The organism is Streptomyces sp. NEAU-174 (genome assembly GCF_052665095.1).
Genome location: NZ_JBQTCE010000021.1, coordinates 1 through 114,184, shown reverse-complemented (window position 1 = coordinate 114,184; position 114,184 = coordinate 1). Strand labels below are relative to the sequence as shown.

Annotated in this window: 111 protein-coding genes and 2 pseudogenes (1 of these 113 cut by a window edge); 37 read left to right on the top strand and 76 right to left on the bottom strand. The window is 67.5% G+C overall.

All coding sequences use genetic code 11. The features are described 5' to 3' along the window. From ACT2CW_RS42335 to ACT2CW_RS42295, 9 genes are all read left to right on the top strand, one after another. On the top strand, window positions 1-164 hold the final stretch of the coding sequence (locus ACT2CW_RS42335; RefSeq protein WP_445520435.1) for a phage tail tube protein. The gene continues 397 nt to the left of window position 1, outside the view; 164 of the gene's 561 nt are visible here — the last part of the coding sequence; its start codon lies off the left edge, out of view; it ends in the stop codon at window positions 162-164. A gap of 9 nt (window positions 165-173) precedes the next feature. Beyond that, the gene (locus tag ACT2CW_RS42330) at window positions 174-575 is read left to right on the top strand and encodes a hypothetical protein (protein ID WP_445520434.1); all 402 of its coding nucleotides are present in this window, start codon (window positions 174-176) and stop codon (window positions 573-575) included. Window positions 576-670: 95 nt separating this feature from the next. Next, a complete protein-coding gene (locus ACT2CW_RS42325) occupies window positions 671-871 on the top strand; it encodes a hypothetical protein (RefSeq protein WP_445520433.1) in 201 nt (66 codons plus the stop codon). A gap of 6 nt (window positions 872-877) precedes the next feature. Further along, window positions 878-4,537 (top strand): phage tail protein, encoded by a 3,660-nt coding sequence (locus tag ACT2CW_RS42320; RefSeq protein WP_445520432.1) that lies wholly within the window; start codon window positions 878-880, stop codon window positions 4,535-4,537. Continuing rightward, window positions 4,537-5,736: a hypothetical protein gene (locus tag ACT2CW_RS42315; RefSeq protein WP_445520431.1), complete on the top strand. Its 1,200-nt coding sequence runs from the start codon at window positions 4,537-4,539 to the stop codon at window positions 5,734-5,736. Before ACT2CW_RS42320 ends, ACT2CW_RS42315 begins: the two co-directional genes overlap by 1 nt. A gap of 4 nt (window positions 5,737-5,740) precedes the next feature. Further along, window positions 5,741-8,536: a hypothetical protein gene (locus tag ACT2CW_RS42310; protein WP_445520430.1), complete on the top strand. Its 2,796-nt coding sequence runs from the start codon at window positions 5,741-5,743 to the stop codon at window positions 8,534-8,536. Next, on the top strand, window positions 8,533-9,156 hold the full coding sequence (locus tag ACT2CW_RS42305; RefSeq protein WP_445520429.1) for a hypothetical protein: 624 nt from the start codon (window positions 8,533-8,535) through the stop codon (window positions 9,154-9,156). The genes ACT2CW_RS42310 and ACT2CW_RS42305 overlap by 4 nt, the downstream gene beginning before the upstream one ends. Next, window positions 9,149-10,144, top strand: a complete 996-nt coding sequence (locus tag ACT2CW_RS42300) for a hypothetical protein (protein WP_445520428.1) — start codon at window positions 9,149-9,151, stop codon at window positions 10,142-10,144. Before ACT2CW_RS42305 ends, ACT2CW_RS42300 begins: the two co-directional genes overlap by 8 nt. Window positions 10,145-10,158: 14 nt before the next feature. Further along, window positions 10,159-10,356 (top strand): hypothetical protein, encoded by a 198-nt coding sequence (locus tag ACT2CW_RS42295; protein WP_445520427.1) that lies wholly within the window; start codon window positions 10,159-10,161, stop codon window positions 10,354-10,356. Window positions 10,357-10,433: 77 nt separating this feature from the next. Here the strand turns inward: ACT2CW_RS42295 and ACT2CW_RS42290 are convergent, their stop codons facing one another. Genes ACT2CW_RS42290 through ACT2CW_RS42245 form a run of 10 tightly spaced genes read right to left on the bottom strand, consistent with a single transcriptional unit; the run spans window position 10,434 to window position 16,491 of the window. Further along, complete coding sequence (locus ACT2CW_RS42290) at window positions 10,434-10,643, bottom strand: hypothetical protein (protein WP_445520426.1); 210 nt, start codon at window positions 10,641-10,643, stop codon at window positions 10,434-10,436. 9 nt (window positions 10,644-10,652) lie between these two features. After that, window positions 10,653-11,249 (bottom strand): glycosyltransferase family 2 protein, encoded by a 597-nt coding sequence (locus ACT2CW_RS42285; RefSeq protein ID WP_445520425.1) that lies wholly within the window; start codon window positions 11,247-11,249, stop codon window positions 10,653-10,655. Window positions 11,250-11,253: 4 nt separating this feature from the next. After that, entirely contained in the window at window positions 11,254-11,775 is a 522-nt protein-coding gene (locus ACT2CW_RS42280) for a methyltransferase domain-containing protein (protein ID WP_445520424.1), read from the bottom strand. After that, the gene (locus ACT2CW_RS42275) at window positions 11,775-12,467 is read right to left on the bottom strand and encodes a glycosyltransferase family 2 protein (protein ID WP_445520423.1); all 693 of its coding nucleotides are present in this window, start codon (window positions 12,465-12,467) and stop codon (window positions 11,775-11,777) included. Before ACT2CW_RS42275 ends, ACT2CW_RS42280 begins: the two co-directional genes overlap by 1 nt. Further along, a complete protein-coding gene (locus ACT2CW_RS42270; protein WP_445520422.1) occupies window positions 12,464-13,108 on the bottom strand; it encodes a 2OG-Fe(II) oxygenase in 645 nt (214 codons plus the stop codon). The genes ACT2CW_RS42275 and ACT2CW_RS42270 overlap by 4 nt, the downstream gene beginning before the upstream one ends. Continuing rightward, complete coding sequence (locus ACT2CW_RS42265; protein ID WP_445520421.1) at window positions 13,105-14,142, bottom strand: dTDP-glucose 4,6-dehydratase; 1,038 nt, start codon at window positions 14,140-14,142, stop codon at window positions 13,105-13,107. Before ACT2CW_RS42265 ends, ACT2CW_RS42270 begins: the two co-directional genes overlap by 4 nt. Further along, the gene (locus ACT2CW_RS42260; RefSeq protein ID WP_445520420.1) at window positions 14,139-15,131 is read right to left on the bottom strand and encodes a glycosyltransferase family protein; all 993 of its coding nucleotides are present in this window, start codon (window positions 15,129-15,131) and stop codon (window positions 14,139-14,141) included. The genes ACT2CW_RS42265 and ACT2CW_RS42260 overlap by 4 nt, the downstream gene beginning before the upstream one ends. Beyond that, the gene (locus ACT2CW_RS42255; RefSeq protein ID WP_445520419.1) at window positions 15,124-15,561 is read right to left on the bottom strand and encodes a DUF6221 family protein; all 438 of its coding nucleotides are present in this window, start codon (window positions 15,559-15,561) and stop codon (window positions 15,124-15,126) included. The genes ACT2CW_RS42260 and ACT2CW_RS42255 overlap by 8 nt, the downstream gene beginning before the upstream one ends. Then, the gene (locus ACT2CW_RS42250; RefSeq protein WP_445520418.1) at window positions 15,554-16,093 is read right to left on the bottom strand and encodes a hypothetical protein; all 540 of its coding nucleotides are present in this window, start codon (window positions 16,091-16,093) and stop codon (window positions 15,554-15,556) included. Before ACT2CW_RS42250 ends, ACT2CW_RS42255 begins: the two co-directional genes overlap by 8 nt. Continuing rightward, window positions 16,090-16,491, bottom strand: a complete 402-nt coding sequence (locus tag ACT2CW_RS42245) for a hypothetical protein (protein ID WP_445520417.1) — start codon at window positions 16,489-16,491, stop codon at window positions 16,090-16,092. Before ACT2CW_RS42245 ends, ACT2CW_RS42250 begins: the two co-directional genes overlap by 4 nt. Before the next feature lie 182 nt (window positions 16,492-16,673). Between ACT2CW_RS42245 and ACT2CW_RS42240 the strand changes: the two genes are divergently transcribed. From ACT2CW_RS42240 to ACT2CW_RS42210, 7 genes are read left to right on the top strand one after another with little or no spacing between them, the layout of a single operon-like run. After that, on the top strand, window positions 16,674-17,720 hold the full coding sequence (locus tag ACT2CW_RS42240; protein ID WP_445520416.1) for an N-acetylmuramoyl-L-alanine amidase: 1,047 nt from the start codon (window positions 16,674-16,676) through the stop codon (window positions 17,718-17,720). Between the two features lie 7 nt (window positions 17,721-17,727). Beyond that, the gene (locus tag ACT2CW_RS42235; RefSeq protein WP_445520415.1) at window positions 17,728-18,054 is read left to right on the top strand and encodes a hypothetical protein; all 327 of its coding nucleotides are present in this window, start codon (window positions 17,728-17,730) and stop codon (window positions 18,052-18,054) included. Then, a complete protein-coding gene (locus ACT2CW_RS42230; RefSeq protein ID WP_445520414.1) occupies window positions 18,054-18,479 on the top strand; it encodes a hypothetical protein in 426 nt (141 codons plus the stop codon). The genes ACT2CW_RS42235 and ACT2CW_RS42230 overlap by 1 nt, the downstream gene beginning before the upstream one ends. Window position 18,480: 1 nt before the next feature. Further along, window positions 18,481-18,834 carry a hypothetical protein gene (locus tag ACT2CW_RS42225; protein WP_445520413.1) on the top strand — a complete coding sequence of 118 codons (354 nt, stop codon included), beginning with the start codon at window positions 18,481-18,483 and terminating at the stop codon, window positions 18,832-18,834. A gap of 19 nt (window positions 18,835-18,853) precedes the next feature. Next, the gene (locus tag ACT2CW_RS42220; protein WP_445520412.1) at window positions 18,854-19,300 is read left to right on the top strand and encodes a hypothetical protein; all 447 of its coding nucleotides are present in this window, start codon (window positions 18,854-18,856) and stop codon (window positions 19,298-19,300) included. Window positions 19,301-19,327: 27 nt separating this feature from the next. After that, on the top strand, window positions 19,328-20,185 hold the full coding sequence (locus ACT2CW_RS42215) for a hypothetical protein (protein WP_445520411.1): 858 nt from the start codon (window positions 19,328-19,330) through the stop codon (window positions 20,183-20,185). 5 nt (window positions 20,186-20,190) lie between these two features. Beyond that, complete coding sequence (locus tag ACT2CW_RS42210) at window positions 20,191-20,469, top strand: phage fiber-tail adaptor protein (protein WP_445520410.1); 279 nt, start codon at window positions 20,191-20,193, stop codon at window positions 20,467-20,469. A 51-nt stretch (window positions 20,470-20,520) separates the two neighbouring features. Here ACT2CW_RS42210 and ACT2CW_RS42205 read toward each other — a convergent pair whose 3' ends face one another. The 4 genes from ACT2CW_RS42205 to ACT2CW_RS42190 all read right to left on the bottom strand — a co-directional run bounded on the left by ACT2CW_RS42205 (window position 20,521) and on the right by ACT2CW_RS42190 (window position 22,627). Beyond that, window positions 20,521-21,111 (bottom strand): hypothetical protein, encoded by a 591-nt coding sequence (locus tag ACT2CW_RS42205; RefSeq protein ID WP_445520409.1) that lies wholly within the window; start codon window positions 21,109-21,111, stop codon window positions 20,521-20,523. A 92-nt stretch (window positions 21,112-21,203) separates the two neighbouring features. Further along, a complete protein-coding gene (locus tag ACT2CW_RS42200) occupies window positions 21,204-21,515 on the bottom strand; it encodes a hypothetical protein (protein WP_445520408.1) in 312 nt (103 codons plus the stop codon). A 75-nt stretch (window positions 21,516-21,590) separates the two neighbouring features. After that, window positions 21,591-22,274, bottom strand: a complete 684-nt coding sequence (locus tag ACT2CW_RS42195; RefSeq protein WP_445520407.1) for a hypothetical protein — start codon at window positions 22,272-22,274, stop codon at window positions 21,591-21,593. Window positions 22,275-22,309: 35 nt separating this feature from the next. After that, window positions 22,310-22,627 carry a hypothetical protein gene (locus tag ACT2CW_RS42190; RefSeq protein WP_445520406.1) on the bottom strand — a complete coding sequence of 106 codons (318 nt, stop codon included), beginning with the start codon at window positions 22,625-22,627 and terminating at the stop codon, window positions 22,310-22,312. Between the two features lie 393 nt (window positions 22,628-23,020). Between ACT2CW_RS42190 and ACT2CW_RS42185 the strand changes: the two genes are divergently transcribed. From ACT2CW_RS42185 to ACT2CW_RS42170, 4 genes are all read left to right on the top strand, one after another. Beyond that, on the top strand, window positions 23,021-23,215 hold the full coding sequence (locus ACT2CW_RS42185; protein WP_445520405.1) for a hypothetical protein: 195 nt from the start codon (window positions 23,021-23,023) through the stop codon (window positions 23,213-23,215). A gap of 50 nt (window positions 23,216-23,265) precedes the next feature. Beyond that, on the top strand, window positions 23,266-23,454 hold the full coding sequence (locus tag ACT2CW_RS42180; protein ID WP_445520404.1) for a hypothetical protein: 189 nt from the start codon (window positions 23,266-23,268) through the stop codon (window positions 23,452-23,454). A gap of 104 nt (window positions 23,455-23,558) precedes the next feature. Continuing rightward, window positions 23,559-23,870, top strand: a complete 312-nt coding sequence (locus ACT2CW_RS42175) for a hypothetical protein (RefSeq protein WP_445520403.1) — start codon at window positions 23,559-23,561, stop codon at window positions 23,868-23,870. Between the two features lie 48 nt (window positions 23,871-23,918). Further along, the gene (locus tag ACT2CW_RS42170) at window positions 23,919-24,953 is read left to right on the top strand and encodes a tyrosine-type recombinase/integrase (RefSeq protein ID WP_445520402.1); all 1,035 of its coding nucleotides are present in this window, start codon (window positions 23,919-23,921) and stop codon (window positions 24,951-24,953) included. Window positions 24,954-25,510: 557 nt separating this feature from the next. Here ACT2CW_RS42170 and ACT2CW_RS42165 read toward each other — a convergent pair. Next, on the bottom strand, window positions 25,511-25,792 hold the full coding sequence (locus ACT2CW_RS42165) for a hypothetical protein (RefSeq protein WP_445520401.1): 282 nt from the start codon (window positions 25,790-25,792) through the stop codon (window positions 25,511-25,513). 75 nt (window positions 25,793-25,867) lie between these two features. After that, window positions 25,868-26,641 carry a non-homologous end joining protein Ku gene (gene ku, locus ACT2CW_RS42160; protein ID WP_445520400.1) on the bottom strand — a complete coding sequence of 258 codons (774 nt, stop codon included), beginning with the start codon at window positions 26,639-26,641 and terminating at the stop codon, window positions 25,868-25,870. Between the two features lie 78 nt (window positions 26,642-26,719). Here ku and ACT2CW_RS42155 point away from each other — a divergent pair, with 78 nt between their 5' ends. Beyond that, entirely contained in the window at window positions 26,720-27,193 is a 474-nt protein-coding gene (locus tag ACT2CW_RS42155; protein ID WP_445520399.1) for a DUF6233 domain-containing protein, read from the top strand. Window positions 27,194-27,437: 244 nt separating this feature from the next. On the opposite strand, the gene ACT2CW_RS42150 is transcribed toward ACT2CW_RS42155, so the two are convergent. Further along, window positions 27,438-27,566 carry a hypothetical protein gene (locus ACT2CW_RS42150; protein ID WP_445520398.1) on the bottom strand — a complete coding sequence of 43 codons (129 nt, stop codon included), beginning with the start codon at window positions 27,564-27,566 and terminating at the stop codon, window positions 27,438-27,440. A 231-nt stretch (window positions 27,567-27,797) separates the two neighbouring features. Continuing rightward, window positions 27,798-28,052 carry a GntR family transcriptional regulator gene (locus ACT2CW_RS42145; protein ID WP_445520397.1) on the bottom strand — a complete coding sequence of 85 codons (255 nt, stop codon included), beginning with the start codon at window positions 28,050-28,052 and terminating at the stop codon, window positions 27,798-27,800. A 147-nt stretch (window positions 28,053-28,199) separates the two neighbouring features. Here ACT2CW_RS42145 and ACT2CW_RS42140 point away from each other — a divergent pair, with 147 nt between their 5' ends. Next, window positions 28,200-28,607, top strand: a complete 408-nt coding sequence (locus tag ACT2CW_RS42140; protein WP_445520396.1) for a hypothetical protein — start codon at window positions 28,200-28,202, stop codon at window positions 28,605-28,607. Between the two features lie 137 nt (window positions 28,608-28,744). Here ACT2CW_RS42140 and ACT2CW_RS42135 read toward each other — a convergent pair whose 3' ends face one another. From ACT2CW_RS42135 to ACT2CW_RS42120, 4 genes are all read right to left on the bottom strand, one after another. Then, window positions 28,745-29,356 (bottom strand): GntR family transcriptional regulator, encoded by a 612-nt coding sequence (locus ACT2CW_RS42135; RefSeq protein WP_445520395.1) that lies wholly within the window; start codon window positions 29,354-29,356, stop codon window positions 28,745-28,747. Between the two features lie 968 nt (window positions 29,357-30,324). Beyond that, a complete protein-coding gene (locus tag ACT2CW_RS42130) occupies window positions 30,325-31,560 on the bottom strand; it encodes a tyrosine-type recombinase/integrase (RefSeq protein WP_445520394.1) in 1,236 nt (411 codons plus the stop codon). 166 nt (window positions 31,561-31,726) lie between these two features. Further along, the gene (locus ACT2CW_RS42125; RefSeq protein ID WP_164431055.1) at window positions 31,727-31,912 is read right to left on the bottom strand and encodes a helix-turn-helix domain-containing protein; all 186 of its coding nucleotides are present in this window, start codon (window positions 31,910-31,912) and stop codon (window positions 31,727-31,729) included. 309 nt (window positions 31,913-32,221) lie between these two features. Then, complete coding sequence (locus tag ACT2CW_RS42120) at window positions 32,222-32,452, bottom strand: hypothetical protein (RefSeq protein WP_445520393.1); 231 nt, start codon at window positions 32,450-32,452, stop codon at window positions 32,222-32,224. 266 nt (window positions 32,453-32,718) lie between these two features. On the opposite strand from ACT2CW_RS42120, the gene ACT2CW_RS42115 reads away from it, so the two are divergent. The 3 genes from ACT2CW_RS42115 (at window position 32,719) to ACT2CW_RS42105 (ending at window position 35,336) form a co-directional block, all read left to right on the top strand. Next, complete coding sequence (locus tag ACT2CW_RS42115) at window positions 32,719-33,387, top strand: RNA polymerase sigma factor (RefSeq protein WP_445520392.1); 669 nt, start codon at window positions 32,719-32,721, stop codon at window positions 33,385-33,387. A gap of 67 nt (window positions 33,388-33,454) precedes the next feature. Further along, window positions 33,455-33,757 carry a hypothetical protein gene (locus ACT2CW_RS42110; RefSeq protein ID WP_445520391.1) on the top strand — a complete coding sequence of 101 codons (303 nt, stop codon included), beginning with the start codon at window positions 33,455-33,457 and terminating at the stop codon, window positions 33,755-33,757. A 34-nt stretch (window positions 33,758-33,791) separates the two neighbouring features. Further along, entirely contained in the window at window positions 33,792-35,336 is a 1,545-nt protein-coding gene (locus ACT2CW_RS42105) for a hypothetical protein (protein ID WP_445520390.1), read from the top strand. An 81-nt stretch (window positions 35,337-35,417) separates the two neighbouring features. On the opposite strand, the pseudogene ACT2CW_RS42100 reads toward ACT2CW_RS42105, so the two are convergent. The 5 genes and pseudogenes from ACT2CW_RS42100 to ACT2CW_RS42080 form a co-directional block, all read right to left on the bottom strand. Beyond that, window positions 35,418-35,837, bottom strand: a pseudogene (locus ACT2CW_RS42100) (single-stranded DNA-binding protein); the annotation flags it as partial. A 57-nt stretch (window positions 35,838-35,894) separates the two neighbouring features. Continuing rightward, window positions 35,895-36,212: a peptidoglycan-binding protein gene (locus tag ACT2CW_RS42095; RefSeq protein WP_445520537.1), complete on the bottom strand. Its 318-nt coding sequence runs from the start codon at window positions 36,210-36,212 to the stop codon at window positions 35,895-35,897. Continuing rightward, window positions 36,198-36,740: pseudogene (locus ACT2CW_RS42090) on the bottom strand (GH25 family lysozyme); the annotation flags it as partial. The pseudogene ACT2CW_RS42090 and the gene ACT2CW_RS42095, both read right to left, overlap by 15 nt. Window positions 36,741-36,906: 166 nt before the next feature. Continuing rightward, on the bottom strand, window positions 36,907-37,548 hold the full coding sequence (locus tag ACT2CW_RS42085; RefSeq protein ID WP_445520389.1) for a hypothetical protein: 642 nt from the start codon (window positions 37,546-37,548) through the stop codon (window positions 36,907-36,909). Between the two features lie 11 nt (window positions 37,549-37,559). Continuing rightward, window positions 37,560-38,198 (bottom strand): ParB N-terminal domain-containing protein, encoded by a 639-nt coding sequence (locus tag ACT2CW_RS42080; RefSeq protein ID WP_445520388.1) that lies wholly within the window; start codon window positions 38,196-38,198, stop codon window positions 37,560-37,562. 428 nt (window positions 38,199-38,626) lie between these two features. Between ACT2CW_RS42080 and ACT2CW_RS42075 the strand changes: the two genes are divergently transcribed. The 5 genes from ACT2CW_RS42075 to ACT2CW_RS42055 all read left to right on the top strand — a co-directional run bounded on the left by ACT2CW_RS42075 (window position 38,627) and on the right by ACT2CW_RS42055 (window position 42,486). Beyond that, window positions 38,627-39,205 carry a hypothetical protein gene (locus ACT2CW_RS42075; protein ID WP_445520387.1) on the top strand — a complete coding sequence of 193 codons (579 nt, stop codon included), beginning with the start codon at window positions 38,627-38,629 and terminating at the stop codon, window positions 39,203-39,205. A 69-nt stretch (window positions 39,206-39,274) separates the two neighbouring features. Beyond that, complete coding sequence (locus ACT2CW_RS42070; protein WP_445520386.1) at window positions 39,275-39,565, top strand: hypothetical protein; 291 nt, start codon at window positions 39,275-39,277, stop codon at window positions 39,563-39,565. After that, window positions 39,562-40,545, top strand: coding sequence for a hypothetical protein (locus ACT2CW_RS42065; RefSeq protein ID WP_445520385.1), 984 nt, complete (start codon window positions 39,562-39,564; stop codon window positions 40,543-40,545). The genes ACT2CW_RS42070 and ACT2CW_RS42065 overlap by 4 nt, the downstream gene beginning before the upstream one ends. Before the next feature lie 19 nt (window positions 40,546-40,564). Next, window positions 40,565-41,344: a hypothetical protein gene (locus ACT2CW_RS42060; RefSeq protein ID WP_445520384.1), complete on the top strand. Its 780-nt coding sequence runs from the start codon at window positions 40,565-40,567 to the stop codon at window positions 41,342-41,344. A gap of 143 nt (window positions 41,345-41,487) precedes the next feature. Then, window positions 41,488-42,486 (top strand): hypothetical protein, encoded by a 999-nt coding sequence (locus tag ACT2CW_RS42055; protein WP_445520383.1) that lies wholly within the window; start codon window positions 41,488-41,490, stop codon window positions 42,484-42,486. A gap of 251 nt (window positions 42,487-42,737) precedes the next feature. Here the strand turns inward: ACT2CW_RS42055 and ACT2CW_RS42050 are convergent, their stop codons facing one another. Further along, window positions 42,738-43,517: a hypothetical protein gene (locus ACT2CW_RS42050; RefSeq protein WP_445520382.1), complete on the bottom strand. Its 780-nt coding sequence runs from the start codon at window positions 43,515-43,517 to the stop codon at window positions 42,738-42,740. Further along, complete coding sequence (locus ACT2CW_RS42045; protein WP_445520381.1) at window positions 43,514-44,083, bottom strand: RNA polymerase sigma factor; 570 nt, start codon at window positions 44,081-44,083, stop codon at window positions 43,514-43,516. The genes ACT2CW_RS42050 and ACT2CW_RS42045 overlap by 4 nt, the downstream gene beginning before the upstream one ends. A gap of 416 nt (window positions 44,084-44,499) precedes the next feature. Here ACT2CW_RS42045 and ACT2CW_RS42040 point away from each other — a divergent pair, with 416 nt between their 5' ends. Both ACT2CW_RS42040 and ACT2CW_RS42035 read left to right on the top strand, forming a co-directional pair. Next, window positions 44,500-44,805, top strand: coding sequence for a hypothetical protein (locus tag ACT2CW_RS42040; protein WP_445520380.1), 306 nt, complete (start codon window positions 44,500-44,502; stop codon window positions 44,803-44,805). Between the two features lie 89 nt (window positions 44,806-44,894). Next, complete coding sequence (locus tag ACT2CW_RS42035; protein WP_445520379.1) at window positions 44,895-46,430, top strand: hypothetical protein; 1,536 nt, start codon at window positions 44,895-44,897, stop codon at window positions 46,428-46,430. Between the two features lie 586 nt (window positions 46,431-47,016). On the opposite strand, the gene ACT2CW_RS42030 is transcribed toward ACT2CW_RS42035, so the two are convergent. The 19 genes from ACT2CW_RS42030 to ACT2CW_RS41940 form a co-directional block, all read right to left on the bottom strand. Beyond that, the gene (locus tag ACT2CW_RS42030) at window positions 47,017-47,850 is read right to left on the bottom strand and encodes a hypothetical protein (RefSeq protein WP_037947024.1); all 834 of its coding nucleotides are present in this window, start codon (window positions 47,848-47,850) and stop codon (window positions 47,017-47,019) included. A gap of 323 nt (window positions 47,851-48,173) precedes the next feature. Then, a complete protein-coding gene (locus ACT2CW_RS42025) occupies window positions 48,174-48,494 on the bottom strand; it encodes a hypothetical protein (RefSeq protein ID WP_445520378.1) in 321 nt (106 codons plus the stop codon). A 79-nt stretch (window positions 48,495-48,573) separates the two neighbouring features. After that, window positions 48,574-48,987, bottom strand: a complete 414-nt coding sequence (locus ACT2CW_RS42020) for a hypothetical protein (RefSeq protein ID WP_037947015.1) — start codon at window positions 48,985-48,987, stop codon at window positions 48,574-48,576. A gap of 119 nt (window positions 48,988-49,106) precedes the next feature. Next, window positions 49,107-49,478: a hypothetical protein gene (locus tag ACT2CW_RS42015; protein WP_157856910.1), complete on the bottom strand. Its 372-nt coding sequence runs from the start codon at window positions 49,476-49,478 to the stop codon at window positions 49,107-49,109. 16 nt (window positions 49,479-49,494) lie between these two features. Continuing rightward, a complete protein-coding gene (locus tag ACT2CW_RS42010) occupies window positions 49,495-52,014 on the bottom strand; it encodes a hypothetical protein (RefSeq protein WP_445520377.1) in 2,520 nt (839 codons plus the stop codon). 54 nt (window positions 52,015-52,068) lie between these two features. Then, window positions 52,069-53,268 carry a hypothetical protein gene (locus ACT2CW_RS42005; protein ID WP_445520376.1) on the bottom strand — a complete coding sequence of 400 codons (1,200 nt, stop codon included), beginning with the start codon at window positions 53,266-53,268 and terminating at the stop codon, window positions 52,069-52,071. Further along, entirely contained in the window at window positions 53,268-54,242 is a 975-nt protein-coding gene (locus ACT2CW_RS42000) for a hypothetical protein (RefSeq protein WP_445520375.1), read from the bottom strand. The genes ACT2CW_RS42005 and ACT2CW_RS42000 overlap by 1 nt, the downstream gene beginning before the upstream one ends. Window positions 54,243-54,347: 105 nt before the next feature. Beyond that, complete coding sequence (locus ACT2CW_RS41995; protein ID WP_445520374.1) at window positions 54,348-55,289, bottom strand: hypothetical protein; 942 nt, start codon at window positions 55,287-55,289, stop codon at window positions 54,348-54,350. After that, window positions 55,276-59,319, bottom strand: a complete 4,044-nt coding sequence (locus tag ACT2CW_RS41990; RefSeq protein ID WP_445520373.1) for a hypothetical protein — start codon at window positions 59,317-59,319, stop codon at window positions 55,276-55,278. Before ACT2CW_RS41990 ends, ACT2CW_RS41995 begins: the two co-directional genes overlap by 14 nt. 288 nt (window positions 59,320-59,607) lie before the next feature. Beyond that, the gene (locus ACT2CW_RS41985) at window positions 59,608-60,126 is read right to left on the bottom strand and encodes a hypothetical protein (protein WP_037946994.1); all 519 of its coding nucleotides are present in this window, start codon (window positions 60,124-60,126) and stop codon (window positions 59,608-59,610) included. 103 nt (window positions 60,127-60,229) lie between these two features. After that, complete coding sequence (locus ACT2CW_RS41980) at window positions 60,230-60,829, bottom strand: phage tail tube protein (protein ID WP_445520372.1); 600 nt, start codon at window positions 60,827-60,829, stop codon at window positions 60,230-60,232. An 84-nt stretch (window positions 60,830-60,913) separates the two neighbouring features. After that, window positions 60,914-61,384 carry an XF1762 family protein gene (locus ACT2CW_RS41975; RefSeq protein ID WP_166483751.1) on the bottom strand — a complete coding sequence of 157 codons (471 nt, stop codon included), beginning with the start codon at window positions 61,382-61,384 and terminating at the stop codon, window positions 60,914-60,916. Window positions 61,385-61,398: 14 nt separating this feature from the next. Beyond that, window positions 61,399-61,827 (bottom strand): hypothetical protein, encoded by a 429-nt coding sequence (locus ACT2CW_RS41970; protein ID WP_445520371.1) that lies wholly within the window; start codon window positions 61,825-61,827, stop codon window positions 61,399-61,401. Then, window positions 61,827-62,048 carry a hypothetical protein gene (locus ACT2CW_RS41965; protein ID WP_445520370.1) on the bottom strand — a complete coding sequence of 74 codons (222 nt, stop codon included), beginning with the start codon at window positions 62,046-62,048 and terminating at the stop codon, window positions 61,827-61,829. Before ACT2CW_RS41965 ends, ACT2CW_RS41970 begins: the two co-directional genes overlap by 1 nt. Before the next feature lie 60 nt (window positions 62,049-62,108). After that, complete coding sequence (locus ACT2CW_RS41960; RefSeq protein WP_445520369.1) at window positions 62,109-62,639, bottom strand: hypothetical protein; 531 nt, start codon at window positions 62,637-62,639, stop codon at window positions 62,109-62,111. Continuing rightward, window positions 62,639-62,971 carry a hypothetical protein gene (locus ACT2CW_RS41955; RefSeq protein WP_037946983.1) on the bottom strand — a complete coding sequence of 111 codons (333 nt, stop codon included), beginning with the start codon at window positions 62,969-62,971 and terminating at the stop codon, window positions 62,639-62,641. The genes ACT2CW_RS41960 and ACT2CW_RS41955 overlap by 1 nt, the downstream gene beginning before the upstream one ends. Before the next feature lie 5 nt (window positions 62,972-62,976). Further along, window positions 62,977-63,612 carry a poly-gamma-glutamate hydrolase family protein gene (locus ACT2CW_RS41950; protein WP_445520368.1) on the bottom strand — a complete coding sequence of 212 codons (636 nt, stop codon included), beginning with the start codon at window positions 63,610-63,612 and terminating at the stop codon, window positions 62,977-62,979. A gap of 22 nt (window positions 63,613-63,634) precedes the next feature. Beyond that, window positions 63,635-64,498 carry a hypothetical protein gene (locus tag ACT2CW_RS41945; RefSeq protein ID WP_445520367.1) on the bottom strand — a complete coding sequence of 288 codons (864 nt, stop codon included), beginning with the start codon at window positions 64,496-64,498 and terminating at the stop codon, window positions 63,635-63,637. A 12-nt stretch (window positions 64,499-64,510) separates the two neighbouring features. Continuing rightward, a complete protein-coding gene (locus ACT2CW_RS41940) occupies window positions 64,511-64,990 on the bottom strand; it encodes a hypothetical protein (protein ID WP_445520366.1) in 480 nt (159 codons plus the stop codon). A gap of 250 nt (window positions 64,991-65,240) precedes the next feature. On the opposite strand from ACT2CW_RS41940, the gene ACT2CW_RS41935 reads away from it, so the two are divergent. After that, complete coding sequence (locus ACT2CW_RS41935; RefSeq protein ID WP_445520365.1) at window positions 65,241-67,379, top strand: protein kinase domain-containing protein; 2,139 nt, start codon at window positions 65,241-65,243, stop codon at window positions 67,377-67,379. A gap of 82 nt (window positions 67,380-67,461) precedes the next feature. Here ACT2CW_RS41935 and ACT2CW_RS41930 read toward each other — a convergent pair whose 3' ends face one another. The 26 genes from ACT2CW_RS41930 to ACT2CW_RS41805 all read right to left on the bottom strand — a co-directional run bounded on the left by ACT2CW_RS41930 (window position 67,462) and on the right by ACT2CW_RS41805 (window position 109,300). Further along, window positions 67,462-67,935 carry an IPT/TIG domain-containing protein gene (locus ACT2CW_RS41930; protein ID WP_445520364.1) on the bottom strand — a complete coding sequence of 158 codons (474 nt, stop codon included), beginning with the start codon at window positions 67,933-67,935 and terminating at the stop codon, window positions 67,462-67,464. Window positions 67,936-68,229: 294 nt separating this feature from the next. Next, window positions 68,230-69,660 carry a phage major capsid protein gene (locus ACT2CW_RS41925; RefSeq protein WP_445520363.1) on the bottom strand — a complete coding sequence of 477 codons (1,431 nt, stop codon included), beginning with the start codon at window positions 69,658-69,660 and terminating at the stop codon, window positions 68,230-68,232. Window positions 69,661-69,785: 125 nt separating this feature from the next. Further along, complete coding sequence (locus ACT2CW_RS41920) at window positions 69,786-71,762, bottom strand: 2'-5' RNA ligase family protein (RefSeq protein WP_445520362.1); 1,977 nt, start codon at window positions 71,760-71,762, stop codon at window positions 69,786-69,788. Between the two features lie 60 nt (window positions 71,763-71,822). Then, window positions 71,823-72,035, bottom strand: coding sequence for a hypothetical protein (locus ACT2CW_RS41915; protein WP_445520361.1), 213 nt, complete (start codon window positions 72,033-72,035; stop codon window positions 71,823-71,825). Window positions 72,036-72,046: 11 nt separating this feature from the next. Further along, window positions 72,047-72,661, bottom strand: a complete 615-nt coding sequence (locus ACT2CW_RS41910; protein ID WP_445520360.1) for a hypothetical protein — start codon at window positions 72,659-72,661, stop codon at window positions 72,047-72,049. Window positions 72,662-72,727: 66 nt separating this feature from the next. Continuing rightward, window positions 72,728-72,964 (bottom strand): hypothetical protein, encoded by a 237-nt coding sequence (locus ACT2CW_RS41905; RefSeq protein ID WP_445520359.1) that lies wholly within the window; start codon window positions 72,962-72,964, stop codon window positions 72,728-72,730. An 11-nt stretch (window positions 72,965-72,975) separates the two neighbouring features. Beyond that, window positions 72,976-89,532, bottom strand: a complete 16,557-nt coding sequence (locus ACT2CW_RS41900) for a hypothetical protein (protein ID WP_445520358.1) — start codon at window positions 89,530-89,532, stop codon at window positions 72,976-72,978. A gap of 94 nt (window positions 89,533-89,626) precedes the next feature. Then, entirely contained in the window at window positions 89,627-89,839 is a 213-nt protein-coding gene (locus ACT2CW_RS41895; RefSeq protein WP_037946961.1) for a hypothetical protein, read from the bottom strand. Then, window positions 89,839-92,301, bottom strand: a complete 2,463-nt coding sequence (locus ACT2CW_RS41890; RefSeq protein ID WP_445520357.1) for a phage portal protein — start codon at window positions 92,299-92,301, stop codon at window positions 89,839-89,841. The genes ACT2CW_RS41895 and ACT2CW_RS41890 overlap by 1 nt, the downstream gene beginning before the upstream one ends. Then, window positions 92,301-92,552 (bottom strand): hypothetical protein, encoded by a 252-nt coding sequence (locus ACT2CW_RS41885; protein ID WP_445520356.1) that lies wholly within the window; start codon window positions 92,550-92,552, stop codon window positions 92,301-92,303. The genes ACT2CW_RS41890 and ACT2CW_RS41885 overlap by 1 nt, the downstream gene beginning before the upstream one ends. Window positions 92,553-92,696: 144 nt before the next feature. Then, window positions 92,697-93,098 (bottom strand): hypothetical protein, encoded by a 402-nt coding sequence (locus tag ACT2CW_RS41880; RefSeq protein WP_250853224.1) that lies wholly within the window; start codon window positions 93,096-93,098, stop codon window positions 92,697-92,699. 216 nt (window positions 93,099-93,314) lie between these two features. After that, window positions 93,315-93,995 carry a class I SAM-dependent methyltransferase gene (locus tag ACT2CW_RS41875; protein ID WP_311766896.1) on the bottom strand — a complete coding sequence of 227 codons (681 nt, stop codon included), beginning with the start codon at window positions 93,993-93,995 and terminating at the stop codon, window positions 93,315-93,317. A gap of 11 nt (window positions 93,996-94,006) precedes the next feature. Continuing rightward, entirely contained in the window at window positions 94,007-94,387 is a 381-nt protein-coding gene (locus ACT2CW_RS41870) for a MazG-like family protein (protein WP_311766895.1), read from the bottom strand. Window positions 94,388-94,440: 53 nt separating this feature from the next. Continuing rightward, window positions 94,441-96,336 carry an ATP-binding cassette domain-containing protein gene (locus tag ACT2CW_RS41865; protein ID WP_164430979.1) on the bottom strand — a complete coding sequence of 632 codons (1,896 nt, stop codon included), beginning with the start codon at window positions 96,334-96,336 and terminating at the stop codon, window positions 94,441-94,443. Between the two features lie 321 nt (window positions 96,337-96,657). Next, window positions 96,658-97,755 carry a hypothetical protein gene (locus ACT2CW_RS41860; RefSeq protein ID WP_445520355.1) on the bottom strand — a complete coding sequence of 366 codons (1,098 nt, stop codon included), beginning with the start codon at window positions 97,753-97,755 and terminating at the stop codon, window positions 96,658-96,660. Window positions 97,756-97,759: 4 nt separating this feature from the next. Then, window positions 97,760-99,811, bottom strand: a complete 2,052-nt coding sequence (gene fxlM, locus ACT2CW_RS41855; RefSeq protein WP_445520354.1) for a methyltransferase, FxLD system — start codon at window positions 99,809-99,811, stop codon at window positions 97,760-97,762. Window positions 99,812-99,863: 52 nt separating this feature from the next. Beyond that, window positions 99,864-100,937 carry a lanthionine synthetase C family protein gene (locus ACT2CW_RS41850; protein WP_445520353.1) on the bottom strand — a complete coding sequence of 358 codons (1,074 nt, stop codon included), beginning with the start codon at window positions 100,935-100,937 and terminating at the stop codon, window positions 99,864-99,866. Further along, window positions 100,934-102,970, bottom strand: a complete 2,037-nt coding sequence (locus ACT2CW_RS41845) for a lantibiotic dehydratase family protein (RefSeq protein ID WP_445520352.1) — start codon at window positions 102,968-102,970, stop codon at window positions 100,934-100,936. Before ACT2CW_RS41845 ends, ACT2CW_RS41850 begins: the two co-directional genes overlap by 4 nt. Before the next feature lie 81 nt (window positions 102,971-103,051). Further along, on the bottom strand, window positions 103,052-103,240 hold the full coding sequence (locus ACT2CW_RS41840) for an FxLD family lanthipeptide (protein ID WP_445520351.1): 189 nt from the start codon (window positions 103,238-103,240) through the stop codon (window positions 103,052-103,054). 500 nt (window positions 103,241-103,740) lie between these two features. Further along, on the bottom strand, window positions 103,741-104,562 hold the full coding sequence (locus ACT2CW_RS41835) for an endonuclease/exonuclease/phosphatase family protein (RefSeq protein WP_164430969.1): 822 nt from the start codon (window positions 104,560-104,562) through the stop codon (window positions 103,741-103,743). 285 nt (window positions 104,563-104,847) lie between these two features. Next, window positions 104,848-105,291 carry a DUF6082 family protein gene (locus tag ACT2CW_RS41830; protein WP_164430968.1) on the bottom strand — a complete coding sequence of 148 codons (444 nt, stop codon included), beginning with the start codon at window positions 105,289-105,291 and terminating at the stop codon, window positions 104,848-104,850. 121 nt (window positions 105,292-105,412) lie between these two features. Further along, window positions 105,413-106,186, bottom strand: coding sequence for a helix-turn-helix domain-containing protein (locus ACT2CW_RS41825; RefSeq protein WP_445520350.1), 774 nt, complete (start codon window positions 106,184-106,186; stop codon window positions 105,413-105,415). Between the two features lie 76 nt (window positions 106,187-106,262). After that, a complete protein-coding gene (locus tag ACT2CW_RS41820) occupies window positions 106,263-106,994 on the bottom strand; it encodes a hypothetical protein (RefSeq protein ID WP_164430966.1) in 732 nt (243 codons plus the stop codon). A 216-nt stretch (window positions 106,995-107,210) separates the two neighbouring features. Then, window positions 107,211-108,071 carry a hypothetical protein gene (locus ACT2CW_RS41815; protein ID WP_164430965.1) on the bottom strand — a complete coding sequence of 287 codons (861 nt, stop codon included), beginning with the start codon at window positions 108,069-108,071 and terminating at the stop codon, window positions 107,211-107,213. 364 nt (window positions 108,072-108,435) lie between these two features. Next, window positions 108,436-108,813: a DUF6415 family natural product biosynthesis protein gene (locus tag ACT2CW_RS41810; protein WP_164430964.1), complete on the bottom strand. Its 378-nt coding sequence runs from the start codon at window positions 108,811-108,813 to the stop codon at window positions 108,436-108,438. A 58-nt stretch (window positions 108,814-108,871) separates the two neighbouring features. Continuing rightward, on the bottom strand, window positions 108,872-109,300 hold the full coding sequence (locus tag ACT2CW_RS41805; RefSeq protein WP_250853220.1) for an ATP-binding protein: 429 nt from the start codon (window positions 109,298-109,300) through the stop codon (window positions 108,872-108,874). A 356-nt stretch (window positions 109,301-109,656) separates the two neighbouring features. Between ACT2CW_RS41805 and ACT2CW_RS41800 the strand changes: the two genes are divergently transcribed. From ACT2CW_RS41800 to ACT2CW_RS41785, 4 genes are all read left to right on the top strand, one after another. Continuing rightward, window positions 109,657-110,556 (top strand): helix-turn-helix domain-containing protein, encoded by a 900-nt coding sequence (locus ACT2CW_RS41800; protein ID WP_206282368.1) that lies wholly within the window; start codon window positions 109,657-109,659, stop codon window positions 110,554-110,556. A 13-nt stretch (window positions 110,557-110,569) separates the two neighbouring features. Then, window positions 110,570-110,773, top strand: coding sequence for a DUF397 domain-containing protein (locus tag ACT2CW_RS41795; protein ID WP_164430962.1), 204 nt, complete (start codon window positions 110,570-110,572; stop codon window positions 110,771-110,773). Window positions 110,774-110,975: 202 nt separating this feature from the next. After that, a complete protein-coding gene (locus tag ACT2CW_RS41790) occupies window positions 110,976-112,397 on the top strand; it encodes a helix-turn-helix domain-containing protein (RefSeq protein ID WP_445520349.1) in 1,422 nt (473 codons plus the stop codon). Continuing rightward, on the top strand, window positions 112,391-113,275 hold the full coding sequence (locus ACT2CW_RS41785) for an aminoglycoside phosphotransferase family protein (protein WP_164430960.1): 885 nt from the start codon (window positions 112,391-112,393) through the stop codon (window positions 113,273-113,275). Before ACT2CW_RS41790 ends, ACT2CW_RS41785 begins: the two co-directional genes overlap by 7 nt. A 78-nt stretch (window positions 113,276-113,353) precedes the next feature. Here ACT2CW_RS41785 and ACT2CW_RS41780 read toward each other — a convergent pair whose 3' ends face one another. Both ACT2CW_RS41780 and ACT2CW_RS41775 read right to left on the bottom strand, forming a co-directional pair. Next, window positions 113,354-113,476, bottom strand: coding sequence for a hypothetical protein (locus ACT2CW_RS41780; RefSeq protein ID WP_284711748.1), 123 nt, complete (start codon window positions 113,474-113,476; stop codon window positions 113,354-113,356). A gap of 294 nt (window positions 113,477-113,770) precedes the next feature. Next, on the bottom strand, window positions 113,771-114,184 hold a 414-nt coding region (locus ACT2CW_RS41775; RefSeq protein ID WP_445520348.1), incomplete at its 5' end, for a WD40 repeat domain-containing protein.

Genomic DNA, 114,184 nt, shown 5'->3' with positions numbered 1-114,184 from the left:
CCAACCAGTTGCGGCGCCGTTTCATCATCCGCAAGTGCTTGTCCAACGACAAGGTCGAGAGCACCTACAAGAAGGATTCCCAGACGCTGTTCACCGTGAAGTGGAGCGGCTTCTTCGTGACCTCCTCGATCGCCCCGTTCAAGCTTGTCGACGCCACCTCGTAAGGATCCGCCATGACCACCAGAGCGCCCCGAACCCGCACCGCTCCGGTCGCGGAAGAGCCCCAGACCGGCATCCTCGAGATCACCACCTCGAAGGAGAGGCCCGTCGAAGAGGCCCGCGAGCCGCTGTTCATCATCGACGGGGAAGAGTTCACCGTCCCCAAGGTGATCAACGAGCGGCTCGTGTTCCTCGCCATGAACAGCATCCGCCAGGAAGGGGCCGTCTTCGCGGCCATGAGCCTGATGGAACTCCTCCTCGGCAAGCCCCAATACGTGCGGCTCCTGGAGCTGTACGAGCGGCAGGCCATTACCCAGGACAACTTCGATCAGATCGTGAAGCTGACGAACGGCCTGTTCTTCAAGCACATGGAAAGCGACCAGGAAGCGGCGGGAAAAGCTTCGCCCTCTTCGTAGCCAACGTCCGCGACCACAGCTGGATCGTCGACCACGAGGAGGATCTCGACGCCGACTTCCTCGCCATCTACCGCATCGACCTCAGCACCCAGGTCGTGGGCGCCAAACGGTTTCTCGCCCTGGCCAACCGAACCCCCGCCTACGACGGTGCCATGGCCGCCGCGATGGCCGCAGAACAGCAGAAGGAGCAGCAGCCCGCACGCACCGGATCCAGCAGCCCCGACGAGCCACAGCAGGTGGACGTCGACGCCATGAACCTGATCGTGCCCGGCCTCATAGAGAGAGTGGAGGTGTAGCCCTCAATGTCGTTCCTCATCGCCTCCGGCCACGTGCAGGTTGATGCACGCACCGAGAAGGCCGAGGCTGCCATCTTGGGTGTCATCGGGGCACTCGGGGCGGTCGGGCCCGCTGCCGCTGTTGCTGGCGCGGGGATTGCCGCCGCGGGTACCTCCCTGGCCGCGTTCGGGGCAGCGGTGATCCCGCAGATCTCCAAGATGTCCGACGCGGTCAAAGCTCAGAGCAAGTACAAGGACGCGGTCGAGAAGTCGGGGAAGTCCTCGCAGGAGGCGGCGAAGGCCGAGAGCGAGTACCAGCGGACTCTGTCGAAGATGCCGCAGGCCACAAGGGAAGCCACTGCGGCGTTCGTGTCGCTGAAGGACTCCTATAAGGCGTGGTCGGACAGCTTGGCTGACGACACGATGAAGCCGGTCACGCACTCGCTCCAACTGTTTCAGGCGCTGCTGCCGAAGATGAGTCCGCTGGTGAAGACCGCGTCGACTGAGCTGGACCGGTTCGTGACCCTGATCGCGGGCGGGGTGGCGTCGCCGGGCTTCGACGCGTTCATGGTGAAGGTGGACAACTTCGCGCAGAAGTCGCTGCGGTTCATGCTGGACGGCATCGTTCACCTGGGGGAGAAGCTGGCCAGTTTCGCTGCGGGCGGCGGCTTCGATCGGTTCATAGACAAGGCCCGGGACATGGGGCCTCTGGTCTCTGAGACGCTGGGAAATCTGGCGAGGGCTGCCCTGCACCTGGCAGATGCCGGGGGAGATCTTGGTGTCACGCTGCTGACCGTGGCGAACGGTCTGGCGAAGCTGATCAATGCGGTGCCGACTGGCGCTCTAGGAACCTTCTTGCAGCTCTATGCCGGACTCAGGCTACTGAAGCTGGGCATGGCTGGGGTCACCTCTGTCTTCACAGCCACGGCGGTCAGGCGTATCGGCACCTTCTTTGCCGCCACGTGGGCGGGGGGGTTCACGGGAGCTGTCACCGGTGCCTGGCAGCAGATGTCGAAGCTGCAAAAGGCAGCTGTCGGCCTTGGCATCCTCGGCGGAGTGGCCCTCGGCATTTCCAAGCTGGCGGAGAAGGCTCGCGGCGCACCCCCGGACGTGGACAAGCTCACCACCAGTTTGAAGAATTTGGCCACCTCGGGCCAGTTCACGGGCGAGTTGCAGAAGACGTTCGGCAACATGGATGGCCTGATCGCCAAAGTCAAGGAGCTTGACAAGGCCACCGAGGCGTCGAAGAAGAACGTGCTCGGCTTCAAGGTGCCGGTGCTGGACGATGTGGCTCACTGGGTGTCGGGCAAGGTCGATGACCTGGTCATGGGCGGGAAGTCCCTCAAGGCGCTCCAGGAGGACTTCGAATCGCTCGACAAGTCCATGGCCCAGATGGTCAGCTCTGGCAACGCTGAGCAGGCCGCATCCGGTTTCGACCGGATCAAGAAGGCTATGTCGGATGCCGGGTACAGCACCAAAGAGATCAACAAACTGTTCCCGGAGTACAAGGCCAGCGTCGCCGCACTGAAAGCCGACCAGCAGTTGGCCGCCCAGGGCATGGGACTCTTCGGGCAGCAGGCCATGTCGACGAAGGCCAAGCTCGACGAGCAGAAGCGGTCGACAGACGGGCTCAGACAGTCGATCGTCGCGTTGAACGAGGCCAACCGCGGCAGCCTGGGCGGCATGATCGGCTTTGAGCAGGCGATCGACGACGCTGCGGCGGCGGCAAAGACCAACGCGAACTCCCTGCGTATGGTGCACGGCGAGCTGGACCTGAACAGCCAGAAGGCGAGGGACGCGTCCACCGCGCTGCAAGACCTGGCGACCAAGACGGATGACGCCGCCACGAAGGCACGCGAGTCGGGGTCGAGTTGGGAGCAGGTCAACGGCATTTACTCTCGGGGTCGCCAGAAGCTTGTCGAGTACGCCATGCAGATGGGCCTGAGCAGCAGCGAGGCCAACAAGCTCGCCTCCCAGATCCTGAAGATCCCGGACAAGAAGTCCACGAAGATCGAGATGCGGCGTGAGGACGCGATCGCTGGCCTGAACGCGGTCATCGCCAAGATCAAAGCCACGCCGGGCAGCAAGAGCGTCACCGTCAAAACGCTGAGCGCGTCGGCCATTCAGGCGCTGGAGAACATCGGCTTCAAGGTCACCCACCTGCCGAACGGCTCGTTCAAGGTCACCGCAAGCACCGGCTCGGCCGCGGCCAACATCGCCGCCGTCCAGCGGGCCCGCGACGCGTTGCAGTCGAAGAACGTCACGATCAGCGTCACCACCCGCTACTACTCGGTAGGCAAACCCGGCAGCGGTGTGCGACAGCTGCCGTATGCCCGAGGCGGCCGAGTGCGCAGCTACGCCAGCGGCGGTGACGTGCAGATGTACCCGGACGGCGGATACGTCACTGGGCCCGGCACAGGCACGTCCGACAGCATCCTGAGCCTGTTCCCCAGCGGTGCGGTGGGTCGTATCAGCAACACCGAGTACGTGATGAAGGCCGCGGCGGTCGCTAAGTACGGCGTCAGGTTCATGGATGCGGTCAACTCTGGGCGTCTGCCTCGCTTCGCGAAGGGCGGCCTGACGGAGAAGCAGAAGGAGGCCGCGCGGAAGCAGGCTGAGGCCAGGTCGTCGCTGCGCGGGGACGTGACCCTCGGCAACATGTCGACGATCGCGGGCCGGGTGAACCCGGAGATCCGGGGCATGCTCGCGAAGCCCGCGGACGAGTCGGCGTTGATCTCGTCGCTGTACAGCCTCCAAACGAAGATCAAGGGATCGTTCTCGGGGGCGACTGAAACACGGCTCCTGAACCAGTTGACCCGCTCGGCGTCGTCGCTGTTCAAGCTGCGCGACTCAGCCGAGGCCAACGCAAAGGCGCTCGACTCGGCGAAGGACAAGCTCAACGACCTCAAGGGCCAGTTCGACAACCTCAAGGCGTCGGTCAAGTCCAACCTGATCGGCTTCGCGAACATCACCAAAATCGGCAAGTACGGCACCAACCCGCAGGCGCTCATCAACCAGCTCAAGTCCGACACCGGCCGCACCACCGAGTTCTCCAAGCAACTGGAAGAGCTGAAGAAGCGCGGCCTCAACGCTACCGCCATCTCCGACATCGCCGCAGCCGGAGTCACCGGCGGCGGCATGGCCACCGCCCAATCCCTCCTAACCGCCACACCAGAGCAGATCAAACAGATCAACGCGTTGCAGGCACAGCTCGTCTCCTCCGCCGACAAAGCCGGGACCACCGTCGCTGACAGCATGTACGGGGCCGGCATCAAAGCCGCCGATGGGCTGGTCAAGGGGCTCACGGAGAAGCAGAAGGCCATCGAAGCTCAGATGATGACCATCGCCAAGAGCATGGAGCGGGCCATCAAATCCGCCCTCGGCATCCGGTCCCCGTCGCGCGTCATGGCCAAGCTCGGCCAGCACACCGCCGACGGCTTCAACCAAGGCCTCGCCTCCCGCAAGAGCCTGATCACCACCCCGGGCACGATGCGGCTCGTCACCCCAGCCGCACTGCCCGCATCCTGGCAGCAAGCCGCAGCCATGACCAACATCCAAAACCTCACCGTCAACGTCAACGGCAGCTTCGACATGGCCTCCCCAGCCGAACGTCGGAAGGTCGCCGACGCCCTCGCCGCCGAGATCAGCGAAGCACTCCGCAAGCGCGACAAGGAGAGGCGACGCTAATGCCCCAAGGCGACTACGGAGACCTCCGCATCGGCCGCCTCCTCCTCCGGGAGACGTTCAAGGCTGGCGAGTCCAGCAGCGACAACCGCACCATCGACCTCGAAGGCCAAGAATCCAGCCCGCCCCTCACACGGGCCGACCTGGTGTGGCGGCACGACAACCTGTGCGCCCTCGTCGAAGGCGCCGTCGTACCTGCAACATGGACTGACAAACCCGAACGCAACTGCTACGTGACCGTCACCTCGGTCAGCGCGGACTACACGGAGTGGCGCACCGACATCGTCACCTCCGACTGGAAGATCCAGGCCACACGGCTGGGGTCGGATGCCGAGGTCGATCTCCAGTCGCGCCTCACCGGCATCGTCCGGGCCAACGACTTCTCGCTCACGGGGGAGCGTTGGCATGCACCACCCATCGGCCACTACAGCTACTACACCGGCAGCAGCAACCCGACCAGCATGACCCGCGCCGGCGCAGACGGCACCATCACCGTCTACCGTGGCGTACCCACAGGCGTCTCCCCACGTTGGGGCTGCACCCCCACCAACTACCTCAACGGCCGGGTACGCCTCACCTCGTCGGGTACCGAGCTGTGCGGCACCGACCAGAGCCTCGGCCCGGCCGGCTGGGCCCTGACCAACGGGCTCGTTAACGTCACACCGGGCGCCTCGGGCACGCTGGATGTGCAGACGTACACAGGTGGCGCCTGGCGCAGCAAGGAGTGGAACATCAGCGTCGCCGGTTCGGGAGCCAGTATCACCTCGTGGGATGGGGCCACGCTTCTGCGCAACGACCCCGAGCACGTCATCCTGCGCCTCACCAAGAGCCTCTCCCCGGGCCGGGCAACACTCGACCTGGCCCTCCGCCGCGGCAGTAGGTTCGTCGAGGGCTACCTTCAGACCGGCACATCGACGACCCTCGGCGCCTACCTGCGCACCCTGGAGTCCAGCACTAGTGGCACCGGCTACGTCACTGCGTCCGGTAACGACGCCGACGGCAACCGGTTCGCCTGCGGCTCGGCGCGCACGTTCACCGTCCACGCCAACGGCGGGCTGGTGAAGTCGAGCGCCACATCGCTGGATTTCTGGATCGGTGTCGCGGCAGGAGGAGGCAGTGCTGTCTCAGGGGACACGGCGACGGACCTGCGGAATCAGTACATCGCCAGCATGCCCGAAGCGGTCTACGCGGTGAGGCGGTGACCGAATGGCCGTAACGGAGATCCTCGAAGCCCTCGGCTCGTTCGAGATCGAGCTGTCGTCGTCCACACCCCGCGAGACTCTTGACGCCATCGACTACTTCGGGCACATCGCCATCATCCCCGGCCGGATCGACCCAGCGGGTTACGGTGACGGACTCCTCACCGCGGCCCGCTACGTTGGCGTCGTCCGCTCCCGTCGTGTTGACGACGACCGCCGCACCAAACGCATCGAGGACGCCACCAAAATCGGTGGCGTCGGCATGGCCTTCTGGCTCGGCGATGAAGACGACAAAGGCAGCGTCTACGAGAACGCCGTCGAACCCGCCAGCGCTACTTTCGCCACCGCCGTCACCACGCTGCTGCCCGCTTCCGGCGCCGTCACCCCAGGCACCCTCTACCCCGTCGCAGGGTTCTACTCGGGCCGCCACATCTATGAGACACCCCGCAAGGCGATCACCTACGTGTGCGACACCATGTCCACCACCAGCGTGCCCGTCGGCTGGCGCGTCAACGGCAACGGCACCATAGATGCTGGCCCCGAGGCGGACCTATACGTCACCGATCCGGTGTGCGTCATCGTCAAGCGGGGTGCCGGGGAGGACATGCACCTGCGTGCCCTCCCCGGCACCACCGGCGTCAGCAGGGATGTAGAGGACTACTCCACGCGAGTGGTGCTGCTGGCCGAGGGGAACGGCGAGAGCATCGCCACAGGCACCGCGGACATCACCCCAGGCACCTCGTACAGAGACCTGCACGGCAACGCTGTCCGGCTCACACGGCTGGTCTCCGAGTCCGACACCAGTACTGGCAATGCCGACACCAGGGCTGCGGTAGCTCTCAACCAGTACACGGGCACCCGCGACTCCCTCGAGCTGTCCACCAGCGATTACGACGTGCACGGCTCATTCCAGGTTGGCGACTACGTGTGGGTGTATGACCCCGACCAGGGCCTCGTCGACACCGCGAACGAGGTGACGTTCCGTGGGGGGCGCATCAATCCCATCAAGCTGCGGGTCGCCGAAACCCAGTGGCCGGTTACCGCCGGATACACGGTCGCCTACCGGGCCGGAGACGGCACCTGGTGGGACCTCACCGATCACGTCCAGTTCGAGTCCCAGTCCGATGTGCGGATTACGGTCGGCGAGTTTGGGCGGGCGCTCACTTCGGCCGGCACGGAGCCGGTGGGGTCGCGGCCAAACTCGGACACGAGCGTGCCGGGGATCCCTACGTTCGTGGAGCCGTTCGTCGGCTCCGCCTACCTGGACGGCCGCGGTTTCACCCGGGCCCGGGTCATCCTCTCGTGGAACGCGCCAAACAACGTGGATGGCAGCACTGTCCTCGATGGAGACCATTTCGAGATCCGCTGGGCGATCGACACCGACATGATCTACCCGGCGACCTGGTCGCAGGTCTCGCAGGTGCGCTGGATGGATCTTCAGACGTGGGCGCAGCCATTCGCGGCTCCGGACGGGGACTGGCAGACCATGTTCGTCGCCTGGGGCGAGTCCACAGCACAGTTGCAGGATCTGTCGCCGGGTGTGGGCTACGACGTGCAGATTCGGGCCGTCGACAAGGCGGGCAACGTCGGGGCATGGAGCCCCGTGACGACGTTCGTGGCGTCCGAGGACAACATTCCGCCGTCGACTCCGGCTGCCCCGACGGTGGCTGCGAGCCGGATCGCCGTGCAGGTCACCCACACGTTGGGCAAGAGCTCCGGCGGCACGTTCAACCTCGAGAGCGACCTGCACCACCTTGAGATCCATGTCGACTACGAGCCCACCTTCACCCCGTCCGAGACGACCCTCAAGGGGAAGGCGTCGGCCACGGCGGGCATGATCCAGGCTGGCATCCCGGTCGTGGTCACGGTGCCGGTAGAGGAAACCTCGGCCCGCTACGTGCGCGTGGTCGCGGTCGACATCACTGGCAACAAGTCGGGGCCCAGTGATGCGGCCACCGCAACCGCACTGTTGATCGACGACGCCCACATCTCCGACCTCACCGTCTCGAAGGTCACGGCTGGCACCATCACGGCGTCCTGGGTGATGGCCGGAGAGATCAAAACCGCAGACACTGGGGCACGAACCCGCATCAGCGGCGACGGCATCGAGGTGTACAACGCGGGTGGCACCCGCACGCTGTACGCCGAAGCGGCCACCGGTAACGTCAGCATCGTTGGGCAGCTCCTCTCGGGCACCACGGGCCGCCGCATCGAGATCAACCCGACCGCCACCTACCTCCCGGAAATCCGTTTCTATCCCACGGTCGGCAGCGACTACGCGTTCATCAACGCCGTCGGCTTCGACACGTATCCAACGCTCGGCATCAACGGCGGCCAGTCCGACGATGGCGGCGTCACCGTATCCCCGCGCCTATTCCTCACCGACAGCATCAGCATTTTTGAAATCATCCGAGCGGATGACCAGAGTACTCGGGGTGGCTTCACTCGTATCACCAGCACCAACGCCGACGTGGGCTGGACAGATGGCGGCAGCAGTGCCAACTGGATGCGCTTCCAGTCTGATGGCATTACTCGCCACTACGGGCGCTGGAAGGATTTCGACGCGGTCGACTCCAACGAGGGCTTGTTCACCGGCCACATCGTGATCAATGCGGGGACGGGAATCGCCGTCAGCTACGGGCCAACCATGGACAGCTTCATGCGGCCCATCGTCACCGTGTACGACAACGTGCTCCACACATTCGGGATCACAGCCGAATCCGCCAGCAGTTTCAGCGTCGACATCAGCCCGGCCGGATCCGGCAACTGGGACCTCAACTTCTGGGTGTTTAGGACGTCATGATGGCCCCTATCGAGTACACGGTCACTGGCGTCACGGAGGACACCGGGCGCGACCTGTGGCACGTCACCTACCAGAATGCGGCCGGGGATGTGCGGCACCACGTTTTCCCCAAGAACACTCTGGAGTGGAGGGCCGCCGAGTACGGCATCGACCTGGCCGACGCGGACACGTTGCTCGACGTTGTGCTGCACGAGCCGCATGCCCCACACCCGGACGACAGGCTCAGCGCAGACGACGATCCGGTAGCAGCGGCTGGGCTGATGTCACCAGCCCCCGTCTCCCGGGGCACAGTGCACGCAGGCGACCTCGTGCCCACCACCCTGTACACGGCAGAGACGGTCGAGCAGGCCCGTGAGGCGCACCTGCTGCGCATCCAGTACACCAAGGCCAACCGGGTGCGGATCTCGGCCCCCAAGGGCCGCAAGGACCCGCTAGATGTCATCCGGCAGCACGGCGCAGACCCGGAGCGCGTGGCGGCTATGGCGCAGCACGTAGACCGCACCCGTCGACGTCTGCGCGGCGAACAGGTACCCGACCGCGCCGGGCTGCCCATAGACCCCGGGATCGCCCGCCGGGCGAACGCCCGCAGCGGTGAAAACGAGGAGGCCGACCGTGCCTGAACCGTCTACCAGCAGGCTCGGCCTGTACAAGCCTCTCAACGACGGCTCCGAGCTCGTCAACGTCCAGCAGGATCTCAACCAGAACTGGGACAAGATCGACCTGGCGGCAGGTTTCCAAGCATGCACCTCCACCACCCGCCCGTCCACGCCCTACAGCGGCAAGGCCATCAGGGAGACCGACACCGCCCGCACCTACGTCCACAACGGCTCCAGCCCAGCATCCGCCGGCTGGGTACAGATACCCAACTCGGCCAGTACTTTCGACGCTGACCTCGACCTCACTAGCGGGCATCAGCTCAACATCGGCGGCAGCAGCAGTAGCGCCCCCCTCTCAACGGTTCTGTCGTCGGCCAGCAGCAACATGATCTCGTCGAGAGTCAGCGGTGACACCAGCAGCAGATGGCTCGTGAACGCTGACGGCGGCATCAGTTGGGGCCCCGGAGGTGCGGCAGCACTCGATGTCACTTTGTCTCGCAGTGGCACCGGAACGCTCACCCTCGTAGGTAATCTCGCTGTGACCGGCGCCGGCCAGGAACGCTACGTCATCAAGCCTTCCGACACCGCACGCACCAGCGTCAGCACCGTCGCCGACGACCCGCACCTTACAGCCACGGTCGTCGCAGGCGGCATCTACCTGATCAGGTTCGTGGTCTTCGCCACCACAGCCGACCCCACCAGTACCGACATCAGAACCGCCTGGAATGTGCCATCGGGATCCACCGGCCTCAAACTCATGCACGGCTCCGGAGACACTGCCGCCGACTTCGGCAGCGGCACCAACACCCGAGGCCGCTTCGCAGGACGCCAGTACTCCACCACCGGCAGCTACCAATCCGAAGCCAGCGCCGTCGCCATTCTCGAGGAATCCATCATCACGATCGGCGGAACCGCCGGGAGTGTCACCTTGCAGTGGTCCCAAACCGTGTCCGACACCGACGCGGTCACCGTCCTCGCCAACTCCTACATGTACATTCGCCGACTCGCCTGAAAGGGGCACCCATCATGAACGCCGACTACATCAGAGTGCAGGCACACGGAAGCGACCTCGGAGCGCAGGTCGAGGTCAAGGTGCTCAGTACCGAGCAGGTCGAGGTCCCCGATGGGGACCTGGCCGCAGCCGTCAAGGACTATCTGGCCAGCCTGCCGGGGGTCGTCAGCGTCACCGCGACCGCGTTCACCACCGTCAACGAATCCATCTGAACGGAGGAGCCGTGTCCCTCTTCGAGACGATCCTGGTTGTCGAGGTCGGCATCATCGCCTTGTCCTATCTCATCGGCCTACTCCGCCGCCCCTAGCCCCGATCGGTCGACCGGCCCGGGAGGGGGAGGGATCGTCTCGGGCCCGGCCGACGCCTGCGGGCGCAACTGCTCCAGTTCGGCCTCGAGCTCCTTGACCTTCGTGCGCAGCAGCACCGACTCATAGACGAGCTCGCCCATGCGCTCCCGGCACGCGGCAAGCGCTGCTTCCATGCTGATCTGACCGGCCATGTGCTGCTCCTATCGTGTGCGGGCGTCGCCGCGGTCGGCCCGCCCGGAGGTGTTGGCGCCGTGCAGGTTCCACAACCAGGTGCGCTCGGGCAGGTGCTCGATGCGGGCGCCCGCCTTGACGCACTCCACGGTGAACTGGAAGTCCTCGCCATAGCGCTCGCCATTGATGAGGGCGCCTTCGGGCGGCTGGCGGAACCCCACGGCCTGGGCGAGTTCGGTGCGCACCAGGATCGTGATCGTCGTCTGCGTCGGCCGCTCCGGATCGAAGCGGCGGCCGAAGTGGGGGAGCGGATCGGCGCCGAACCCCACGGCCTCATACCAGGCGTAGCAATAGTCAGCGCCCGTCTCGATGGCGCACTCCATCAACCGCTCCAGGTGCACCGGCTTGAGCTGGTCGTCGCTGTCGAGGAACGCCGTCCATGGCGTAGTGACCTTCCGCAGCCCGCGGTCCCGGGTAGTAGGCGCGCCAGCCCGGGCGAGGTCGTGCTCAACGACGATGGACTCGGTGGGCAAGGTCTGGCCCAGCACAGAGCCGATGGCCCGCTTCGTCATGCCGTTCCGCACCCGCGCCGGATGGGTGGGAATCACCACTGTGATGCCGCTCATCGCTTCACTTCACTCCTTGCGCCCACGCGTAGGCGTCACCCGGACGCGGGTTGTAGGTGACCGTCGCCTGCCGGAACAGATGCTCCAGCTCCTCTTGGAGCGGCTGCGGGGACACGTTGCGGTACCACTCCCCGGGTGCCGGAGACGGGGCACCAGACGCCCCATGCGGGTACCTGCCGTCCGAGGCGCAGGTGACGAACAGGGCCTGCGGGCCGGACGGGCGCAGCGCCTCCGACGCCGTTCGGAGGATGCACCGCCACAGCTGCACGTGCTCCAGAACCTCGGTACAGACCACGATGTCGTAGCGGTCCCAGCCGATCGGCCACGGCTGCGTCGCGTCGTGCACCAGATCCACCCCGGATCCCGGCTCGACATCGCAGCCGGCCCACGTGGCGTGGGGGAGCAGATCACGGATGCTGCCGTTGATGTCCCGGCCGCCCAGGTCCAGCACCCGCCACGGGGCGCCCAGGGCGAGGCCGGAGTCCTTGAGCATGCGGGCCAGCCCGTCACGTGCTTCAGGATGCATCAGTGCGGAGCCCTCCCCCACTTGGCGACGAACGTCTCCCGATCCCGCGCAGCCTGCTCGGCAAGCTCGAGGCGTTCCTGCATGGATCCGTTCGGGCAGCGATGCTCCACGGCCAGGCCGGGCACGAGGAGCGCGCCGCCTTGCTCACGGGCCGTCCAGTCGAGGTCGTCGTCGCTGTACCACCAGGCCATCGACTCATCCAGCCTCAGCCCTGCGTCGCCACGCAGCATGTACGCGTAGCCCGTGATCCGCTGCCGCAGATCGACCGGCTCAGCCCGGGTGTGGAGGATCTGCTCAGCACCGCCGTGCTGGTCCGGGTAGGCGAGCAGCGCCGAGGTGGATCGCATCGCCGACGACAACCCATCCACCCAGTCGGGCGGCACGACCACGTCCGAGTTGAGCACGGCGATATCCCACTCGCCAGCGCCCGCCATCACCACTGCGGCGTGCTCTGCAAGACGGATGCCGCAATTCCACAGCGTCGAGATGTTCGGAGGGTCGAGATCCACCTGAGCGGACCCCACGAACGCCCCGCTGTCCTGCGCCCACTGGTCGGGGTCGATCGAGGGAACGCTGCCATTGTCGATAATGTAGACGGCGTCGACCTGGCCGACGACCGAATCCACGCAGTCGGCGAGCATGGCGTGCCGGTCCCGCGTGGGGACGACCGCGACGCGGAAGGGTCGGTTCACGCGGCACTCCAGATGGTCGTGTGAGGATCCGCCGTCTCGGCCCGCAGCGGCGCGTAATAGTAGACAGCCAGCGAACGACGCCAGTGCTCGCCGACGATCGGCTCCGGATGCCCATGCCACGACTCCAGGCCACAGGCGAAGATGACGGTGCGGTTGAACAGCGGCAGCACCTCAACCTCACGCCGGGCGCCCAAGTACAGCACCCCGCCCCAGTCGGCATCCCACCCGTCGTTGAGGAAGACGAGCATGTTCAGGCGCCGCTCCAGCGGCAACGTGGGGTGCACGTTGAAGTCCCGATGGAGCGCGAGCCGACCGCCCGGCCCGGTCATGTGCATCCCACCACCCACATCGTCCGCCGTCAGCGGGCCGATACCCGTCAGGGCGTCCAGCGTTCCGCAGGTCTCCTCGCTGCGCGCCAGGTCGAAGAAGGACCGGGTCGCCGGGCCCCACAAGCGAGCATCCCCGGAGCGCTTGCCGTACTCCTTCGGATCCGGGTAGGTGATCCACCGCGGATCGTCCCCGGGAGGGAACTCGGCAGCCGCCGCCCGCAGCAGCCCCACGTCCCACAAACCGTCGACCACCAGATGCGGGAACGGGGCGGCATCAGCGAACTGGCGCTCGTGCGCGATGGTGAACCTCACGCCGCCACCTCCGCCGCAGTGAGCCCGAGCCACTCGGGATGCCCCAGCGTCCACTCCACCGTCCGCCGCAGCGAATCCTCCAGGGGAAGCGGCGCGGTCCAGCCGGCCTCGGCCAGCTTGCTGCCGTCCAGCCCGTATCGAAGATCGTGGCCCGGCCGGCTCGAGTGGAAATCCACCAGGTCGAGCTTCGGATCCTCGATGCCCATGAAGCGGGCGAGGAGATGGACCATCTTGATGTTGTCGACTTCCCGCTCACCGACGATGTGGAAGCGGGACGGCCGGTCGTGCTGCCCGTACATCTGCGGGGTGTGATTACGGAGGAGCCACAGCCACGCGTCGGCGAGGTTCCTGGCGTGCAGGTAGAAGCGGCTACCGGGGCGCCCTTTGGGGGAGACGTGCACTGTGGCTGGCTCGCCACGGAGGAGGGCTCGCATGGTCTTGGGTACGAACTTCTCGGGGTCCTGCTGCTCGCCGATGATGTTCATCGTGTTAGAGATGACCACGGGCACACCGAACGTCCGCCAGTAGGTGAAACAAACGGCTTCCTGCGCCGCCTTGCTCGCGCTGTACGGGTTCGACGGCAGCACGGGGTCCCACTCGCGATGCTCGTAGCCGTCAGGGGCCGGGCCGTACACCTCGTCCGTCGACATCTGGAGAACCACCTCGGGCTGCGCCTGCCGGGCGTAGTCGAGCACGTTCGTCATGAGCTCGACGTTGTTCCGCACGAACGGACCCGGGGCCTCGATGCTGCGGTCGACGTGCGACTCGGACGCGACATTCAGCAGGTAGTCGACCCGCCCGAAGCGGGTCGCGGTCACGGGGTCGATGGGTGCGGACAGGTCGCAGTAGACGACGTCGACCCTCTCCCACCATTCCGGGTTGGTCTCCAGCGCGGAGGCGATCCGCTTCGGCACGCCCTTGTGCCGGAAGGTCACCGGGCAGGCGACGGTCCAGTCGGTGTTGGCCATGAGGTGGCGGAGGACGTGGGAGCCGACGAACCCTCCGGCCCCGGTGAGGAGTACGTGCTTGGTCATCCGAGGATCGCCTTCTCCCATAGCGGTGCGGTCTGGGTGATGGTGTGCTGCCGGGCTTGCTCGCGGGCTGCCATGCCCATCTCGCGTCGCATGTCGGGCTCATAGGCGAGAGCTCGCAGGCAGGCAGCCCATTCGTGATCGCGGCGGACGAGGTATCCGGTTGTGCCGTCCCAGACGTAGTCCTCGTAGGGGCGGACAGCGGAGGCGACGATGGGGATACCGAGAGCCCCGCACTCGATCGCTTTCAGAGTGGACTTCGACTGGTTGAACAGGTGCGGCCTCAGTGGGGCGATGCCGATGTGGTAGTCGATGGTGCGCAGGAAGTCCTCGACGCCGGGAACCCAGGGCGTGAACCGGGCCCGGTCGGCGGGGATGCGCATCCATGTGCCGTAGTCGTTGCCGATGCAGTGGAACTCGGTGCTCGGGTTGCGGGCGAGGAATCGGCGGAGCTGGTCGGCTGCCTGGTCGAAGTCCATGGCGTGGGTGGCTGATCCGCCCCAGCCGATGGTGAGGACCCCGTCGTCGCGCTGCTGCGGCTGGTGGTCGAGGAGCCAGTCGGGTACGGCGTTGGACACGATGTGCACGTTCGGGTTCCACTGGGCGATGCGCTCGGCTAGGGGCTCGGTGGTGACGGTGACGGCGGTCGCCACCTCGATGTTCCGCTGGAGGTTGGCACGGATCTCCGGGCGGGCGAAGTACTCGTGGGCGACGGGGCTGCTGGCGTCCACGTTCCACAGGTCGTCGTCGACCTCGAACACCAACTTGCGGCCCTGGGCGGCGAGCATCTGCCACAGCTTGGACGGCTCGGGCTTGCACACCCGCTGGCCGACGATGACCGTGTCCGGGTTGTCGCGAGCCTCGGACGGCATCTTCATGCTGTGCGCCACTCGGTAGCCGAGCCCGGCGAGGCCCTGCATCGGGAGGGCTATTCGGTAGTAGCCGCAGCCTGTCTCGTCGGCGGCCCAGCCGAAGACATCCAGGTCAGCCATCGCTGCTCTCCGTCCAGCCGTACCCTTCGGCGATGATGCGGAGACGCCGTTCGACACGGGTGTCTCGGCCGCAGTCGCAGGGATTGCCACGCCGTTCGTCGTCACAGGTCTCGCCGTTGTCGCGCTCTTCGGTGGCCGCCGCGCAGGTGTACCAACAGTCCTCAACGACAAGGTGCCGTTCAGCGGTGATGTCGGCGATCAGTTTCCGGTCGGCGGCGCAGCGGCGGAGGACGACGGAAGGGTCGTTGAGGGCGATGTGCTCGCCTGTTCCACGGCGGGGGACGAACGCGACGGTTCCGCTGTTGACAGCGTCTCGGACTTCGCGGGCGAGGTCGTCGTACTCCCAGATGGGGGACGGCTGCTGGTGGTCCTGAGCGATCTGCTCCCGCTTGCCGATCTCTTCCAGGAGCCAGGCGTGCAGGTCAACCACTGGCCTGCTCCGTCCATGGCGCGGCGCTGTGTGCGGCGCGGGTGACGGCGTCCCAGAACTCGGCTGCCGCCGCATCGGGCTGGTAGTTGGGGCCCTGCTGGATGCTGCCGTCCGGGCGGATACCGACGATCAGCGTGCCGTCGTCGGAGTGGAGGGCGATCACGAACACGGGCGGCTCCGGCTGACCGATGGACACCTTCTCGCCTGCCGGGGGGATGTACTCGGCCAGCAGGTCGCCCCCTTCTCTTTCCTCTCTGGTAGCGATCTCTTCGGCCAGCCGTGCGACCTCATAGCCCATGTCGGCTGCAACGGTGAAGCGATGCCCGCACGGCCGGAACAGGAGGCTCAGAGTGTCGTCGGGGAACCTCGTCTCGCTCGCGTGGACTTCTACGGCAGACCGAGCACAGGCCGGACAGTTGGGCAGGGGCGCCAGGATCAGGGTCAAGCCGTCCTTCTGCTGCTGCTCGCGCCGCGCCATGGCCACGGCCACCGGCAGGAACTGCTCGGCGGTGAGAGGCATGGGCTCGGTCACGACGACTCCTCGGAGGGCTCGGTCATCCGGGGGAGTGCCTTGCTGTGGTGAATGGGTGTGGTGGCCATGTCACCCGCCGCCTGCTGCTCGGAGAGGAGCGTGTACGTCTTGCCGCCGTCGGTGGAGAACGCTTCCGGGTTCCGGGCGGACTGCCACAGCGGGGTGGGCGTGGTGCCGTCGGCGTGCCGGTCGATCCACTCGCCCGGGTTGTCGGTGAGTTCGGACAGCGGCTGGTACCGGAGCAGTTTGTCGAGGTAGAGGGCGGCGTAGTGGGCGCTGGCGCCACTGTGTCCCATGTCGGCGAAGGCTTGGACGACTCGGCAGAGGCCGTCGATGACGTCTCGGTCTTCGCCGACGAGGCGGAGTTCACGGCGGGCGTGGGCGACGAGGTTGCTCATGCGGGTGCTCCTGGTGCGGGTTGTGCGGGTTTTGGTGTGGCGGGGCGTGGACCCGCACGGCCATGCCCCGCCACAGGGTCGGACCGTGACCCACCGCCAGAATACCTCTATGCCTTGGATTCATAGGAAAAAGTAGTGCAACGGTCTACGATTCGAAGGAGACGTCTGTTAGGGGATCCCGCATGGCCACACCACTCACCGCCGCCCAGGCGCTCACCGCCCTGAAAGCCGAGGGCTGCAAGGTCGTCGAATACCGGGACTGGCGCACCCACAACCGGGAGGGCCACGGCGCGTGGGGCCCGGTGCACGGCGTAATGATCCACCACACCGTCACCTCCGGCACCGACTCTTCGGTCGCCCTCTGCTACGACGGGCACGCCAGCCTGCCCGGCCCGCTATGCCACACCGTCGGCGCCAAGGACGGCCGCCTGTTCATGGTCGGCTGGGGCCGCGCCAACCACGCCGGGCTCGGCGACGACGACGTCCTCCAAGCGGTCATCGACGAACGGGCGCTGCCGCCGGACAACGAGGCCAACACCGACGGCAACCGCGCCTTCTACGGCATCGAGCTCATCAACCTCGGCAACGGCAAGGACCCCTGGCCCGAAGCCCAGGTCGACGCAGCGGCACGCTGGGCCGCAGCCCTGTGCCGCAAACACGGCTGGTCCGAGCGGTCGGTGATCGGCCACAAGGAATGGCAGCCCGGGAAGATCGACCCCACCTTCGACATGGGCGACTTCCGGGCCCGCGTCCGCGTACTCCTCGCCAAGACCCCCGGCAGCAGCACCCCGGCGCCCACCACACCCAAGACGCCCACGCCCCAGCAGCAGGAGGAGAGTGACGTGCCCAGCACGCTCGGCCTGTACAACACCACCGACCGGCCCCTCGTGCCGGGAAAGTGGACCACCATGACGGTCGACAAGACCGACATCGTCACCGGCGCCAAGGCATACACCGCGAGCGTGATGCTCACCATCGACGGCGCATCCGCAGGCGGCACCCTCCAGGGCCGCTTCTACCACCAGCGCACCGACGGCAGCAGGTGGGACTCGGGCATCGTCGAACGCCCCACCACCGCGGGCACCACCTTCGCCGATTTCCCCCACGCCGGATCCATCGCCGCCAGCGAGAAGCTCAGGTTCGAAGTCGCGTACTTCCCCGCCACCTCCGGCGACGAGAAGTCCGTCACCATCACCACGTCGCGCGTGCGCGGCCTCTACTGGAAGTGAGACACCCATGACCGCGCATCTCGACAAGGCTTACTGGCTCGGCCTGCTCATCAGCGTCGTCCTCCCCGTCCTCGTCGGCCTCGTCACCACCCGCGTCACCCACGCCGGAACCAAGGCCGTCCTCCTCCTCGCCCTCACCGCAGCCAACGGCTTCCTCGTGGAGCTCGCCAACCCTGGCCCCGACTACGACCTCGGCACCGCCGTCGTCCTCACCCTCGTATCCTTCGGCACCGCCGTCCTCGCCCACTTCGGCCTGTGGAAGCCCACCGGCGTCAGCAGCAAGGCGCAGGACACGCTCGTCACGTCGAAGGCCAGCCCGATACAGGGCGTCTGATGCCGCGCCGGGTGGCCCGGCGGTTCGCCCGTGCCCTGGGCCGCCGCGGCGCAATCCTCCTCTCCTACGGCACCGTATGGTCGCTCATCGGCTACGCCCAGATCGCCTCCCCGCAGCCAGACCAGCGCGGACTACAGCCCGCACTGAACGTCATGCCTCTGTGGGCATGGGGCTGCGCGTGGCTCATCTGCGGACTCGTCGCGATGGTCGCCGCATGGCTACGGCAAGGCGTGGATGCGATCGGCTTCCTGGCCCTGCCGCTGATCGTGCTGCCGTGGATGACCAGCTACCTCATCAGCTGGATGACGGGCGAATACCCGCGGGGGTGGGTTGCGGCGGCAGTCTGGGGACTGATCGCGCTGCCCGTGATCGTGGCTGCCGGGTGGCCAGAGCCCCCGAGGCCCAAGAGCGTAAAGGGGCCCTGACGTGGGCGTAGACACCTGGGTACAGGCCGGCATGGGCCTGGTGGGCGCGGTCGGCGGCATCGTCGCTGCCAGATCCGCGAGACGCACCAGACGCCAAGAGCGCCGGGATGATTTCAGTGCGGTCACCGGGCAGATGGAGAAGACCATCCAGCGCCTGGAGAAGCGCATGGAGGACCGCGAGACGGAGGCGGAGCGGCAACGGGAACGCATCGGCCAGCAGGACGCCGCCATCGGATGGCTCCTCGGCCGGGTGCGCGGCCTGACCGGCTACATCCGGCAGCGCGGCATGGAACCGCCCGCCCCGAATCCGATACCCACTGAGGCCCGCGAGTACATCCGCAATTTGGACGTGTAAGAACCGGAGTGAGACCGCCATGTCCAACATCGTTTTCAATGTCGCTCTCGGGCGGCTCGCCTACTACACGTCCCTGCCTGCCGCGAACGACGCGCTGATCCTGGTGCCGTTGGAGAGTAGCGGGCTGGAGACCGACGCCGTCCTCCGCGACAAGGACACCCTCGCCGACGTCGTGGCGGGCACCACCAACGAGCAGACGACCATCGGCAGGAAGACGCTCGCCAGCGTCACCGCCACCGTCGACGACACCAACGACCGGGTCACGCTCGACGCGGCCGACGTCACTTGGACGTCACCAACCGGCAACGCGGTCGGTGCAGTCGTCATCGGCTACGTGCCAGACACCACTACGCCGAGCGACGCCGCGGTGATCCCGCTCACCAAGCACGACATCAGCTGGTCGCCGGACGGCAACAACTTCACCCTCGCCATAGCGGACTTCGCCAGGGCCAACTCCGCCGCGTAACGGCGGGCGGACCGCCGGGAGCATGCCGTGACGAGCTTCAGCGACGACTTCAACAGGCCCGACTCAACCGACCTGGGCGCCGGGTGGGTGGAGGTATCCGGCGACTGGTCGATCGTCTCCAACCAACTCTCCCCAGGCGCGGCGGGCGGCACGATCATCCTGCGGGCCGCGGGCGCGATGGCGACCTCCGACCACTACGCGCAGGTCACCATCGCGGCGACCACCACGGCGAGTCAGGGTGTTTGGTGCCGCGGCAACGCGAACATCAGTCAGGGCTACCTGTGGCGCAACAACGGCTCGAGCTGGGACCTGTTCAGCGTCGTCGGCGGATCGTTCACCAACATCGGCACCTACGCGGCAGCAGCGGCACCAGGCGACGTCGCGAAAGTCCAGGCCGTCGGTACAACCGTCAAGGGATACGTCAACGGGATCGAGCGGGTCAGCGTCACGGACACCGGCGTCGCGACGGGCACAAGCGTCGGCATCCGCTCCGACTCGGCCGGCGCGATCCGCTACGACAACTTCACCGCCGCAGACGTGACCGCCGGCGCAACCCTCAGTGTCGCGGCCGCGGTAGAGACCGCCCAGCCGCTCACGGGCTCCAAGGCAGCCACGCCCGGCGTCGCCGCCGAGACGGCCACCGCACAAACTCTCACCGGGCTCGTCACGGCAACACTCGGCACAGCCACCGCCGCCGAGACGGCCCGGCCGCTGACCGGCGGCAAGACCGCCACGCTCGGGACCGCGGTCGAAGTCGACACAGCGCGTCTGCTCACTGTGCCGTCCACCACCGTGCCCAGCCCGGAACGCACCTACCAGATCCCCGCCGAGAACCGGCGCCTCGTCGTGGCCGCCGAACACCGCACCCTAGAAGTCCGGAGGTAGGCCGCGTGCCCAACAACTTTGTCAAAGACCCGCAGGCCCTCCTGGACTACACGTGGGACTGGTCCGCGTGGCTCGCTGACGTCTCCGACACCATCAGCACTGCGACGGTCACTGTGCCTGCCGGGCTCACGGCTGTCGGGGCGCCTACTGTTGGCGACACCGCCGTCACCCAGCGGGTCTCGGGTGGGACCGTTGATGCCGCCTACGCGATGGTCTGCCAGATCACCACTGCCGGGGGGCTGATCGACGAGCGGTCGATCTACCTCACGATCGGCGAACGGTGAGGAGCGGAGAATGCTGGCCCGCCCGTTTCGGCAGGGACGGGTCGACGCGGATCATGCGCGCGGCTTCGGTGCAGCACCCAGAACGTCCCGTACTGCGTACAGGAACTCCGCCCGACTCTCATGCATCGAATTGCGCGTCTGCGTCCACGCGTCGTGAATCGGCCCGGCCCGGCCGCCGGTGACGTCCCCGGCCATCTCCCACGCGCGGAGACGCAGGTCCTGGAGATCTCCCAGCAACTCCAGCGCTCGCTCTTCCACGCTTTCCGGGCCCAACACCATCAGCCGCTCGTAGCAGGTTTCAACACTGATCGTGGCCCGGTCCAGTTCGTCTCTGATGTCTGCGGCCTGGATGCCATCACTTTGTGGTGGTCCGCCGATCCTGAGGCGAGCGCGCTCCCACTGCTCCTCCACGGCCGCTAGGGCCCGATCCCACTCGCCGATGTAGGTGACATACGTTTCCTGCCGCTGGTTCCGGAGCCAGTGCCCGTGCTCGATCGCGCCTTGGTCGACAACCTGGCGCAGCACCGCATCCGCCGCCTTCTCGGCACCCTGCCTGGCGGCACGGCCCGTGTACCATCCCGACGCGACGGCGCCGAGGAACGCGGCTACCCCTGCGGCTACCGCCGCCCACCCCTCATCCATCCCGGCATCATGCCCGTGTTCGCCGCCCCGCTACCCTGACACGCAGCCGCCCCGCCTGCTTACCTCAGGCGGGGCGGCGCTGGTGCGTGGGGTCACTTCTCCTTGGTGTCGGCGGGCGGGGGTCCGAGGCGGCGGAACAGTGTGTCGAGCCCAGTGTTGATGGTGCTGGCGGCGGCCTCCGGCGCGCTGCGGTGGGCGTCGATGAGGGCGATCTGCTGCTCGTCGGGCAGTTGGTGGAGGAACTCGGCGTCGCCGTACCACTCCTCCTTGACAGCCAGCGCCTCCGCCTCGGTGGTGCCGGGCAGAACGGCCCACGTCGCGGTGCACCAGGGCTCGTCGTCGAAGTGGTGCAGTCGCCCATGGCTGAAGCACCACGCGAAGGTGGTTGTGGTCGGTTGGTTCACGGTTTCTCCTCTGTGTTGGTGGTGCGGCGGACCCACACGCGGCGGGCGGGGGCAGGGCGGTCCGGGGCGGCCTGGTCAACTCCCTGCGCGACACGCACAGGCGCCGTTAGGGATGCGGACGAGGTCGGCGATGTCGTCACCCTCCAAGCGCAACTGCCGCGCGAGAACGGCACCGACGGCGGTGACGGCTCCCCAGCGGCGGTCGATCATGCGGTCGGCCAGATCGTGGACGAGCCGGTAATCGGCCGCACCTCGGTCGCCGAACCCGAAGTGCGGGTTGAGGCTGAGAAATCCCGCCCGGTCGTGGCGGGCCGCAACCTCGGCGCACATGGCGCGGGCCGGGGTCCACAGACCGGTCTCGCGCAGCCACCGGTCTGTGGCTCGCTCGCCAGCCCCGGTGTAGGCGGCGGCGTCTTCGCCGGTGCTATGGCCGCAAGCGCCTGTGGCCCCGTCGGTGTCGCCCTCGCTCCCGCTTGGAGCCTGGATCTGTGCGTAGTGGAGATGTGCGCCGCCATCGAGGGCCGCGACGGCGTGAGCGGCCTCATGGATGGCGCGCATCTGATGGAGCGTCTCTGCGGGCAGGTCCCACAACGGCCCGTCGCCCCGGTCGTAGTGCACGTAATGGCGCGTCGGATACGGCTCTCCGTCCACCCACAGGACGGTGTGCCACCCCGCGTTCTTGCCCGCCGGAATGGCAGTACCAATGCGCCGTCGGGAGACCTTGACGACCCCTTTGGCGATCTTCGCAAACAGGCCCATGGCTGGCCCTTCCCTACCACTCATGGTCGGCGCCCTCACTGCTCGCGGTGGTACTTGCGCTTGTGCTTGGCGACGCTGGCGGGCGCTCCCCGGTAGCCAGGCCGGGTGGTGCACCCGTCGCACTCGATCCAGTCGGTCTTCTCCACAGCGTCCCCAGTGACCGAGTGCTGGGGGCCGTACCCGTGGGCGTGGAGGAAGTGGGGGACGCTGCCCTCGTACTTGAGGGCGATGAGCGCGGACTCGGCAACCTTGTCGTGGCCTTGGGCGAAGAACTTCCCGAGGCCGACCTCGCGCCCGCAGCCACACCAGCAGTTGCCGGTGGGTAGGAGGCGGGGCTTGTCGTTACTGGGCATGCACTCAAGGTAGCAAGCCTTAACAGCAAGTCAAGACTTAATGCCAAGACTTGAGGGGTCGAACATATGGCTCGCCTTCCATAACCCCACTCATGGAAGGTCGCCCAGTTGGGGCCTGGCGATCAATCAACTCGATGGTTGATAATGACAGTTATCCCATACAAGACTGGAGGCGGTATGTACGGCAGCGGGACCCACAAGGGGGAGCACTACTGGCTGCGAGACGGCGACGATTGGGGTTGGGAGAAGTGCGGGCACCCAGACTGCGATGCTCGACGGCACCGGCCACTCCGCAACGGAGGGGCAGACACAGACCGATCGGCCACCCAGTGCCCGAAGACCGCAAACGGGGAACATCAGTGGCAGCCGCTCTCCTTCGTCTTCGAGACACAGATGCTCGACGAATCCGGCCGCGTGGTGGTTCGCCAGCCCGATCTCGACAAGGGCCGCGTGTACGCGGCCTGCATGCCGTGTCGCTCCCACACCTACATCGAGACCGCCTGGGTCGGCTACTACCTGGGCTACCCCTATATGGAAGAGGAGCAGGAGCGGTACGCCCCTGAGTCCGGTGAGGACGAGGCTGCATGACCGCCTTCGTTCCGCGCCCACACCGCTGCACCGATCGGTGTCGTTGCCCAGTGCACAAGACGCCGCTGATCTACTGGCCTGGCGGCGACGACCACGCATGCCAAGACGCGGACTGCGAGTACGCGCAGGGCTTCAAGCCGGTCGAACCGACACCCGCCGGTCAAGCCGTGCTCGACACTCAGGCGATCCTGATGTGGCGACACCACCCTGACCTCAAGAGCCTGGGGCGTGAGGAGTGACTGATCCAGGCCGCGCAGAAGGTCGCCTTCACTGTCGGCCATCGTCCGCCGTCAACAGACTCTGAGACGCCCGCAACAGAACTCGACCTCGACAAGGAGAGGCCATGACTTTCGACGAAGCAAAGGCAGCCGAGATGGATCGTCTGCGCGAAGAGATGACCATCAAGCTGTGCTCGGGAGATCCGACGGATCAGGCCGACGCCTACACGGCACTCCAGGAGATCATCGGCAGCGATCCGCGCAACGATCCACAGGCCACCCAGTCTGTGTACGACCCCATCGCCTGGAAGACGTACAGTCGCGACGCAGCATGCCGATGCACCGCACCCGACCCCGCCGACTGCTCTCTGTCACACGGCACCGGAGCGTGGCTGTGCGTCTGCCACCGGCTCAGTGAGGTGACGATCGGTGGATGACCTGTCGAAGTGGTTGCGTACTCAGCTCGACGAGGAGGAGTGGCGGCCGTGACGGACCTCGTCCCGCGCCCGTCGGCGGAGATGTCGACCGACCGGCACGACCCCCGCGACGACTGGCCCGACGAAGCCCGCGCACTCGCCGACCACCTCGCTGGCATCTACGGCGACCGCGACCCGCTCCCCACCATCGCGGGCGGCTGGGTCGCCCGGCAGAAGTCCCGGCACACACGGCGCGCCTACGTCCGGACGTTCAAGGCGTGGGAAGAGTACGCCCGCAAGAGCAAGATCCACCCGCTCCAGGCGAAGCTGCCGCTCGCCGACGCCTACGCCAAACACCTCACCAAGACACCCACGAGGAGCGGCAAGCCGCCCGCCGAGACCACCCAGGCACAAGCCCTCGCCGCCGCAGGGAGCTTCTACACCTACGCCGCGCGCCTCAAGGCCGTCGACAGCGACCCGTTCGCCGCCGTCAACCGGCCCTACGTCGACCCCGACTACAGCCCCACCGAAGGCATGACCGAGGCCGAGACGATGCGGCTCATCGAGACCGCACGCGACTGGGCACCCCGCTCCTACGCCCTCGTCATGCTCCTCTACCTCACCGGCGCCCGCGTCGACGAACTCCTCTCCCTCAACGCCGACCAGCTCGGCTACGACCGAGGCCACCGCACCCTGCCGCTCACCCAGAAGGGCGGGAAGAAGCGACCCGCGCCCGTCCCGCCGCTGGCCCTCGACGCGCTCCTCGCCTACCTCGGCGACCGGGAGGACGGGCCGCTCTTCACCACCGAGGCCGGCCGCCGCTGGACCCAGCCCGAAGTCTGGAAGCACCTGCGCGTCCTCGCCCGCCGAGCCGGAATCCCACAGGCCGCCACGATCAAGCCCCACACGCTGCGGCACCAGTTCATCACCGACAACCTCGCCAACGGGGTGCCCTTGCAGGACGTCCAGGACGCCGTATCGCACTCCGACCCGCGCACCACCCAGCGGTACAACCGGCGCCGCCGACAGCTCGACAACCACCCCGCCTACGCCCTCGCATCGAAGCTCGCCGCGAGACTTCAGCCCGAAGAAGAGGAGAAGTGACCGTGGCCGACAAGTGGACCGATGCCGTCAGCGAGGACATCGGGCTATGACCGATCACGCCGAGCGCTGGAGCCGGGAAGCGGCCGACATCCGTGCCCGCTGGGAGCACGGGCATGACGAGCTGACGTCCGGCTGCGCCCTATGTAACGGGGAGTTCGAAGAGGTCATGCGGTGGACGCGAGCGAACCCGCTGTGCGCCGAGGACCCCCGCCAATAGTCCGGACGTTATGCGCTACCTCGCCCGATAGGGCGGCGCCCAACCCTTGCCTGTTGTGCAGCCCCAGGCGCACACTGACCGCGGCCCTCCCCGTCCAGGGACCCGCCCCGTCCTGAGCTGCGGACAGGACGGGGCGTTCCGCTGCCCGCCACTGTCGGCCCCTCGTGCGACACTGGTTGTGCGGGCTGACCCGGTCCCCTTGCCCGGTGTAGGTCTGCGATCAACGGCGGTACGGCACCCATGGGGTGTCGCCCGATCGGCCGTCGAGCTGGAGTCGCGACCCAGCAATCGCCTTGCGCCCGTCCTCCGAGGTTGAGGACGGGCGCTCGTGCTGTCGGCCCTATGCGCCTACCACGTCCCGCTTCCGTGCCCCGTCTGCGTGCGCCTTGCCCATGAGCGATCCTTCTTCTTGCTCGTAGTGGGAGAGGGCGAGGCCGAGACCGAAGAAGGTGGGTGCCCATTCGCCGACGAAGATGCCCCACCGGTCGGCACGGTCGAGGCCTCTGCCGGGCTCGGCGCGGAGCGAGGCAGCCCAGGTGAACATGGACAGGCCGATGGAGGCGACAGCAGCGGTGTAGGCGTGCTCCGAGCGCAGGCCGATATCGTGCAGCTTCTTGATCACGACGATGCTCCTTCGGGAGGCCCCCCTCAGGTCCACCCTCGTGTGCCCACGCTTCAGCGAGTGACGCAGGACGGCTCAGGTATCCTCGCCGCGCGCTCGCTTGGCGGCCCGCACGGACTCCTCCAGCGCGGCCATGAGGTCGACTGCGGGCGCCGGCTCGGGTCGCACCGCGAGTTCGCCGCCGGATGCTTTGGCATCGACCAAGCTGTTGAGGGCTGCCGTGTACTCGTCGTGCAGTTCTTCGATGTCGACTCCAGCGAGCGCATCCATGAGCACCTCGGCCATGGCGAGCTCCCGGTCGGTGAGCGGCGTGGGGGAGGAAAGGTCACCAGGGTCGCGTACCTCCTCCGGCCAGAGGAGGGTCTGTAGGAGCAGCATGCCGTGCCGCGGCCGGAGCGCGGCGAGACGCTCCCTGCTGCGGATGGCGACTTTGCAGATGGCGAGCCTGCCGCTGCGGGAGAGGGCTTCTACCAGCAGGGCGTATGGGCGTTGGGCTCCGGCGCCGGTGGCGCCGATCCAGTAGGGCCGGGAGTAGAGGATCGGGTCGACCTCCTCGGTGCCGACGAAGCCCAAGACCTCGATGACATGCTTGGTGGGCAGCGGCAGGGCTTCGAGGTCGGTGTCGCGGAGGATGACCTGGCGTCCGTCGGGGGCTTCCCAGGCTCTGGCGATATCGGCCTGCTGAACCTCGATTCCTTCGAGTTCGCAGACGCGCCGGTGTCGGATGCGGCCTCCGCAGGCGGCGTGCACGGTGTGGAGTCCGGGGCCGTGTTCTTCGGTGGCAGCAAAGAGCTGGCAGGGCAGGGCTACGAGGCCAAAGCTCACGGTTCCGCTCCAGATGGCCCGCATGCTCCGACGGTAAGGCGGCCGTGGTGTGGGTCGCCCCTGGGCAGCCCCCATCCGGGTATTCGAACTAGAATCCGATTTATGGATGCGGAGGAGGAGTGGCGGTCGAAGGCCGGGCCGTGGGCGCGGGCGGCGCTCCCCGATGGTCAGGGGCTGGACGTGATCGTCACCGGCTGGACCCGCACCCCGGATGGCGAATGGTGGTGCGAGGCCGAGGCGATCCTTCCCGCTCGCTTCGAGGACGCTGACGGCCGCAGCCGCCCGACCGGGGCCCCGACCGCGATCACCCTGGCCGCCGACCGGGTAACCCCGATCCCCGGGGAGGACTACAGCGCGGTGCCCAGGGATGGAGCGATCTCGGGCAGGCAGTGGGTGATCGAAAAGCTCCACCAGTACGCCGAGGAGGATCCGTCTCGCCGCCTGCACCGCCGGGACTGCTGGCAGGTCAGAGGCGAGCATGAGCGCATCACGACCGAGGATGCTGTGGAGCGGCTCGCCCGCGAGACTGTCGTGCGGTGCGACGTGTGCCGACCCGATAAGGCCCTGCGCCGCTGACTGCCGTGCCACACTGGTTCTGGCCCTCGCCGCATCCCCCGTCGGCGGGGGCCACTTCGCGCCCCGGGCGTTGTCGGTACCCCCACGTACCCTTGAAGCATCTATCCGATTTACTGCGTGGGCTGCGCAGCTACTCGGATGCGAACCGCCCCGTCGACCCGGCGGGGCGGCGGCATGTCAGCTCCCGGTCTCCGGGTGCCGGGCGGCCTTCTTCACCTTCGCCTCGAGCTCATGCCGGTTGCCGTCACCCGCAGCCTCGGTGATGGCGGCCTGCACGGTCTCGGCCGCTGTCCGCGCCGTCCAGGCCCTGAAGCTTGGCGTGCTCGGCGTCGGAGGCCCGCTGCAATTCGATCAATCTGTCGATATCACTCACGGCCGGATCTTAAGCCGCCGCAGTGACATCGCCCCGCTGAGCTGCCGCCCACGCCACCACCAGCCGCGCATACTCCGCCCGCTCAGCCTCGAACAGGGGCCGCCCTGCCCGCTCCGCCATGAACCGGCGGATCGCCTCATTCGCCGCAGCAGCAGGCGCGGAAGGCAGGGGAGTAGGGGTCTCGGGCATGCGAACAAGACTACGGGCCGGGTGTGACAGCGGGCCCCGTATTCAGGCGTCCGGCTCGGGCTCCGCGATGAAGGTGCCCTTCGCGGGCAGGGTCAGCACCAGCCCTCGCTCCCGCAGTTCCTGCACCGCGCGTCGCACCGTGCCGACCGCCACCCCATACTCCTCGGCCAGATCCCGCTCACCAGCCAGCCGCGCACCCGGCCGCAGCCGACCAGACTCGATCTGCGCAGCGATGCGATCAGCCACCTGCACATACACATACACAGGCGCCGTGGGGTCGATAGGCGACTCGTCCATGCCAGCAACGTAGAACGCCGCTGAGCTGCACAGACGTATGGAGAGCGGCCTACTGCACCATACTGCTCCATATAGCGGTAGCTTATGGACCCCCGCGACCGTGCGACCGGCCCGGGGGCATGGCCCACCTGGAGAGAGCAGGCAGACATGACGGAGCCTACGACCGGACCACGCCACCACAGCAGCCCCCGAGCCGAATCCGTAGCCGCCCGACTAGCCGCACTCACCGGAACCACGCCGCGGGTCACAGTGGACGGCCCGCGCACCCGCATCGAGGCCGACCTCCCACCCCAGCTCACCAACGCCGAATGCCGCATCCTGTACCTCGCACTCGCCGACACCGACCACTGCGGCATCAGCCGAAACGGATGCGCATGGGCCGAATTCGTTGAGCTCCCCGACCCGGGCCGGCTCAGCCCCGAGCAGCGCGCCGGCGATGCTTGCGCCATCTGCGGGCTCACGCTCTATGCCTGCCGCTTCCTCGGTGCGGTCGACGGATGCCGACTGTGGGCCTGTTCGCCTGCCTGTCCGACCGCACCTCTGGCCAGGGGTTAAACAACCCGTGACAGGTTCGTGGGGGATGCATTTATCTAGCGCAACCCTCTTCCCTGGCGACATCTACCCGAGTTGACTATGGCGTCAACAAGGCGGCGCCGCGCGGCGCGAACGCCCCCACCAGTCCTGCCCGGAACCTACATGCGCAGGCGCCAACGATCCGCAGGAAGGACCAGGTCAGATGCCTCAACCGGGTGGCCATCTGCGGCATACCGGATGCGCTGAAGCAGGAACGCCGCGGCACCAGCAGCAAGGCCCGTCAACTCGGCCTCCGCGGCGGTGACCGCATGCGACTGGACCTCGCACCGGTAGAAGGCGTGCGCTCGGCGCCGGCCCCGCCGCCACGTCGTGCACAGACCCACGGTGACACCGCTGCCGTCGACCATCTCGACCGCCGTGCAGGACACGCGGGTTCCGGGGGGAACGCCGAGGCGGACGGCCAGGTCGACGTCTGTCATCGGCCGGCTCTCGGCCCGCTTCGCATCCTGATGGGCGGGCCAGTCGACGTCCGCCGACACGAGGGTGCGCACAGGCGGAGGGTAGGCGACTGTGGGCCGGGTGCGGCGGACCCCTTCGAGGAGTCCTTCGCGCCGCAGTTGGGCGATGGCGTGCTCGACGACGCCGCGGCCAACGTGGTACTCGGTCTGGAGTTGGGCGTGCGAGGGGATGCGGTAGCCGGGCGGCCAGTCGCCGTTCTGGATGAGGCTCCGGAGGTGGGCGGCGAGCCGCTGATACGGCGCACCAGCCATTTAGCAGGCCCCCAACAGCGGACGATCATGAAGGTGTCACGCTAGAGAGGGGTCGAAAATCTTCCGGCCGGAAGATACGGTCACGATGGCTGGTGAGGATGAAACCCTGCGTCACCTTTGGTGGTGCCGCGGCAGGGTTGGGGTTAGGGTGCCCAGAAAATCGCACACGCGTTCACCTGAATGGGTGAACGTGGACTGTCGATGATGAGGGCCGGGGAACGTGGGTACGGGCATTAGTGCCGCCTCCCCACGCTTGAGCGACCCGGCCGGGGACGGGATGCCAGGGGTGGCACGTCCCCCCGGCCGGGTCAGGCGCCGCCTCGCACCTCGAGGGTGCGAGGCGGTTGCCGCAATGAACGGTAGCCCTTCAGGTCGCAGCGCGGGGAGTGCCCGGGGAGCCGCTGGGGAGAACCGGGGGAGTTCGAGCACGAAACCCAGCGAAACTCGACGACACCCACAGACACCAAAAGTGCAGGTCAGCGGCAACGCCACATACGACGACCGAGGCAGAAACCCCCGGGAGACAGAACCCGGCGTACAGGCCGACTCGTCCGCCGCTAGGGGTCTCTGATCAGGGAAATTGCTGGTCAGGGGCCTTTTTTCATGGAAACGTGAGCTTGTTCAGACCCCGGTCCGTACCGGTTCAAACGGGGTCGCGCGGCTACGTACGTAGCCATGAAAGTAGCCACGGGACACGGGACCGGAGTTCAGCGGGCGCGGGGTCTGACCTGCGGGGTGGCCTTCTGGCCTGGGCCGTCTGGGTGCCTCGCCGCAGTGCCCGAGCACGCGATGCAGTCGTTGCTGCCTTGTACCTCTCCGATAGCTCTGCTCAGTGGAGGGGGATGCCGACGCGAGTGAGGGGGCAGCCGGTGGGCCGAGAAACGGGAGCGGGGCTGAGGCCGGTCTCGGCCTCAGCCCCGCTGAGATTCAGCCCCGCGCCCTTGGGGGGCGAGGACGGAAGTAGATCATCATGCCGCGCGTACGACGGACAGCTTCGGCCGCGCCGTCAGGCCGGCGGCTACCGCCCCGTGCGTGTCGGCGTGGTCCTTCAGAAGGTGGCTGTACGTGCGCCGAAGCTCGTCGACGGAGTCGCCCACCCACGCGGCCACAGTGTGCTCCGGAATCCCGTTCTGGAGGCACGTGGAGATGAAGGTGTGTCGAAGGTCGTGGAAGGTCGGAAGGTTCCCATCCTCGTCCTTGATGCCCAGCTTCAGCAGCGTGGGCTTCCACAGGTCGTCGTTGAAGTAGTTCCGGCACATCAGGTTGTTGCGCGGTGTCCAGAAGAGTGCTCGTGCCGAGCCGCGCCTACAGTCGTCGATCTTCTTCCTGTGCTCCCATAACACGGTCTCCGTGGCCCGAGGTGGGAAGCGCTCCATATGCTCCCCAGCGGCCTCAATGAGGTACGGAGGCATCGGCACATCCTTCGAGTTGATGCGAGGGCTCGTCTTCAGGCGGTCCACCAGGAGGCGCTTGTAGCGAGTCTCCTTGGTCTTGAGCACCTGTCGGTGCAGAGTGAGCAGGCTTCGGGCCCAGTCGAGGACGTCGTCGCATACACCGAACGCCTCTGCCTGCCGACTGCCGCAGGCGAAACCGAACATGGGGATGAGGCGGTAACGCTCAGGGAACGCGTCGTAGATCGCCCAGCACTCGTCCGGGCTGAAGACGTACGACGGCGATTCGCCTACGTAGGGCCCGTCGACCTCGTAGGTCGGGTTGGAGCTGATCTTCCCGTTCTGAAGGGCGTCCTTCATGACCATCTGGAAGACCTTCCAGTGGCCCTCTCCAGTGGAGTTGGCGACACTCTCGTCGTTCTCAATCTCCTGCACCCAGGCTTCGACCTGGGCCTTCTTGATGGCTCTGAGACGTTGTCTCCCCCAGCGAGGATTGAGATGCACGCGGATGGCTATCTCGTACTTCTCCAGGCTGGAGTCTTTTACTCGGCGCCTGCTGAGCCAGTCAGCCGCCCACTGCCGGAAGGTGAGGTTCGCTTCGACGGGCTCGGGGGCTGCGCCGGGAGCCATTCCGTCCAGAACCGCCTGCGCCTGGGCCTGAGTGATGCCGACGGAATCGGGAATCGTGGCGCGCGTTCGCTTGCCCTCGCTGTTCGTGAGGTTGTAGCTCCAACTGTGGTTACATCCGTCCTTTTTGGGCCTGTTCTGGTCGGAGCAGTCGCACCGCTTGTAGACAGTGGGCTTGCGTGCCACGGGACGCCTCTCGCGATCTTGGTTGATTCTCAGGTGACTCCCTGGCCAGGGGAGTTGGACTCTACGTAGGCGCAGCCATGACTGGTCAAGCAGTCGGGCGAGGGGTGGAACGGTCGGTGCTGCATCCCCTATTCGCGGCTATGACACTCCCGTCGGTGTGCGGAATTCACTCCGTACGCGCGTCGAGCCATGCCTCGAAATCGCGCTCCCGGACGCGAAGGATGCGATCACTGATGCGCACGACGGGGATTTCCCAGTTCCGATAGTTATCGAGAACGGTGCGCTTTGTGAGTTCCATCCGCTCGGCAATTGTCTCGAAACTCAGCAATGCATTGGAACCGCCGCGAGGCATAGTCGTCCTTTCTCGTCCGCAGATGTTCCCCGGCGGACCGATCCGGCCGGATGGAGCCGGTTGCGTTCAGCCCGGCACCGACAAGTACGTGAATCAGCGGAATCTGTTACACCCGCGGGAAGTCCAACGTGTCCGCCGACGTCGCTACGGGGTGTGACGGAAGCGTTGGAGGCGGTCGGTCGGGCCGGTGGCGGACACCTCGGATGCTGTCGACCTTCATCGGTGATCTTGGGCGCGCCGGGTGCCGTGTTCGCTGTCGAATCACCGGCAGGCAACGGTTCGCGTGTGGAGCCCGCGGCGTGCTGGTCGCTACCGCTCGGGCTCTGCGGAACGCTGGATCGTGCGGCGCGGACCGGGGTGGACGCGCATGACCTGCTGGGCCGTTCCTTTTCCGCGCGTGCGCAGTACGCCGCGGCGTCGGCCTGCGCGCATGACGCTGAGGGCGGTGTCCTTGTCGATCTTGGCTCGCCGAGCGACCGCGTCGATGGAGATCCACTTGTCGAACGGCAGGAGCATGAGGGTGCGGTCGGTGGCGGTCATGAACGGGGGCGGCATAGCCGCGGTCCTTTCGCTTCGGGTCTAGGCCGTGCCGGGTTGCTCTCCCGGCCTGCGTCGGCACCATATACCACAGTGTGCGTCGCAAGGTATCGCTAACCTGTTCGGCGCATTTCGTAAGAGGTCGGTTATGCTGCCTCAGCGTCGCACCGGAAGGTAGTCCTCCTCCTGTGGGGGAGCAGTGGAGGGTGAACCCGAGGGCGGCGTTGCAGGGGGTCAGTGCAGCATCGGTTCTTGGGGGGCATCACGCCGTGACCGACATTCTGGAATCCCTGGCCAGACGCGCCGCAGCAGGCGGGGAGGACGGGGCCGACGCCATCGCGGCGTTATACGACGAGCTGAACGGCACCGTGTACCACTGGGTGCGGCGTTACGTCCGCGACGGGCACGTCGCGGAGGACCTGAGCCAGGAAGTCTGGCTGAAGGTCGCCCGGAACATCAGCAAGTACCGGCCAGGCACGAACCTGCTGGGCTGGCTACGCACGATCACCAGAAACACCACGCTCGACTACCTACGCTCCGTGCAGCGGCGCCCCTCGGAAGTGCTGTACGCCGATCACCTCGAGCTCGACCGGCCGCGCGTCGACCAGAGCCCGGAGGATTACGCCGAAAGGCGTGCACTGGCCCAAGCCGTCGCATCCCACATGCATAAGCTGCGACCCCAGCAGCAGCAGGTTCTGATCCTGCGCTTCTTCGACGGACTAAGTTCGGGGCGCATCGCACTGATCATGGGGAAGACGGAGGGCGCTGTCCGTACATTGACGGTACGGTCGCTGCGCAAGCTCGCCGAGGTCATGCCGGCTGGGGAGTCGTCTTCCCAGCTGGTTGAGGAGCTTCTGACGGCGGCAGCGGGCAGAAACAGAGTTGTCGGTACACGGGTTGAGACACGAGAGGCGATGGCGCATGTCGCGACGCGCTGAGCAGAGCGAGCGCCTGGAGCGGGCGCTTGACGGCGGGCCCATCCCTCACGATGAGGAGACTCGCCAGATGCTGGCCGCCGCGGGCGCGCTGAGCCCCGGCTACCGACGTAATCCTGCGACGGTGCGCGCCACCAGGGATGCGATGCTCCGCGAGTATGCGCGTGCCCAGACTCCCCAGGAGGCCCGCGAGGACGCCGGAACCGGCGACGGCCTTGAAGAGCCGGAGATCCACCGTGCGGAGATCGAGATGCCCGACGGCGGCCACCTCGTCCTCACAGATATCGAGGACATCACGCCCGAGCGCGCCGAGCAGACGGCTGCCCGCATCGCGCGCATCCTTCAGAGCAAGGAAAGAGATCGGCAGAGTTGAGCAGCGCGATACCCCTCGTGCGAGGAGAGCGGTCGTGACCTCGTCCGTGCCGCCGGTTCAGATTCACGTCCTCAATCCGGACGATGAAGATGACGTACAGCTCACTGACGTGGGCGTGGTCACCATGAACGGTGAGCGGCACCTGTTTCTGACCCCGCAGAGCTTCGACTCCGCAGTGCGCCAGGTCAGCTCTGCCATGCCGGACCTACCGCTGGAGCAGGTCGAGCGGATGGTGCGCGAGTGCGGTCAGTTCGAAGACTTCGACGAGCTGCTGGCCCCGTTCGAGCCCGCTCCGCCTGTGGACGTCCGGCTACCCTCGGCCGAGCCGTCCGAGCTGGCGCGCCCACGCGGCCGCGCCAAGAGGTGGGTCATCGCTGCGGCGCTGCTGCCCGCGCTCGCCGGGTCCTGGGCGCTGGGGCACTTCACCAGCAGCGGCACAGTCGGTACGGCGGCCAGCACCCCGGACACAAGCTCGAGCTCCACCGGGACGAAGACGGCGGAGCCGTTTGACGATCCCAAGTTCATGGACTTTTCGACCGCTGGGAAGATTGACTGCAACCCGATCGACAACTTAGAGGCGGAGTGCACCGACGCCGACGGGATGGTGATGTCCACCAAGGCCGCCACCGGCCCGGACAGCACCATCTTTACCTTCTCGTACGGCTCGGAGCGGCTTGGGCTGCGGATCTTCACAGACACCGAATACGCGGGCACGTGGACGAAGCAAGACGGATCTCAGGAGCTGTACCCCAACTTGGTCCGTGTGGGCCGGTACGTGCTCTGGGGCACGGACGAGGAGCGGCTGAAGGAGTACCTGAAGCTGCTGCGCTCCGGGCCGAAGAAAGTGCCGTCCGTCGCGCCCCCCATGGACGTCGCCGAGCCACTGCCACCCCGGCTGGCCGCACTCACCCTGGGCACCCTGGGCCTGGGCGAACAGGATGTGCACACGATCCTGTCCGCACCGCAGGACGTCCCGATCGATACCCCCCTGCTGATGGCCGCCCAAGCAGTGCTCGGCGTGACTCATCACTCTCCCCCTGGCATGAGTGTGGGGGAGGACGACATCGTGGCGCTCGCTGCGGGGATCGAACCGTCTGGGGTGGTAACGGCGCCAGACCCGAGCACGAACACGCCCGTGGTGCCGGTCGTCGACCCTGCGGCCTCGGGGCCGACTCCCACAAGCAGTGGCGTGTCCGGGTCTACGCAGGAGACCACAACGCCCAGAACCGATCCAACGTCGGCCCCGAAGCCAATCGAGACGACGCAGACGCAGGAGCCGGACGAGGGGACGCCCACGCCGGGCTCGACCTCGTCGCCCAGCAAGGGTACGCCGCCCGAGCCGGAGCAGGCGCCTACGCCCCCTGCCGACCCGACACCATCGGATACCGAGACGCTGCCGCAGCAGCAGGAGCCTGCACCAACTGACCCACGGCCCTTTGCCGGGAGTGACGGCGAAACCACCCAGCAGCCGGTCATGTCCGACCCGGGCACGACGGATACCTCCGTGGCGGCCACCGCAGGAGACACGGACAGTGAACGGCTGGCGTTGCCGCAAGCCGGGAACGCCCCGGCCGAGTAGAACATCAACGCGCCGCGTGGAGGACTCGTCCACCGCGCGGCGCGTCGCAGGTGCCGCCTCGGCTTAGAACGGCGGCTGAGGGCCCGCCCACTGGGCATCGGCCACCGGACGGCCCGCAGGCGCGGCCGCGCGCTGAGCGCCGGTCTTGGTGACCTTCGCCGTCGCGGTCTTCAAGCTCACGCCGACGTCCTCGACATCGAGTTCGAACACGGTGCGTCTGATGCCCTCCGGGTCATCGTAGGAGCGCTGCTTCAGGCGTCCTTGCACGATGACGCGGGTGCCGCGGGTCAGCGACTCGGCGACGTTCTCCGCCGCCTGGCGCCACACTGCGCACGTCAGGAACAGGCTCTCGCCGTCCTTCCATTCGTTCGTCCGCCGATCGAAGGTGCGCGGAGTCGAGGCCACGCGGAACTTGGCCACCGCGGCGCCCGAGGGGGTGAAGCGAAGTTCGGGGTCGTCGACCAGGTTGCCGGTCAAGGTGATGACGGTTTCGCCTGCCACAGGAGCGGCCCTTTCGGGACTGGGCCGGCCCGCGCGAGGCGGGCCGACCGGGGGCGGTCAGGAGAATGCGATCCGCCAGGTCAGCGGACCGGGCAGGCCGTCCGCGTCGCCCTTCAGCTCCTTGTGGGCAAGCTGTAGATCCCGCGTGTTCAGCCGGTCGGCATCGGCCCACTCCTCCGACGGGCCGACGCGGTAGTGCTTGCCGAATCCCTTCTTGACGAGCTGCTGCCCCCACTGCTGCACATACCGGTTCTTCTTACCGGGGCCGAACTTGTCCCGGCCGGGGAACGGCGGCGGAGTCGGCTTCGGCTTCGGCTTGTCGTCGGCGGGCTCGTCGTCCTTCGACGGGGCCCGGCCAGCGGCCCACGTCTTCATCGCGGCCCGGCTGGCGAACTTCGCGACGTTCGTGTCCTGCGGCTTATCGGTGTACTGGTGGATGAGCCACTTCGCCTCGATGCGGGGCTTGCCTGCCGGGACGTAGTCGGCGATCCATAGGCCGTCCCCCGCGTACGAGGTCGTGTCCCGGTTCAGCCAGAAATCGCGGTTCACATACAAGATCACCTTGTGTGTGGGGCGGAGATTCTTCACCGCGCGGATGAACCGGTCCTTCTCCGCGCACGACGCGCGGGTGCCGGAGCTGGTGTTCTCCCAGTCGACGGCGAGCACGTCTCCCTCGTGGGACGCGCACTTCTCGACGAAGTAGCGGGCCTGTTCTTCAATGTTGCCCGGCCACAGGAAGTGGTAGAAGCCGACGACGCACCCGGCGTCGCGGGCATGCGCGGCCTGGGCGGACTGCCGGGGGTTGACGTACGAGCGGCCCTCAGTCGCCTTGACGAAGACGAAGTCGATGCTCTTGGTGCTGAACGTCGCGCTCTGGTACGCGCTGACGTCGATGCCCTTGATGGTCACGGTACTGCCTCCTCCGATGCGAATGGAGACGGCACCGTGACTGGTGCGGGGGGTTAGTGTCGCGTGCTGCCATCCGCGGGCTTTGGCGGACTCGGCCGTGACGGGCGGGAACACGATGGGGCCATGGATGCGCTGGGCATGGGCACCACCATGACGGCGTTCAGCCTTCGACTACCTCGGCCTCGACGAGGCTGCCGTCCTCAAGTTCTGGCGGATCGGGGTACTGCACGGCGAACAGGGTCTTGTTCAGCCGCTCGGCGAGCGCGCCGAGGTCGATGCGTTCCTCTTGCGCGGGTTCGCCTCTGTCCACGCCGGTGATCTCGATCGCGAGCGCGGCGTCTTTGCCGTAGTGGTTGCGGTGTTGCCGCTCCAGATACCAGGCGTCGGCGCGCCAGTCCGGGGCCGTGCGGTCCTCGGTGACCTCCTCGACGATCTGGCCGGTCTCCGGGTCACGGAACTTCCTCGTCGTGACCTTGGTGACGATTCCGCCGTCAGCGACGCGCCTCACATTAGCCATAGCTCGGGCTGCGGCCATGGCACGGGCGGTGCGGACCTTCGAGAAGAGCTCGACATAGGGGTCCTCGTCACGGTTCGGAACCTGACCATCCTCGCGCGCGGCGACTTCGGCACGGCCACGCGCCATCCACCGACGGTAGGTCGCGCTGGAGATGCCAGCCGCCTCGGCAGCGAGTTCGACGGCAATGCCGATGCGCGAGGCAGCGATGATGCGGGCCTCGACGTCTTCGGAAAGCAGGGTGGGGCGGCCCGCCTTCGAGCGGTGGGGCTTGCGGCGCGCGGACATGGGGCGGCTCCTCAGCGGTTGGGCGTAAACGCGTGGCCGCAGGCTGGGCAGGTGGTCAGCGGGGCGCGTCCATCGTCGGGGCTGAGCCTCTTCTCTCTCCCCAAACCGTCTCCGCCGTCGTCCGGATGGTGCAGCACGGCCTGGTCCTCGTTGATGGCGCCGGGCAGGGTCTCCGGGTCAACTCGGCGCAGCAGGCTTTCAAGTTCGTCTTCGGGGATCGCGAGCGAGTCGAACAGCTCGGCGTCGGCGGTCACGATGTCTTCGAGGTACGCGGCGAGGGCCCGAGGTCGCCAACCGCCGTCTGCCCCGATCTTGTTGAGCTTGATGTTCAGCGCCTTGGCCTCGGCGTCGGATCGGGAAGCCCAGCCCCGCTGGACGGGGACGAGCCATCCGCCATCGTTGTCCAGGAGCAGACCGGTGGGCAGGCGTTCCCCACGGGTCTGCATCTCTATCAGGGCCTCGCGGCGGCCGTGTCCCCCCAGAATGGTGCCAGTGCGCTCGTCAGCAATGGGTTGGTCGACGAAGCCGTGCGTATGGATGCTCTCGATGATCCGTTCGACCTCGTGCTTCTTGGGATTGCCGGGCGCGGGGGCGAGGTCAGTCAGGGGCACGTAGGTGGTGTAGCGAGGCGCGGGCACGGTCTCAGTCACGGCGATCCTTCCGGCGGTTCAGAATGCCGACGGCGAGCGCGGTCTGCGAGCCCGCGGACTTCAACCGCGGCGCCCCGCCTCGCAAGCGGGGCATGCCTCATGGCCGGGCCGCGCCTGCCGCCGGGCCGGGGTCGCCTCGTTCCGGATGGGGCGGCCCCGGGGCCCGCCAGCGCCGAGGCGACGTCACCGTGGGCTGGCGAGCCGAGCGGAAGGTAGGGGGCACAGGCAGTTTGTGTCGCGGAGGCGTCTTTCACGCGCCGATCAACGCGTGCTGTACTATTTGGAGTGGCTGGGAGAGCAACCCAGCTTCCCGGGCCTAGGTGTAACAGATTCCGGCGGCTGTCGTACTTCTTGGCAACGCCCTCTGCACCCCGCCTGGGGAAGACCCGAAAAGCCCTGGGCGTAGCCTTGGGCGAGAAAGGACCAGGATGTCGCACGAGGACGCCGATCAGAAGCCGGACATTGCCCTGCCTCTGAGTGACGCGGCGCTGCTCTCGGTCTTCGCCAAGCTGTTCAAGGCGCACGTCGTCCCCGCGATCGACGATCGGATCGCCACGGTCAAGGCCCCGCTCCTCGATGCCTACGACGGGCCCACCGGCCAACGCAGCGTCGACGCCAAGGTCAACGGCATCGCGGTCGCTACACACACGGTGGCCATCTCCAAGGACAAGTACGAGGTCGGCGACGAGGAAGCGTTCACCGCGTTTGCCGAGGAGCACGGCGAGATCGAGGTCATCATCCAGGCTCGGCCCGCGTTCCGTGACGCCATGCTCAAGCGCGCCACCTACGACAAGGACAGTGACACCGTCGTTGACAAGCTCACCGGCGAGGTGATCCCCGGCGTCAACCACATCCCCGGTGGCAAGCCCACCGGCACCGTGACCCTCTCTTGGAAGCCCGGCGGTCAGGAAGCCGTGCTGGAGGCGTACCACAAGGGGCAGCTCGACGGACTGCTGCGCGGCATTCCGATGCTTCCTGCCGCCTCGGTCCGCGACGGCGAGCAGTAAGCGCGTACCGGCCGTACGACGGCCCGGCCGCACCTCCGCCGCCGGGCCCCAGCCCGAAGGACCACCGCCTTGTCCACCCGTACCGTTGACGTTGCTCCGGTGCTTGCCGGAGGCATATCCGATCGTGCGTTCCGCTTGTACTGCTACCTGGTGCTCTACAGCAGGGGCTGCTGGGTCACCGTTCAGGACGCCGCTGATGCGTGTGGCCTGACGAACCACCAGGTCCGTGAACCCCTCTCCGAACTGCGTGAGGTGGGCTTGGCAGAGTCCCAGCGCGTGTACGAGACGGGCGACCACGGCCGCAAGACGTGGCACACCTACTTCCGGCTCGTAGAGACGACCAGCGAGGTAGAAGCGTGACCGCCAACCGCAGCGCGGTGCGCGTCAACCGGCGCACCCACTTCGTCCAGATCGAGTCCAAGACTGCCCGCGACACCCGCCTCAGCTACAGAGCGCTCGGCATCCTGACGTACTGCCTCGACCAGCACGACAGCTGGAACGTACGGTCCGAACAACTCGCCCGCGGAGAAGGACGCGAGGGGCGAGACGCCGTCCGCAAGGCACTCCACGAGCTGGCCGCGCACGGCTACTACCGGCTGGAGCGGCGCCGTTTCCTCGACGGTAGGACGGCCATGGGCGCCGCGATCAGTGAGTACCCCGTCGATCAGTGGGCTCAGGACTACGTTGTCTTCGGCGGGAAGCTGGACGTCCCTGTCGTCGAACAGCAGGACGGTTCGTTCTGCGTCCGCTACTCCGATGACAGCCTCGGCTCCGATGGCTTCGGACCCCACCTGGACTCGCCTGTACCGGACCCCGTGCCCTCCGCGGACGCCTCTGAACCGGAGCCGAAAACGCAGCCGCGCGCGGCTCCTCCGGCTGCCACCTGCCCCACTGCGAAGAAGAAGGCGGGGCAGGGCAAGGCCCCTGCGGATGCGGAGAAGACGAAGACGGCGAAGGAGAAAACGCCTGGCGAGGCAGTTGCCACCTGGTACTACGAGCACGCCACGCAGCACCTCGGACCGTATGCGGGTAAGCAGAAGTCCGGGTGGTACATGGGCCTCCGCAAAATGACCCAGCAGGCCCTGGATGCGGGATACACGCAGAAGCAAGTCGCCAGAGCATTCCAGCGCACGGGACTGCACTTCCCTTCGGCTGCCCAGTTCCAGCGGGCTCTGAGCGACGAGCGCAACAACAAGCCGATGCCTGCCCAGTACGGCGGTCGCCCCGCCCCCTACAGCGATGCCGCGACCTGGGGGGCGAGCATCGCGGGCGGGCCGCCCCCCGCGGGCACCCCCGAGGACCCCGACGACGGCGCCGCGTTCGGCATCGTCCCCGCTTGATGAGGAAGGAGAACGAGCGGTGAGCACCCTGGAGGCTGCGCAAGAGCCGCGGCACCTGTTAGAGGTCACCGACCACGTCCTGGAGATCCTGCGGCGCGGCGGCGCGGACCTGTCCCAGCTCGGCATGCCTGCTCCCGCGGACGAGGACAGAGGCGAGCTGTGGGAAGACGTCGCTGTCCCGCAGGCCAGCGCCCGCGCACTCGCCTGGAGGAACAGCATGCGTGAGGCCGCGCATGACGACTACCTGAAGTGGCGATTCGCTGACCTCGACGCGAACCAGCACCCGAAGGTGCTGCGCGGATGGCTGAACTCGCTGGTCGAAGCGAAGAGGCACGGGGCCCGGCCGACCACCATGCACCTCATTGCCCCGGGCAACATCGGCACGGGGAAGACGACCGCACTCGCCGCTCTCGGCAACGAGGGCAGCGAGCAGGGCCTGCTCGTGCGGTTCATCAAGCATGCGACCTACCTGACGTGGCGCCGCCCCGACGGCGGGCCGGGCGACATGACGGCCTACACGGTTCGTAAGCGGCACGTGGAGGCGGACCTGCTAGTCCTCGACGAGCTGTGCGGCGAAATGGACAGCGTGGCAACCGAGTTCGCACGCCGTGAGACAGTCGACCTGATCGACTCCCGTCTCTCCGCGGGCAGGCCCACCGCGTTCTCCACGAACCTGCGACGCGACAACATCGCCGCCGTCCTCGGCGAGCGGTTGCTATCCCGGATCGAGGACCGCGCTTACCTGGTGAAGATCACCGGGCCTGACCGGCGCACGCCCAGGAAGCCGCTGGACTGGTGAACCGCGGGCCGTCACACATCCGGTGGCGGGCCGTAAACGAATCAAGGGGAAGCGCCACCGGCGGAGAACGCTATATCGTTTGGGCAGCCCGAGGACCGACGAGCATAGGCCCTTCGGGAAGACCCGAACGAAAGGGATTTGTTGTGCCCAAGCTGCCTACTTTACGAGCCATCACCCAGGGTGAGCGGGAGCTGCGGGATTGGCACCGCAACCTCCGCTTCGGAGCGGCGGCCGCGGGCTTCGGCATGATGCTCGCCTCCCTGTACCAGCTCCATTGGGCCGGGAAGCTCATCGGTTTCCCCACCTTCGCGGCCGGCGCAATGGCCGGATCGCTGGAACTGCTCCTCGCCTTCAACGCCGGGGCGGTCACCACGATCCGCAAACGCACCGACCAGGGCGCAGATGGTGGCTACTACTGGTCGCTGTGGGGCATCTTCGCTTTCCTGCTGTGCATCTCGATCGCCGCGAACGTGGGACACGCCGTGGTCGCGCTGTCTGAGTGGTTCAGCACAGGCACCGCCCCGGCCGTCATGGTCGAGAACAAGGCGTACGTGTATGCGGTCGGCAGCGCCGTCGCCGCGATGGTGCCACTCGGCGGCAGCTTTGGCCTGCACGTCTCCGGCTTCGTCCGGGCGCGCGGAGCCGGATCGGACTGGGTCGATGCGGACGGGACCAGCGCACTTCTCGACCCGGCTGCGGCCGCGCCCGCTAACCAGCGCAAGGCCGCCCCTACACCCCGCCCGGACACGAAGGTCTCGGCCCAGCCCAAGGGCCCGGCGCCGACGCCGCTCACCAAGAATGACGAGAAGCGGCCCGACCTCAGGGCCGAGGAGACGGAGAAGCCTCAGGAGGAGGCGGAGGGCACACCGGAGATCAACCCGGTGGAGATCGTCTCCGAGGAGGACCTGTACGCCATCTACAAGGCCGCCCGGAATGCTGGCGAGCGACACCGGTTCGGACCACGCGGCGACCTGAACAACTCTCAACTCGGCCGCCGCCTGGGGCAGAGCCCGCAGAACGGCCGGAAGAACGTCGGCCCGCGGTTCGAGTCGCGCTACGACGCGGAGAGGCAGGCGGAGCAGGGCGAAGGAGTGGACATGGACAGCCTTGCGGCTGGTAACGGGGCCACTCAGGCATCCTGATTTTCCACACCTTCACGACATCGCGGCGGGCGCACCGGCATCGGGTCGCCCGCTGCTGGTGATCGGACCGTTGATGACTCGGGGGCATGCCTCTGCTCGGGACAGCACGCGCGTAGCCGGACTTGTTCGACCCGGCCCCGGCAGGGCATGAGGGGCTGACTCCGATGCCCTGCGAGCGCATCGAGTGGCGCAGCGGCTGTGGGGGCTGATGCGCGGACCGCACTGAAGATGGTTTGACCCGAGACAGAGGATCAGCGCAGCAACGCCTCCAGCTGAGTTAGCAGGACGAGTGCGGTCAGCTCTTCGTCTTCGGAGCAGAGCTTGCCCTCCTCTTTCCGGAGGCACGCCTCCAGTAGGAGGATAAGGGTGGCCCTTGCCGAGTTGAAATGAGGCAGCTTTCCGAACGTCACGGGAACGTCAGAGGACAGGTCCAGCGCCTGGCGAATCTCGGTTTCGCTGTACTTGCAGGTTTTTTCGTCCCTGTTGACGGCCACAACGTATGTCATGCGAGCGGCTTCCAGGTAATCGAGAGGTGCGAAGGCGTCTTCCAGCGATGCTGGATCAGCAACAACTACCGCACCAACCGAACCGCGGACCAATGAATCCCAGGATAGGGTCGGTGTCCGCTCTGCGGGAGCAAGGCAATTCAGCTCATCCGTCGGCAACGTGATGCACCCGCGATAAACCGTGTGCCATTGACGCACGAGCGTGCCGGGACACGATTCAGGCACGCGGCTCTCGTGGACATCGGTCAGGCTTCTGATGAAGTCGACTGCTCCTGCCCGGACACCACCCGCAATGAGGATCTTTTGCATGCGGGGGAAGTATTCGTGTGCTTCAAGGGTGGACGAATCCGATGCCGGGTCCTCGGACATCCAGGCCATAAGCTCCGTCAGACCCTCCTCGGACTCGGGCGTCGAATCCTCGTCGAGCACACGATCGAGCTGGCTGAGGACGTCGCCAATGGCGGGCCGCCAGTGCGGTGCAGCGTCATTGGAGTCGAACCCGTAGGTCTTGTCGTTGTCGCTCATCGGATCCCCCCCTCAGTCGAAACCATCAGCGACCACTCGGAGGGAAAGACCACTTCGTCTCCGAACTCCCTGACCAGCGCTCGCCGCGCGTTGCTCAAATGGGCGTGGACGGTCTTGGGGCTCAGCCCCAGGTGATCAGCGATCTCGCGGCTGGTCCACTCCGCATACCACCGCAACAACGCCACTCGCCTCTGCGCCCGGGACATCGAGTTGATCACCATCCAACACCTGAGGAGAAGCAGGTTGGACACTGCTGCTCGGGGTGTATCAGAGGCGGCGACTTCGAACTCAACATCGGGCAGGGGCACCTGTCGTCTCGTCACCCCCCAGTGGTCGAAGACTTTGTTTTTCACCACTCGAAACAGCCAGGCCCGCTGACGGTCCCGGCCGAGACAGCGCAACTGCTCCCAGTTCAACGCTGCGGCTTGGAAAACTTCCTGGATGATGTCCTGCGCTGTATCGGGCTCGCCATATAGCAGACGCGTGGCGAAAGATCGCAGCTCACCTGTCAGCTCCCGGTATAGGGAAGCTATCTCGGCCCGATACTCACCCGAGATGCGGCTCACTGGCCTCCCTCTTCCTGGGCACCTGTGGCATTGCGCGTGGTTCCGTCTCCGACCCAGACGCAGAACGCCGGCCCGACGATGCTGCGGCCCTGAGCCAGTCTCGTCCCCGTTGGGGCTCGCGTCGTGATAGCAACCAAGGTCTTCCGCCGTGAACGCTCCGCCAACAGCTTTAAGCCTCCCGCGCTGAGCGACACAGCACCAAGGACCAGCCACGCCGACTGATCCAGCACTACCTCCCACACAATGACCCGTCCCCGTAGTCCGATGTCCAGATGACTGTCATACCTACACATCGTCCGACTCCCCGAAAATGCCTATGCCCCAGCACCAGAAATTTTCACTTCATCGCTGTACGCACGCCTCCCCGCCAGACCTGCCAGGTGGGAACGGGTCTGGCTGTCCTCCTGCGGACCCCGATGGGGAAGATCGTGCAGGCCCTCGGGTGGCAGGGGGTGGGGGGCGAGCACGGGGACGCGGTGAGCGAGTGGCAGTCCGTGTCGGCATCGACGTACCAGGGTGCCGCGGACGACGCGCGCCGCCTGGACGCCTGGTACCGGCGGCACCGCGACGACAGCGATCCGACTGGAGATCCGGCGTTGATCTGCTGCAAGTGGATTGAGTATCCGCCGATCTGCGCTAAAATAGTACAGCACGCGTCGGGGCTAGAGCTTAGGGCCCTGCGCGCCGCAACATCCGGGAGAGCAACCCGGACGAAGACCTGAAGTGAAAGGCCCCCTTCGTGGCTGGAATCACCGCGCCGCAGCGCACCCGCAAGAGTCGGAAGCCCACCGGCAAACCGAACCCACCGATCGTGTTGCTCACAGGCCCGGAGAAGACCGGCAAGAGCTACGAGGCGGCCAAGGCATCCGGCTCCGACTTGATTGGCCGGACGTACTGGATCGAGATCGGCGGTACCGAAGGGACTGCCGACTACTACGGCCGTGTCCCCGGCGCCGACTACGAGATCGTTGAGCATGAGGGGTCGTACCAGGACATCCTCGACGCGATCCGCTGGGTGAATGTTCAGCCCTGCATTGACGGCAAGCCGAACCTGCTCGTCATCGACTCCATGACGTCTCTGTGGGACATGCTCAGCGACGAGATCGCCCTCTTCGCGCGCAACCGCGCGATCCGCAAGGCACAGCGCAACCGCTCCCGCGTGCCAACTCTCGACGACCCGGTGGTCGTCGACTCCGACCTGTGGAACAGGGCCAAGGACCGCTGGGGCGCGGTGTTGTGGCTGTTGCGCCGCCACCACGGCCCGTGTCTGCTGATCGCCCGGCAGGAGATCGTTACCGCTTTCGAGAACGACAAGCCGACCCGTAACACCACCCGAAAGGTGAAGGCTGAGAAGAACCTGCCTGCCGCCGTCGACGCCGTTGTGGAACTTCACTCGCTCGGTGAAGCGTGGCTCACCGGTGTCCGTACCCTGCACATGAAGATCCAGCCGGGCGAGACCCAGCGGTTCCCCGACTTCAGCGTCGACTCACTGCTGCGGCGCCTGGGGTTGCAGGACGCGGCCGAGACCCGCTCGGTTTCTGAGCTGCGACCGGATGCCGATTTGCAGGAGCATGGGCAGCAGACCTCACAGGCCGAACTGCCCCCGGTCACCGCGCGGCAGGCTCCGGCTTTGACCGGTGCCCAGGCCGCCGGTCTGATCCGCGATGCCTTGATGCACCCCACCGAACCGGAGACTGCTCTTCGCGAGCTGCGCGTGGAGTACGGCCGTCGCACGCTCAAGGCCGTGCACACCGAGACCGGCTGGGGGCGGATGAGCGCCGACGCGCTGATCACCAAGTCGCTCGACCACCTCAAGGAGAAGGCGGACGAGGCAGCGGGCGAGCACGGCGTCCAGCCCGGCGAGCATTCGGACCCGGTCGGGCAAGCACATGGCCAACAGGAGACGACCGCCGCGGACGAACCCGCCTCCCTCGAGGAGGGGGCGCCGCCCTCGGGCCCAGCCGAGGAACCGCCGGTGCCCGAGCAGCCCGAGGAGATCAGCGAGGCCGAAGAGCCGCAGGACCTGCCCCGGCCCCGGCCTGCCCAGGTGAACAAGGCCAACAAGGTCCTGGCGGTGCTGCTCACCGAGGCGGAGATCCAGGCCCGCATCTTGGGCATGACGATGCAGGAGCACTTGGAGGACGTCTCGGGCCCGGACGAGGGGATGCCGCCGCCGATGACGAAGCTGAGGAAGCACGTCATCGACCACCGCCCCGCCGTAATCGGTCTGTTGGAGGAGCGTGGCGAGCGGGAGATCGCCAACGCTTACCGGCTCGCGGGCAAGCCGGAGCTGAAGATCGCCCAGATCTTCGCGACGCTCTACACCGACCTTGCCACGGTCGGGTGAGGTGACGTGATGTGACGCGCAGCAGGCTCCCCTGATCCGCCGGGATCGGTATGGTCCGGCGATCGCGCATCACGTCACGTCATCTTCCGGTGGGCACGTGTGCGCAAATTCAGCCATACGCAGGCGCGCCTTCGCTGTCTCCCGGTGGCGCGCCCCGGCAGCCGCAACGCGTGCTCCACCGCGCTATGACGGCGCGCGCCCGCGAGCAGGCCGAAGCGCGCCAGGTGTCGGCTCCCAGAGCGCGCGGCCGCGCCCCGTGCCTGGACGGGCGCGCCTTCGTCTGGGTGGCGCGCCGGACCAGGCGCGCCACGCGCGCGTGCGGCGTAGCGTCGAGGCGCGGGTGCGCCCCGACTCAGGCGCGCGCCTCCAGATGGCGTGGCCTCTTCTGACCTGCAAATTCGCCAGGCGCGCCACCCGTGCTGCCTCTTGTCCGGCTGTCGCAACCGCCCGGTCGGTGCGGGCACACCAGTGTGAGTGTGCAGGCGCGCCTATGTCATCCGATGCGCGCCACCGGAAAGCGCCCGACTCGGGCATGAAGAAAGGGCGCGCCCAGGTGTGCGCGCCCAGGATGGAGGAGGTTGCGTCGTCAGTTCGCCTGGCGCGCCGCCGCCCGCTTCTCGTAGCGCCGTTGCCGGCGCACCTCCTCGCGTGCCTTCCGCGCGTCGGCGCGCACCGCGTTGAGCAACTGGGAGAACTCCTCTGGGTACTTCTCGGCGAGGAGACGCATCGCTTGGAGCCGGTGATTCGGCGCGGTCGGCATCCGACCCCATCGCGCCACTGAGTAGTTCAGCGTGTACTGCAAGAACCGCAGCTCTGCTTCCAGCCGCGACCGGAGCTGGGTCACGCGCGCGTGATGCGCTTTGCGTGACTCGCCCTCCTTGGCGGGCAGGTACTGCTCCGGGACGCGCCTCATCTGCACGGCCACGGCCTGCGTGCGGGGAGCAACCTCCGGCGAGCGGAACGCGAGGCCCTGCACGTAGTCGCGGCCGGGCCGCGTGCTGCCGGCGACCTGCTGGACGAATGCCAGCCACTCCGCGGCGAACGCCTCGTCGTCGAGTTGCGCCAGGTATTCCGCCTCGTCCACGGCGAGGTCTTCGATCGTGTCGACGATCGGTTGCCGTGCCGCCTGGAGCTGAGTGCGGAAGGCGTTCATGCGGGCCTGGTACTCGCGCTTCGACTCACCGTCGCGGCGGGGGAGCGCCGTCTTGAGTTCACGGGCGACGCGGTCTGCGGCGGCGAGTGTGCGGCTCGCCACATCCGGTGACCGGAAGGCGGCAGCCTGCACGTCGCGCGGCGCCAGCCGGTCGACGCCACCCAGTACGTACGTTGCCCATGCCTCGAAGAACGCCTGGTGCGACATCTCCTTGAGGCGCCTTACCTCTGCCGTGACTTGCTCGGCAGGCGGCTGCGCGTCGGTCATCCCCGCGGTTCCTCCTGGTCTTAGCGACTTGCTGCGCCGCCGGACCGCACGCGGCGGCCGGTGGGTAAACGATGGCCGCCTCGCAACCGAACCCACCCCGTGTGCCGGGTCGTCGCAGGAGCAACCACTGTTCCGGCCCTGGGCGCTCTGCACGCGCGCAGTGGTCTCGGACTGTGTGTCTGCTGGCCTAGACCCCGGAGGAAAGGGAAAACCAAACCCCTGGAGACCAGCAGCAGCCCTCAACGCGGTGAGTTCGGCGGCGAAGCGGCCACCTTGTTGCGGATGATACCTGCCGGCGTTCTGGCGGGTTACCGGACGCGGTGCTATCCGGCCTGTCCCGAGCGCTTCGGACTGGTAGCCGACTCGATCGCAGGGGCGACCTTGCTCGGCTTCCAGATCAGGTCGTACGTGGACTGCGAAGCTGCGAGGACGGCGGTGATTGTGGCGAAGGTCATCGTGCCGTGCTGGAACTGCTCCCAGCCGCCGGAGGTCGCCACGGTGATGACGCCCGCGACCAGGGCGAGGACGACTGCCACCATCTTCTTCACCTCAGCCGACCAGGCCGGGCGCTGCACGAGGGCGGTGATCAGCGGGAGGAGGGCGCCGACCTGGGCGCCGGTGGTGATCGAGTCGAGGGTCGACATAGGGATTCTGCCCTTCTACTGGGGTTGTAGTGCGGACAGAGCGTGCGGGCGCCAGCGTCCTTGTGTCGCGTGCTGGGTTTTACGAGCTGTCGCGGTCGGCAATGTCGGCGGCGATCTCGTCGGGAGGCTCGGGCGGCGGAGGGTGAGGTATGCCGCGGGACAGCAGATCGCGCAGGATGTGGATGTACTCGATCGCGGCGGCTTTCCACCGGCGCCACTGCCGCTGCTCTTCTTGCAGGTGCTCGACACGGCGCTCGAGGTCGCTGTACTTCGCCTCAAGGGACGCCATCCGCTCCAGGGTCTGGTTCGCCGCTGCGCGCTGCTGCTCCAGGAGGCTGGTGAATCCGTCGGTGACCGTCTTCACCGCAGCCACCTGGGCATCGCTGTCGGTCTTGCGCCTGGTCTGTCGGTACACCAGCCAGGCACCGCCCAGTGCGCCGATCATCCCGAAGAGGGGAGCGAGTACGGGTGCCAGCGACACGAGCCCATCCACTGGCTCTCTCCTCGGTCGACCGGTCGTGTGGGTGCGCGGAGCAGGGACCGATGACCGGTCCGCGGCTCCTCGCGCGTCGTACGGTGCAGGACCTACCGGTTTGTGTCCTGTCCTGGAGATCAGGTCGCGCTGGGGTCCACCAGGGCGGGGGTCACTCCTGCGGTGATGTTCCAGGCGTCCTTCACCGCGGTGATGAGCTGGTCGTCGGTGACGGCGTCGCAGAGCGCGGCTGGCTCTGGGCTCGGGGCGCCGGCCGCCGCGGTGAGGACGGTCTCGCACGTCGCGATGACGGGCGTGAGTCCGTTGGCTCCGGTCAGGTCGCTCGGGTTGAGGACCGAGCGTGCGAGGCTGACGCGCAGCGGGTTGCCTGGTGTGGCAGGGTCCTCGTCGAGGACCTGGCGGGCCACGTAGGTCCAGGCCATGCGGACGCGGGCAGCAAAGGGACCGTAGAGAGCCAGGGTGTGCATAGCGGTGAGGGAGAGGGCGGGCACGGCGGTTCCTCCGGGATTACTTGGTGTAGGTCACACGCAGTCGCGGGGGGTTGGTCTGGCCGACACCGCGGGCGATGCCGTAGTACGTGGAGCTGGTGCTGTTGGGGTCCAGGGCGATACCGCGCCAGGATGTGCTGTCGAAAACGCCGGTGATGTCGACCCACTTGCCCTCGTTGCGCTTCCACGAGATTGTCTGCGACTCCGAGTCGCTGGAGAACGCGGTGGGGCGGGAGGTGTGCTTGTGGGCCTTGATTACGGCCTTCCCACCGGCGTTCGAGTACCAGTGCTCGAAGTAGAGATAGATCTCGGCTTTGATGATCTTGGCCCCAGACAGATCGGCGCTGAGCGCTGAGGGGAACCCGACCAGGGCGGCTTGTGTCCCGTTCCCCGAGCTGTAGTAGCCCTGCACGCACCGGTTCCCGTAGGAGCTGTTGTACGAGCTGCGGTTGGCGTACGAGCCGCTCCAACTCGCCGCGTAGGTCTTGCTGTATTTCGTCACTGGAGGTGTCGCCGTACCGCCGCCGGTGTTGTAGCCGCCGGTCTCTGGAATCCGGGGGCCGATGTCCTCGACGTAGTACTTGCCGAGGCTCCCGCTGCCGCCGGAGAGCGTTACCGTCTGGCCGGTGGGCTGGTACGCGTTGGCGAAGGTGATCAGGGTGCGGTGCATCCCAGCGCCGAGGTCCGAGCCGAGGGCGATGTGCTCCAGCCGGGCCGTGAAGCTGTTCCCGAGCGCCATGTGGTGGACGGCGATGTGGAGCTGCTTGCTGGTGATGGTGGGCGCCTCGGCGGCACCGTCGCGGAGCCGGAGCTGGAGCTCTCCTCCCGCGGCCGAAGGGTTCGCGCGGGCCTCGAACACGAACCGGTACATGCGTTCGGGGTCCGCCTCGAAGTCCAGCTCGACGAACCCCATCTCGCTGCCCGATGCGGTGACGGTGCTGGACTGGTAGTCGATGGCAAGGATGCCGCGCGGGAGCTGGTTGAGGTATTCGGTCCAGTCGCTGCCGCCGACTGTGAGATTTTCCGCGACGGCGAGCCGCTGGAAGCCTGCCCCGCCATCTTGATCGATCGTTGCGACGGGGGTGCCGTCCGTGGCCAAGGTCAGATAGTTGGGGCGGCCGGTTACCAGGGCGACAGCCTCTTGTCCGGCGGAGTCGTAGAGAAGAAGGCCCTGCGGCGAGAGTTCGGCGCGGGCCCCGGCAACGCCCGACGCGAGGACGACCCGACATGAGGCGTTGTCGTATGCCACGCAGCCTGCGGTGGAGTCCACGGTGGAGCAGGCGACGCGGACCTGAGTCGTTCCGGCGGGAGCCGCGGCGTCCGGCACACCAGTCAACCGCTGCCACGAGCCGCGCACCGCGTCGGCGTCGCCCGTGGTGATGGTGCTGTATCCGAGGACCTGGCCGTTGGCGTCCTGCCACTGCGCGTAGAAGCTGATCCCGGTGCCGGACCAGTCCTCCGAGGCGAGGTAGTCAATGGTCAGCCACATCTTCTGCCCAGGAACGGCTGGCTGGACGGCCAGGGTCATGGAGCGCGTGATCGCAGTGGGGTTTGCGGCGTTCACCTGGAGCGCCTTGGGGGTCTCGTTGCCGGGCGTCACGATCGACCAGTACGGGGAGGCAGCGACGCGCTGTGCGCTGATGGCGTTCTCGAAGGACGGGTCCGCGATGATATTGCCGTCGGTGCCCAGTGCCAGGCGGTCCGCAGTAAGGGCTCCAACCTTGATGTGGGTGGCGTCGATCGACCCGGCAAGGATCTTGGAGGCGGTGACGGCGTTCGCCGCGAGCTTGTCCGTCGTCACGGACAGCGCGGCCAGCTTGTCCGCCGTGACGGCCAACGCCGCGATCTTCTCGGCAGTGATCCCGAGTGCGACGATCTTCTCCGCCGTGACTGAGTTGACGGCCAACTGGTCGGTACCGATCGCGCCGAGCTTCACCTTGGCCTGTGATACGGCCTGTGCAGCGAGCTTGGTTTCGTCGATGATCCCGTCGATCAGGTCCTTCGGCACGGCCTGCCGAGGAGTGCCCTGCACGGCCGTCGACGGCGGCCCGGTGATCGAGGCGGTGTTCTGCGCGACGAGCCTCACCCAGATCGAGTCGTAGCCCTCGACCGCCACGGTCACGGTGCCACCGAGCACTGCGGTGATCGTGGCGACGAGGGTGGTCGGGTCCAGGGGGAAGTCCTCGGTGGGGCCGAGGTGGACCTGTATGAGGGAGAAGTCCGTGGGCGTGGCGTACGAGTCATCCCACGTGCCGTCCCAGCCGACGACGAGTCCGGCCAGCACCGGCTCGACGGTCGGCGGCATTGGGGTCGGCGGAGGGTCCGTGTGGACCGGGACCAGAGCGACACCGCCATCGGGCTGCACGCCGACGCTCCCCTTGAGGTTTCCGTCGGCGTCGTAGATGTCCATGGTGCCGCCCTCGATAGAGGTGTGGGCGGCCTGCGTGGACCGTTCGAGGGCCTTGAGGCGGCGGTCGTACTCGTCCAGGAGGGCAGCAAAGCGCCGGGCATCCGCTTGCGTGTCCAGGAAGGTGACCATGACGCGGGATGCTGCGTCCCCGCGGTGCCTTGTGTCGCGTGTTGTTCCCAGCGATCAGTAGTGGAAGGAGTCGGAGCGCTTCAGGGTGAGGACCACGGTGCCGTCCGCGCTGATCTCGTCCGAGACGATCCGGTGCCACACGTCGACATCGCCGACCCAAGGGACATGGACTTGGACGCGGATGTCGTCGCCGAGTTGCCAGGCACCGAGGCGGGCGTTGGGGTGGTCGATGACCTGTATCGCCGGGATCTGGAGGGCTTGCGTGCGGCCGGCCAGCTCCTGCTGACCGCGGGTGCTCAGAGCCTTGGACGAGGAGAGCGTCTTGTCGGTGACGGTCGCGACCCGACGCAGGCGCCCGTCGTACCGGTGGACCTGGGCGCGCGCCATCTTCCGACCTTCACCCTTGCCGAGCACCACGACTTCGTTGGCGAAGTCATCGCCCATCCCCTCCGGCTTCGCGATGGCGATGATGTTTTCGCCGTCGGCGAAGCGCAGGTCAGTGCGCTTCCTGCCGAGCCGGGGTGTGCCGAGCCGTATGCGGTGCTCGATCGAGTTACCGGACCCGGCCCAGCCGTGCGTTTCGAGCCAGTCGAACGGGGTGGTGCTGGTCAGGCTGTCGAGGGTCTGTCCGCAGTCGGGGTTGTTCCACCACGCCAACTCCCATGGATCGGAGCCATCCTTGGCGCCGAGGAGTTCGCCGAGATCGTGGCTGTCGATCTTCAGGCCGATGTTCCCGTACGGCTTGCCCTGGACGTGGGACCAGATCTTGCGGACCGCGTCGTAGACGTCGATCCGGGGGCCGCCGTAGGGCTTCGGAGGGTCCGGGACACGCTGCTTGCCCTTCTTACCGTCCACCCAACCATCATGATTTTTATCCTTTCCGGCATAAGGATCTTTAGGGGTGATCAGGGCGCCGGAAACGATGTAGTCCTCGAACGGGATGCCCTGCGGGTAGCAGGAGAACCCTTCGCACTGGATGCTCGCCTGCGGACCGTCGTACGCCGTCTTGGTCACGACCCCGCCCCAGCGGATCACCCCGTCGACCTCCAAATACAACTTGGTGTCCCATTCCTGGAGGATCGGCTTCTTGTCCGGGCCGAGCATGCGCGCGTACTCGGGCTCGATCGTGCCTGCCATCGCTCCGGGGCCGCTGAGATCACGCTTGGGATTGCTGTTGAGCGCGAATGGGACTTCCCAGTCCAGGATCTCCTCGGGCAGTGCGCGTTGTGCGATGAACCGCCACCCGGACAGCATCAGAGTTCTTCCTCGTCCGGGGCCTCGACGAACTCGACGTCCGAGACGATCGACGTCGAGCCGTCCACAGAGAGGTCGCCGGTCTCGATCTTCGACATGTACGTCTGGAGGTAGAGGCGCTGGGTGGTGCCGCGCACAGAGCTGGAGACGCTCAGGTTGTCGGCGATGACCACGGTCTGGCGGCGTGTCTCCTTGCCGGTGTCGTCGTCGATCACCGTGTTCTGCCCCTGGATCGTCCCGAATACGTTCTGCATGGAGGCGAAGACGTCGGCCTTCGTCATCCGCAGGCCCGCGATGGTGGTCACGATCTTCAGCCGTGTCGCCCAGGTGGGCACGTCGATGTCCCACTTCGCGGGTTCGCCCGGCCAGTTGTGCCACTTGTTGTCGGAGTACGTCAGCGTCGACAGGGTGCTGGGGAAGGCGGTGTAGAGCCTGCGGTCCCGGCGAGGCGCGACCATCGTGCGGAGGTCCTTGATCATGGCCTGGGTGATGGTCGTGGTGTTGGCTGGCAGGTCGATGCGCGCGAGCGCTATAGCGGAGTCCGAGCTGCGGACCTGTCGCACGGTCGTTGTGGTCTTTGGGACCCCGCTGATCACGCGGGTGTAGACGTACGGGCCAACCGTCGGATCGGCTGGGTTGGGCCACGTCTCCCCGTAGCTGTACGGGTTCTCCACGCGGGCGACGATCAGGTCCGAGCGGGCGGAGACACCGGTCGCGGCGATCGGCACCTGATCAGCGGTGGGTAGCCGGGCCGCGTATGCCTGGTAGGAGCCGCCCTGGGCGCGGTTGATGATGGCGCAAGCTCCGGTGCGGACCTGCACGGCGGCCGCAGGGGTGCTGAGAGCCTTCACCTGGAGGTCAGCGGAGCCGACCACGCCCTCGGCGCCGCCGAAGGCCGCGTAGGCCAAGAGCCTCGCCACCTCGCTCGAATGCGAGGCACCGCCCTCGGTGAACCACGGGACGCTGTCCCACATGCTGTTCCTCCGCTGATTGCTGGGTCGAATCGGCGAGGAGTGTTGAACGGGCGACTCCCTTGCGTCGCGTGCTGCCGGGGCGCTCGCGGTGATCACGGTTCGAGGTCAGAGGTATGCGTGCGCGTCGCGCCAGGCCACCGTCATGTACGCCGTGCCGGTGGTGTCCGTGCCGCGGAGAACGACGTCCTGTCGGCCCACGGGTAGCCGCATGTCCTCGAGACGCGGCGTGCTGCGGTAGAGGAGCCCAGCCACCGACGCCTTGCCGTTGCGCAGCACAGTCCGGGCCCACGGTCGGGGGTCGATCACGACACGTTCACCTGCGGCCAGCGTGAGGTCGAGGGACGCCTTCCAGCGGCCGACGACTTCGCATGCGGGTTGGATGATCGGGCCCCAGATCGTGATGACGGGCCACGTCGGCTTGGTGCCGCCCACTGTGACGTCCCCGGCGGCCTTTCCGTTGCTCTCGCCCGTCATTGTCAGCGGGGTCGTCAGCGGGCCGACGAGCCCACGGTGCGGTGGCGGCTGGATGTCGACGCGGACGCTCTGCTCGACGTCGTCGTACGCGGTGTCGTCCTGGCAGGCGAAGGTGCACACGACGGGCGTGTAGCCCTGCCGGGTCAACCTCGACGCGGCGGGTGCCCACTTGCGGGGCCGCCCGTAGAAGCGGCGGGCCCGACCGCCCTGCGTGGTGGACAGCACTGCGGGGGTGGCGAAGCGCAGGCGCAACGCCTCGGCATCCCACGCCTGCCCGAACACGGACAGTCGGTTCAGGGCCGCGCTGTGCCTGCCCTGCTGTGTGGGCGCGTCGTCGACAGCGTCGACGCCGACCTCGAAGGTGATGGTGGCCGCGGCCTTGAAGTCCTGCCCGAACCGGATGCCGTCGGCGCGCGGCAGCGGCGTGTCCCCGGCGTCCGTGTCGCCGTACGCGATCTCGTACGGCTCCAGTAGGTAGTAGCCGGACCGGATGGTGCCGAACGTGAACGAGGCACCCGGGTGCACGCCGTTCGCGCTGTACGACAGCTGCCATTCGCCCTCAGCCAGCGACATGGGCACCTCCCCTGCGTATGCGCCTCAGCTCGAACATCGCATCGTTCAGCGCTGCTCCGGGGCTCATGGGCTCACCGGTCATCGTGAGATTGAGGTCACCCCCGACGAGAGCAGGGCTGACCGCCTGCGGAACCGAAACCCGTGGCGCGGCCGCGCGGGTACTGCGGTTGATGGCCACCGCGCCGTCGGCGTATTGGCGCAACGCCCCGTTCGCCCAGGCCACGACACCGCCGAACTCCTGCACGATCTGCTCGACGATCGCCTTCGACCGGGTGCGCTTCGACGGGCTGAGGGGGACGTACGCTTCGCCCCCGGTCTCCGGCTCAGCCCACAGCCGCCACTCGCCGGGGCGTGCGATCTGCGCAACGTGCCGTTCGGCTCCGGCCGCGAATGCCTTGATCCGGCCGCCGACGCGGTGAATCCCTCCATCGGCGTACCGCAGAATGCCGCCGTTGGCGTTCTCGGAGACGTACGGCTTGCCCTTGGTCGTGTACTGGATCGTGACATGGACCGTCTTGCCGGTAAGGCTGTTGATCTTTCGCTGGATCGCCTGGACCTGCGAGGTCGCTGATCCGGTAGGGGCCGTGATCTCAACCTTCTTGCCCTTGAGGTCCCTGACCTTGAAACCCAGGTCCTTGATCATCTGCTGCGCCGTCTTCGTCGGCGCTTCCATCTTCAGCTTCTTGCCGGGCGGCAGGCCCGCGACCTTGTCGCGGATCACTTGCAGGTCGCCCGTCGCCTTCTTGATGATCGCGTTGACCGTGACGTTCTTCCGGTTCGGCGCATTGGCAATGTCCTGGGCCAAGGCGGCGACGCTGACGCGGGCCCCGCCCGTCGGCGCAGTGATCTTCACGTTCTTGCCGCCGGGCAGGGTTTGCACCTTGAACCCGAGGAGTTCGAGTTGCTTGCGCGCGGCGGCGGTCGGCGCCTTAACGGTGATGGACTTCCCGGCGCCCAGGCTGTCGAGCTTGCCGCGCAACCCCAGAATCTGGGCGGTGGACTCCGGGATGCCCTTGGTCGTCATTAGCGTGGTGACGGTATCCGGGATGAATCCCATCTGGTCGGCGAGTGCCTTCGCCTGCGTTTTGGGGATGCCCATGTCCATCGCGAGCTGGATGGCCTTCGCGCGGGCCCGCTCCATCGCGCCCTGTCCCTTGTCCATCGCTTCGGACATGGGCATCAGGCCCTGCTCGGCGGCCTCCTGCGCGCGGGTGGCGACGCTGAGCATCGCGTCGCGCATCTCGGTGAGCTGACTGTTCAGCGTCTGGCCGTTGCGGGAGGCAGTGTTCACCAGACCATCGCTGTCGACGAGAGCCTTGCCCCAGCCCTCAGCCCGGTCAATGTTGCCTTTCATCGTGTCGTCGATCTGCAACATCACGGAGTTGAGCTGGGCGGTCGCGTCGTGGAAGGACTGGGAATTGCCACTGAGCGCGTCGAGCGCGCGGCGCAGGTTGTCGACTCGCTCGTCGGCGTTCTTGGTCTTGTCGCCGAAGCCCTGCACGGCGGCCTGGAGACGGTCGTATGCGGACGTGCCGGTGCTGGCTGTGCCGTTGACCGCCTCGTTCAGTTCCTTCGCTTTGGACTTCGACTTGTCTAACTCGCCGCTCATTCCCTTCAGCGCATCGGCGGCGGCCTTGTACTTCTCCCCCTGGGGCGTCATCTTCAGGACGTCGGCTTTGGGACCCATCGACACATAGCGCTCGGTCTCCTTCGCGAGACCGCGCAGCCTTTTCTCCAGTCCGTCAATGGAGCCGCCCTGATCGAGGTAGGCGTCCGTGACCTGCTTCAAGCTCACGTCGGCACTACGGAGGACGTCGACGAGCTTGCTCTTGCCGTCGGAGAGCTTGACGTCCTGGAGATACTGCGCCGCCTGAGCCCTGACGTTCGCGTCGATCTGGCCGTTCGAGTCCGCGAGGGCCTGTGCCAGGGAGCTGATGCGTTCCTCGTGTGCGGCTGCGGCGCGGGCTGCGGCCTCCTGCTTCGCGGCGAGCAGTCCCAGCCCGATCGTGACGCCGGCGATGGCGATTCCGAGAGGCCCGCCGAGCGCGGCCGTCATGCCGCCGAGTGATCTGGAGGCCACCCGGTTCGCGGCTCCGATGCCGCGCAGCGTGCCGGACAGGCGTCCGCCCTCGGCGGCGGCGGTGCGGTAGGCGCTACCCATGCGCTGCCACACGGTGGCCTGGGGGCCGATCGTCCCGGCCGCGAGGGTGCCGCGCATGACGTTGCCCAGCGATGTCGCGGACCGAGTGGCCGCGGTCACCGATGTGCCGAATCCGCGAAGCGCGGTCGAGACGGCGGAGACGACCTTGAGTGCGAGCATCGTGCCGAGCAGCGCGGCCAGGGCAGTGTTCGCGCCGGGTATCGCACTCATCAGTGAGTTGAAGATGTGCAGCAGGCCGTTGAAGGCGGCCAGGAGGACGCCGAGCCCGCTGCCAGCCGCTGAGAGGTTCCCGAACGCGGTAGCCAAATTGGAGACGAGGCTGATCAGCGCCGGTCCAATCGAGTGGCCGACGGAATCGAAGAAGCTCCCAAGCGCGGGCATCAGCTCCGTACGGAGCTGCCTGATCAGATCCGTGACGCCGTTGTCCTTCGCAGCTCGCCCCAGTCCGCGGAAGAAGTCCCCGACCAGGAGGTTCAATTCGTGGAACGTGGGCGCGGCGTCGGAGAAGAACTGCTTCATCGACGCCTGGCCCTTGGCCGAGTTCGCCCACTGCTTGAAGCGGTTCATGGTGCCCTCGAACCCGTCGAGCAGGGCGTTACCGCTGTCCTGCGCCGCCTTGCCGACGCCGCCGAGACCTTTGACCAGGTCCCAGGTGGAGCGGCCGAGCTGCGCCGCCTTGTCCCCGGCGTGATCAAGAAATCTGGACAGGGAGCCGGTCTCTCGTCCGGCCTGGACGGAGGCCCGTGCCCATTGCGTGAACCTTTCCGCGCCGCGGCTGACCCGCTCGACGAAAGGGCCGGAAGCCACCAGGAAGTCGAGGCTCGCGTGCCCGAGGTTGGCGAGCCCATCGTTCATGTGACCGATGGCCGTGCTGTTGGTGGCCGCGATCTTCTTGAAGTCCCGGCGGAACGGGCCGGTCTGCATGAACTGTGCGCCGCGCTTGGCGAGATTGCCCATCTGGCCAGCCGTGTCGCCGAGCGAGTCCTTGAGGAGCGGCAGCACCGCGGACGAGAGCGGCTTGACCTCGTCCGCGACCTGCGAAAAGAAGCGCTCTTGCACGGACTGGCGCATCTTGCGCCACGCGCTGTTCAGGCTGGCAACCGTCGTGACGGTCTTGCGAGCGGAGGTGGACAGCCCGTTGAGGGACTGAGCCAGGGCCTCCTGCTGTGCCTTGGTCTGTTTGGTGCCGGAGGCGGCTTGCTGCTGAGCCTTGAGGGTCTGCTTCAGGGCCTCGCCGAACCCGCCGAATGCTGTCTTCGTGCTGATCGCCGCTACACCGGCTGCGGCGATCAGCCCGGGTATCGCGCCGAGGACGCCGACGGCGGGCGCGGCGGCCGAGACGAGCGCGGTCAGTCCGGCGCCGTACTGGGTGAGCGCGGCGACGGCGGGCTGGGCGAGGGAGATCAGGGAGCCAATGCCGAGCATCCGCATCGACCTGCGACCGTGCGGCATCCGCATCCGCACCGGCACGTTGACCGGTGTGTGGTCGGCTTCGCCCTGCGCACCGCGGATCAGGTCGCGGACGCCCGACAGCAAGCCGCCGCTGCGGCTCCGGCTGTCCGAGTCACCATTGGGCAGGACGGGCACGCGGACGTCAGTACCGGCGATGCGCCGCGTGATGTCGTCCAGCTCGGCGCGGAGACGCTGGTCGTCGATCTTGATCTTGACCTTGGCGCTGACGCCCTTCGACGCCTCCTTGACAGCGGTCTCGAGCTTCTTGCGCAGGCCCTTGGCGTCGACCTTGACCTTGACCTTGACGGCCAGCCCCTCGGCGGCCTCCTCGACCTTCGTGCGCAGCTCACGCGCGAATCCGGCGAGGTTGGCGACGACCGGCACGTCAAGGCGGCCGGCCTGCATGCCCTCAGCCACGGCGGACCATTCCTCTCTGCATTGCGGCCGCGAGCATCTGACGGTGCCCGGTGAGCTTGGGGGCGGGCTGCGGCTGCGACTGCGCGCCAGATGACTCGAGGGCGGCGTCGGCGGGGTGGTACGGACGAGGAACGGACGTCGGTTCTTCACGACGCCGGTCGGCGGCCAGGATGCTGACCTCTTCGATCAGCTGCGCCAGGAGTTCCGTCTCCTTGGTCCATCCGGCGATCTGGGCGGACTGAATACGGGACTCCTCGGGGAGGCCGTCGATCAGGACGATCAGACGCCTCAGCCCGAGGAAGCCGGGCTCTCCGGGGCGCCGCCAGATTCCTCGGGCGTCGAGTCCGTGGAATCGGCTGAGGTCGGACTCGACGTCTCCCCATCGCTCTCGGAGGAGTCGCCCAGTCCGAAGGACTTTCCCAGGTCAACTCCGTAGACCTTGATCAGGCCCACGGTGAGGCGGACGTATGCGGGGAGCGACGGGTTCAGGTCCTCGAACCGCTTGTACTCCTCCGTGCCGAGGAGGATGCGGTGCACCTCGTAGATCGCCTCGACGAACTGGCGCGGCAGATGAGGCCGCTTGAAGATGAGGTCGATGACGACAGACGCGGTCGGGTTCTCGCTGGCGTCGATTACGTCGCGGAGCAGGCCGACCAGGTCGAGTTCGTCGGCGAGCAGCGGGTCGAGCGTCTTGGCGGGCAGCTCGGCCGGGTAGATGAACTGCTCGCCGTGGAAGAGCACCGGAATGCCGTGGGGGTACTGGACCTCTCGGCGTTCGGCGGCGTCGAGGTCGATGACGAAGGACATGAAGGGCTGGCCTCTCGTGTGTGCGGGCTGAGTCGCGGGTGCGGCAGCACGCGGACATTGGCAAGTCGGTGAGGCTTGCGTCGCACGCTGCTGCGGTGAGAGATCAGCCGTTCGTCGGCGGCGCGACCGGGGCGAAGGACGGGTCGTTGGTGATGACGTACCAGGCGTCGGAGTCATCACCGCCCTGCACCGCGAGTCTGAGCGGCAACACGGCTTCCTTGGTCTTGGCGAGTTCGGTGTTCACGCCCTCCATCTGCATGGTGCGCGGGACCATGTAGCGGTAGTTCTTGCCGCCGTCGATCACCTCGATGCACGCGGCGATCTCGGTGCGCGAACCGATCCTCGGTGGCGTGAACTTGTAGTGCTTCTTGGAGTCCTGGGCTGTGACTTCGGCGATTTCACCGCCGCCGTACACGGCCCGGAAGTTCTCGCCGGACCACTGCTGGAGGTCGACTTCGATGGTCGACGCATCCTGCGTTTGGAAAGTTCGGGTCGGGTACGAGGACTGGGCAGAGCGGACCTGCTCAAAGTTCGGTTCGTTATTGAACTTCAAGCTGTCCTCGGTGGTCAGGCCGACGGCGCGCCAGCCCGTGGGCATTGCGACGGTGGCGTCGGTCGGCGCTGTGGTGCCGACTTCCGCGAGCCACACGCGGGTGAGCGAGGGGATGACAATTTCGTTGTTGTTGGCTGTCTCGCCTGCCATGACGGGCTTCTCCCTAGGGTCCGGTGATGTGGCCCCGGAACCTTGGGGAGAGCAAGGGGTTAACGTCGCGCGCTGACCGGGGCGCTACGGTGCTTCCCAGAGGGTCCGCGCGACGTGCTCGGTTCCTCGGGGCGTACGCGGACGGCTCGCGCAGTGCCAGCCGCCGCGGGGTGGGCGCCGCGCGATGATTCGCCACCCGGCGCCGCGCAGGCTCGCCCCGGACTCACCCTTCTGGGTGTACGTGATCAGGCGGGAGTAGCCCAGGGCCTGCGCCGCGCGCCAGCAGGCGCCGTAGAGCAGGCTGTTGGCGTTGCGGACGCCGTCCGTCGCTGTACGGGTGACCTCCAGCGTCTCGCCGTCGTCGAGGTGACGGGCGACGGGACGCCCGACGATCGCTACGGCCCGCAGCACGCCGTGCTGGTCAGCGGCACCGACGGTGAAAACGGCACCGGGTGGCGGCCTGTGGTGCCGGTGCCACTCGGCGACGAACTCCTTCGCCTGTTTCTGCCGCAGGGGCACGAGGTGTAGACGCACCCCCTCGGCCTCGATGTTCATGGCCCGGCCCTCGCCTAAGGGTGGAGGGTGACCAGCAGGCCGAGGAGCCATCGCGGCTGCCCGTCGACGAGCGGTGACCACAGGAGCGTGCCGGAGGGCCGGACGCCGCTGATAACGGGCTGGCCCGGTATGTGCGGGGTGTCGGGCAGTTCGGTGACGGCAGCCGCGCAGACGAGGATGATCCGCCGCAGTTCGGCCTGTCCCGGCCAGCCGCCGGGGTCGCCGTAGACCTCCAGGGTCACCTCGGGCTGCGTCGCCCACGTCAGGGTGCGCATGTCTCCGCCGGGCCCGTGGGCGATGCGCAGGTGTGGCCATGGTGCCTCGGCGATCCCGGACACGCGGCCGGGGCCGCCCAGGGCGTCGGTCACGCGCGTGTGCTTCTGGAGCCAGGTGAGGATCGCCGATACCGGATCGGCGTCGGCGAGTTCTAAGGCGGCGGCCATCAGGCGTGAGCGACGTAGCCCTGCATGCGCAGACGGCTGGCGTAGTCGGCAGGTACGCGGACCTTGGCGCCCGGAAGGTAGTCGGTGCCCTCGATATTGAAGTGGTGCGACAGCGTGATGGTCTCCATCCTCGTGCCGAGCGCGGAGGTGACGTGGACAGTTTTGACCTCGTCCGCCGGGGGCTCCGGTGCGGTGGTCTTGGTGATGTTCTTCGTAGTCATGCGGCGCACTGTGAGCGCTGGCCAGTGCTTGCGTCGCGCGCTCGCATGGGAGGGTGCACGTCAGCGTCGGGCGGCCACGATCGCCGCCGCGCGGGCCATGAAATGGGTGCCGTCTGCCAACAGATTGCCGGGGTAGACGGTGCCCACTTCGGCCTCGACGACCATCGGACCACGCGCCGTTACGGTCACGGTGACCCTCTTACCGGTGATGATCGGCTGGCCGGTGCTGATGTTCCGGGCGATACCCTCCGGGTCGATCGCCGCGGTGCAGCGGCAGTTCTTCAGGTTCGCGACGGCGCGGGACGACTGGTCGCGGGGCTGGAGCATGTAGGTGTTCGGGCCGGCGCCGCGGTGCTTGCGGTCCCATTCCATGCTGTTGACCTTGAAACGCAAGTTGCCGGGGACGACCTGGCCCTGCGCCTGGATGTGGGCAGGGCGAACCTTGTCGTCGGCCATCGTGACCCACCGTTTCGTAGGCGGCGCCAAGCGCTTGGCCTCGACCTCGACCTGGTGGGCGATGCGCTGGACGTGCGGGGTGATCATCCGCGCGAGCAGGGTTTCCAACGATGGGTTCGGGGTGAACTTCGCCATCACGGCACCTCCGGGGGATTGCGGGTGGCGGTGGCCTGGACGTAGTCGACGGCCGGGCAACCGGGCACGTGGTGGAGGCGGGAGGTGGTGACGGTCCACGTCATGCCGGTTTCGTCGCCGACGACATCGCCGGGCTCCACGGGCCAGGCGGCGGGGTCCAAGCGCAGGGACCAAGCGTTGTCCGGCTGCTCCAGTGCGGAGCCGGGCCAGGTGCCGCGCGGCTCCGGCCGCTGGTTCGGGGCCGACGGCACCGGGACGCCGTTGGCGTCCCGGTGCCATGGGTGCTCGAGCGCGTACAGCGTCAGTAGCCGGTTTGGCAGGACGACAGCCACGGCCCTCAGCCCTTTCCGGGGATGACGAGGGCCTGCCGGATACCTGTGGTCACTGCGGTGACGTACGCGGTGAAGGCGGCCGTGGTGTTCTTCCTGTTCGCGCGGCTCATGTCGCCGCCCTGGAAGAACTGAGTGCGCTGGGCGTTGGTGAGTTCGAGCTGCACGCCCATGCGGCGGGTGCTGCGGTTGCCGATGTTCGCCGGATCGGTTCCGCTGAGGTCTTCGGAAGCCACGCTGACCGCGAAGCCCGCGTTGGCCAGGGCCTCGCCGATCTGGTCGCGGAGGTTGTAGTCCAATCCGCCGAGATAGGTCAGCGCCGTGGTGCCGGCTGCGCCGTGCCAGGACACGATGTGGCTCGCGGCCTTCGCCATAGCCAGGCCCTGCGGCTCGTCGAACCGGGTTGAGGTGATGTGCAGCTCGGTGTTGGCGCCTGGGTCCTTGAACCCGTCGAGGGTGTAGAAGTCATGGACGTCGCCCGCGGCCGCGTCGGCAAGTTCGGTGGTGCCTTGCTCGATCCCGCCACCGTGGATGGCCAGGTGCAGCAGGCTGGAGAACGCGCTCGTGCGCCATGTGCGTTGGTAGTGGATGCCTTCGATCTGGCCGCTGGCCAGCTCCGCATACGACTGGTACAGGTCCCCCATGGGGGCTGTTCCTTCCTTCCCGTCAGCGCCAGCGCCGCGTGCGGCCGGACGAGTACGGCCATGGGGCGCGTGACGGGCGGGACAGAGGCTGGAACACCAGGCGGCGCAGCCGCTTGAGGCTGTTGAGCGCGGGAAGGGCGCCCGCCTGCCCGGTGGTGGGGGCGGAGTCGTACGAGACCGACTGGCCTTCGGCACTCACCGAGGAGACTCGACGGCCGGGCCCTGTGTTCTGATCGGGGCGCTGCCGTACAGACTCGGCGGCGTGCGCGACGACGTATCGCACGACCGTCTCCTCCTGGGCGCCGTTCAGGCCAATGAGGAGATCCACGTCGTACGTTCCGTTGGGATTGGCCCGGTAGGTGACCACCTCGGCGATGTCGTCGAGGTGGAGGGGCCAGGCGTCGAGGACGTCGAGCGTGTCCGCCCGGTGGGGGGTGACGCCGCGCACAGTGGTCGCGGTCGGTACCAGCGACCGGTTGAGGTACGCGGCAACGTCAGCTTGCGCATTGCGGATCTCCTCCTCGTAGGTGGTGCGCTGAGCGGAGGTGAGGGGAAGTGGGACGCCGAGGGCATCCGCAACTGCTTCGGGTGAGCCGACCAGGCCCTGGCCTGTGGGCAGGTCGAGGCGAACGGACGTGTCCGTGACGGGCTGCGCGGCCGAACTGGGGGTGAAAGTGACCGTTCCCCAGTACCGGCCCGGGGCGGCGGTGGGCAGATCGAACCGGTACACCCCGGCGCGGAGACGGACGGCGGGTGTGGCCGAAGCGACCACCGGCCCGTCGCGCTCGGGTGTGGCGTACAGGTCGAGGCGTGTCACCTCGCCGCCGGCTGGGCCCGGGTCGAAGTGAGCCCCAGCCCACAGGGGTTTGTGGTCGTAGATCGACACCCCTTTCCCCCCTTACTGGTTGCTGCCGAGACGCGCGGCCTGCGCGTCGAGGCGTTCGCGGATGCGGGCGGCGATGCTCTCGGAGACGACGGCTCCCTTGGGCTGGAGGAGCCGCGTGACGGGGTTGCGGTGTGGCCCGAGGAAGGTGCGCTCGACCAGACGGACGGCGCATTGGCGGGTCGAGCCGAACGGGGTGAGCGGCACGAACACGGTGTCGATGTCCGCGGGCGGCTGACCTGTTGCGTCGTCGAGGATGACGTCGGACAGGTTTTCCTCGTCGGGGATGACCTCGGTCGGCGTGACGTACGGGCTCGGCGCCGGGGGCTCCGGAGCCTCGTCGACGTGCGGCGGTTCCAGCGGGGCGGCATCCGGCGAGGGCGGGGTGCTGCCGGTGGCCGCGACGGTGGGTTCCTCCGGGGCGGCGGTCTTTGCGGGGATCTCCCCGGAAGTCGTCTTGGCGGCGAACTTGCGGGCGCGGGCGGTCGTGGCCATGGAGTGGGCTCCTCATATGTCAGTCCGAACGCGCGCACCCTGCACGAGGGGGTCTCCTTGCGTCGCGCCGTGCCGTACGGTCGGCGCTGGGTGAGGGAGGATCCACTCCAATTCACCGCTGTGATGGAGACGATCAGGAATTAAGCAGTGACGTTTCGCTGAGTTGAATGCGTACGATAGACCGACATTGGCAGGACTCATGGCCTAGGGTTGCCTCCGATTGCCGGAAACTGCGCGGCTGGGGGGTTGGGTGGCATTACGCAAGGGGGATCCCACTTTCGTGGGAGGCTATCGTTTAGAGAGTCGGCTGGGGGCCGGTGGTATGGGGGTGGTGTATCGGGCGTCACCCGCTTCTGGCGGCCCGGTTGCTCTGAAGGTGATAGGGCGTGAATGGGCTGAGGACGCCGAGTTCCGGGCACGGTTCGAACTGGAGGTCGCTGCTGCTCGTATGGTCCACAGCGAGTTCACCGCTCCCATCGTCGATGCCGATCCTTACGCGCCGACCCCATGGATGGCCAGCCAGTACATTCCTGGAGAATCACTCGGCGTCCGGGTGAAAGAGCGCGGCCCACTCAATGAACAAGAGCTGCGCTGGCTGGCGACGGCGCTGGCTCGTGGCCTGCGGGACATCCACAGGGCCGGGGTGGTGCATCGCGACCTCAAGCCCAGCAACATCCTGCTGAGTGCACGCGGCCCACTCATCATCGACTTCGGTGTCTCCCGCGCCGTGGACGGCATGCCCCTGACCGCCGCAGGTCAGATCGTCGGCACGCCCGCCTACATGGCGCCAGAGCAGTTCACAGCTCCATCGGAAGCGGGACCGGCAGCTGATGTGTTCTCCCTGGGCTCTGTGCTGGTTTTCGCTGCTACCGGGCACAGCCCGTTCGAGGCGGACAGCCCTGTCGTGGCGGCCTACCGGAGCATGCACGAAGAACCGGACCTCAGCGAGCTGCCCGGCTCTTTACGCAGCGTTGTCGCCGCCTGCCTGCGCAAGGCGCCGTCCGGCCGCCCCGGCCTGGAACAGTTCCTCGCGGAGCTGGACTGCCCAGAGCGCCAACGCGAGGGTCCTATCGCAGCGGTCCATATGCTGCAAACGGTCACCGGCCAGTGGCTTACCCGGCGCGTGCCCGCCTGGGTGGCGGGCCTGACGGCCCTCACATCAGGAGCAGTGGCTCTTGCTGCGGTCGCCATCGGTCTGATTCCGGCAGTCATACCACAGAAGGAGCAAGGCGCGTGGGAGACATCGTTCAGTGCGCAAGGCGATATTCGCCGATGCGCCCTCCAGGGGGCCATCTACTGTGTGACCGAAGACGGCTCCGTCACCCGCGTCGACATCGACGACGGAAGCATTGCGTGGACCAGTGACCTCCCCAAGGAGAAAGCCAAAGTCTCAAGAGCGCCGTACAGCGACACGGTCGTGCTCGGTGCAGCCCACGGCAGGGTGATCACCGCCTATGAGCGCGTCCGCGAAGACGCTGGTTCCTGGCAATTCTTGGACTCCAGGGTGTCCGTGCTTGACGCCGATACTGGCAGAACGGTGTGGACCCGGCTGGTCCCTTATGCGCGGCTCCCCGACTTTCCGGCCGCGCAACTGGCCGGATCGACGCTGTATATGACGGACCTGGTCAGTGCCAGACCTGAACTCCAGGCGGTCGATATAGCAACGCTGGAGATTCGCTGGAGCCGACCCCTGCGGAAGCGCGAGGTGCCCACGGCGACGCCTCACGGCCTGTACACGGTCCGAGAGACCCAGCAGCCTCTGAGTCGACGCCCCCAGCGCACGGTGATCACTGCGCTCGACCCCGTCACCGGATACACAGCATGGTCCGTCACCAAGGACAAGGCTCTGACATACGCGGGTTCGGCACCAGGCGCCGTGTACCTGGTCGAGCGCCGCGACAAGGCGGATGAAACCGGTGATAATGGTGGAATCGATTCCCGGTACGTAGCGGTGGTGCGTCTCGATACCAGTACCCACAACCACGTGCGTATCCCCGCCCCCGGAGGCGCCGCGAACCGCGTTTCGGGAAGCGGCTTCCTATGGGCCGGTCAAGGGCTGTACGGAGTTGCCGACAACGACACCTTCTTCCTCCAGGTCAACTCCTGGAAAACCGTCGCCGTCGATAGCAGAAGCAAGAAGATACGCTGGACAGTGCGTTGTAACACGCCGACACTCTTCGGCTACCGACTTTACTGCTCTGAATTGAACGGAAGCATCACCGCACTCGACTCCCGCACAGGCAAGCAGGCATGGCTGTTCCAGCCGCCGAACCCCGGAGACCGCCCCATGAAAGAACCCATAGGGCCGATCATGGGTGCCAACGGTCGGCTGTACGCCATATCAAACCACAACAGGCTATTTACGATTGAAGCAGGTGCTGTTCCCTGAGGTTTAAGTGGCCGCCCAGCCGATTTGCCGGTTCCAGAGGCCCTCAGCCTGGTGCAGGGCCTCTGGACTCTATGGGACTTCGTCAGCTTGCGGCCCCCTCATAGGCGAAGCCGTCCACCTTCATGACAGGGCCGCTATCGTCGACGAGTTCGACGTCTACGGCCCCGGCCACGCCCTGCGGCGTCTTGACGGTCAGCTCATCGGTCGACCGGACCCGCAGGTCGGTGCCGCCGATGTCGCCGAAGCTGACTGCGGAGACCCCGTCAAGGTTGCTACCTCTAATGGTGACGGTTGTGCCACCCGCTGCCGGGCCTGTGGCCGGGCTGATGCTGTCGATGGCTGCTGGGTTGAACAGCCGGTCGACGGCAGAGCGCAGGACGATGGTCCCGGCCTGGTAGAGCAGGAGGCGCTTGGAGCCCTCGGGCTGCCCGTCGCCGCGCCCGTACGGCTCGGAGACGTAGATGTCTTCGGTGACCCTGACGGGCGGATCGTCGAGTGTGGCCGCGGGGAACGCTGCCTTCGTGATGCGGGTGCCATCCTGGCGATATAAGCCCATGGTGTCCTTCCTCCGGTGCGATGGTTCGGGAGAGAATGCCCTCCGATACGTGCTTGGGTCGCGTGCGACAGGCGGCAGGCGCAGTTCCACAACTGGGCAAATGATCTCGCTTGGAGGGCTTCGCTACAGCAGTCGGAGGTGGTCCAAGCCGTCCGGCTTAACGCTGACGACGAGCAGGTCAGTGCCGAGTCCGACGAGTTGTTTGTTCGTCACCGGCATTCCTCCGTGTTGAGACGTGCAGAAGAAGACGGAGGGGAGGTGCCGTCACGGTGGGTGGCGCCTCCCTCGCCGGGGTCAGCCGGTGGTGGGCTGGGTCCAGGTGCCGATCACGAAGGACTCCGGACGCGGAACCTCCAGGGCCACACGCTCATCCGCCCGGAAAGTGATCAAGCCCTTCTCGAAGTTGTCCGCGTTCTCCGAGGACACGGTGACGCTGACTGACTCTCTGTCGTGGAGCTGAGCGCCGAGGCCGAAGGCGCCGACCAGGAAGTTGTCATCCGCCATTGCGGTCGTCTCGACAACGTCCAGCCGCCAGACGCGCTTGGTCGCCCCGACGGCGATCTGCAAGGCGACGCGGAACGCGCCGGTCTTGTCCTCCTCAACCTCAACGTGCTCCCACATGGTCGGGCTCAACACGATGCCGGTCGGGTCGTATTCAGCGAGCAGGGCCTTCGTGATGCTGCGCCGGATCTGGACGCTGTACTGGTCAGTATTCAACCCCGTGTACTGCTGGACACCGGGGGTGTTGAAGATTCCGGTGAGGCTCTGGCCATCGCCGACGGAGTGCAAGAGATCCCAGTCCTCCTGGTACTTCACGCCTTCGATCATCCTGCCGTTGATGAAGGTCTTCAGACGGGGCTCGTCTGCCAAAATGTTCTTGTGCGCGTCCAGAAGGTGGGCGATCTCGCTGACGGGGTACATCACAGGGACGAGCGAGAGCTTGGAGCGGGGCGCTCGACCCCAGGTGTCGGTGTCGGCGCCGGTCGCCGGGCTGGTGCCGTCGGCGGCGTAGCGTTCCTTCACCTGCTTGGCGTTGTTGGTCCAGCCGGTCTCGCGCGCGCCGTAGAGCACGGCTTGCTTGGTGCTGCTCTTGGGGAACAGGTCGCGGATGTGGAACTTGCGGTACTCGCGCTCGGCCAGCCCGAGGTTCTGCGCGGAGCCGAGGGTCTGGTGCGTGACGGTGCCGGCCGACAGGCTGAAGATGCTCTTACCTTCCATCTCCGCGCGCACGTACGGGCGGTCGCGGAATCCGGCCTGGGCGGCGTTCTTGTAGGCATCGCTCTCGACGAACAGGTCACCGAGGGACTTGCCCTCCATGGCTCCTGACGGCTTCTGCCCGTAGTGCTGGCCCGCAGCGGGCACGGAGTCCGGCTCGGCGAGGTACTGCTTGACCTCGCTCAGGCCCTCGGCGTCGGCGATGAGTTGCTTGAGCTCCATCGCCTCGGCGGACACCTTTTTGAAGGCGGCGGCCTGCTCGGTGGACACGACGAAGCCGCCGTTGTCCTCCACCTTGAAGGTCCGCGAGATCCGCTCGGCCTCGGCGGACTTCTCGGCGAGCTGGGCCTTGAGGCTGTTGACCAGGCTCTTGTTCTCAGCCATTGCGGGGTGCTCTCCCTGATGCTGGGTGCGGTTGACGTGCGTCGCTCGCCCGGCCAGCACCGGGACGACCCGACAACGGGATGCATTTGAGAGATCGGGAGTGCTTAACGTCGCGCGCTGCTGCACCTCACGAGTTCAAGCGAAGGCTGTAGACGGGCTCTGACCTGCTGTTCTGTTGTTCATGACGGTCGTGCTGCCGTGTGCCTGGGAGGAGGGCCGTCAACCTGGTTGTGAGGCTGAGTTGCATGCGCTTACCCCTGAATCGCGGCGAGTTGGGCCTTGACCTCGTCGGCGTCGAGGCGGACGGTGTCCTTCTCGCTGCCATCGCCTTCTTCGTCGCCGCCGTCGTCCGGCGCGTCGTCGGTACCAGGTGCGGTGTCGTGTGGTTCGTCATATGGATCGTCGTCCCACAGGTCGATGCCGCTGCCCGCCATCGGGGAGGGCGCGGCAGGAGGCTGCTCCTGCTCAGGCTCGTCGTCGGGGCCAAGGTCGAGTCCCTTAGAGGAGAGCGCAGCGAGGAGGTCGCCGACGGTCGCACGTACAGGGCCAAGCTGCTCGGCGTCTTCGGCGGTCCGGATGCGGGCGGTGGCGTCAGCGAGAGCGCGCATGGTCGGCTGGACGACGCGGCTGTCGGTCGTTTCGCTGCTGTCCGCTTCACGAGCTGAGCCCTGATCGGGGATGACGACCGTGGTCAGCTCGACGGGCTGCGGGGTACCGAGGGATATCTCGGGGCCGGTGCTCTCGTACGGGACGGCGTAGGTGGCGGCGTCGGTACCGTCCTGGTGGACGGAGACGATGACGCGGTCGGGGTAAGTGGCCTCGACGCACGTCCATGCGCCGTCCTCATTGGCGAGCAGACGACGGACGGCTGCACTGACGCGGTCTCGGGTCTCCTCGTACGACGCGGGCAGGGGCTGGATCGGCGGCACGGCGGCTCCTGGGGGGATGCGGGATTTGGCTTCGATGACGGCGGCGCGAGCACTCTTGCTTTGGGGCGCACGGGCAGTGAGGGGATGGCCTGCGGCGGCGTGGTTCCTGGTGCCTATCGCGGCTTTCGCCTCCAGGACGGCGGCGCGGGCGATCTTCGCCTCGACCGGGGCCCGCATTTCGAGTTCCTTCTTGCCCGATGGTGCAAGCGCAGTCGTGGGCGCCGGTTCGTCGGAGACGGCACCGGCGAGGCGGATCGGGGTGGCGTCCGGCCCGCGAACGACGTGCACGGTGTCGAAGGCGACGGGGATGGGCGGCACGGCCGGGGTGTCGGCGGGCAGGTCATATCCGAGCGTGATGTGCGGGGTGAATCCGTGTTTGGCGCGCAGGGCTCCGGCCAGAGGGGACACTTCGAGTACGTCCATGATTCGGCGACGCAGTTTGGTCAGGCCCGGCACGTCGACCGGAACGAACATCGGCTCGCCGTCTCCGCTGTCGGGGAAGCGGCCAATGCCTCCGATCGTGCCGCGGATCGGCTCGGCGCCGTCGAGCGCCGCGGCGACAATCTCGGCGAGATCGTCTGGATGCCCGGGGAGTTGGTCAGCCTCGCCCAGGTAGGCGAGAGTGACGTGTAGGTCGCGCGGTGCCGTCCCGTCGCGGTGGGAGATCTTCTCCGCGAGATCGGCGGGGAGGTAGAGCGCCACCATGACACCACGGCCGCCCTGCTTCTCGGCGGCCTTGACGTTGATGTGGCTGCTGGACGCGGTGGTTTTGTGCTCCAACTCGGCCATGCGCGAGTCGGCCTTGACCTCCAGCGACTGCGTCATGGGGTGCGCGCCGTGCAGTACCGGAGAGACCTCGTACAGGTCGAGCTTGTGGATCACGCGGACACCGTCGGAGCGCTTCGTCGCCCCGCTCGGCGGGACCCGGTAGCCGATGGAGAATTGGGCTTGTCCGTGGATGTGCCACTGCCGTACCTGCTCATAGACGTCGCGTCCCTTGGACGTGCGCAGGTTGAACGCGATGGTCGCGACGAGCGCTCCGGCCCCGGCGGGCCAGTTCGGGATGTCAGCAAACCGGGGGTCGCCGGGCTGCCACTCGGCGATGTCCAGCACGACGCCGATGGGCTCTTTCCACTCGTGGTGCCAGACGGTCTTGACGGGTCTGGTCGCCAGCGTGTGGGCAAAAGCTCCGGGAGTGATGAGGTCCGCGACTTCATCAACGACACCGGTCACGGCAAAGATCGCCTTGCAGATGCCCTTGCGGGATGCAGGTGCTCGAGGCGTGTGGGCGGTCGGCACGGTGAGAACCCCTCCGACGGATGGACAGTTGACCGCCGGGACCGTGCCGTGCCCGCTGGGCTACTGTCCTGTGCTCGGCTCTGCCTCCGGGTTCTTCGCCTCCGCAGCGGTGCGCGCCGCGATCCATCCTTGGGCCCAGTACCGGGCGCCGAACTGCTGCTCCGGGTCGGCGCTGTACTGGTCGTAGGGACAGGCGTCGGAGGGGTCTCCGGCCGCGAACGCGGCTTTGCCCTCGTTGAGCAGCGCCAGATACGCCTGGCGGTTCAACTCCACCGGTACGGCTCCTAACTCTGCTTCGGCGGGAACAACGGGTCCTGTCCGCCGTGGTCGGCTGACTCGCCCCCGCCGCCGTTGGTCTGGCTGTGGGTGCGGGTCATCTGGGCGTCGTCGACGTCGATGGCCCACACGTCCGGGTCGGTGTACCGCCACACCTGGCCGACGTCGTCGCGGACCCATCCGGTCAGTGTGCCGTCTGGAGCCTGATCGAGCCACGCCTCCTCGCCGTTGGCTCCCTTGTAGGCGGCGAACGCGGCGGAGGCGTCGGTCTCGTCGCCCTCGTCGTACATGTCGCCGGACCACGGGCGGCCCGAGTCATCCTCCGGTCCTGGGGTGGGGTCGGCAAGCTCGCCGTCCGCTGTCTCGGTGCCGTTGGCTGGCTCAGGCACTTCCTTATCCGGGGCCTCCTTCTCGGATACCTCCTCGTCTGCCCGAACCTCTCGGTCCGGGGTGTCTTCATCGGGGGTGGCCACGCGCTCTGCGCTCGGGTCGCTCTCGGGCGGCGGCGCGGCGGGTTCGGGGTTGCCCGCAGCCGAGACGTCCTGCTCCAGGTCTTCGTCGTCGTCCCTGAACGGCTTGCTGCCTTTGGGGAGTGCCTTGATGGCAATTGCGTATCTGGTCACGCTGTGCAGGGTGGGGAGGGCGACCGGCTAGTGTCCTGCGTTGCTCGTCCCATAATTCCGCGCTGGTCAGCGGTTATCGATGATGTTGGTGTACCGGCGGAGGACGGCGAGAACAGCCTCCCTGTCGTCTCCGGCCACCGTGCGCAGCGGGCCCGTGGGCGTCAACGCGATCGACTCGCCCGTATGAAGCTCGACGAGTGCCGTCGCGCGGACGGAGCCGACCACCGGCCGGTCCGTGTCCCCGGTGACCTGCACCTGGTAGGCGGATCCGTCGTCGAACCGGCCGGTGACGGTGGGGAGCATCGTCTTCTCCTTCATCGTGTGGCGAGTAGGCCGAGGAGGAACGACCTCAAGTCGTCGTCGAGGTACCAGTCGCCGGTGAACATCGCTTGCAGGGACCGGGCGAGGCTGTCACCCGTGTCCGGTTGCGTCTGCTGCTGTGCTAGGAGGCGCCCCAGAGCGCTGCGGTCGAGGATGCGGGCGCCGGGGCGGCCGGTGTGCGTCCGCGTGAACCAGAACGCACGCTGCGCGGCGTCCAGGTCTGGCAGGTGCCCGGCCAGGTGCTGCGCCAGGACGTGCGCGGCCGTACCGACTCCACCGTCGCCGAGGTCGGCTACGGTCGCACGGCGTGCGTCGGGCTCGTAGCGGCCGACATCTCCGTCGACGGCGGTGAGTCGACGGCCGCCTGGGGGAGCGAGCCAGTCCCTTGGGATGAGGCGCTGTACGTCGCGGACGGCGCGCTCGGCGTCCGGGGTGCTTTCCGGGCCGAAGACGATGCCCGCGTTGCCCCGGGGACCAAGGTCGCGGACGTCGGCCAGGGCCGCTGCGACGGCGTCGGGCACAGCGGCGGCATACCGGCTGCGCAGGTCCTCCCACTCGCGGCGTGCGGCGGCAGCCTCCATCCGGGCGGCGGCGATCTCCACGTCGACGTCCGGGTCCTGGATGGTGCTGCTGGTCCGGGCAGCCTGGAGGTTGAGCAAGCGGCGCTCGGTGGCGGCCACGTAGTCGTCCGCGTGCTGGAGGGTGCCATGCGGATCGCCGCCGAAGTCGCCACCGAGCGCATCAGCCAGGCGGCGGGTCACGTCCTGGTCGACGTCGGTGCCGGCGGCCCGCAGGGCTGCCATCTGCCGCAGCGTGGTGAGGCCCGGCCCGCCGTCGGAGGCCCGGTCCGGCACCCACCGGGTGCCGCTGGAACGGCCAGGAAGTCGGCCCGCGGCGAGCCGCGCCCACGTCGTCGGCTTCCACCACGAGACGCGGCGGGATGTCTGACCGAAGCGGCCACGCTCGGGCAGCAGATCCGCCCACTGGGACACCCGCGCGGCCAGCGACTCGCCCTCGACATCCGGGAGATTGAGCGCAGCGTGCAGACGCGCCAGGCGGCGGGACTCCGGCCAGTCGCGCACCCGGCGTACCAGACGACGCAGGAACACCCTCAGCCGAGACAGCCGATCACGCGAGTTGCGCCACAACTCGGCGATCTTCCGGGCGGCGGCCTTCACCAGCTCGATCAGGCGACGGCCGATGCGCCCCATCAGGGCGATCACGTGAGCGAGGAGACCAGGCTGTCGACCGGTGTCTGGGGCCGCGGCCGCCCGACGGACGATGCGCCGGGCGGTCGCCTGGCGGGCACCGTCGAGTTGGGTCGTCAGGATCCGGGTGAGCGCATCGATATCGGCCGGATCGTGCCCGGCCTCTTCGAGCTGCCGCAGAAGCGCGGTCACAGCATCGTCGACGTGCGTGACGGCGTCGGGGGACCCGTCACCATCCGGCGTGGAACGCCTGCCTGACGTGGCCGGGGTGCTATGACGAGGCATAGGGGAGGCGGTGTTGACCTGGTCCGGGATAAGCCGCAGGAGACCGGCCGCCCGCTGGGCCAAGTCCTCATCGGACTCGCCGGGGAGGGGCACGAGATCGTTGATAGTGCGCAGCGCGGCCCGCACGGTCCGCTCGTGCGCCTTTTCACGGGCACGACGGAGGGCCTGCTGGATGGCAGCGCGGTCGCGGCCGGTGATGCCTGCGGTGTTCAGGGCGGCGCTCGCGTCCTGGCGGGCGGATCTGCGGGCGTCTTGCAGGGCCTCCGGGGTCAGGTGCCGGGCGATCTGCTCGCGCAGCGCGTGGATGTTGCCGGGCGGCTCGGTCCCGGCAACGGCCTCGTCGATGATGCGCAGGGCCACCGTGCGGTTGTGGTCGGCGACGATCTGACGCCGCAGCGAGGCCAGCGGCGGGTTGGAGTCGCGCGGAGCGGGGGCGGGTGCCGGGTCCGCGGTGCCGTCGGTATCGGGGGGTGGCTCAGGGAGCTGCCACACGGGCATGGCGGCGTGGACCAGGCGGCGTCTCCACTGCCGGTTCTCGTCCTCCAGAAGCAGGCTGCGCACCCCGCCGGGTCCTTCCTCCATGTCGATGACGCGGTAGACGTGAACCTCGTTGCCGCGGCGCTCGTCAGGCATAGCGATGACGTCGCCCTCGCTGATCTGCGCGGCATTGGACGGACGCGGACGGTCGAGCCCTTCTGGTGCCGGGCGGCCGACGGCGCGGTCGAGGTGATTGGCCGCGCGGAGAGCGGCCCGCCCCTCGGGAGTGGCCGAGTCGGCATTCGCACGGAGTTGGGCGGCGAGCGCGGCGGCCTGGTCCGGCGTGACGGGAAGGTCGGCGCCGAGCCGGGCGGCTGCCTGCTGTGCCTCCGGATCGTCCTCGGGGTTGGTGCCGTGGTCGGCGATGGCGTCACGATCCGCCGGGGTGAGGTCCGGGTCGACGGTGGGGCCGGTGACGGGGTCGAGGGCGGGCAGCGGCTCGTGCACCGTGAGGTCGGCGGCGGCCGGCGCGTCGTCCGGGCCGAGGTCCGGGGCGGCGCCGTTCACCCCCTCGGCCTTGTGGATGACGGCCGTGGCGTCCATGTCGATGGTGCCCAGTTCGCCCGTCGTGGTGTCGGCGTAGTCGAGGGTGACGCGGTCGCCGTCGCGGTTGGCACCTAGAACCTCCAGGGTGGTCGGCGTGCCGTCAAGGTCGAGAACGACGATGTCGCCCTCCGAGATCTCGTCGGCGGTCTGCTCACTGATGCCCGTGATGGGAGCGGTCTCGGGAGTGTCGTCGCGAACTTCGCCGACGACGCGGAGGCGAGCGGCGTCGCGCATGACGGTGCCCTGGGAGGTGGTGACTGTGATGCGGTCGCCGTCGGCCTCGTCGACCGGGCCGAGGAGCGCTCCGTGCTCGTCGGAGACCACGTGGCCGGTGCGAACTCGCTGGCCTGTGGAGGTCCAGCCTGCTGGGCGCTGGTCATCGGAATCATCCACGGTGAGGGACGTGGGAGCGACGCCGTTTTCGGTGTCGCCGTTGGCCCAACGCACGGAGGCCGTTGAGTCGGTGACACCGGTGACGGTGCCCTCACGGCCTCCAGTACCGGTGACATGGCTGCCGGGGAAGAGGCCGCGGCCGCGGTTGTCGGTGGCGATGGTGTCCGGCACGTCGCCGCTGATGACGTCGCCCTGGGCACCGCTCGTGGGGGCGCCGGGGGCAGCGTTCTCGGGAGCTTCGGCGCGTGCCGCGCTGGCGTTGAGCGGGGTGTAGACCGTGCCCCGGCTGCCTGTGCGGCCGTCAGGAGTCTCGCCGATCGTCGTACGCCACATGTCCTCAGTGCGGCCCCGGTGGGTCACGGTGATTCGCTCAGGGGTGTCGAGGACGTACCCAGCTCGGGTCACGGCGCGGCCTTGGCGGGTCGTGCCGTCGATGCGCGCCATGTCGCCGGGCTGGAGCTGGCTGACGCTGGCCCAGTGCGCGGGCTGCCCGCCGATGGGCTCGGGCTCCGGCCGGGGCTCGGGCTCGGCAGTGGTCTCGTCGGTGTTGTCGGAAGTCTGCGGTCGTTCCGGCTCCGGGTGGGGCTCAAGGGCCGGGTCGGTATTCGGGGCGGGTGCGTCGTCGGTGCTGGTGCGCGCGGACTCCGAGTCGTCGGCGCGGTTCGCCTCGGGGGCGGCCGCAGCGTCGGGGTTGTCGTCCCTGCGGCGGGTGTCCGGGGCGTGCGGAGTGCTCTCGGCCGGGGACGGCTGGTCTGCCGTGCCCGCACGTGGCCCGCCGGCGTCGCCGGGGGCGGTCGGGATCATCTCGCCGACGGACGGCTCCCGCGGAGTGCTGGGGGCAGCGCTGGGCGCGGTCGGGGCCACTCCGTCCGCCTCGTCGACAGGGGCGTTCGGAACCCGGCTCTCGTCTTGGGAGAAACCGGCGCGCAGCCGCTCTGCCCAGAAGGACCGGCGCTCAAGGTCCTCGAGCGCATCGTGGTCCTGTGGCTTGCCCTGGGCAGTGGACAGGGCGTCGCGCAGCCACTGGAACTCGTCTCGGACATGCTCCAAGTCCTGCGCCAGGTTTCCACTCGGCGACTGCTGCGAGCGGATCGACTCGATGAGGTGCACGAGCCGGTCGTAGCGCTCCTGGGCCGCCGGATCGTCGCTGAGGCTTTCCGGGAGTTCCGGCAGCTCCGGGTTGTGGTCGGCGAGATGTGCCTTCACCGTGTCCCATGCATCCGTGCTGGGGTTCGCGGCGTTGGCGGGGTTCTGCTCGGCCCGCACGACCAGGTTGGCGACAGCCAGGTCCCGGGTGGCGGACCGGCTGTTGTGGTCATGGTTGATCGTCAACAACGGGGTCGCGTCCCACATCGGCCCGTGGTTGTCCGAGTTCTGGGCTACGTCGCGCACGGTGCCGATCCGACGACCGTCCATCCACACGTCGAATGTGCCGGTGCCGACGGCGGCCGGGCGGAGTTCGGCGCGCTCGGCATGGGCGCGCACCTGGTTGGCGCCGCCGAAGCGGCGATTCGCGTCCTCCTCGGGCTCCGGTGTCAGGGTGAACGACGGCAGGTCGATGTCGTCGATGCCGGGCGCCGTGATGGTGCCCGCGTCAGGCGTGGTCTCGTCAGTGGCAGCCGCGGCGAGGCGCTGTTCCTCCTCGTACTGCTGGCGCTCGACCTTCTCGTCCGCGCGGCGTCGCTGCTTGAACTGGTTGTAGGTGAGGCGTCCGCCGTTGGCGGCGAACCACTCGATCAGTTCCTCGCTGGCGTAGTCCTGCCACCGGCCGAACCGGGACAGAGAGCCGCCGGAGAATAGGTCGCGCTCACTGACGGGCGGGAGGCTCCGGCTTGCCCTACTGAAGAAGTAGCCGTTCGTAGCGTCGATCGCGGCGGAGTAGCGGGCCTCGTCGATGTCTTGGAACTCTCGTTGCAGGCGCTCCTCGCGGGTCTGCGGGCGGCGGGTGACGTCGGCGGGACCGAAGCCCAGGGCGGCGTCCATCGCCTCGCCGCGGCGTCGAACCTCCTCAGCGTCGGCTGCCGGTGTGTTCGGGATAGCATCCCGCAGCCGCTGGTCGGCGGCGTCGCGCTGGTCCATCTCCGCGGCGACACGCATCTGGTCGTTCTCGGAGAGTCCCGCTCCCCACGCGGCGGCGAGGTCATCGTCGCTTAGGTCGGTCAGGTCGTCCGGGAGCGTGACGGCGGGCGTCGGCTCCGGACTGCTGCTGTCCGGGTCGTCGTCATCCTGGAACAGGTCGCGCATCGCACGCAGGGCCTCGGGCAGCGTACGGCCCTGGCGGTCGCGCCACTGGTCGATAGCTTCCGGGGTAAGGAGCTGGTGCCAGTCAATCGGCTTTCCGTCCGCGTCGGTGGTGATCTCGAAAAGGTCGGCAAGGTCGCGGGCGTCGTGAGCGTCACGCGCGATGAGCGTGATACTGCCGAAACGACCACCGTTGCGGGCCTGAGCGAACTGCCAGCGTTTCATCCCGTCAGTGGTGTCGTCGGTCGTCCAGGTGACCAGGCCGCCGCCGGAGGACAGTGTGAGCGTGGGGTTATCGGCGAGCTGTGCGAGGAACCTGCGCCGCTCAGGGGTGTTCTCCTCCGCAGTCAGCCGGTCACCGCGGCGCCACACGTCGCGCAGGTCGGCCACGGTACGGGGCGACCTACGGTCGGGCGGCCCGCCGTCGCGTCCCGCGCCATCGCTGTCCGCACTGCCGCTGCCCCTGCTGGCCGGGATGCGGGGCAGGTGCGGCAGGTCGCGCCGGGGCATGCCGGGGCCGCCCGGCCCGTCGTCGCCTCGGTCTCCACGGCGCCGACGGCGACGCCGGTCACGGTCGTCTTTGTCGCCCTGGGCGTCCGGCTCGTCAGCACCTGCCCCGTCCTCGTCCCGGTTGAGGTCGGGGCCGTCCGGCACTCGCGGGCCACCGTTGGCGCCGACGGGAGCATCGGCGGGTGAGGCGCCGTCGGTGTCCCGCCGGTCTCGGCGGTGGTGCTGGTCGTCGTCCTGGTTCCGCCGTTGGGTGTCGTCTTCCTCCTGCTGGTCGTCGTGTCGCTCCGGCTCGCGGACCTCGTCGCGTGCGGCGCTCTCGTTCTCCGGCCGGATGGTGTCGCTGGCGTGGTGGTTGTCGGCCGCGGCGCTGCCCGTGGTGTCGTGGTCGTCGGAGCGGTCAGCGTCGAGAGCATCGCCTTCGCCGCCGTGGTGGGGGTCAGGCGTGGGTCGCTCGTCGCGGTTGTCGTCGGTGATCTCCTCGTCGGGGTGTCGCAGCCGAAGCTGGGCGTCGCGGCCGTAGAACCGCTCCTCACCATCGTCGGTGACGATCCGGACCCGGCCCCGGCCGGTGACCTTCGGCGGCTCAGCGACCGTGTGCGTGCGTCCGTTCGCGTCGGTGTACCGGTCGCCCTCCGCCAGTTCCTCGGGGCGGCGCATCTGGACCGGGCGGAGACGGCTGGTGTCACGGCCCTCGTGGTCCGCGAACATGTCCGGCGTGCCGAACGAGTCATCGGGCTGGTCGAGCGGGTTGTTCGGATCGGCGACCTGGGGAGCCTGCTGCTCCGGCTCATCGACGTTGAAGAGGCCACCTTCCGGCTCGGTGGGCTCGGGTTTCTTCGGCTCGGGTTTCGGCGTGCGCCCCGCGCGGCGGTCCTTCTCCGCCTCCAGCACGGCCATGCGGGTGCGATCGGTGCCGGTCAGCTCGCCGTTGGCCATCTCCCGTTCCACCAGGGCCACGATCTCGTCGGCGATTTCTTGATCGGACATGGCCGACGGCGCCTTGGTGCCCTCGGGGCGAATTGCGTCGAGCTGCTGAGTTACCTCGTCACGATCGAGGCTGACCATGTCGTCGGCGGTGTCGGTCTCGGGTGTGCTCGTCGCGTCCGGGGCATCCCTACGCGTGCTGGTCAGCTCGTCCGGCCGGAATGTGGCGAGGCTGCGGCCATTACCGACGTTGACTGAGCCGTCAGGGTTTTCACTGTTGACGTACCACCCCTGGCCGTCGGGGTCGGTTACGGGCTCGTTGAACCGGAAGCGGCCCGCGATGAGGTTGCCGCCCTGAGCCGGTGCATGCTGGTCGGTTTCGTGCTCCTCCGGGTCGTCGTCGCCGGGTGCGGCGGGGGTCGACGGGAGGTCGCGGCCACCGTTACCGCCGTCCCCCATGTCCACTGTGGTGTCCGGCTCGTCGGCAGTCTGTTCCTCCGTAATGTCGTTGCTGTTGCCCCCGTCGGGGCGGATTTGGTCGAGGGTCTGGGAGACTTCCTCGGCGGATAGTCGGACCCGGTCCCGCTCCTCCGGCATCTCCGGCTTCTCGGCACGCTCCGGTTCGGGGAACTTGCGGTCGAAGTCTTCGAGGGTGAGCACTGCGGCGCCGACCGCGGCCTTGAGCGGGATACGGGCCTCGTACCGTTCCTCGACGATTTCCTGCCGTTTCGCCTTGGTCAGCTCCTTGTCGAGTTCGTCCTCGTCGATCTCGGGGAGCTTGTCAAGGTCGGCGATCCGGCCGACCACGTCGTCCAGCAGGTTCGCGCGGGCCCGCGCGTGCTCGATCTGCGGTGTGAAGTCCGCGGCTACCTGCGCCGACTGGAGGAGGGCTATCTGCTCGTCAAGTTCGGGCAGCCGCGCTCGGTCCGCCTGCTGGAGGGCGGGTGCCTTCTCCAGCGCGTTGGTGAGTCGGGTGATCATGCCCGACCCGGCGCCCTTCTTCTTCAGATCCTCCGGTCCGCGCTCGAAGTCGGAGCGGGCCAGGTCGGGGAAGCCGACGTGCGCGACGAGCTTGCCGTCCGCGCGGCGTTCGGTGCGCACACCAAAGTCGAGGCCGCCGAACTGGCCCAGGACCTTCCACGGGCCCATGCCGTCGCGATCGTGCTCCAGGAGCTGGGTGGCGACCTGCCGGTGCAGGGCTGCCGCGGCGTCGGAGCGCTCGGTGTACGACATGCCGCCGAGGTTCACGGCGAAGGAGTCGCGGACGTCGCGGATACGGGGCAGGGCCTCCTCGCGGCGGGCGATGCCGATACGGGTGTCGGCGAGTTCCTGCTGAAGGTCGGCCAGGGTCTCCTGACGGCGGACGCGTTCGGCGGCCTCGTTGTGCTGGTCGATCTCCAGGTCGCGCAGCATGCGGCGGGCCTTCATGAGCTGGCTCATGTAGGGGTTGCCGCCGATCTCGGCTTCCATCGTCTCGTAGTCGGGGTAGTCGACGTCGAGTTCCGTGACGGTGTCGCGGGTGTCGCTGTCGGCCATCTCCGGGCGCTGGATGTCGATTAGGCCCTCGGCCTTGGAGGCGACAAACCCAGCCTTCCATGCATCGAGGGAGCCCTTGGTGGCGAAGATGTCGATCTCAACCTCGGCGTTTTGGTTGCCGTAGCGCGGGCCGCGTCCGTTGCGCTGCTCCATCTGCGCGGCGCCCCACTCGAGGTCGACGTGGGTCAGCGACACCATGCGGTTCTGCACGTTCATGCCGGTGCCGGCGACGCTGCTGGAGCCGATAAGGACGGCTATCTCGCCGTCGCGAGCGCGACGGAAGAGGGCGGCCAGTGCCTCGGGCTTGCCCGTCTTCTTGTGGTCCTGGACGAACGCGATCTTCTCGGCTGGGATACCGCCTGCGACCATGAGCCGCTTGAGCTCGGCGTACGCGTCGAAGCTGCCGCGGTTGTTGCCGCCCGGCACTCCCTCGTTCAAGAAGATCATCTGAAGGGCACCGGGAATTGGGTGGTCCTCGGTGCTGCCGTAGTACGTCTTGTAAACGCGGTCCTTGTGCTGGTTGTAGCGCTCGACGTGCTTGGTGGCGACGGCGGCGAGCTTGTTGCCCGCCGTGGCCTTGGCGTCGACGAGCCGCGGGTCCAGCGCGACGGACGTGCCCTCGTTGGACACGGCGAGCATGTTGTCCTGCGAGCGGTCGACGTCTCCGTTGTGAATCGCGCGGCCGCGGGCGACCAGCCGCTTGAGGCGGGCTGTCTGGTCCTTGGTCGGGTCGACCATGACCAGGTTGGGGCCACCGTTCGCGATTTTCGGGCGCGGGATGCCAACGTCGTCAGCGCGCTTGGTGTCCGCGACGAGGCCCCACATCGTCTTCATGGCACGGCGGTTGTGGAACTCGGCGAACCGCTCGACGATCCGCAGGCCCGAGCCGTCAGGGGCGTTCTCGACGCGGAGTGTCTTGCGGCCGAACGTCGCGGCCCACAGGTCCGGGGCCCCGGCCTTGTAGGAGTCCAGGACCCACGGGGCGGCCAGTGCGAGCATGGTGAACTGTTCGGTGATCGAATTGCTGAGGGGCGTGCCGGTGGCCAGGGTGACGGTGGCGCGGCCGGCGCGGCGGCGGTGCAGGTCGGTGAGCTTCTGGTGCAGGTCGATGCCGCGGATCGACGCGGGGTCGCCGCCGCCCTCGCGGGAGCGGAAGCCGACGCCCTTGTACCGGTGGGCCTCGTCGATGACCGCGTAATCGAATCCGAGGTCGTCCCAGTACGTCTGGCCCGGCGTGCGCATCGGCGCCGCGTTCTTGCTGATCTTGTTCTGGACCGTCGCGATCCGCTGCTCGATCTTGGCGACGATGAATGGATGATCCGGGTTGGTCGCGTCCTCGTACTGCCGGTCGAGCTGTTCCCGCAGAGCCTCCAGCTCCCGGAACTCGTACTCCTCCTGCGCCTCCGGCGACATCTTGATCGAGCCGAACGCGGGCTCTGTGAAGATCACCAGGTCCGGCTTGTTGGCGCGCAGCCACTCCAGCGTGCTGTCGCGGCGCCCGTCGGCGAGGTCCCCGCTCGTGATCAGGTGGATCTCGGCGTTGGGGTACAGGAACCGGGCCTCGTCATACCACTGCTGCGCGAGGTGGTCGGGGACGACGGCGTACGGCTTCTCGATCTGCCCGGACGCCTTGAGCGCCTGGGTGCCCATGACGAGCGTGGACGTCTTGCCTAGGCCCACTTCGTGGGCGAGGATCACCGACCGCTCGAACTGCATGCGGGCGGCACCGCTCAACTGCCAGGAGTGCGGGGTGCGGTCCGGGGTGAAGCCGTCCAAGGACGGGCTCATGCCGTCGTACGAACGGACGACGTGCCCGTTCATGATCTTGTTGTAGGAGTCAGTCAGCCGCGTGAGGCGTTCGGCGTTGGCCGTCGCGTACTTCGCGAACTCCGACCGCATCTGGTCGGCTTTCTGCCGGACCAGGCGGGACGTTTCCTCATCGACGTCCCGGCGCTTGTCGTCGTGGTAGATCGTCAGCGAGCCGTGGCCGAGGATGGCGCGGGCGATCTCGACGGCACCCTTGCCCTTGGTGCCCTTCCCCTCGTTGGCCGGGACGCCATACATGACGTTGTTGGCCTGCGGGACCTTGCCCGTGTAGAGCATCCAGCCGTAGCGGTCGTCGTGCGCAACGCGCAGCGTCCGGTCGCCCAGGTACTCGCGTAGGAAGCCCTGAAGCAGCTCCGGCGGCGTCCAGTGCGCGCCCATCTCCGGGGTGAACTCACCAATGGTGCGGTCAGCCGGCTGGACCGCCTCGAGCGCGGAGACGTTGACGGCGAACGCCGGGTCCTTCTCGGCGGCGCGGCGCGCGGCTTCGAGCTTGTCGCGGATAGGGCCGGACAGGTAGGCGCCGGCCAGTTCCAAGCGTCCGGTGGACGGGTCGGTGAAGACCTCCGTGCCCAGCGCCCGGAGGGCGTCCTGCGGGTCCATGTCCAGCAGGCGCGCGATCTTGCCGAGGTCGACCTCTCCGGTCGCGGCGACGACCGCGGATAGGGCCGTCTTAGGGTCGTCGGTGCGCGAGAGCGGCTGGCGGCGGGCCGCGGCCCGCTCGGTGAAGACGCGCGAGAGGATCGGCTCCTGCTTGTCCGCGTCCCACCGCTCCAGGGCGAGGACCGACCCGGCATCCGGGTCGGAGCGGAAGTAGCCCCACGCGGTCGGCGTGCGCTCCTCCGACCCGTCCGGGCGGGTGCCGGTCTTCATACTGCGGAACTGGCCTGGCTTCGAGAGCGGGCCGTACTGCTCGACGTACGCGGTGTGCAGGTCGCGGAGCTGGGCGCGCAGTTTCTCGGCGCGTTCGTCCTCGTCGTTCTTGCGGTCCAGCGCCCGCAGTTCGGCGGCGACGTCGCGCAGCTGCATCAGGGCGCGGAGCTGGTCATCGCGGTCGTCGGACGGCTCGACAGCGACGGGGTTGCCGCCGTTGACGTGCTGGTAGAGCTTGCCGTCGTCACCCTCGTAGAGGCGGCCGGTCCAGTCGTTGGCGTGCTTCTCCCGCGCGGTCTGCAAGAACACGGGCGGCCGATTGTCGCCGTCGGGGTGCGGCTCGTAGCCGTTGCTGTCAGCCTTCGCCTTGTTGGCGATGTCCTTCAACGCGTCCCGGAGTTGTTCGGCGGCCTTGGCCGGGTTGCCCTTGACGGTCAGGCGCGGCCCATACGGGGACGACTCGGTTGTCAGGTCGCCGAGCACATGCTCGGGGTGCGCGGTGAAGTACGCATTGACGTGCTCGCGGACGTTCCCGATCCTCCGCTCGGGCGCATTCAGCCACGAGGTGTCGCCCGGCTCGTCACCATCGGCGCGGCGCCGCAGCACGAGGACGTCGGTGACGACGCTGGTGCCAGCATCGTTGAAGACGCCGGACGGCAGGCGGACAGCACCGATGAGGTCGCCGTACTTGGCGATCTGCTTGCGGGCCTTGTCGCTCTTGGAGTCGAGAGTGTGCCGGGAGGTGATGAGCAGGGTGATGCCACCCGGCCTCGTCAGCGCGAGTTCCTTGGTGATGAACCCGTTGTGCAAGCTCTCCGCGGGGTACCGCTTGTCGCCGAACGGCACCGAGGCGAAGGGGACGTTTCCGATGCTCGCGTCGAACGTACCGGGGTGGGCGTCGGTCTCGGCGAAGTTCTCGTTCAGGACGTTGGCGTCCGGGTAGATCGCCTTCGCGATCCGCGCGGTCGTCGGGTCCAGCTCGATGCCGGTGAGCCGGGCGCCCTCCGGGGAGACGCCGAAGAACGTGCCGGAGCCGGACCCGGCCTCGAGGACGTCACCGCGGTCGAACCCGAGCGCCTTCAAGCCGTCCCACATCGCCTCGGCAATGGGCTGCGGCGTGTAGTGCATCGACAGCGTGCCACGCCGAGCCTGCTGCCACTCCAGTGGCGTCAGCTCGTTGGAGAGCATGGTGCGCAGCTCGCGGTACTCCGCCCAACGGGCGTGGTCCTGTGCGAACTTGCCGTACCGGGCACCGCCCTGCTGGTAGCGCGGCTCCTTCTCGTTCGGCTCCGACGCGAACATGATCGGAACCGAGCCCCACCCGGTCCAGCGGGCGAGGGTGACCTTTTCCTTCTGGGTGGCCGGACGGTTCTCCCGCTCCAGCCGCTTCAGGACCCGGATCGCCTCGACATTCGCCGCGGCACGCTGGACGGGTCCCTTGGTTGCAGCATCGGCCGGGTTCGGCCGGAAGCGCGGTGCTACATGTCGTACACCGCGTCCTTCAGCGCTTGCAGATCCCGCATCTCCGGGCTGAGCGTCGGCGCCTCCTCGGTCTCCGGCTCCGGCTCCGGCAGCAGATCCCGCAGCACCATCGCGGTCGCGTCCGCCCTGATCTGCTTGATCTGACCCGCCCGAGCCTCGTACTCCGTCGCCGTCGGCACGGTCTCCTCCAGCGCCTCCTCGGCCACCAGAATCGCCGTCTCGATCTCTCTGCCCTTGTTCAGGAAGAACGTCTCCGGATCGGTCATCTGCGCCAGCTCCCGCGGCCGGTGCCGCGTCCAGTGATCCCTGGCCACCTGGCTGTAGATGCTCACCATCAGCCCCTTCGTCCGTTCTGAGAGCCGCGCGCAGGGCTGCCTGCTGCGCCTCGATCTCCTGGCGGGAGATGACCTTGCGGTCGTCGTCCCCGCCATCCTTGCGTACTGCGGTGCGCTGCGCGTCGATCCCGTGCAGTGCAGCGTTGATGGAGGCCAGCCGGCTACGGGCCTTCGACCGGTCTGACGAGTCCAATTCACGGTCGCTGGCCCGCAGCATCATCTCGCGGGACAGTTCCTCGGTGACACGGTGGAACTCGGCGAGCAGGCCCTCGGGCACGTCCAGGTTGGCGCCCTTGCCGGTCTTCCCCGTCAGCGGGTTCCGATCGTCGGACCAGCCGTAACCGTGACTCTTGAACAGGTCGTAGAGGGTCTGACGCTCCTTGCTCGCCGAAGGGAAGGAGTCGGCGCGGCGGGAGGACTGGTACAACTCGAAGAACATCTTCGGCACCCACACACGCCGCACGGAGCCGTACAGGCGCACCGGCTCGGTGGCGGGGTCGGTGTCGTAGCTGTCGACGATGGCGGCCAGAGCCTCGGTCATGCTCGGGAAGGCGCCCAGGATGCCGCCGTGGCTCTGGCGTTGCGCATTCCATCCGGCCTTGTGGCCGCCCGCGTACGAGTCGTACTCGTGGTAGCTGACCTTGCCGTAGTCGTTGTCATCGACCCGGACGGAGGTGCCGTACGAGCCGCCAGCACGGATCGGGTCCTCGCGGGTGTCGGCCCGCCGAACGGTCTGCTCACGGCCCTCGGCGCCGCGGCGGTTCTGCTCGTCGAAGAGGGCCTTCAGCCGCTCCTCCAGTGCCTCCCGTTCCCGGCCACTGGCGAGGTTCCGGTTCTTGTGGAGGTTCCGGAACTCCTTGGTCAGATCCCCGTCGCTGAGTCCGGCCGGATCGGGTCCGTTGCGGTAGACGTTTGCCTTGCGGTTCTGCCGCTCCTCGTACACGGCGTGTCGGCGGGCGGCCAGGATCTTGTTCTGTTCGTCACCGAGGCGCCGCATGCGGATGGGCAGCCGCAGGGACTCCTTCTCCAGGGCGCCGTCGTCGAGGTCCTGGACAGGTGGACGCTGCTGGATGTCGCGGAGCTGCCGGGTCTGCTGCTCGGTCTCGGCCTCCTCCAGGCGGTTGCCCAGCTCGTTGTGCAGGTCGCGCTCCGGGGCCAGGTCCTCGTCCTGGTTGTTCGTGTTCGACGGCTTGTGCGTGCGCTGCTGGGCCTCCAGCTCCTTGGCGTACGCGGCGAGTTCGTCGTCGCCCAGGTTCTCCGGGGCGCCGTACTGCGAGAGCCGTTCGTTCGTGCGGCGACGACGGTCGGCGTACAGAGCCTGCTCGTCCTCGTTGAGAAGATCACCGCGGCGGGAGCCATACGTACCGCGGTCACGTTCGGAGCGGTTGATGGCCTCGGTGAGGTCGTCATCGCTCATCGAGGCCGCGCGGTCCTGCGCGCTCGGCTTCGCCTCCGGCTCGTCGCGGCTGTCTTCGTCATTCTTGGCGATGCGGCGCCGGTCGAGTTCCGCCTCGACTTTCTGTAGAGCGGCGCGCGCCCGCTGCTTCCGGGCCGGAGTCGTGGCGACCTGGGCGTGGATCTTGAGGTTGTCACGGTGCCCGCGTAGGTCTGCGTCGGACAGGGCGCGGAGCTTCTTGGCGCCCTCGTCGAGCTGTTCGGGGGCGTCGGAGGTACGGGTGCTGGCGTCCTCGTCAGTGATGCGGACATTGCGACCCTGGCGGGCGAACGCGGCGAGGATTTGCGCGGCCTTGCGGTCGCGGGTCTCCGGCTTCCACTGGGTGCCGGTGATTCTTGCGTTCTGGACGGGCGACCAGGCCAACCTTCCGGCGGCGCCGACGGCCCTGTCGTCCCGTTCGTCGTTCTTGATCGTGCCGCGGACGGCGATGACCCGCTTGCCCTTGTGGGTGGTCCACGCCAGGTGCACATGGTCGGCCTGCGACGGGTTGGTGGTGGCGAGGTGGTGGCGGGCGATGATCTGGTCCGCCGAGGACAAGCTGTCGCCGATCGGGATGTAGACGCCGTCGACTGTGGCGTGCCGGTCGCCGTAGCTGCCGACCACGCGTCCGACGAGCTTGCCGTTCGGGGCGTACACGGTGACGTTCCCGGACGACCAGGTGGTCCAGTAGCCATCCACGCCGTCGACGGGCTCAGCGTCCTCCGGTACGCCTGCCGGCCGCCCGTCGGCCTCGGGTTCCGGAGTCTCCTCCGGCTGGGGGGCGACCTCGGGCTCAGTCTCCGGCCCCTGCTGCTCGTCCGGGGCCTCCCCCGACTCGGGGACATCGACGGGAACGGCCGACGCATTGGCAGCGGGCTCGGGGGTCTGCTCGGCGGGTGCGTCCGTCTTCGGGGTCTGGTCCTCGTCGTCGCCGAAGGGGCGGCGGCGCAGCGTCTCGGCGAGCCGGTCGGTGGCGATGCTGTGCTTCGGCGGGTGCTCCTGATCCCACAGGGCTCGGGCGGCTGTCCACTCCTGGTGGTAGTCGCGGCCCTCGGCGGAGCGCCACGTCCTGCGGTACTCAGCGAACTTGGGGTCGGAGAAGTCAAGGGCGTTGCCGTGCTCGTCCTTGAGCCTGCCGACGATGTGCTCGGCGAACTCCTTGGCGTCGGCCTGCCGGTCGAACCACCACGGCATCTGCTGACCGGTGCCGGTGGCGTACAGGTACCAGTCGCCGTCGACGCGGCGGGCGACGAACTGGCCGTCACCGACCAGCTTGAGGCGCTGCTCCTTGATGAGACGGTCGACGTCCTGGGCGGTGCGCCGGTCCTGCTCGCTGCTGGAGGCGCGCAGGGCTTCGGATCGCTGGGCCCAGTTGTCACGGACCTGCTGGAGCGTGGTGAACCGCTCGCGGGGCTGGGGGCGCTGCCGCTTGGGCGCCGGGGTCTGCGGAGCGTTTCCGTTCTCGCGGGAGGCGCCGAAATCTCGCACTGCGCGGCGAATGGCCTGCTCGGCGTCCTCACCTTTGGTGGAGCGCCACGTCAGGAACCAATCGCCGATCGTGGGGTCGGAGAAGTCAATCGGCTCGTTGAACTCGCCCGCCATGATGTGCCCGTTGCGGACGTGCTCGTTGATGTACTCGGCCGCCGCTTCGGCTTCCTCGCGGGTGGCGAAGTCGCCGACGTCAAGGAACCCGCCGGTGCCGGTCGAGGTGAGGTACCAGCGACCGTTCGCATCGTCGCGGGTGGTGACGAGGCCGCCGGACGGGGTGATCTCCAGGTCCTCGTCACCGGCCAGACGGCGCAGCGCCGGTGCGTTGGCGCCTGGCTGCTGGGCCAGGTCGAGGAAGTGCCGGCGCACCGCTGCGGTGTCCTCGAACCGGGCCCCGGCGCGGGCCTTGCGGTTGGGCAGGGCCTCGATGTCGACGTCGTGGTGCCCACCCTCGGGCTCGTCCTGGTCGTCGCCGGGGCCGTCGCCTTCGTCGTCGCCGATGGCATTGCCCTCGTCGTCGACGTCGTGTGGCGTGTCTGGGGTATCCGGGTCGCCGTGGTCGTCGCGGGACAGGCCCAGGCCGCGCTGTTCGTCCTGCTCGCGGCGGGCGTCTTCGACCTCGACCTTCTGTTGGTTCGAGGTGGGAGCGCTGCCGTCAGGGCGCGCCACCATCGTGATCCAACGCGCGCTGGTGCTGTGACGTTGTCCGGTATACGTGCCATCGGCGGCGCGGTCCTGGACGAGGACACGGTCTCGCGGGAGGGCGCGGACGACGCGGGCGAGCTTCCCCGACCAGAGGCGGGCAATGCCACCGGTCTCGATGAACCGGCCCTTCGAGTCCCGAGGATGGAGGGCAGGGTTCCACGGCCGTCGTACGGACTTGGTCTCAAGGGCGCGACTCAGCCCGACCGAGGAAGCGGTGCGATTCTGCATGGCGCGGACCATGCACAGCGCGGGTGGTTAGCGTCGCGCGCTGCCGAGCCGCCCCACATTGACCAAGATCAATCCTTGTCTGCTCGGCGAGCGGCTACATCGTCTCGGTCAGGATGTGGATGGCGAACCAGGCGGAGAACCCACACCACCCCACCGCGAAGGCTGCGCGCCCGGCCTTGGACGTACGGGTGTGAAACAGGAGTCGGAAGTTCTCGCTCAAGGTGTCGTTCTCGCGCTTGTTGATGAGGGCGATCGTCTCGAACACGGCGAATAGGCAGGTCCAGACGATCCATATGGCGGGCCACATCAGGGGGTCTCCTCAGTGGTGGGACCGGTGCGGTAGTGCAGCCGGCAGCGGCAGTTGACGGTGAGGTTGGTGGGGGCGAACGGGTCGCCGGGGAAGCGCAGGGTGGTGCCGTCGACCGCATATGGGACGCCTGCGGGCAGGGTGGTGCCGTCGAGCTTCTGGTGTGCGGGGCGTACGCGGGTGTCGCCGCGGGTAACCCAGGTCCGCAGCACGGCGGGGCCTGCGCTTTCGGCTGCTGCGTCGGCCGCGCCATTCACGGTGGCGACGGCGCAGGATTCGGCGAGCAGCGCGATGAACTTCGCGGCTCGAGCCCGGTAAAAGGCGGTGACGGTGTCGGCGAGGCGGTCGAGAGTGGCATCCCCGGCCTGCGCAACGTCCAGGGCGGCGGCGAGTTCGGAGAGCAATCCGGCGACGGCACGTCCGGCCATGGTCGTGGCGGCGAGCGCCGCGGCGGCCGCGGCCGCCGGCATGGTCGCGGTGCCGGTCATGCTCGTGCTGAGCGCTGCCGCGGTGGTCGCCGCGGTCTGCTGGAGGATCGGGGTCAGGGTGCTGGTGGTCTCCTCCTCCCATCGCCCGGCGTTGACGACGCGTACGCCGTCGATCGGGCCGTCACCACGGCGTAGGTCCGTCGCGCCGTCTGGCTGCCAGTAGCGGGTGCCCTTGCGCGTCTTGGGCGCGTGGAGGCGGGCGACGATGACACCTTCCTGCCGGGCAAGCAGCGCGGTGAGCACAGCCCTGACGGCTGCGGCAGTCGTGTCGAAGTCGCTGTTGGTGACCTCGAACCCATCGTGCGACAGCTCCTTGTGCTCGATGCGGGAACGGGCGGCGTCAACGTCAGCCGCAGCCTCCCCAGCGCCCGGCTGCTCGACGGAGGAGCGCGCGGCCGCCGCGTCGTCTGCTGCGTCGCCGGGCAGGGTGAGCGACACGTTGTCGCGGGCCTGCTCGACGGCGGCCGCTGCCGACTCTCGGCCCATTGGGCCGTCGGGTGCCTCGCGGACGGCTGTGACGTCGTCGGCGGCGGTTGCCTGCGCATCCTGCGCGCGAGCCTCGGCAACCGCGTCCGCTGCCGAGCTGCCCGCAGGGCCGGACGACGCGATGGCGGGCGGGGGCGAGCCGCCTGTGCCCGGCAGGCCCGGCGCGCCTCCGGCTGCCGGATCCTGGGCCACCCCGAGCGCGGCCGCGTCCTGATCGTTGGCAGGCACGGGCGCCTTCTGCGGGCTGATCCACAGCGCGCGGGTATGCGGGACGTTGAATGGGCGGCGCCCGGCGATCTCCCGGTACTCATCGACCGTGATCAGCCCGGCGTTCCACTCGGCTCGTGCTTCCTCTCTACGCTGGCGGCGGGGGAACTCCAGAGCCTCCACGGACGAGGTGTTGAAGCGCAGCGACCACCCATCGTCCAGGTCCAGGTCGAACGCTGAGGCGATCAACGCGAGGTGTGGGAGTTCAGTGTGCTCCCAGAAAGTCCACGACTCGCGGTCCGCATTGGCGTACGTCCGCTCGCTTGCGTTGCCGACGATGCTCTCGGGAACGCCGAACGCCGACAAGATCTCGTCTTTCGCAGTCTGGGCCATCGTCTCGTAGTTCATGTCGCGCGGCCGCGTGCTGGTGTCGACGTAGTTGAGACCACCAGGCCCACTGCCGACGACGACGGTTTCGCCGGCATGCTGCGCGCCGGGGGCGAGGCGCTGCTGAATCCGGTCGATCTCACGCTGGTCCAGGCCGTCGACGTCGATGCCGACGATCCCCGATGGGCGCGCGTCATTGTCAATGAAGGTGATGTTGTACGTCCGCGCCTTCACGTCCAGGTCGACGGAGAGCCCGGCAGCCTCCAAAGGCGTGACGCCACAGAAGGGGTCAGTCGGGTGGGGGTCACGCAGCCAGACGACGCGGCTGGGGTCCAGCTCGCGGACCCGGCCGTCGTACGTCGTGAACTCGAAGTGGGAGACATAGTCGCCGTGGGGGTCGGGTATCGGCTCGACCCGGTTCGGGGGCAGCAGGTCGAGTCGGGTGATCGTGCCTCCGCGGCTCCGGGTGATCTCGACGAACGCGCCCTTCTTAGACAAGAGGAGCTGCGCGGAGAGCCGCTTCTTGAAGACGGTGGCCCGCTCCAGCGGGTTGGCCTGGACGTTCAGGACGTGCAGGAGCGGGTGATCGGCGAGGGTTTCCGCGAACTGGCGCTCGTCGCCGCCGCGTCCGATCTCGACGGTGAGCGCGCCCGGGTGCTTGGAGATCGCCTCGACGGACTTGAACGTCCAGATGGAGCGCTCGTAGCCCTCCTGGATGACGCGGTCGAGGTCCCAGCCCGCAGCGCGGTCCTCGGTGCCCCACACCGTGGTAGTGCCCGCGTAGGTCAGAGAGACGTACGAGTTGCCGGTCGGCGTGGCGGACTTCTCCTCGAGGGGCACGGCCGTCCGCGGGATGAGGAGCCGGCGGAGACCGGGCAGGAACTGGCGAGGCATCAGGTCCTCTCACTGGACAGCCACACGCCCGTCGCACTGAGAGCCGCGCCGACCTCGATCCAGCCCAGGAACGGGAAGTACGCGAAGGCGCAGCCGAGGGCGGCCACGGCAGTGACGGCGATGGTGGAGAAGACGACGGCGCGAGAGCGCTTCGTCTTCGGCAGCGCCAGGAAGCGGAAGGCCGCGAGGGCGCCTGCCGTGGCCACGGTGGTGCTCAGAACGGGGTGTACCGCGCCCAGAGCGACGAGCATAGTGAGGACGCCAGCGGTGGTGAGGAGGAGTCCAGCGGCTTCGCGGGCGAGGCTTCGTAGCGAGGGTGTCTCAGGCGGTGTACTCACAGCGCGCACGATGAGCGCAGCGTGGGATTAGTGTCGCGTCCTCGCCCCACGGGCCGGTCAGCGGGGACGGCTGACCCCGGCCATGTAGGCGTTGATGCCGCGCCGCTGGACCTTGTCGCCCGGGATGATTTTGGCGCCCCGCGGAGGCGGCGGGAGCTTGCGCTTCTTCCTCGTCGACTGATCACCACCGATGAGGTGGCGGTTGTCCACCTTCTCCTCGCAGTCCTGTCCCTTCACCTCGTCGTACGGACGTCGGCAGCCCTTGCAGTAGACCTCCAGGGCGTCCACGCGCTGCCCTGCGGCTGTCTTGAAGGAGCCACGGAAATCTGCGATGGAAGCGATACGCGGCTCCACCTGGATCTCAGCAGCGACGACCCAGGTGTGCGAAAGGTCCGCAGGCGTCTCGGCGGGCTCGGCCGGGGTCTCGGGAGGCGCTGTCTTGGCCTCCGCCTCCACCACCGGCTCCGGTCCAGGCGTTGGCCTCGAGGGAAGCAGAGGTTCCTGCCAGAAGGCCCGGCCCGCCGCCGGTGAGAGGGGAGCAGTAGCAGTCGTCACCCATTCCTCCGCGTCGCTGAGGTGATGGGGGCTGGCATACGAGCCACCCCCCTTTCTCTACAGCGCGGAACGTCGGCGACGGCAGATCTGTTACAGCCTCGGCGGCGGGCCCGAACCTGACTAGGTACTGGGCGCCCGGCGGGCCCGGACGAGCTGCACCACCACCGGATTGTCGGCCTCGGGAGCGCGGAGCAAGTCGACCGCCTCCACGCGGAACCCGTAGTCGACCAACACGTCCTCCCACAGATGCGGAGTCAGCACCCACATCTGCACGGGGATCGGTTCCTGACCGTGAATCCGGATCATCTCCTGTCGAGGGGCGACCACGGGGCCGGGGCCGTGGCCGTGGAGGTTGGTGTGCAGGGCGGAGAAGATCAGCCGGGCACCGTCACCGAGCCCGTTTCGGAGCGCTGGCAGGAGATAGTGCGGGTCGTTGCATGCGAGGGTCCCGATCGCGTACGCGGCGTCGTACGTCCTGGCAGTGCGGAGGTGTTCAACGACGTCGGCGTTGACGAACCGGACGCCGGGGACTTTGCCGAAGTGCTGGACCGCTCGTTGGTGCTGGGTCGGCGACAGTTCGACTGCATCGACGAGGGCGCCGTGATCGCGGGCGAGGTGCACGGCTTGGTGACCGGGCCCTGATCCGATGGCCAGCACTCGTTTTCCACGGAGTGGCCCGAGTGCTTCGGAGCCGGGTCCTACGCCGTCCCAGAAGCCCCAATGCAGCCGGTCGGGGACTGGCGGCATGTATTCGCGGTCCAACTGCACCTGTCCGTAGCGGACCCAGGTCTGCCTGTTCACTGAGTGCGTGCTCAACTCCGCGGTCCCGTCGTTGAGGCGGAGCGGCCGCTCGTGGTCCGAGCTTCGCCCGCTTGACCCTGCGCCATCAAGTCCCGAGAGGCGATGCGATCCATGTGCCGTGCGAACACGGCTTCGGCGTCGGGATTCATGCGGGCAAGTGCGACCATGCCGGTGACGATGACGTCGCAGACCTCGGCTTCGACGTCATCCCAGGTGTGCGAGTGTCCCTTGCGGGGGTTTTGCCCCATGGCCCCGATCACAGCTTCGGCGACCTCGCCTGCCTCTTCCTGGATCTTGAGGAGCTGGAGCAGGATGCGTTGCTCGCGCGGGATGTCAGAGTGGTCCTCCAGACGGCCGGCAAGGCGGGCGATCGTCTGCCAGGTGTCAGTCACGTGCGTCTCGCTTCTGTGTGGTGTCGGGTGCGGGGAGCGTGGCCGGTACCGGATTACCGGTCTTGAGCCAGAGCGACGAGCTCGCCGAACAGACCGTTGGCGTTGACCAGGTCCTCGTACTTGCCCTGTTCGATCACCCGACCCTTGTCCATGACAAGGATGCGGTCGGCCAGCCGTGTGTTCTCCAACTGGTGCGTGACCACGATCGTGATGCGGTCAGAGGCGCCGTGTTTGATCTTCTCGAAGATCTGGTGCTCGCCCCGGGCGTCCATCTGGGATGTCGGCTCGTCCAGGATGAGCAGTTCGGGCCGTCGGTAGATCGCGCGGGAGCAGGCCAGGCGCTGCCACTGTCCGCCGGAGAGTTCGGCGCCGCCGAAGACTTCCCGGGCGAGCAGCGTCTCGATACCGTCGGGCAGCGCTTCGACCGCCTCGCGCATGCCGACGGCGTCGATTGCTTCCCATACTGGAGCGTCGTCCCGGCTGTGGGGCTGTCCGAGCGTGACGTTCTCACGGACGCGCAGGGGCCACTGGGCGAAGAGTTGCGGCACGAGTCCTGTGCGCGCCCAGACCGTGTCCTGGTCGATGGTGGCGAGGTCTGCGCCGTTCCATAGGACGCGTCCTTTGTCCGCGAGGTAGATGCCGGTGATCAAGCGCAGGAGGGTGGACTTGCCGCTGCCGTTTTCGCCGACGATGGCCAGGATCTCGCCGCGGCGGAGAGCGAGGGAGACGCCGTCGACGGCCGGGCGATCCTTGCCGGGGTACTGGTAGACCACGTTGTCGATCCGGATCTCCTCTACGGTCGCGGGGGCTGGCAACTCGCCCCGCTGTGGCGCACGCCCGGAGGCATCGTCGAGGAAGGACTGCATGTCGGTGAGGTAGAGACTGGTGTGGAACAGGGCTGCCCCGTTGATGACCACCTGGGAGAGCGCGGCCAGCGTGGTCTGCACGGCGACGACCGCGGTCGCGGCCACGGCGAGTTCGATCCGGCCGGTCATGGCCAGCCAGGCGAGCGCAGCCCAGGCCAGGAGCAGAAAAACTCCGCCAGCCGATGCTGAGAGCAGGGTGATGAGCAAGGTGCGTGGGGCGGCGGTCAGCAGACGGCGGTCGATGCGCTCGGACAGGGACCGGTACCAGAACAGCAGGTAGCTGGTCATGCCGTTGGCGCGGACCTCGTCCCCATGTTTGGGCGTGGTGGCCCACCAGCGCATCATGTGCCGCACGTTGCGGTCCGAGACGTTCGCGTAGTGCATCTCGTAGTCGACTCGGGCGGTGAGAACCGCCCCGACTCCGGCGGGCAGTACGGCGAGGAGGAGCAGGGGCAGCATCACCCAGTGCAGCACGGACAGGACTCCACTGGCTGCCGCCATCCTGATCAGTGCGGCCACGAACCGCTGAGCGTCGTTCACCATCACGTGCGTGCGCACCACGCCCATCTCCGCGGCTTCCTGCCGGTCAGCGAAACCGTCGTGGGCGTAGGCCGCGGCTTCGACCCGGCATACGGCCTCGACGAGCCCGGTGTCGGCGTAGGTGGTCAGCGGCGGGGTGAGCCTGCGGTCCGCGTACGAGGCCAGCGCGCTGGAGAGCCGTCCGAGTGCTGCCGCGCTGGCCACGATGATCAGTGCGGGGAGCGCCTGGTGAAGGCGGTCGGTCACGGCGCCGGTGCCGAGGATTGGCTGCATGGCGCGGGCGGTCGCGGCCAGGCTCACCGCGGCGGCAATGCCGGTGACCAGTTGGCAGGCGATGAGGAGGAGTACGGCCGTGCGGTCGAGCTGCCACGCCATTCGGCAGATATGGCGCAGTACGGAGGGCAGGCGCGCGCACATGTGCGTGAAGGAGACGTTGCCGAGTGGGTTGATGGAGTATTCGCCGCTGTAGCGGATCTCCGCTGGGGGTGGAGGGGGCGGCGTCTTTGAGCTTGCGGTCGAGGCGTCCGTCACAGTCACCTGCATCCCTCCGTGGGGGTCGGTGCCGCACCTGGGTGGCTCGGCGGTGCATGGCATAACGACGCTGCGGCGGAATCGAACGCGCTCGATTCCGGACGAGCTGGGGTCCTTGCAATGCAAGGGGTCGAACGTGTGGACGCCGTGTTGGGGCCGTCCTCGGGTGTGGGGGATTGGCCGAATCGCCGACGTGTGGAACGCCTGTGACGCCTGAGGTTTCCGGTGGTGATCAGGTCGTGGCGACGACGGGGCGTCATCCGCGACCAAGGTCGTTCTTGCCCAATCGAGCAACTGCCCTGTCGGTGGGGAGACGGTGTGTCCGTAGGTAGGTCACAGAAGGCCTCGGAGGGTGACCTCGGCTTTGTCTACGGCCTCAGTGAGGGCTTGCATGTGGCTGGGTGAGAGATACCGTGTGCCGAGCCCTGACGCGGTGAGTGTGGCGTCGAGTTTCTGTTTCTGCGCGCTGGTCAGGTGAGGACGGGCTACGGGGTGGTTCAGGACGTCCCGAGCGGCGTAGGCGTCGAGAACGGCCACGTCCACGACAGCGGCTTGCAGGAGAGTCGCATGGGGGCTGGTTCGGTCACGGGCCAGATCGAGCGCGGCCAGTGCGGCTCTGGTCTGGAACGCTGCTGTCGAGGGGTCGGGCGTAGCGATCAGCGTGGCCGCCTCTTGCAGCGCGCTGTCCAGTTCCGGTTGCGGCGCGGGCGAGGCGGCGGGTCGGCAGTAGATGCGCAGGAGGGCCGCGATGTTGTCCTCCCACGGTTCGGTGGGGACGGTGGTGTCGATCGTGTCGCGAGCCTGCTGGTCGAGGCCGCGTTCCATCAGGGCCATGATCTGGATTTGGCGGCCGTCGAGCAGGCGATTGCCGATGCCCCGGTAGGCGGCCATGGCTTCGGCTGCTTCGGTCCAGCGACCGATGCGGGCCAGGGCCCTGGCACCGTCGACAAGCACGGTGACCCACAGTTCCTGGCAGATCTTCCGGTGGTCCGCCTCCGTGTTGATCAGGGCTGAAAGGTCGACGGTGTTCCTGCGGATCTCGGCTGGTTCGCGCTTCTGGGCGGCACGGTACAGCCGTTTGAGGACGTTGTAGGCGGCTGCGCCGTCGCCCTCGCGGGTCAGCAGCCGGGAGACGTTGATCAGGGGCATCAACGCCATCACGGCGGTGTCGCCGGTGAGGTGTCCGGCGTCGGCGAAGACCTGGTGCTGCCTCCAGCACAGGTTGTCTGCCAGGTCGGGCATTCCGATGTCGGAGGCGATCAGGGCTGCGTAGTTGAGGACTCCGCTGGCGCGGGCCACCAGATCGTGGTGGCCCGCGTCGGCGGGTGCGACGGTCAGCTCGGTGAGGTGGGTGATGCGCTCGTCCAGTGGTAAGGCAGGCGCCTTGGGACGGCGGACCAACGGGATGCGGCTGGCTATCGCGGGAATCATCGGCTCAGTCCTTGTGCGGCCAGTCGACGACGAGGCGGCTGTAGGTCTTGTCGATGACGAAGCGCGGCTCGGCGCCTGTGAGCTGGTCGCGTGCGTCGCCGACGGCCATGCGGAAGCTGGGCTCCGGCGCGTTGTTGCCCCAGCCTGCGTCCCAGTCGCGGATCTCGGTGGCGACCTGGTCGGCGAGGTCGGAGGCGTGGGAGCCGTGGCCGATGACGCCGATCTCCCAGAACCGGCCCTTGTCGTCCTCGCCTTCGCGAATGGTCAGGTAGGCCAGGCTGTCTCCGTCGAGGGCGGCCATGGAGCCCCAGCCGAAGTGCGGGGTGAAGCCAGGGCGTGATCCGGGCATGCGGGACAGCCCGTTGGGGAGTACCGAGGCCAGGTACAGGTACAGCCACTCCCAGGGGTCGCCCTGGCGGAACTTCACACCGGAGTAGACCTTGGCCTGCTTCTGATCCAGCACGGTGCGGATCGCGTCGCGGTCCACCGTCTGCTCGCTGAAGGTCTCCAGACGGACGTTGCCCTCACCTGCCATGGGCACGAGGGTGTAGATGTCGTCGCAGACGCCCTTGCGCAGGGGCACGAAGGTCGCCATCTCGCACGAGACGGTCTTCCAGGTGTCACCGCTCCGCTCGAAGGCGAAGCTGCGGGAGATGCTGCCACGAATCCGCATCGGGAGGACCAGGCGTCCGTCGGGGGCGAGCTGGTCGAGGATCTTCACCGGCACATCGCCCGCGCCGACGGTGAACTGGATGCGGTCGAACGGCGCGTGCTCCGGATGGCCGGTAGCTCCGTCGGCCAGTACGACGGTCACGTTCGAGGCCCCGGCCTCCGCGAGGTTCTTACTCGCGCCGTCGACGAGGTCCTGGTCGACGTCCACGGTCCACACGTGGCCGCCGGGGGCCACGAGTTGGCCCAGCAGGCGGGCGTTGTAGCCGGTGGCGGCCCCGGCTTCCAGAACCTTGTGGCCAGGCTCGGCGCCCAACTGCTCAAGCTGGGTGGAGACGATCGAGGGCGCGGAGATACAGGAGATCATCTCGCCGGTCTCGTCGTGCTTGATGGGCACCGCGTCCTCGACGTACGCCTTGCGAAGGTCGACGCCGGGGAGGAACCGGTGGCGTTCGGTATTGCGGAAGGCGGCGATGACGTCAGGGGTGCGCAGGTGGCCGCCCTCGATGAGGCGGCTCACGAGCGCTTCACGCAGTTCGGCGGGGTCGGTGACAGGTGTCACGAAGGTCTCCGTTCGAGCAGTGTTAGGGTCCGCAGAGGTGGACCGGCGAGTAGACATATCGGCTGCTTCGCCTGTGGCGAAGGCGACGTGGCGCCCCAGCCACGCGGTGGCGGCCTGCTCACTGGCAGACACGCCGGCGCGGTTGAAGGCGAAGATCGCGTGATGGGCGAGGATGGCGCGCAAGCCCCGTATCAGCCGCCCATCAGAAGCGAGCCTGCGAAGCTGGCGGCCGCCGTTTTCGAAGGCTGCGACGCGCTCGGCCCAGCCGGGCTCGGCGTCCGGCCGCCGGGCCGCGTCGGCGTTCATCAGACGCCGCATGGCTGAGATGGCCCGGTCGCGTGCGGGGCCGGTAGGCGGGGTGACGGGGGGCCGTAGGGCGCTGAGCTTTGCCCAGACGTCACCGACCTCGAACGGGTCCAGCCCGCCCGAACGGATCATGGCGGAAAGCAACAAGACGCAGCGCTCTCGGGCCCCAGGGCTGTTGATCTCGGCCAGGGCGCTGCGGCTGTCCGCGCAGAACACCTCGTGCGCGAGGTCCATGCCGTCCGGTCCGCCGAATGCCTCGGTCTCCGGCTCGTAGATGCCGCCGACCCAGCCGCTGGCCTGCCCGTCGGCGACGAGGCTGTCCAGCAGGTCGGCAGCGGACCGCTCGGTGCGTAGCCGCAGCCCCCCGTCCTTGCGCAGGAAGTGGAACCGCTGGTCGTGCAGCGCCGACGACAGCACCTGGGCAGCTTCGGGGCTGACTGCACCGCCCGGAAACGACACGCTCGCATGCCACCAGTCCGTCTCAGTGGTGATCGGAAGGTGCTCGTCGTCGACTTCCATGGTCGTGGGTGCTCCTTGTCGAGGGGACTCGGTTCAGGGGACGCGGGCCAGGTCAGGTGATCAGCAGGGCACTGGTCCAGCCCGTGGTGTTCGTGCCCTCCAGGGCCAGACGCGCGCCGCTGCGACCTTCCATGAAGCCGAGCTTGGGCAGCTGCTTCATGCCAGCGGCCAGGCGTCTGTTCAGGTCTTCGATCAACGGGGTGAAGCGGTCCGCAGCGGAGCTGTCGTCGGCAACGGCGCGGGCGATGGCCACGAGGCCGGCCCAGCCGTGGCACAGCGAGGCGTCGGTGATCCGCCCGAGGCGGACCGGGTCGGTCAGCGTGCGCACGACGGCGTCCTCTGCCGCGCTCCGGCGGACCGGGTCGTTCAGGGCGAGCGCGGCGAGTTGTTGGGCACGGGCGATGCCGGGTTGGCCGTAGCACCAGGACGGGCGCGCAGACTCCGGCTCGGGCGGCTCTGCGGCGGACAGTTGGTCGCGGGTGGTCCAGTAGCAGCAGCCGTAGGTATCCAGCCAGCGCGCGAACATCTCAATGGCGTCCTGCTGCCCCGGCACCTGGACATGGTGCCGGGCGGCGAGGGACAGCACCGCCAGGACACCGGCGATGCCGTGTGCGACGCTGTTGTTGCCGTGCCCGCCGTCCATCTCCTCACCACCGGGCCCGACCGGGGACCACCACCCCGGCAGCTCCCGCTCCTCGATGCGGACCGGCTGCGCAAGGGAGACAAGGTAGGCCAGCACCTCCTCCAGCCGCGGCGAGGCCGCGCCGCGAGTCAGCAGCAGCGCGCCCAGCCCGGTCAGGCCCCGGATGAGGTCGAACTCCGCGAGCTGCGGCAGTTCCCTGGCCGCCTGCCGCCGACGTGCCGCGGCCAGGCGGGCGTCCACAACGCGGTCGACGGCTTCGCGGACATCCCGGCCGACATGTCCGGCACGGCTCAGGACGAACTCCAGTGCCGGGGCGCCGTGGAACAGGGACGCGTTGCCTCCGGCACTGACGCCGCCCGCGACTGCTTGCGCCAGGTGGCGGCGTGCGGTGGGCAGGTCACCGCGCTCGATGTGCAGCAGTGCCATCCCGAGTGCGCCTTCGGAGAGGTCCTGTGTACGGGGCAGGGTCGTCGTTTCCGTCATGAGCGTGCCTTCAGCGGGAGGACGAGGCTGTGGGCGCGCCCGTCGATCCAGCCATCGGAGTCCGGCGGCGGTGCGTCGTGCAGGGTCGCGACTCCGGTAGGGCTGGCGTCAAGGTGGGCACGCAGGAGGTCCAGGTGCATGTCCTGGTGCAGATCGAGGGGGAGCTGCTGGTCGTCCTCTGCCAGGAGCACGTGGTCCGGCACACGGAAGCGGCCCATCCAGGCGTGTAACTGCTCGGCCCACTGATCCAGCGTCGCGGTGCGGTCGGGCAGATCGCGGGCCCTCACCTTCCATCGCGCGGACACCAGGATCGAACGGCGGTAATGCAGTGCCGGGGTGAACGGCAGCGTCCAGGCCGCGCCCCAGTCGAACCATGTCACCTGCGGCGCTGTGGCCCGGCTGATCTCGGCCAAGAGCCGTGCCAGGGGAGGGGTGTAGTTGTTCCACAGGAAGTTGAGCGCGGTCGGCGCGAGCAGTTCCAGGTGTGTGCCGGTGGCCGCCTCGGCGAGGTAGAGGCGGCCGTCACGGAGACCGACGGCCAGGTCGGACGGGAACAGCACCTCCTTGGTGCGGTGCCGGAACTCGCCGACGCTGACCAGCCGGGGCAGCACGTGCGGGGCGCGGGTGAGCAGGTCGGCCGGGACACGACCGGCATGGAAGGACAGCTGGGCCAGCTCCGCACCCGGCTCGACCGTGGGCAGGCTGGCGTATACCGCACCGGCGTCCGGGAAAAGGTGCCAGAACCGGCCCGTCATCGAGCCGGCCGCGCGGGAGACGGTGGATACCTGAAGGCGGAAGTTCCCCTGGTCCAGAGCACGCGTGGAGTTGGCGTGAACCTGCATGCCCAGCTCGAGATGGGGCGGGGTGACCACGGGCTTGCCCGCGGCGGCCTCCAACTGCTCGATCGTCGCGCCGGAAAGGATCACTGCCCTGCTGCCCTCGACGGCCGCGGTGCCTGCCAGCTCCAGAAGCAGCCGGTCTCGTCGGGTCATCGGCCGGGGAGGCTCGGAAACCTGGCCGAACCCCTCGGGAAAGCCCAAGCCCTTCTCGGTATCCGTCACGAGCTCCAACGGCACCTCGGCGCCTTCACCGTAGCGGTCGGCGAACCGCTCGGCGTAGCGACGCCACACCGGCGTGCCCGTCGGATGAGTGGCGAGCCGGGTCAGGAGCGTCGCAGCGGTCTCCGCCTCCGTCAGCACCGCCTGCGGCAGCCGCACCGTGGCGTCCAGCCGCACGTCCGGCGTCGCCGGGCTGTTCCAGGCAACATCTCGCAAGGCGGGCGGCAGGGACTCGGTCGGATCGACGACGGTGGCGGGCGCTCGCAGCGAGGACCGCAGCAGCTTCACCCGAAGGAGCTGCGCGAGCAAACGAGACTGGTGCTGTTTAGCCGTGTGCGGGAACTCCGCGGCGAGCTTGTCCGCGAGGGCCGAGTACCGGATCGGCGATCGGGCCGTCTCCAGCACCAGCGCCACCACAGGCGTGAGCGCGAGCGAGAACTCCGATGCGCCCTCGGAGGGTACGTAGACGCGCCCGCCACGCTGCTGAACAAGGTTGTTGACACACACCTCTGCGTCGGCCATCCGCTCGCCATCCGCCTCCCAGTCGCTGATCACCGCGTCCAGCACCACCGGGTCCGGCCGGACAACAACCTGGTGCCGGTTCCCGATGCACACCTCGGTTGTGTCGCCAAACTCAGCCAGTGCTACGCCCGCGAACATGCCGTACGGGGTGGAGCGGCGCGTGTACCTGATGGCATACCGGGCGATGGCCAGGACCGCCCGTCGTGCCCGGCGCACTTTCGGCGATCGCCCGTCAAGGATCGACTGCACCCGGCGAGTCAGGTCGGGGCTTGCGCCGGAGACAGCCTGCCGAAAGGTGTCATCGGCCCACACAGCAGCCAGCCACGCGCGCCAATGTTCGAGCGGGGCAGCGGGCCCTGGCCAGGGCGGCATGCCCGGCCCGGTGAGGTTCACCGCGGCGCGCAACATCCCATCGCCGGCACCCCGGTACAGGCTGTGTCGTAAGCGCGTCATCACCCACACTCCGTTCTTGGCAAGAGGGGTGCGGGCTGGACGGACAGCTCTGCCCAGCCCGCACTGCCGGATTGACCTCAGCTACGAGGTGGTGCAGGCGCTCGGGCAGGAACTCCCGCAGTTGTCGCCGGTGCTGCACATCAGCACCGTCTCGGTCGCCGGGGTGTTCTCGATGAAGGTGATGTCGAGCTCGAACGGGTTGTCGTTGTCAACGACATCGACAGCGATCGGCTGCGCGGGAGCAACCGGCTGTTTCAGTTGAACGGTCATGCATGCCTCCTCGGCAATGAGTGAGGTGCAGGGTCCCGGGGCCCGAGAGTGGTCCCCGGAGTATCAGTGCTAGAACACCGCGACGACGCCGTGCCGCTTCAGCACGGTGTTCCGGGGCAGAGGTAACGGGGCGGGACCTGGCAGGAGCCCGATCGTTGCCACTCCCCGGCAGCGGTGATCCTGGGCTCAGCTCCGCAGCAGGGTCTGGTACTCGTCCGCGAGGGCTTCGGCCTGGCGCCGTGAGCGACCACGCCGCTCTCAAGGCTGTCGGTGTCCTCGATCGCGCGGCGGATGCGGTCCATAGCCGCACGCAGTGCGTCGGATTCACGAACAGTCGAGTCGCTAGCAGTAGCCATCGCGTTTCCCTACCTGGTGTTTCGCGCAACTGCTCTCGGCAGAAGACCCTAGCCAGAGGGCCACGGCTTCGAGACGGCTACGCGCCGCTGTAGGAGCACCTGCCGAGTTCGGCTGAAAGCAGCCGTCGCGGGTCGGCAACTTGGTCAGTGTGCGCATACTGCGGTTCCCGCTTGAGTGAGTACGCGTTCCAGTCGAGCGCGGTTGAAGCGGTACAGGACCAGGGCGTGGTCGGAGGCGGCGCGGGTGTCTTCGGTGTCGATGACCTCGACGTGGTCGAGAGCATCAGCCGCACGGCCAGCCGCGTAGCCGCGGTCGATGCGCTGCGGGCCGCCCTGGTGCGGTTTGTCGAACCCCGCCGTAGGGGCGAGCGCCATCTTGCTGTCCACTCCGAGATGGTCGGCCGCGTGCCGGGCAAGGTCGACGTATCCGGCGTCTATGAGGGCGGCGTCAGGACGAGTGTCGCTGCGGCGGTGGCCGTCGGCGTCCACGTAGGTGCGGTGGACCATGTGTGCGCGGTCGGTGACCGTGTCCCAGTTCGGCAGGGCGTTCGGTTCAGGAGCCCTCGGGTAGCTGTTGCTGTCCATGCCGATGAGGGTGACCATGCCGGGTTCGGCGAGAGTGGTCAGCCACCCGGCTTCGGTGAGCCGCTGGTTGGCGTCGAAGAAGCACAGGTGCGCGGAGACGATGTTCAGCGGCACGGGGCAGTTGCCCAGTTGCGCCTGTACGTGGCAGGGGTGCAGCCACCATGGCTTTGCCCGCGGCGGCTCCTCGCGGACGTGGAAGAGTTCGGGGCGCAGGTACACGGCGGTGGCGATGTCGGCATCAACGTATGGGTTGGGCTCTGCCAGGAAGCCGCGGAGCCCGAGCCGCTTCGCCGCGCTGTTCTTGAGTCGTTGGCCGCCTTCCCGGCTGCTGGAGCCAGACGTCCGGCTCGTGCTCGGCCAGGATGTCCAGGGCGAGGTCACGGCGTTCACCGTGGCGGCCGCCGTCTGCCTCGATGTTCCAGACAGCTACGTCGATGGTGCTGCTGGCGTCCATGGAGTCCCTTCAGATGGTTGGTGGAACCGGGTACGGGGATGGAGGGCCGGCCGCGGCTTCCCCACGAGCCGCGGCCGGGGCGCTCATGCGCCGCCTCCTCCGAGAGGCGCGGCCGGGACCTTCCGTGCACGGGGATGGTCACGACCGGGAGGAAGCCCCAGTCCTTGGGAGCGCTGCGCACCACTCTCAGCGCGGCAGCGCAGGGAATTCCGTCAGGTGGCGGCTGTGTCCGCGTTCACCAGGGCGGCGTGCTCGTCGGCCATGATCGCGTTGAAGGAGCGATCGATCCGATCCATCGCCTCCTCCTCCCGGAAGGCCCCGAACGTCGTCCAGTACGCCCGGCCGACCTCGCGTTCCATCACCCACCGCGCCTGGACCCTCAAGGAGGCGGTGTCGAGCAGGCCCACACGGTATTTGACCGACAAGAAGCTGATCAGCCGGTTGCAGTGCAGAAGCCTCGCGTACTCCTCGGCAGGCGGCTCGCCAGGCGCCGTCCACATCGCCCGCAGCTCGGGATCGGAGGCCACCTCGGAGAGCCACACCTGGTGCATCTCCTCAGCGTGAAGGGCGAGTCGCTGCCGGTTCTGCCTCTCGGACTGCACCAGCCTCGCGGCTCCGACTGCGGTGGCGGCGAGAACGACGTATAAGGTCTTCATCTCGGTTTGCCTTTCGTAGTGACTCGTTGTGACACTCGGGATCCGAGACCGTGTCGGCCGGTTCTCCAGCGGGTCCCTGGGACTCGAGGCCGGGTTCGCACGCCCTTGATATACGGAGATTTCACACCTCCGCTTCCCTGTCTGACGGGACCGGAAGACCCCGTGAACTTCCGCGTGAGTGCATTTCAATCCCCGCCTCCAAGAGGATCGTTCGAATGAAGCCGAACGACCTCCCTGTGACCTCACTAATGTCCCGCACGCTCACCTTGGGGACACGCTTATATACGGAGCTAACGTCTTTTCGGAAGTTTTCGCGGTCCTTGCCGGTGAGGCGCTTTCTCGGCGGTATCTTAGGCAGGTCTTCCAATTTTTGGGCAGTCATGTGCGGGGATCCCCAAGAGATGGAGGTATTGATTCTGTCGTACCTGATGAAACTTCGCATGGCCGATGCGGTCGGACTGCTCCCGAGCAGGCCGAGTTCCCAGCCGCGGTGGATGAGGTTCTCGGTGTTCTTCGCGTCCGTCAGGCTGATGAGGGTTCGTGCTTCCTCGCGCACCGTGTCCACGGTAAGTCCGCTGTTTGCGGCAATCCACGGCAGATCGCGGCCGTCTGCCAAGCCCCGGAGAACATGGTGCCGCGTGAGGTCAATACTCGCGCCTTCGGTTGTGGACTCAGGCGGATCGATTTCTCTCAGCGTGTATACCCGATCGACTAAACCCGGCCATGTGGGCGTACGGAGTTTCCCGGCCGCGTTCTTCAAACAGCAATTCACTCTCGCCGTGCACACTCCCATTTTTGTGGCCGACTCGGTTCGTGTCATACCCAGTGCCATAAGCTGGACGGCCTCGCGCTCGCGGGCAGACAGCCCTAGCCATTTCGGCGGTCGGCTGGTCACAGAAGGTCCTTTCGCATTCCCGTTGAAATGGTGATTCCAGGACGGAGTGCGGGTAGCGCGAGAGAAATTAGGACAGCTATGCGGCGGTCTGTGCGGTCAGGTCTTTCAGATCCAAGGCCGTGCAGCCGTGTAAGGAGACGACTTCGCGGCAGGCGAGTGTCCACGGGAGTCTCGGGTCGTCGTACGCCACGAGCGCGAATTCGTTACCGTTATCACGGGGCGCCGGGACAAGGGTGTCGGGTGAGTACACGATGCCGGCGACTCCCCAGACCAGGACGTGCTCCACCAGGACGGCCACATACCGGCTCCCCAAGGGCGGGCCTTCCAGAGCCGCCTCGACAGCACAGCCCGCGCATGAAGGGGGTGTGACGGTTTTGTCTCCCTCGGCAATCGGCTTCCCGGTTGCCGAGGCCATAAGGAAGAGATGCCGTTGATCGCTTCGGCCGCCAACGGTGGATTGGCCGCAGCCCTGACACAGCATGTGATACATCGCCTGTCGCTGACGCAGGGCGTGAATCCGGCCGAGCAACGGCCCACCCGCCCCGGGTTTGACCGGCATCCTGACCCACAATGCGCCCCGCACACGATCAGCAATGCCGTACTCGTCCGCATAGCCGATCCCGTAGCCGACGCGACCCAGTCGCGTCGTTATCGTGGGCTGACGTGCATTTTCGCCTGTCCACGGAGCGATGTAGGGCACGCGGATGCTGCCCGCGAAGTGCTGATGGGGCCGTGGACGCTGATGACCAGCAGTGGGGCGATCCGGCAGCGGTCCGCCGGGGGGATACAGGAACTCGCTCCGATGCATGTCAGTCCTTTCCGACGTGCTGTGAAAGCCCCTCTCCGGCTGTGGCAGGGCGGCGGGGGAATGTGGTCCTGCCATGTGATGCCAGCCGGAGAGGGAGTGTGGTGCGGCCGGTTACGCGGCAACCATGGGAAGGGTCCTCAGGCCGACCGGCACGGTGTGTGCTCCGTGGCCGAGGAAGGACGCCACGAGGACGGGCGGGGCGTAGGTGCTCATGAGTCAGAAACCCACGCGGCTGAGCCACCTCTCCGGGTAGGCGACCTCGTCCGCCGTGGGGACGTACGAGGCGTCTTGCCAGACCTTGTTGAACGGGATCACGCCGCCGGCTCCCTCGATGGCTAAGGCCACCCAGTGCAGGCCCTGGCCGCGTAGATCGTGCATCTGCGTCTCCGCCCGCTCCACCGCGTCAGCGTTGGCGACCCGGCGGGCCATCCACTTGATCAACGCGGTCTGCCCGCGGTAGCGCCACGACCGCCGCAGATCCGCAGCAGGCGCTGTGTCCGTCCCGAACAGTCGACGCGCGACCTCCTGCACCACCCAGTCAGCGTGGCCCTCCGCCAGATAGATCAGGCCCTGGTGGGGAGCCGTGAGGTCGCGGTCCAGTACCGGAACGGGCATGATCGCGGGACTGCTGGAGGCTATCTGCCACTGGTGGACAGCCTCGTGCACGACGAGCCGGTACAGATGGTTGTCGGCGTAACGCAGCCCCGTATGGTGCAGAGCCTTGGGCGCGATGAGGCTCTGCGGTTCGCCCGGACTGTCGAGCATCGTCCTGCCTTCCGTCATCCACCAGCTCGCCAGAGTCGATGCACGGTAGGTGATCTCTGTCTTCCGCGCCTCGGCTTCTTCATCCGGGGAGGGCGAGGACCGGGCAAAGCTGGCCTCGATCTGGCGGCGTATATACGCCAGCGACTCCGCGCGCCATGCCGAGGGGCTCAGCAGCCGGAACCTCAGCACGGCCGGTGGACTCAGAGCAGTGATGTCCGACACCAGCTCGGCGGTATCTTCCAGCATCCCTGTGATCTGGTCGGCGAGCTGACGCTCGCGCCCGGTCTCATCAAGGACATCGATCACGGTCACGCGTGTATCTCCATATGGTCTGGTTCGCGGGGGTCGTTCAGGTTGATGGCGACCCACCCGCGCCTCGGAGCGTTCGAGGCGGAGGGGCCTTCCCTCTGCTGGCGCTGGGCTGACCGGCGGTGGCAGAGGCACTCGAGCGCGGGGAACGTGAACACCGCGGCCGAGGGGACTTGGTCGTGTCTCTGGTAGTGGAATTGGCAGAGGAGTGGCTGGCGCCGCTCTCGACGTGGGAGAGAAGCAGCGCCGAAGAGGAGTTGTGGGTCCGCGTCTCGCCTGGTCTAGCCGCCGCCCCTCCCTTCCTGGCAGTTGGAGCAGGGGCGGCGGCCGGCACCCACCAGACGCGGGGGTGGTCCAGTTGACGCGATCATGGAATGACATCGATGCGCCCTGTTTGGGAAAGGCGCTCCAGCAGTTCGTTGGTGACCCACGCCAGCCGTCGCAAGTGGCCGATGGCCGTCCAGGAGTCGATTGGCCTCTCTTTGGAGCGCACAGTGTGGGCCCGCTCGACGAGCACTGTCGTCTCGTGATCCCGCTGGTCCGCACACCCGGCCAGAGCGATGTTGACGAGCTGCCCGAGGCTGTCGCTCAGGCGACAAGTGAGTTGATCGGCCTCGCGGTCCTCAGGCGCCTGGTGGTCCAAGGCGTCGGCCAGGTCCTCGAAGATCGCGTCGCAGTCGAGCGGATCCCAGCCCCGCATCTTGACCAGGATGTGCTCCAGCGTTTCCGCGTCCAGTGGAGGCACCCACCGGACGGTTTCCCGCACTCCGCTTTTCCCGATGGCGTGTGCAGCGACCATTCCGTTAGCCACCGTCCGCTCCGGGCGAGGCGATGGGGATCGAGCACCAGGTGCTGGTGCCGTCGGTGCTAACGCCCCAAGAACCGCCGTGCTGCTGGGTGATCCGCTGTACGAGCTGGAGTCCACGACCGCTCTCGGCGTCGTCGTCCGGATGTTGGATCTGAGGCCGCTGGCTGGTCTCGTCCCTGACTTCAAGCCGCAATTCGCCATCGTCAATGCAGAGCATCATGGTGATCTGGGTACCGCAGCTGTGTTTGACGCCATTGGTAACCAGCTCGGACACCAGCAGTGTCACGTCACCGGCCAAGGCAGACAGCCTCCAGTACACGAGGCGCGCCTTGGCCAGGTGGCGCATCTGGGAGATTCGTCGCGCGTCCTGGTCAGGGATGTCCTCTCCATCGTCGCGCGGGCTGATTTCGAAGCACACCGTCATGACGTCACGCGTGCGAAGACCCCTCAGCCGCGCCCCTGGCTCCGTGGCCAGGCTCCGCTCTCGGGGAGGCGTTCTTCGTAAGGTCTCGACCATCGCGAATGTCCTTGTCATGAGGCGACCCGCACTCACTTCGTGATCACTCGGCGCCAGAGATCAGACACCGTCCGGAGCGATCGACTGGAGTATTACAGTGGGTCCTCTCCCTCTGTAACGCTCACGGAGAGAGTGTCCGCATGGCTGTTACCACCGTTGCGGTACTCGATCACGGTTCGTCGACTCTGCCGTGTAACTTCCTTATGGCGGCTACGCGCCAGCAAAGGGGAGACTGGCTGCGACTAGTCCGAGGGAGTACCGCTATGACGGAGAAGCCGATGGAACCGGCCGAGTCGGTGGAGGCTGCGGGGCCGACAGCTCGGCGGCGGCAGCTTGGCTTCCGCCTTCTGGCGCTTCGGGAGGCCCGTGGTTGGAGCGCCGAGGAGGCTGGTGAACGTGCCGGCGTCTCGAAGGCAACTGTGAGCCGGTACGAGCGCGCCAAGGGCAACGTGCGGTGGAACTGGGTAGATCAGCTGTGTCGTGCGTACGGTGCCTCGGACGAGGAGCGCGAGGCCCTGGTCGACCTCGCCAAGAACTCGAGGGCAGTGGAGGGGTGGTGGGTTCCCTATGCGGGCAAGCTGCCGAGCCCGATGCGGTTGTTGCTCGCCCTGGAGGACGAATCCTCGCGCATCAGCCACTACACGGTGGGCGTGATCCCTGGTCTCCTCCAGACACTGGAGTACGCGCGGTCTATCAAGGCCACACCCAGCAGTGCGCTCCCTCCTGACGAGGTCGACGAGTACCTGTCCATGCGGATGCAACGGCAGCGAATCCTTGATCGCCCGTCCCCTCCGAAGTACCAGGTGGTGATGGACGAGGCGGTCATTCGGCGCGAGGTGGGCGGGCCGGACGTTATGACGGCACAGCTCGACCACCTGCTACAGCGCAGCCAGGAGCCCAACATCAGCATCCAGATACTGCCCTTCTCCGCTGGTGCATACAGCGCGGCTCTCAACAGCTTCGTTGTGTACGGCGGCCCGGACCCATCACTGGACGTCATCTTCATCGAGAACCCGGTCGGCTCTCTGTTCCTCGAGGAACCGAGCGCCCGGGAAGAGTACGCCAGTGCGATCTCCTTCCTGCGCCAGGAGGCGCTGGACACCGCCTCCTCGGCCGAGCTGATTGCCGAGGTCAGCAAGACGCATCTGCGAAACCGGAAGTAGCGAGGAAACGTACGTGGCCGAGCAGCCCCAACTCAAGTGGTTCAAGAGCTCCTACAGCGGCTCACCCAACAACGAATGCGTGGAGTGCGCTAACTTGCCCCAGAGCATCCTGGTCCGGGACTCGAAGACGCCGGATGGCCCGCATCTCACGTTCTCCCAAGTGGCATGGGGCGCCTTCGCTTTCGCTGTGAGTACAGGGACTCTTCGGCGAAACTGATCTGCTGAGGACCGCCGAGCCCGGCCCGAGGCCCCGCGAGGGCCCCGGGCCGGGCTCGTTGTGGTGGCTTCGTGACGGTGGGTTGCGGTATCCAAGAGGTGGAACCGGTGCCGCCCGGGGTTCCAACTCACGAAGTCGATTCCCGATGCGGACCACCTGATGACGCTGGAACAGTCCGCATAAGGGTGTCGAGGAGGACGCTGTGCCGCAGAAACCGAAGCCCTTGGACGATACCGAGTCCATGGCCCATTGGTTTGGTATGGAACTCCGCAACTGGCGCAGGGCCCGGCGCATATCTGCCGAAGCGCTCGGCGCAAAAGTGCACCTCAGTGGGGCTTCCATCGTGAAAATCGAGAAGGCTGACCGATCGTGCAACGCCCACCTCGCTACAGCGCTGGACGACGCCCTGGACGCGGGCGGTGCCCTCCGTAGGTTGTGGCGCCGAGTGGAAGAGGATGCGGACAAGCGGCGTGCTGATGCGGACAAGCTGATCAACGGCAAGGGCGCCTCTTCAGCGGCAACTGCGATGGAAGGTAGGAGGGCGCAAGCTGCGGGCATGCCTGATACAGACCCGCTCGACTTCCTGAATCGGAGCCTGTCCTCTATGGAGCGTCGTGCATTCCTCGCCGCTGGCGGCATAGCCGTCCTCGACCCGGCATCCTTCGGTGATCTGATTCGGGAGACGGTCCACGCGCAGTTGCCTGATGTGGTGCGGCCGGAGGACCTTGAACAGGTCCGCGCTGCTGCCGAGAACCATGCCAGTTGGGACAATCTGTACGGCGGTGGTGGGATCGTTCGAACGGCCGCGTTCGGCCAACTCGCCTGGGCCCAGGGTCTGCTCGATGTCACGTGCCCATCGAAATACGAAGCGGAGTTGTTCACTGTCGTGGGGCACCTCGCCATCGTGATGGGTGCGAGCGCGTTCGATGCCTACGAGCATGGAAACGCTGCCCGTTTGCTGGACTTTGGGGCGCAGTGTGCCGAGAGGGTGGGTAACTGGCACTTAAGGGCATTTGCCCTTAACTGGCGGTCCCGGCAGGCTATTTGGTGCGGATCCTCAGATAAAGGCTTGACCTATGCCGACATGGGGCTGGTACGGGCCGATCGTCTCACTCCCCGCGAGCGGGCAATGTTGCACATCGCCCGTGCTCGGGCCTGGGCCAAGATAGGAAACCGGCAGGAGACCCTCACCGCCATCGGCCAGTCAGACGAAGCCTTCAGCCTGGCCGAGGATGGAGAGGATGCATCGTGGCTGGCGTACTACGACTACGCCCAGCATCATGGGGACACTGGCCATGCGGCCTTCGACATCGCCTTGCTCCCCGGCCAGTCGCCGAGGCTCGCGATCGAGCGCTTAGAGACAGCAATCGATAACCACGCTGATGCTTACGTGCGTTCTCGTGCACTCTCCGGCACTAAGCTAGGAACGCTGACCATGGCTACTGGTGATCCTCAAGAGGCGGTGTGTATCGCTCACCGGGCGCTGGATGAGATCGGCCAACTTCGGTCCCGGCGAGCTGTCACCGACGTGCAGGACCTAGCGAGGGCGTCGGCGAAGTACGCGAAGAATTCGGAAGTGGCGGGACTGCGTGAGCGGATCTGGAGGACGGTCCCGGCATGTTGACGCCTCGAGCCAAGGAATCTCTCGCCCTCTTGCGAGAGGTTACTGCTGCTGCTGGCCTATCTTCACAGGGAGCAGAACCTATCCGGCTCGCCGAGAACGATATCTGGCGGTTGCCAGGCCACATCGTGGTTCGTATTGCACGCGCCGGCCAGGGGCATGCAGCAGTTCGTGAGGTAGCAGTGGCTCGTTGGCTCGCTGAAGCGAACATCCCGGCTGTCCGACCGTTGCCATTAGAACAGCCCGTGCACAGTGGTACGCGTGCCGCGACATTCTGGGAGGAGCTTCCGCCTCACCGACACGGCACTGAGGTGGATATCGCCCCGCTTCTGCGGCGACTGCACAGCCTTCCACAACCACCGTTCGATGTAGGGCGTTTGGATCCCTTTGTTCGGATCGAAGGTCGGCTGGCCGGGGCTCATTGCCTCAACAATGACGACCGGCAATGGCTACTCAGCTGGCTTGAGGACCTGCGTCAGGAGTGGAAGGAGTTGCCTATCGGCTATCCGGAATGCTTGATACATGGCGATGCTTGGGGCGGAAACTGCGTGGTCACGCCGAGCGGGGCAGTGCTGATGGATTTCGAGCGCACCTCACAGGGGCCACCGGAATGGGACCTGGCTTGCATTGCGGTTGATTACGAAACTTTCGGCTCAGTCTCGAAGGAAGGATACGGCCGTTTCTGTGAGGCTTACGGATGCGACGTCATGAGTTGGGGAGGCTATCCGACGCTACGCGGAATTCGTGAGCTACGAAAAGTCACTTTCGTTCTCCAGATAGCGGACGAGGACCCGCAGGCTATCGCCCAGGCCCGGTATCGCATCGCGTGCGTGCGGGGACAGCGCGGGCCGCGGCCATGGGGCTGGAGTGCTGTCGCCTGATCGTTTGGATAGTACGCGATCCGCAGGCGCTTCGACGGCGTGAGCGTTCTGTGCCAGCCCGTAGCGCTGCAGCATCCCCTACTTGATCGGATTTGCGTCGAGCCAGTCGGACAGATCATGGGCGGAGCCGAGGACATCGGGCCGGTTCGTGCCGACGGCCGTTGCTCCCTTGTCCTGACCCACCGCAATGCCCTTCTCCATTGTGTCGATCAGTGCGTATGCCGGCGACCAGAAGTCCGCGCCCGCTGACGGTCTTCGCCTTGGCGGCTGGCTTCGTGGTGGCCCTGTCCTCCGATGCGCTGCAACCGCTCACGGCCGCCACGGTCGCGGCCAGGATCAGCGCACTCACCGTCTTCCCCCATACCTGTCTCCCCATGACGGAGGATCATTGCGCGGCTGTCCGACACGGGCATGCAAACGGCCTCAACTGACCGCGCCCTCCCCGCAGCTCCCGCCAACGGAGACACGGCGATCATGTTCAGCAAGGCAACGGATTCAACGTGCTGACGAGCCTGGGCATACGGACTCCGATTGCTGGCTGCTTAGATACAGGGCTTTCTCGGTTCTGGTGAAGTCGCGGTGGATGCTTTCACAGATGGCATCACTGATCTCCTGTGCCTCGGGAAGGCCCGTGTTCCATAGGCGTGCTGTTTTGTCCCAGCTTCCGGTGGCCAGGGTTTTGCCATCGGGGCTGAATGCCACCGAGTTAACGGTGTCGTTGTGGCCTTTGAGTGTGGTACGGACGTTTTCTGTGTCTGTGTTCCATAGGCGTGCTGTTTTGTCCCAGCTTCCGGTGGCCAGGGTTTTGCCATCGGGGCTGAATGCCACCGAGTTAACGGTGTCGTTGTGGCCTTTGAGTGTGGTACGGACGTTTCCTGTGTCTGTGTTCCATAGGCGTACCATGTTGTC

Coding starts and splice junctions, on each gene's coding strand:
- ACT2CW_RS41950 (WP_445520368.1), bottom strand. CDS start 63,612: ATGGGGGACCTGTACCAGTCGTATGCGGAGCTGGCCAGCGGCCAGATC.
- ACT2CW_RS42240 (WP_445520416.1), top strand. CDS start 16,674: ATGGCCACACCACTCACCGCCGCCCAGGCGCTCACCGCCCTGAAAGCC.
- ACT2CW_RS42245 (WP_445520417.1), bottom strand. CDS start 16,491: ATGAGCAACCTCGTCGCCCACGCCCGCCGTGAACTCCGCCTCGTCGGC.
- ACT2CW_RS41930 (WP_445520364.1), bottom strand. CDS start 67,935: ATGGGCTTATATCGCCAGGATGGCACCCGCATCACGAAGGCAGCGTTC.
- ACT2CW_RS42315 (WP_445520431.1), top strand. CDS start 4,537: ATGCCCCAAGGCGACTACGGAGACCTCCGCATCGGCCGCCTCCTCCTC.
- ACT2CW_RS42010 (WP_445520377.1), bottom strand. CDS start 52,014: ATGGTCACCTTCCTGGACACGCAAGCGGATGCCCGGCGCTTTGCTGCC.
- ACT2CW_RS41980 (WP_445520372.1), bottom strand. CDS start 60,829: ATGGCAGGCGAGACAGCCAACAACAACGAAATTGTCATCCCCTCGCTC.
- fxlM (WP_445520354.1), bottom strand. CDS start 99,811: ATGGAAGTCGACGACGAGCACCTTCCGATCACCACTGAGACGGACTGG.
- ACT2CW_RS42305 (WP_445520429.1), top strand. CDS start 8,533: ATGATGGCCCCTATCGAGTACACGGTCACTGGCGTCACGGAGGACACC.
- ACT2CW_RS42155 (WP_445520399.1), top strand. CDS start 26,720: ATGGATGCGGAGGAGGAGTGGCGGTCGAAGGCCGGGCCGTGGGCGCGG.
- ACT2CW_RS42220 (WP_445520412.1), top strand. CDS start 18,854: ATGTCCAACATCGTTTTCAATGTCGCTCTCGGGCGGCTCGCCTACTAC.
- ACT2CW_RS42320 (WP_445520432.1), top strand. CDS start 878: ATGTCGTTCCTCATCGCCTCCGGCCACGTGCAGGTTGATGCACGCACC.
- ACT2CW_RS42230 (WP_445520414.1), top strand. CDS start 18,054: ATGCCGCGCCGGGTGGCCCGGCGGTTCGCCCGTGCCCTGGGCCGCCGC.
- ACT2CW_RS41840 (WP_445520351.1), bottom strand. CDS start 103,240: ATGACCGTTCAACTGAAACAGCCGGTTGCTCCCGCGCAGCCGATCGCT.
- ACT2CW_RS42135 (WP_445520395.1), bottom strand. CDS start 29,356: ATGGCTGGTGCGCCGTATCAGCGGCTCGCCGCCCACCTCCGGAGCCTC.
- ACT2CW_RS42290 (WP_445520426.1), bottom strand. CDS start 10,643: ATGGCCGGTCAGATCAGCATGGAAGCAGCGCTTGCCGCGTGCCGGGAG.
- ACT2CW_RS42075 (WP_445520387.1), top strand. CDS start 38,627: ATGTCGCACGAGGACGCCGATCAGAAGCCGGACATTGCCCTGCCTCTG.
- ACT2CW_RS41885 (WP_445520356.1), bottom strand. CDS start 92,552: ATGCTCGTCGCTCTGGGCGCGGTACACCCCGTTCTGAGCACCACCGTG.
- ACT2CW_RS42195 (WP_445520407.1), bottom strand. CDS start 22,274: ATGGGCCTGTTTGCGAAGATCGCCAAAGGGGTCGTCAAGGTCTCCCGA.
- ACT2CW_RS41965 (WP_445520370.1), bottom strand. CDS start 62,048: ATGACTACGAAGAACATCACCAAGACCACCGCACCGGAGCCCCCGGCG.
- ACT2CW_RS41905 (WP_445520359.1), bottom strand. CDS start 72,964: ATGCTCCCCACCGTCACCGGCCGGTTCGACGACGGATCCGCCTACCAG.
- ACT2CW_RS41985 (WP_037946994.1), bottom strand. CDS start 60,126: ATGTCCTTCGTCATCGACCTCGACGCCGCCGAACGCCGAGAGGTCCAG.
- ACT2CW_RS41890 (WP_445520357.1), bottom strand. CDS start 92,301: ATGCCTCGCCAGTTCCTGCCCGGTCTCCGCCGGCTCCTCATCCCGCGG.
- ACT2CW_RS42145 (WP_445520397.1), bottom strand. CDS start 28,052: ATGGACGAGTCGCCTATCGACCCCACGGCGCCTGTGTATGTGTATGTG.
- ACT2CW_RS42120 (WP_445520393.1), bottom strand. CDS start 32,452: ATGACCGCCACCGACCGCACCCTCATGCTCCTGCCGTTCGACAAGTGG.
- ACT2CW_RS42110 (WP_445520391.1), top strand. CDS start 33,455: ATGCTGGCCGCCGCGGGCGCGCTGAGCCCCGGCTACCGACGTAATCCT.
- ACT2CW_RS41805 (WP_250853220.1), bottom strand. CDS start 109,300: ATGACGGTGTGCTTCGAAATCAGCCCGCGCGACGATGGAGAGGACATC.
- ACT2CW_RS42085 (WP_445520389.1), bottom strand. CDS start 37,548: ATGTCCGCGCGCCGCAAGCCCCACCGCTCGAAGGCGGGCCGCCCCACC.
- ku (WP_445520400.1), bottom strand. CDS start 26,641: ATGCGGGCCATCTGGAGCGGAACCGTGAGCTTTGGCCTCGTAGCCCTG.
- ACT2CW_RS41960 (WP_445520369.1), bottom strand. CDS start 62,639: ATGGCGAAGTTCACCCCGAACCCATCGTTGGAAACCCTGCTCGCGCGG.
- ACT2CW_RS41830 (WP_164430968.1), bottom strand. CDS start 105,291: ATGAAGACCTTATACGTCGTTCTCGCCGCCACCGCAGTCGGAGCCGCG.
- ACT2CW_RS41820 (WP_164430966.1), bottom strand. CDS start 106,994: ATGCATCGGAGCGAGTTCCTGTATCCCCCCGGCGGACCGCTGCCGGAT.
- ACT2CW_RS41800 (WP_206282368.1), top strand. CDS start 109,657: ATGACGGAGAAGCCGATGGAACCGGCCGAGTCGGTGGAGGCTGCGGGG.
- ACT2CW_RS41995 (WP_445520374.1), bottom strand. CDS start 55,289: ATGTCGCTGGCTGAGGGCGAATGGCAGCTGTCGTACAGCGCGAACGGC.
- ACT2CW_RS42040 (WP_445520380.1), top strand. CDS start 44,500: ATGGGGAAGATCGTGCAGGCCCTCGGGTGGCAGGGGGTGGGGGGCGAG.
- ACT2CW_RS42030 (WP_037947024.1), bottom strand. CDS start 47,850: ATGACCGACGCGCAGCCGCCTGCCGAGCAAGTCACGGCAGAGGTAAGG.
- ACT2CW_RS42140 (WP_445520396.1), top strand. CDS start 28,200: ATGACGGAGCCTACGACCGGACCACGCCACCACAGCAGCCCCCGAGCC.
- ACT2CW_RS42280 (WP_445520424.1), bottom strand. CDS start 11,775: ATGCATCCTGAAGCACGTGACGGGCTGGCCCGCATGCTCAAGGACTCC.
- ACT2CW_RS42025 (WP_445520378.1), bottom strand. CDS start 48,494: ATGTCGACCCTCGACTCGATCACCACCGGCGCCCAGGTCGGCGCCCTC.
- ACT2CW_RS42185 (WP_445520405.1), top strand. CDS start 23,021: ATGCTCGACGAATCCGGCCGCGTGGTGGTTCGCCAGCCCGATCTCGAC.
- ACT2CW_RS41785 (WP_164430960.1), top strand. CDS start 112,391: ATGTTGACGCCTCGAGCCAAGGAATCTCTCGCCCTCTTGCGAGAGGTT.
- ACT2CW_RS41940 (WP_445520366.1), bottom strand. CDS start 64,990: ATGGCCACGACCGCCCGCGCCCGCAAGTTCGCCGCCAAGACGACTTCC.
- ACT2CW_RS42190 (WP_445520406.1), bottom strand. CDS start 22,627: ATGCCCAGTAACGACAAGCCCCGCCTCCTACCCACCGGCAACTGCTGG.
- ACT2CW_RS42125 (WP_164431055.1), bottom strand. CDS start 31,912: ATGCCTCGCGGCGGTTCCAATGCATTGCTGAGTTTCGAGACAATTGCC.
- ACT2CW_RS42310 (WP_445520430.1), top strand. CDS start 5,741: ATGGCCGTAACGGAGATCCTCGAAGCCCTCGGCTCGTTCGAGATCGAG.
- ACT2CW_RS42175 (WP_445520403.1), top strand. CDS start 23,559: ATGACTTTCGACGAAGCAAAGGCAGCCGAGATGGATCGTCTGCGCGAA.
- ACT2CW_RS41780 (WP_284711748.1), bottom strand. CDS start 113,476: ATGGAGAAGGGCATTGCGGTGGGTCAGGACAAGGGAGCAACGGCCGTC.
- ACT2CW_RS42295 (WP_445520427.1), top strand. CDS start 10,159: ATGAACGCCGACTACATCAGAGTGCAGGCACACGGAAGCGACCTCGGA.
- ACT2CW_RS42095 (WP_445520537.1), bottom strand. CDS start 36,212: ATGAAGACGTGGGCCGCTGGCCGGGCCCCGTCGAAGGACGACGAGCCC.
- ACT2CW_RS41845 (WP_445520352.1), bottom strand. CDS start 102,970: ATGACGCGCTTACGACACAGCCTGTACCGGGGTGCCGGCGATGGGATG.
- ACT2CW_RS42260 (WP_445520420.1), bottom strand. CDS start 15,131: ATGGCTGACCTGGATGTCTTCGGCTGGGCCGCCGACGAGACAGGCTGC.
- ACT2CW_RS42005 (WP_445520376.1), bottom strand. CDS start 53,268: ATGCTGTCCGGGTGGCGGTTCATCGCACAACGCGCACTGCCCGAGGAG.
- ACT2CW_RS41900 (WP_445520358.1), bottom strand. CDS start 89,532: ATGCAGAATCGCACCGCTTCCTCGGTCGGGCTGAGTCGCGCCCTTGAG.
- ACT2CW_RS42205 (WP_445520409.1), bottom strand. CDS start 21,111: ATGGATGAGGGGTGGGCGGCGGTAGCCGCAGGGGTAGCCGCGTTCCTC.
- ACT2CW_RS42050 (WP_445520382.1), bottom strand. CDS start 43,517: ATGAGCGACAACGACAAGACCTACGGGTTCGACTCCAATGACGCTGCA.
- ACT2CW_RS42000 (WP_445520375.1), bottom strand. CDS start 54,242: ATGTGGGACAGCGTCCCGTGGTTCACCGAGGGCGGTGCCTCGCATTCG.
- ACT2CW_RS42265 (WP_445520421.1), bottom strand. CDS start 14,142: ATGACCAAGCACGTACTCCTCACCGGGGCCGGAGGGTTCGTCGGCTCC.
- ACT2CW_RS41975 (WP_166483751.1), bottom strand. CDS start 61,384: ATGAACATCGAGGCCGAGGGGGTGCGTCTACACCTCGTGCCCCTGCGG.
- ACT2CW_RS42235 (WP_445520415.1), top strand. CDS start 17,728: ATGACCGCGCATCTCGACAAGGCTTACTGGCTCGGCCTGCTCATCAGC.
- ACT2CW_RS41860 (WP_445520355.1), bottom strand. CDS start 97,755: ATGATTCCCGCGATAGCCAGCCGCATCCCGTTGGTCCGCCGTCCCAAG.
- ACT2CW_RS41865 (WP_164430979.1), bottom strand. CDS start 96,336: ATGCAGGTGACTGTGACGGACGCCTCGACCGCAAGCTCAAAGACGCCG.
- ACT2CW_RS41970 (WP_445520371.1), bottom strand. CDS start 61,827: ATGGCCGCCGCCTTAGAACTCGCCGACGCCGATCCGGTATCGGCGATC.
- ACT2CW_RS42330 (WP_445520434.1), top strand. CDS start 174: ATGACCACCAGAGCGCCCCGAACCCGCACCGCTCCGGTCGCGGAAGAG.
- ACT2CW_RS41895 (WP_037946961.1), bottom strand. CDS start 89,839: ATGTGGCCCGCCATATGGATCGTCTGGACCTGCCTATTCGCCGTGTTC.
- ACT2CW_RS41850 (WP_445520353.1), bottom strand. CDS start 100,937: ATGACGGAAACGACGACCCTGCCCCGTACACAGGACCTCTCCGAAGGC.
- ACT2CW_RS42285 (WP_445520425.1), bottom strand. CDS start 11,249: ATGAGCGGCATCACAGTGGTGATTCCCACCCATCCGGCGCGGGTGCGG.